General features: G+C 62.3%; 105 protein-coding genes and 1 pseudogene (2 of these 106 cut by a window edge). 55 read left to right on the top strand and 51 right to left on the bottom strand.

Annotated elements, in window-relative coordinates; translation table 11 throughout:
- The 10 genes from VKS22_14720 to VKS22_14675 form a co-directional block, all read right to left on the bottom strand.
- Positions 1 to 347, bottom strand: the start of a protein-coding gene (locus tag VKS22_14720; GenBank protein ID HLW71865.1) for an acyl-CoA dehydrogenase family protein. 808 nt of this gene lie to the left of the window's left edge; the window shows 347 of its 1,155 coding nt (coding positions 1-347); it begins with the start codon at positions 345 to 347; its stop codon lies off the left edge, out of view.
- Positions 348 to 398: 51 nt separating this feature from the next.
- Positions 399 to 803, bottom strand: coding sequence for a cobalamin B12-binding domain-containing protein (locus VKS22_14715; GenBank protein ID HLW71864.1), 405 nt, complete (start codon positions 801 to 803; stop codon positions 399 to 401).
- 40 nt (positions 804 to 843) lie between these two features.
- Positions 844 to 2,490 (bottom strand): methylmalonyl-CoA mutase family protein, encoded by a 1,647-nt coding sequence (locus VKS22_14710; GenBank protein HLW71863.1) that lies wholly within the window; start codon positions 2,488 to 2,490, stop codon positions 844 to 846.
- Between the two features lie 26 nt (positions 2,491 to 2,516).
- Positions 2,517 to 3,662: an acyl-CoA dehydrogenase family protein gene (locus VKS22_14705; GenBank protein HLW71862.1), complete on the bottom strand. Its 1,146-nt coding sequence runs from the start codon at positions 3,660 to 3,662 to the stop codon at positions 2,517 to 2,519.
- A 137-nt stretch (positions 3,663 to 3,799) separates the two neighbouring features.
- Positions 3,800 to 4,573 carry an enoyl-CoA hydratase-related protein gene (locus tag VKS22_14700; GenBank protein HLW71861.1) on the bottom strand — a complete coding sequence of 258 codons (774 nt, stop codon included), beginning with the start codon at positions 4,571 to 4,573 and terminating at the stop codon, positions 3,800 to 3,802.
- An 8-nt stretch (positions 4,574 to 4,581) separates the two neighbouring features.
- A complete protein-coding gene (locus tag VKS22_14695) occupies positions 4,582 to 5,172 on the bottom strand; it encodes a DsbA family protein (protein HLW71860.1) in 591 nt (196 codons plus the stop codon).
- A gap of 10 nt (positions 5,173 to 5,182) precedes the next feature.
- Positions 5,183 to 5,884, bottom strand: a complete 702-nt coding sequence (gene nth, locus VKS22_14690) for an endonuclease III (GenBank protein ID HLW71859.1) — start codon at positions 5,882 to 5,884, stop codon at positions 5,183 to 5,185.
- A gap of 5 nt (positions 5,885 to 5,889) precedes the next feature.
- A complete protein-coding gene (locus VKS22_14685) occupies positions 5,890 to 6,207 on the bottom strand; it encodes a hypothetical protein (GenBank protein ID HLW71858.1) in 318 nt (105 codons plus the stop codon).
- A 12-nt stretch (positions 6,208 to 6,219) separates the two neighbouring features.
- Positions 6,220 to 6,465 (bottom strand): carboxymuconolactone decarboxylase family protein, encoded by a 246-nt coding sequence (locus tag VKS22_14680; protein HLW71857.1) that lies wholly within the window; start codon positions 6,463 to 6,465, stop codon positions 6,220 to 6,222.
- 405 nt (positions 6,466 to 6,870) lie between these two features.
- Complete coding sequence (locus VKS22_14675; protein ID HLW71856.1) at positions 6,871 to 7,173, bottom strand: hypothetical protein; 303 nt, start codon at positions 7,171 to 7,173, stop codon at positions 6,871 to 6,873.
- A 242-nt stretch (positions 7,174 to 7,415) separates the two neighbouring features.
- Between VKS22_14675 and VKS22_14670 the strand changes: the two genes are divergently transcribed.
- Both VKS22_14670 and VKS22_14665 read left to right on the top strand, forming a co-directional pair.
- On the top strand, positions 7,416 to 7,961 hold the full coding sequence (locus VKS22_14670; protein ID HLW71855.1) for a MaoC family dehydratase: 546 nt from the start codon (positions 7,416 to 7,418) through the stop codon (positions 7,959 to 7,961).
- Positions 7,962 to 8,074: 113 nt separating this feature from the next.
- Positions 8,075 to 8,287, top strand: a complete 213-nt coding sequence (locus VKS22_14665; GenBank protein ID HLW71854.1) for a hypothetical protein — start codon at positions 8,075 to 8,077, stop codon at positions 8,285 to 8,287.
- 144 nt (positions 8,288 to 8,431) lie between these two features.
- Here VKS22_14665 and VKS22_14660 read toward each other — a convergent pair whose 3' ends face one another.
- Entirely contained in the window at positions 8,432 to 9,220 is a 789-nt protein-coding gene (locus VKS22_14660) for a hypothetical protein (protein ID HLW71853.1), read from the bottom strand.
- Between the two features lie 199 nt (positions 9,221 to 9,419).
- On the opposite strand from VKS22_14660, the gene VKS22_14655 reads away from it, so the two are divergent.
- Complete coding sequence (locus tag VKS22_14655; GenBank protein HLW71852.1) at positions 9,420 to 9,773, top strand: DUF4870 domain-containing protein; 354 nt, start codon at positions 9,420 to 9,422, stop codon at positions 9,771 to 9,773.
- Positions 9,774 to 9,902: 129 nt separating this feature from the next.
- On the top strand, positions 9,903 to 10,853 hold the full coding sequence (locus tag VKS22_14650) for an IS1595 family transposase (GenBank protein ID HLW71851.1): 951 nt from the start codon (positions 9,903 to 9,905) through the stop codon (positions 10,851 to 10,853).
- A 34-nt stretch (positions 10,854 to 10,887) separates the two neighbouring features.
- Here VKS22_14650 and VKS22_14645 read toward each other — a convergent pair whose 3' ends face one another.
- On the bottom strand, positions 10,888 to 11,040 hold the full coding sequence (locus VKS22_14645; GenBank protein ID HLW71850.1) for a hypothetical protein: 153 nt from the start codon (positions 11,038 to 11,040) through the stop codon (positions 10,888 to 10,890).
- A 204-nt stretch (positions 11,041 to 11,244) separates the two neighbouring features.
- Between VKS22_14645 and VKS22_14640 the strand changes: the two genes are divergently transcribed.
- Positions 11,245 to 11,568, top strand: coding sequence for a hypothetical protein (locus tag VKS22_14640; GenBank protein HLW71849.1), 324 nt, complete (start codon positions 11,245 to 11,247; stop codon positions 11,566 to 11,568).
- Here VKS22_14640 and VKS22_14635 read toward each other — a convergent pair.
- From VKS22_14635 to VKS22_14625, 3 genes are all read right to left on the bottom strand, one after another.
- A complete protein-coding gene (locus tag VKS22_14635; protein ID HLW71848.1) occupies positions 11,555 to 12,409 on the bottom strand; it encodes a hypothetical protein in 855 nt (284 codons plus the stop codon). The genes VKS22_14640 and VKS22_14635 overlap by 14 nt on opposite strands.
- Before the next feature lie 237 nt (positions 12,410 to 12,646).
- Positions 12,647 to 13,096 (bottom strand): hypothetical protein, encoded by a 450-nt coding sequence (locus VKS22_14630; protein HLW71847.1) that lies wholly within the window; start codon positions 13,094 to 13,096, stop codon positions 12,647 to 12,649.
- A 41-nt stretch (positions 13,097 to 13,137) separates the two neighbouring features.
- The gene (locus VKS22_14625) at positions 13,138 to 13,572 is read right to left on the bottom strand and encodes a nucleoside 2-deoxyribosyltransferase (GenBank protein HLW71846.1); all 435 of its coding nucleotides are present in this window, start codon (positions 13,570 to 13,572) and stop codon (positions 13,138 to 13,140) included.
- Between the two features lie 127 nt (positions 13,573 to 13,699).
- On the opposite strand from VKS22_14625, the gene lptB reads away from it, so the two are divergent.
- Positions 13,700 to 14,485 (top strand): LPS export ABC transporter ATP-binding protein, encoded by a 786-nt coding sequence (gene lptB / locus VKS22_14620; protein HLW71845.1) that lies wholly within the window; start codon positions 13,700 to 13,702, stop codon positions 14,483 to 14,485.
- A 48-nt stretch (positions 14,486 to 14,533) separates the two neighbouring features.
- Positions 14,534 to 14,950: a hypothetical protein gene (locus tag VKS22_14615; GenBank protein ID HLW71844.1), complete on the top strand. Its 417-nt coding sequence runs from the start codon at positions 14,534 to 14,536 to the stop codon at positions 14,948 to 14,950.
- Positions 14,951 to 14,967: 17 nt separating this feature from the next.
- On the opposite strand, the gene VKS22_14610 is transcribed toward VKS22_14615, so the two are convergent.
- A complete protein-coding gene (locus tag VKS22_14610; protein HLW71843.1) occupies positions 14,968 to 15,537 on the bottom strand; it encodes a DUF4337 family protein in 570 nt (189 codons plus the stop codon).
- A gap of 181 nt (positions 15,538 to 15,718) precedes the next feature.
- On the opposite strand from VKS22_14610, the gene acnA reads away from it, so the two are divergent.
- Together acnA and VKS22_14600 are read left to right on the top strand one after the other, a co-directional pair.
- A complete protein-coding gene (gene acnA, locus VKS22_14605) occupies positions 15,719 to 18,493 on the top strand; it encodes an aconitate hydratase AcnA (protein ID HLW71842.1) in 2,775 nt (924 codons plus the stop codon).
- A 98-nt stretch (positions 18,494 to 18,591) separates the two neighbouring features.
- Positions 18,592 to 21,852: an AAA family ATPase gene (locus VKS22_14600; GenBank protein HLW71841.1), complete on the top strand. Its 3,261-nt coding sequence runs from the start codon at positions 18,592 to 18,594 to the stop codon at positions 21,850 to 21,852.
- A 42-nt stretch (positions 21,853 to 21,894) separates the two neighbouring features.
- Here VKS22_14600 and VKS22_14595 read toward each other — a convergent pair whose 3' ends face one another.
- The 4 genes from VKS22_14595 to VKS22_14580 form a co-directional block, all read right to left on the bottom strand.
- Positions 21,895 to 22,965: a phosphotransferase gene (locus tag VKS22_14595; GenBank protein HLW71840.1), complete on the bottom strand. Its 1,071-nt coding sequence runs from the start codon at positions 22,963 to 22,965 to the stop codon at positions 21,895 to 21,897.
- A gap of 5 nt (positions 22,966 to 22,970) precedes the next feature.
- On the bottom strand, positions 22,971 to 24,095 hold the full coding sequence (locus VKS22_14590; GenBank protein HLW71839.1) for an HlyD family secretion protein: 1,125 nt from the start codon (positions 24,093 to 24,095) through the stop codon (positions 22,971 to 22,973).
- 179 nt (positions 24,096 to 24,274) lie between these two features.
- Positions 24,275 to 24,994: a hypothetical protein gene (locus VKS22_14585; GenBank protein HLW71838.1), complete on the bottom strand. Its 720-nt coding sequence runs from the start codon at positions 24,992 to 24,994 to the stop codon at positions 24,275 to 24,277.
- 10 nt (positions 24,995 to 25,004) lie between these two features.
- Positions 25,005 to 27,371: a hypothetical protein gene (locus VKS22_14580; protein HLW71837.1), complete on the bottom strand. Its 2,367-nt coding sequence runs from the start codon at positions 27,369 to 27,371 to the stop codon at positions 25,005 to 25,007.
- A 268-nt stretch (positions 27,372 to 27,639) separates the two neighbouring features.
- Between VKS22_14580 and VKS22_14575 the strand changes: the two genes are divergently transcribed.
- Complete coding sequence (locus VKS22_14575) at positions 27,640 to 29,325, top strand: FHA domain-containing protein (protein ID HLW71836.1); 1,686 nt, start codon at positions 27,640 to 27,642, stop codon at positions 29,323 to 29,325.
- A gap of 137 nt (positions 29,326 to 29,462) precedes the next feature.
- Positions 29,463 to 31,166, top strand: coding sequence for a biosynthetic-type acetolactate synthase large subunit (gene ilvB / locus VKS22_14570; GenBank protein HLW71835.1), 1,704 nt, complete (start codon positions 29,463 to 29,465; stop codon positions 31,164 to 31,166).
- A gap of 74 nt (positions 31,167 to 31,240) precedes the next feature.
- Here the strand turns inward: ilvB and VKS22_14565 are convergent, their stop codons facing one another.
- Both VKS22_14565 and VKS22_14560 read right to left on the bottom strand, forming a co-directional pair.
- Entirely contained in the window at positions 31,241 to 31,900 is a 660-nt protein-coding gene (locus VKS22_14565) for a hypothetical protein (GenBank protein HLW71834.1), read from the bottom strand.
- Positions 31,901 to 32,148: 248 nt separating this feature from the next.
- Positions 32,149 to 32,538: a VOC family protein gene (locus VKS22_14560; GenBank protein HLW71833.1), complete on the bottom strand. Its 390-nt coding sequence runs from the start codon at positions 32,536 to 32,538 to the stop codon at positions 32,149 to 32,151.
- A gap of 128 nt (positions 32,539 to 32,666) precedes the next feature.
- On the opposite strand from VKS22_14560, the gene VKS22_14555 reads away from it, so the two are divergent.
- From VKS22_14555 to VKS22_14545, 3 genes are all read left to right on the top strand, one after another.
- Positions 32,667 to 33,326, top strand: a complete 660-nt coding sequence (locus tag VKS22_14555; GenBank protein HLW71832.1) for an ABATE domain-containing protein — start codon at positions 32,667 to 32,669, stop codon at positions 33,324 to 33,326.
- A gap of 53 nt (positions 33,327 to 33,379) precedes the next feature.
- Positions 33,380 to 33,922, top strand: a complete 543-nt coding sequence (locus VKS22_14550; protein ID HLW71831.1) for a carboxymuconolactone decarboxylase family protein — start codon at positions 33,380 to 33,382, stop codon at positions 33,920 to 33,922.
- A 209-nt stretch (positions 33,923 to 34,131) separates the two neighbouring features.
- Positions 34,132 to 35,847: an amidohydrolase family protein gene (locus VKS22_14545; protein HLW71830.1), complete on the top strand. Its 1,716-nt coding sequence runs from the start codon at positions 34,132 to 34,134 to the stop codon at positions 35,845 to 35,847.
- 125 nt (positions 35,848 to 35,972) lie between these two features.
- Here the strand turns inward: VKS22_14545 and VKS22_14540 are convergent, their stop codons facing one another.
- Complete coding sequence (locus VKS22_14540) at positions 35,973 to 36,788, bottom strand: CmcJ/NvfI family oxidoreductase (protein ID HLW71829.1); 816 nt, start codon at positions 36,786 to 36,788, stop codon at positions 35,973 to 35,975.
- Positions 36,789 to 36,986: 198 nt separating this feature from the next.
- Between VKS22_14540 and VKS22_14535 the strand changes: the two genes are divergently transcribed.
- Entirely contained in the window at positions 36,987 to 38,060 is a 1,074-nt protein-coding gene (locus tag VKS22_14535) for a hypothetical protein (protein HLW71828.1), read from the top strand.
- 218 nt (positions 38,061 to 38,278) lie between these two features.
- Here VKS22_14535 and VKS22_14530 read toward each other — a convergent pair whose 3' ends face one another.
- Positions 38,279 to 40,057, bottom strand: a complete 1,779-nt coding sequence (locus tag VKS22_14530) for a long-chain fatty acid--CoA ligase (GenBank protein HLW71827.1) — start codon at positions 40,055 to 40,057, stop codon at positions 38,279 to 38,281.
- 274 nt (positions 40,058 to 40,331) lie between these two features.
- On the opposite strand from VKS22_14530, the gene VKS22_14525 reads away from it, so the two are divergent.
- From VKS22_14525 to VKS22_14505, 5 genes and pseudogenes are all read left to right on the top strand, one after another.
- Positions 40,332 to 41,303, top strand: a complete 972-nt coding sequence (locus tag VKS22_14525) for a COX15/CtaA family protein (protein ID HLW71826.1) — start codon at positions 40,332 to 40,334, stop codon at positions 41,301 to 41,303.
- Positions 41,300 to 42,193 carry a heme o synthase gene (gene cyoE / locus VKS22_14520; protein ID HLW71825.1) on the top strand — a complete coding sequence of 298 codons (894 nt, stop codon included), beginning with the start codon at positions 41,300 to 41,302 and terminating at the stop codon, positions 42,191 to 42,193. Before VKS22_14525 ends, cyoE begins: the two co-directional genes overlap by 4 nt.
- Positions 42,194 to 42,562: 369 nt before the next feature.
- Positions 42,563 to 43,906, top strand: a complete 1,344-nt coding sequence (locus tag VKS22_14515; protein HLW71824.1) for a DUF1329 domain-containing protein — start codon at positions 42,563 to 42,565, stop codon at positions 43,904 to 43,906.
- 71 nt (positions 43,907 to 43,977) lie between these two features.
- The gene (gene tyrS / locus VKS22_14510; protein ID HLW71823.1) at positions 43,978 to 45,180 is read left to right on the top strand and encodes a tyrosine--tRNA ligase; all 1,203 of its coding nucleotides are present in this window, start codon (positions 43,978 to 43,980) and stop codon (positions 45,178 to 45,180) included.
- A 375-nt stretch (positions 45,181 to 45,555) separates the two neighbouring features.
- Positions 45,556 to 47,253: pseudogene (locus tag VKS22_14505) on the top strand (tannase/feruloyl esterase family alpha/beta hydrolase).
- Between the two features lie 38 nt (positions 47,254 to 47,291).
- Here the strand turns inward: VKS22_14505 and VKS22_14500 are convergent.
- The 4 genes from VKS22_14500 to VKS22_14485 all read right to left on the bottom strand — a co-directional run bounded on the left by VKS22_14500 (position 47,292) and on the right by VKS22_14485 (position 50,791).
- On the bottom strand, positions 47,292 to 47,768 hold the full coding sequence (locus tag VKS22_14500) for a GNAT family N-acetyltransferase (GenBank protein HLW71822.1): 477 nt from the start codon (positions 47,766 to 47,768) through the stop codon (positions 47,292 to 47,294).
- Positions 47,769 to 48,164: 396 nt separating this feature from the next.
- Positions 48,165 to 48,506: a DUF190 domain-containing protein gene (locus VKS22_14495; GenBank protein ID HLW71821.1), complete on the bottom strand. Its 342-nt coding sequence runs from the start codon at positions 48,504 to 48,506 to the stop codon at positions 48,165 to 48,167.
- Positions 48,507 to 48,510: 4 nt separating this feature from the next.
- The gene (gene crcB / locus VKS22_14490; protein ID HLW71820.1) at positions 48,511 to 48,903 is read right to left on the bottom strand and encodes a fluoride efflux transporter CrcB; all 393 of its coding nucleotides are present in this window, start codon (positions 48,901 to 48,903) and stop codon (positions 48,511 to 48,513) included.
- Positions 48,904 to 48,922: 19 nt separating this feature from the next.
- Positions 48,923 to 50,791: a TolC family protein gene (locus VKS22_14485; protein HLW71819.1), complete on the bottom strand. Its 1,869-nt coding sequence runs from the start codon at positions 50,789 to 50,791 to the stop codon at positions 48,923 to 48,925.
- A 202-nt stretch (positions 50,792 to 50,993) separates the two neighbouring features.
- On the opposite strand from VKS22_14485, the gene VKS22_14480 reads away from it, so the two are divergent.
- From VKS22_14480 to VKS22_14450, 7 genes are all read left to right on the top strand, one after another.
- Positions 50,994 to 51,527 carry a hypothetical protein gene (locus tag VKS22_14480; protein HLW71818.1) on the top strand — a complete coding sequence of 178 codons (534 nt, stop codon included), beginning with the start codon at positions 50,994 to 50,996 and terminating at the stop codon, positions 51,525 to 51,527.
- Between the two features lie 151 nt (positions 51,528 to 51,678).
- The gene (locus VKS22_14475; GenBank protein ID HLW71817.1) at positions 51,679 to 52,464 is read left to right on the top strand and encodes an alpha/beta hydrolase; all 786 of its coding nucleotides are present in this window, start codon (positions 51,679 to 51,681) and stop codon (positions 52,462 to 52,464) included.
- Between the two features lie 100 nt (positions 52,465 to 52,564).
- Entirely contained in the window at positions 52,565 to 53,866 is a 1,302-nt protein-coding gene (locus VKS22_14470; protein HLW71816.1) for an LLM class flavin-dependent oxidoreductase, read from the top strand.
- A 61-nt stretch (positions 53,867 to 53,927) separates the two neighbouring features.
- Complete coding sequence (locus VKS22_14465) at positions 53,928 to 55,229, top strand: LLM class flavin-dependent oxidoreductase (GenBank protein HLW71815.1); 1,302 nt, start codon at positions 53,928 to 53,930, stop codon at positions 55,227 to 55,229.
- A complete protein-coding gene (locus tag VKS22_14460) occupies positions 55,207 to 58,644 on the top strand; it encodes a carboxyl transferase domain-containing protein (protein ID HLW71814.1) in 3,438 nt (1,145 codons plus the stop codon). The genes VKS22_14465 and VKS22_14460 overlap by 23 nt, the downstream gene beginning before the upstream one ends.
- Before the next feature lie 148 nt (positions 58,645 to 58,792).
- On the top strand, positions 58,793 to 59,059 hold the full coding sequence (locus VKS22_14455; protein HLW71813.1) for an AbrB/MazE/SpoVT family DNA-binding domain-containing protein: 267 nt from the start codon (positions 58,793 to 58,795) through the stop codon (positions 59,057 to 59,059).
- A complete protein-coding gene (locus VKS22_14450) occupies positions 59,040 to 59,429 on the top strand; it encodes a type II toxin-antitoxin system VapC family toxin (GenBank protein ID HLW71812.1) in 390 nt (129 codons plus the stop codon). The genes VKS22_14455 and VKS22_14450 overlap by 20 nt, the downstream gene beginning before the upstream one ends.
- 21 nt (positions 59,430 to 59,450) lie before the next feature.
- Here the strand turns inward: VKS22_14450 and VKS22_14445 are convergent, their stop codons facing one another.
- From VKS22_14445 to VKS22_14425, 5 genes are all read right to left on the bottom strand, one after another.
- Positions 59,451 to 60,632, bottom strand: a complete 1,182-nt coding sequence (locus VKS22_14445) for a CoA transferase (GenBank protein HLW71811.1) — start codon at positions 60,630 to 60,632, stop codon at positions 59,451 to 59,453.
- A 164-nt stretch (positions 60,633 to 60,796) separates the two neighbouring features.
- Entirely contained in the window at positions 60,797 to 61,381 is a 585-nt protein-coding gene (locus VKS22_14440) for a DUF882 domain-containing protein (protein ID HLW71810.1), read from the bottom strand.
- Positions 61,382 to 61,539: 158 nt separating this feature from the next.
- Entirely contained in the window at positions 61,540 to 61,839 is a 300-nt protein-coding gene (locus VKS22_14435) for an Hpt domain-containing protein (GenBank protein ID HLW71809.1), read from the bottom strand.
- 1 nt (position 61,840) lies between these two features.
- Positions 61,841 to 64,180 carry a PAS domain S-box protein gene (locus tag VKS22_14430; GenBank protein ID HLW71808.1) on the bottom strand — a complete coding sequence of 780 codons (2,340 nt, stop codon included), beginning with the start codon at positions 64,178 to 64,180 and terminating at the stop codon, positions 61,841 to 61,843.
- A 137-nt stretch (positions 64,181 to 64,317) separates the two neighbouring features.
- Positions 64,318 to 65,478, bottom strand: coding sequence for an aminotransferase class I/II-fold pyridoxal phosphate-dependent enzyme (locus VKS22_14425; GenBank protein HLW71807.1), 1,161 nt, complete (start codon positions 65,476 to 65,478; stop codon positions 64,318 to 64,320).
- Positions 65,479 to 65,616: 138 nt separating this feature from the next.
- Between VKS22_14425 and queA the strand changes: the two genes are divergently transcribed.
- The 8 genes from queA to VKS22_14385 all read left to right on the top strand — a co-directional run bounded on the left by queA (position 65,617) and on the right by VKS22_14385 (position 72,212).
- Entirely contained in the window at positions 65,617 to 66,636 is a 1,020-nt protein-coding gene (gene queA / locus VKS22_14420; protein HLW71806.1) for a tRNA preQ1(34) S-adenosylmethionine ribosyltransferase-isomerase QueA, read from the top strand.
- Positions 66,636 to 67,793 carry a tRNA guanosine(34) transglycosylase Tgt gene (gene tgt / locus VKS22_14415; GenBank protein ID HLW71805.1) on the top strand — a complete coding sequence of 386 codons (1,158 nt, stop codon included), beginning with the start codon at positions 66,636 to 66,638 and terminating at the stop codon, positions 67,791 to 67,793. The genes queA and tgt overlap by 1 nt, the downstream gene beginning before the upstream one ends.
- A gap of 3 nt (positions 67,794 to 67,796) precedes the next feature.
- Positions 67,797 to 68,162, top strand: a complete 366-nt coding sequence (gene yajC / locus VKS22_14410) for a preprotein translocase subunit YajC (GenBank protein ID HLW71804.1) — start codon at positions 67,797 to 67,799, stop codon at positions 68,160 to 68,162.
- Positions 68,163 to 68,280: 118 nt separating this feature from the next.
- Positions 68,281 to 69,945: a protein translocase subunit SecD gene (gene secD, locus VKS22_14405; protein HLW71803.1), complete on the top strand. Its 1,665-nt coding sequence runs from the start codon at positions 68,281 to 68,283 to the stop codon at positions 69,943 to 69,945.
- Between the two features lie 182 nt (positions 69,946 to 70,127).
- A complete protein-coding gene (locus VKS22_14400) occupies positions 70,128 to 70,364 on the top strand; it encodes a helix-turn-helix domain-containing protein (GenBank protein ID HLW71802.1) in 237 nt (78 codons plus the stop codon).
- Between the two features lie 101 nt (positions 70,365 to 70,465).
- The gene (locus tag VKS22_14395; GenBank protein HLW71801.1) at positions 70,466 to 71,083 is read left to right on the top strand and encodes a methyltransferase domain-containing protein; all 618 of its coding nucleotides are present in this window, start codon (positions 70,466 to 70,468) and stop codon (positions 71,081 to 71,083) included.
- A 17-nt stretch (positions 71,084 to 71,100) separates the two neighbouring features.
- Complete coding sequence (locus tag VKS22_14390; protein HLW71800.1) at positions 71,101 to 71,847, top strand: carboxypeptidase regulatory-like domain-containing protein; 747 nt, start codon at positions 71,101 to 71,103, stop codon at positions 71,845 to 71,847.
- Complete coding sequence (locus tag VKS22_14385; protein HLW71799.1) at positions 71,844 to 72,212, top strand: VOC family protein; 369 nt, start codon at positions 71,844 to 71,846, stop codon at positions 72,210 to 72,212. The genes VKS22_14390 and VKS22_14385 overlap by 4 nt, the downstream gene beginning before the upstream one ends.
- Here VKS22_14385 and VKS22_14380 read toward each other — a convergent pair.
- From VKS22_14380 to VKS22_14370, 3 genes are all read right to left on the bottom strand, one after another.
- Positions 72,209 to 72,964: a glucose 1-dehydrogenase gene (locus tag VKS22_14380; GenBank protein ID HLW71798.1), complete on the bottom strand. Its 756-nt coding sequence runs from the start codon at positions 72,962 to 72,964 to the stop codon at positions 72,209 to 72,211. The two genes, VKS22_14385 and VKS22_14380, sit on opposite strands and share 4 nt — an antisense overlap.
- 266 nt (positions 72,965 to 73,230) lie before the next feature.
- Positions 73,231 to 76,383 carry an efflux RND transporter permease subunit gene (locus VKS22_14375; GenBank protein ID HLW71797.1) on the bottom strand — a complete coding sequence of 1,051 codons (3,153 nt, stop codon included), beginning with the start codon at positions 76,381 to 76,383 and terminating at the stop codon, positions 73,231 to 73,233.
- A 16-nt stretch (positions 76,384 to 76,399) separates the two neighbouring features.
- Positions 76,400 to 77,509: an efflux RND transporter periplasmic adaptor subunit gene (locus tag VKS22_14370; protein ID HLW71796.1), complete on the bottom strand. Its 1,110-nt coding sequence runs from the start codon at positions 77,507 to 77,509 to the stop codon at positions 76,400 to 76,402.
- Between the two features lie 281 nt (positions 77,510 to 77,790).
- Here VKS22_14370 and VKS22_14365 point away from each other — a divergent pair, with 281 nt between their 5' ends.
- The 7 genes from VKS22_14365 to VKS22_14335 all read left to right on the top strand — a co-directional run bounded on the left by VKS22_14365 (position 77,791) and on the right by VKS22_14335 (position 83,730).
- The gene (locus VKS22_14365; protein HLW71795.1) at positions 77,791 to 78,867 is read left to right on the top strand and encodes a sigma 54-interacting transcriptional regulator; all 1,077 of its coding nucleotides are present in this window, start codon (positions 77,791 to 77,793) and stop codon (positions 78,865 to 78,867) included.
- A gap of 33 nt (positions 78,868 to 78,900) precedes the next feature.
- Positions 78,901 to 80,136, top strand: coding sequence for a pilus assembly protein TadG-related protein (locus tag VKS22_14360; GenBank protein HLW71794.1), 1,236 nt, complete (start codon positions 78,901 to 78,903; stop codon positions 80,134 to 80,136).
- Positions 80,120 to 80,575, top strand: a complete 456-nt coding sequence (locus VKS22_14355; protein ID HLW71793.1) for a TadE/TadG family type IV pilus assembly protein — start codon at positions 80,120 to 80,122, stop codon at positions 80,573 to 80,575. Before VKS22_14360 ends, VKS22_14355 begins: the two co-directional genes overlap by 17 nt.
- The gene (locus tag VKS22_14350) at positions 80,572 to 80,997 is read left to right on the top strand and encodes a TadE family protein (protein HLW71792.1); all 426 of its coding nucleotides are present in this window, start codon (positions 80,572 to 80,574) and stop codon (positions 80,995 to 80,997) included. Before VKS22_14355 ends, VKS22_14350 begins: the two co-directional genes overlap by 4 nt.
- Positions 80,998 to 81,297: 300 nt before the next feature.
- Entirely contained in the window at positions 81,298 to 81,849 is a 552-nt protein-coding gene (locus tag VKS22_14345; GenBank protein ID HLW71791.1) for a TadE/TadG family type IV pilus assembly protein, read from the top strand.
- A gap of 20 nt (positions 81,850 to 81,869) precedes the next feature.
- The gene (locus VKS22_14340; GenBank protein HLW71790.1) at positions 81,870 to 82,415 is read left to right on the top strand and encodes a TadE/TadG family type IV pilus assembly protein; all 546 of its coding nucleotides are present in this window, start codon (positions 81,870 to 81,872) and stop codon (positions 82,413 to 82,415) included.
- Positions 82,416 to 82,434: 19 nt separating this feature from the next.
- Positions 82,435 to 83,730, top strand: coding sequence for a TadE/TadG family type IV pilus assembly protein (locus VKS22_14335; GenBank protein ID HLW71789.1), 1,296 nt, complete (start codon positions 82,435 to 82,437; stop codon positions 83,728 to 83,730).
- Positions 83,731 to 83,892: 162 nt separating this feature from the next.
- Here the strand turns inward: VKS22_14335 and VKS22_14330 are convergent, their stop codons facing one another.
- Positions 83,893 to 84,579, bottom strand: a complete 687-nt coding sequence (locus VKS22_14330; GenBank protein ID HLW71788.1) for a hypothetical protein — start codon at positions 84,577 to 84,579, stop codon at positions 83,893 to 83,895.
- Between the two features lie 683 nt (positions 84,580 to 85,262).
- Positions 85,263 to 85,604, bottom strand: a complete 342-nt coding sequence (locus VKS22_14325) for a hypothetical protein (protein HLW71787.1) — start codon at positions 85,602 to 85,604, stop codon at positions 85,263 to 85,265.
- A gap of 9 nt (positions 85,605 to 85,613) precedes the next feature.
- On the opposite strand from VKS22_14325, the gene VKS22_14320 reads away from it, so the two are divergent.
- A complete protein-coding gene (locus VKS22_14320) occupies positions 85,614 to 86,075 on the top strand; it encodes a hypothetical protein (GenBank protein ID HLW71786.1) in 462 nt (153 codons plus the stop codon).
- A 305-nt stretch (positions 86,076 to 86,380) separates the two neighbouring features.
- Here VKS22_14320 and ald read toward each other — a convergent pair whose 3' ends face one another.
- Both ald and VKS22_14310 read right to left on the bottom strand, forming a co-directional pair.
- Complete coding sequence (gene ald, locus VKS22_14315) at positions 86,381 to 87,487, bottom strand: alanine dehydrogenase (GenBank protein HLW71785.1); 1,107 nt, start codon at positions 87,485 to 87,487, stop codon at positions 86,381 to 86,383.
- 140 nt (positions 87,488 to 87,627) lie between these two features.
- The gene (locus VKS22_14310; GenBank protein HLW71784.1) at positions 87,628 to 88,167 is read right to left on the bottom strand and encodes a CreA family protein; all 540 of its coding nucleotides are present in this window, start codon (positions 88,165 to 88,167) and stop codon (positions 87,628 to 87,630) included.
- 554 nt (positions 88,168 to 88,721) lie between these two features.
- On the opposite strand from VKS22_14310, the gene VKS22_14305 reads away from it, so the two are divergent.
- Both VKS22_14305 and VKS22_14300 read left to right on the top strand, forming a co-directional pair.
- Positions 88,722 to 89,330 (top strand): hypothetical protein, encoded by a 609-nt coding sequence (locus VKS22_14305; protein HLW71783.1) that lies wholly within the window; start codon positions 88,722 to 88,724, stop codon positions 89,328 to 89,330.
- A gap of 11 nt (positions 89,331 to 89,341) precedes the next feature.
- A complete protein-coding gene (locus VKS22_14300) occupies positions 89,342 to 90,049 on the top strand; it encodes an MMPL family transporter (protein ID HLW71782.1) in 708 nt (235 codons plus the stop codon).
- Positions 90,050 to 90,099: 50 nt separating this feature from the next.
- Here VKS22_14300 and VKS22_14295 read toward each other — a convergent pair whose 3' ends face one another.
- The gene (locus tag VKS22_14295; protein ID HLW71781.1) at positions 90,100 to 91,689 is read right to left on the bottom strand and encodes a tannase/feruloyl esterase family alpha/beta hydrolase; all 1,590 of its coding nucleotides are present in this window, start codon (positions 91,687 to 91,689) and stop codon (positions 90,100 to 90,102) included.
- Between the two features lie 431 nt (positions 91,690 to 92,120).
- Between VKS22_14295 and VKS22_14290 the strand changes: the two genes are divergently transcribed.
- Entirely contained in the window at positions 92,121 to 93,005 is an 885-nt protein-coding gene (locus VKS22_14290) for a hypothetical protein (GenBank protein HLW71780.1), read from the top strand.
- A 225-nt stretch (positions 93,006 to 93,230) separates the two neighbouring features.
- A complete protein-coding gene (locus VKS22_14285; protein ID HLW71779.1) occupies positions 93,231 to 93,872 on the top strand; it encodes a hypothetical protein in 642 nt (213 codons plus the stop codon).
- Between the two features lie 35 nt (positions 93,873 to 93,907).
- On the opposite strand, the gene VKS22_14280 is transcribed toward VKS22_14285, so the two are convergent.
- Positions 93,908 to 94,126 carry a hypothetical protein gene (locus tag VKS22_14280; GenBank protein ID HLW71778.1) on the bottom strand — a complete coding sequence of 73 codons (219 nt, stop codon included), beginning with the start codon at positions 94,124 to 94,126 and terminating at the stop codon, positions 93,908 to 93,910.
- 84 nt (positions 94,127 to 94,210) lie between these two features.
- On the opposite strand from VKS22_14280, the gene VKS22_14275 reads away from it, so the two are divergent.
- A complete protein-coding gene (locus tag VKS22_14275; protein HLW71777.1) occupies positions 94,211 to 96,199 on the top strand; it encodes a ribonuclease catalytic domain-containing protein in 1,989 nt (662 codons plus the stop codon).
- Positions 96,200 to 96,238: 39 nt separating this feature from the next.
- Here the strand turns inward: VKS22_14275 and VKS22_14270 are convergent, their stop codons facing one another.
- On the bottom strand, positions 96,239 to 96,442 hold the full coding sequence (locus tag VKS22_14270) for a helix-turn-helix domain-containing protein (protein ID HLW71776.1): 204 nt from the start codon (positions 96,440 to 96,442) through the stop codon (positions 96,239 to 96,241).
- Between the two features lie 303 nt (positions 96,443 to 96,745).
- Positions 96,746 to 97,588, bottom strand: coding sequence for an LLM class F420-dependent oxidoreductase (locus tag VKS22_14265; protein HLW71775.1), 843 nt, complete (start codon positions 97,586 to 97,588; stop codon positions 96,746 to 96,748).
- Positions 97,589 to 97,657: 69 nt separating this feature from the next.
- Between VKS22_14265 and VKS22_14260 the strand changes: the two genes are divergently transcribed.
- A complete protein-coding gene (locus VKS22_14260; GenBank protein ID HLW71774.1) occupies positions 97,658 to 98,197 on the top strand; it encodes a PH domain-containing protein in 540 nt (179 codons plus the stop codon).
- Positions 98,198 to 98,222: 25 nt separating this feature from the next.
- Positions 98,223 to 98,849 carry a ribonuclease HII gene (locus VKS22_14255; GenBank protein ID HLW71773.1) on the top strand — a complete coding sequence of 209 codons (627 nt, stop codon included), beginning with the start codon at positions 98,223 to 98,225 and terminating at the stop codon, positions 98,847 to 98,849.
- Between the two features lie 9 nt (positions 98,850 to 98,858).
- Here VKS22_14255 and VKS22_14250 read toward each other — a convergent pair whose 3' ends face one another.
- Complete coding sequence (locus VKS22_14250; protein ID HLW71772.1) at positions 98,859 to 99,890, bottom strand: peptidyl-alpha-hydroxyglycine alpha-amidating lyase family protein; 1,032 nt, start codon at positions 99,888 to 99,890, stop codon at positions 98,859 to 98,861.
- 92 nt (positions 99,891 to 99,982) lie between these two features.
- The gene (locus VKS22_14245) at positions 99,983 to 103,441 is read right to left on the bottom strand and encodes a type ISP restriction/modification enzyme (GenBank protein HLW71771.1); all 3,459 of its coding nucleotides are present in this window, start codon (positions 103,439 to 103,441) and stop codon (positions 99,983 to 99,985) included.
- Between the two features lie 151 nt (positions 103,442 to 103,592).
- On the opposite strand from VKS22_14245, the gene VKS22_14240 reads away from it, so the two are divergent.
- From VKS22_14240 to VKS22_14230, 3 genes are read left to right on the top strand one after another with little or no spacing between them, the layout of a single operon-like run.
- Positions 103,593 to 104,768, top strand: a complete 1,176-nt coding sequence (locus VKS22_14240; protein ID HLW71770.1) for a hypothetical protein — start codon at positions 103,593 to 103,595, stop codon at positions 104,766 to 104,768.
- A 34-nt stretch (positions 104,769 to 104,802) separates the two neighbouring features.
- The gene (locus tag VKS22_14235; protein ID HLW71769.1) at positions 104,803 to 105,222 is read left to right on the top strand and encodes a Zn-ribbon domain-containing OB-fold protein; all 420 of its coding nucleotides are present in this window, start codon (positions 104,803 to 104,805) and stop codon (positions 105,220 to 105,222) included.
- A 21-nt stretch (positions 105,223 to 105,243) separates the two neighbouring features.
- Entirely contained in the window at positions 105,244 to 106,221 is a 978-nt protein-coding gene (locus tag VKS22_14230) for a choice-of-anchor D domain-containing protein (protein HLW71768.1), read from the top strand.
- Between the two features lie 379 nt (positions 106,222 to 106,600).
- On the opposite strand, the gene VKS22_14225 is transcribed toward VKS22_14230, so the two are convergent.
- The 3 genes from VKS22_14225 to VKS22_14215 all read right to left on the bottom strand — a co-directional run bounded on the left by VKS22_14225 (position 106,601) and on the right by VKS22_14215 (position 110,055).
- On the bottom strand, positions 106,601 to 107,080 hold the full coding sequence (locus tag VKS22_14225) for a hypothetical protein (protein HLW71767.1): 480 nt from the start codon (positions 107,078 to 107,080) through the stop codon (positions 106,601 to 106,603).
- 171 nt (positions 107,081 to 107,251) lie between these two features.
- A complete protein-coding gene (locus VKS22_14220) occupies positions 107,252 to 108,406 on the bottom strand; it encodes a hypothetical protein (GenBank protein HLW71766.1) in 1,155 nt (384 codons plus the stop codon).
- Positions 108,407 to 108,450: 44 nt separating this feature from the next.
- Complete coding sequence (locus tag VKS22_14215; protein ID HLW71765.1) at positions 108,451 to 110,055, bottom strand: sigma 54-interacting transcriptional regulator; 1,605 nt, start codon at positions 110,053 to 110,055, stop codon at positions 108,451 to 108,453.
- A 251-nt stretch (positions 110,056 to 110,306) separates the two neighbouring features.
- On the opposite strand from VKS22_14215, the gene VKS22_14210 reads away from it, so the two are divergent.
- Positions 110,307 to 112,085, top strand: coding sequence for a phosphoenolpyruvate carboxykinase (GTP) (locus VKS22_14210; GenBank protein HLW71764.1), 1,779 nt, complete (start codon positions 110,307 to 110,309; stop codon positions 112,083 to 112,085).
- Between the two features lie 40 nt (positions 112,086 to 112,125).
- On the top strand, positions 112,126 to 113,301 hold the full coding sequence (locus VKS22_14205; GenBank protein HLW71763.1) for an MFS transporter: 1,176 nt from the start codon (positions 112,126 to 112,128) through the stop codon (positions 113,299 to 113,301).
- A gap of 20 nt (positions 113,302 to 113,321) precedes the next feature.
- On the opposite strand, the gene ftsZ is transcribed toward VKS22_14205, so the two are convergent.
- On the bottom strand, positions 113,322 to 114,605 hold the full coding sequence (gene ftsZ / locus VKS22_14200) for a cell division protein FtsZ (GenBank protein HLW71762.1): 1,284 nt from the start codon (positions 114,603 to 114,605) through the stop codon (positions 113,322 to 113,324).
- 67 nt (positions 114,606 to 114,672) lie between these two features.
- On the bottom strand, positions 114,673 to 114,857 hold the end of the coding sequence (gene ftsA, locus VKS22_14195) for a cell division protein FtsA (protein HLW71761.1). 1,045 nt of this gene lie beyond the right edge of the window; the window shows 185 of its 1,230 coding nt (coding positions 1,046-1,230); its start codon lies beyond the right edge, outside the window — the gene reads right to left on this strand; its stop codon occupies positions 114,673 to 114,675.

The raw sequence follows: 114,857 nt of genomic DNA, 5'->3' as shown, positions 1-114,857 counted from the left end.
GCAACCAGATCGGGCAAGTAGTGCGCGCGCTGCTCCTCGCTGGCGAACAGCGCGATGTGCCCCGACGACAGCGACATATGCGCGGCGCACGAGAGCGCGAGCCCGGCGTCATAGCGCGCCAAACCCTCGACGACCACGACTTGAGAGAGCGTGTCCGCGCCACCGCCGCCGTACTTTTCCGGAAACGAAACCCCGAGGAAGCCGAGCTCGCCCAGTTGCGCGACGACGTGGCGCGGGAAGCTCGCGTCGTTGTCCCACTGCCTGGCGTGCGGCTTGATCTCGCGCTCGGCGAAGACCGCCAATGTTTCGCGAATTTGTCGCTGCTCAGCGGTCAGCTCGAAGTCCATCAGGAGACCAAACCCCGTCGCCGCACGGGCCTATCCTGATACGGCATGGGCCTAGGCGCGCGGGTGAACGTTTTCATTCACCCATTTGACGATGTCTTCGGTGGACGCGCCGGGCGTGAAGATTTCTTTCACCCCGAGAGTCTTGAGCTTGGCCGAATCTTCGTCGGGGATGATGCCGCCGCCGAAAATCGCGACGTCGTCCACGCCCTTGGCCTTGAGGAGGCGCATGACCTCGGGGAAGAGCGTCATATGCGCGCCGGAGAGGATGCTGAGCCCGATCGCATCAACGTCTTCCTGCACCGCGGCCTCGGCGATCATCTCGGGCGTCTGATGCAGTCCTGTGTAGATCACCTCGAAGCCGCCGTCGCGCAGCGCGCGCGCAATAATCTTGGCTCCGCGATCGTGGCCGTCGAGGCCCGGCTTCGCCACCAGAATTCGTAATCGTTTGTCTGCCACTTTATTAAAATCCAGTCCCGCTCTTAATATCCAGTCCGGTCTAGATCCAGCCCGGGTCTTTGTAGACGCCGAACTCGGCGCGGTAGATGTCGCTGATTTCGCCGACCGTCGCGTCGCGGCGCACCGCCTCGCAAATCGGTTCCATCAGATTTTCACCGGAGCGGCAGGCCTCGGCGACGCGCTTCAAGGCCTCTCTGTGCGCGACGCTGTTGCGCTCGCGCTTCATCTGGCGGGTGCGCTGAATCTGCCGTTCTTCGAGCGCATGATGAATCTTCAGCGTCGCGATCGGGATCTCTTCGGGAATGGTGTACTTGTTGACCCCTACCACCGTCTTGACGCCTTGCTCGAGCTGGCGCTGATAGTTGAAGGCGGCCTCGGCAATTTCGCGTTGCGGATAGCCGCGGTCGATCGCCTTGAGCATCCCGCCCATCTCGTCGATCTTGCGGATGTATTCGAGCGCCTCGGCTTCCATCTTGTCGGTGAGGGTTTCTATCGCGTAGCTGCCGCCGAAGGGGTCGATCGTATTGGTGATACCGGTCTCTTCCGCGATGATCTGCTGGGTGCGCAGCGCGACCATTACCGACTGCTCGGTCGGCAGGGCGAGGGTCTCGTCCATCGAGTTGGTATGCAGCGACTGGACGCCGCCGAGGACGCCGGCCAGCGCCTGAATTGCGACGCGGACGACGTTGTTCATCGGCTGCTGCGCGGTCAGCGAAACGCCGGCGGTCTGCGCGTGCGTCCGCAGCATCATGGATTTGGGATTCTTGGCGCCGAAGCGCGCGCGCATCAGCCGCGCCCACATCCGGCGGCCGGCGCGCAGCTTGGCGATCTCTTCAAGAAAATCATTGTGCAGGTCCCAGAAAAAAGAGAGCCGCGGCGCGAACTCATCGACGTTCATTCCGCGCTCGACCGCGTCCTGCACGTAGCAGAGGCCATCGGCGATCGTGAAGGCGAGCTCCTGCACCGCGGTCGAGCCAGCCTCGCGGATGTGGTAGCCGGAGATCGAGACCGGATGAAAGCGCGGAGCTTTTTTCGCGCAAAACTCGACCATGTCGGTCACGATTCGCAGCGACGGCGCGGGCGGGCAGATCCACTCCTTCTGCGCGATGAATTCCTTGAGCATGTCGTTCTGGATCGTGCCGCTGACCTGCTCCCAGGGCACGCCCTGGCGCTCGGCGACGACGAGGTATGAGGCGAGCAGAACCGACGCCGAGCAGTTGACCGTCATCGAGGTCGAGACCTTGCCGATCGGAATCTGATCGAACAGGCGCGCGGTGTCATGCACCGAGGAAACCGAGACGCCCTCGCGGCCGACCTCGCCCATCGCGCGTTCGTGATCGGGGTCGTAGCCCATCAGCGTCGGCATGTCGAAGGCGGTCGAGAGTCCGTCCTGACCCTGTGCCAGTAAAAATTTGAAGCGCTCGTTCGTCTCCTCGGCGAGGCCAAAGCCCGCGAACTGGCGCATCGTCCAGAGCCGCCCGCGATACATCGACTCGTAGACTCCGCGCGTGTAGGGGAACTGGCCTGGGTAGCCGATCGCATCGTCGTTGCCGTTCGCCTCATGGGAGGCCAAATCCTCGGCGGTGTATAACGGCTCGATCGGCATGTCGGAGAGTGTCGTGAAGCGGACGGGCCGCTCGGCGGTGCGTTGATAAGTCTTTTCGAGCCATTCCTGTTTTGTCGTCACGATCGTCTCCTAAGCGGATGCCGTCTTTATCGGGTCTGGAATACCTGTCCCGCGATGATCATGCGTTGGACTTCCGAGGTGCCCTCGTAAATCTCGGTGATCTTGGCGTCGCGAAAATAGCGCTCGACCTTGAACTCCTTAGTATAGCCATAGCCGCCGTGAATCTGGACCGCTTCGATTGCGGCTTTCATGGCAGCTTCCGAGGCGAACAGTTTCGCCATCGCGGACTCGCGCGTGCAGGATTTGCCGGCGTCCTTGCGCGCGGCGGCCTGCAGCGTGAGGAGGCGGGCGGCGTCGATCTCGACCGCCATGTCGGCGAGTTTCCACTGAATCGCCTGATAGCTGGCGAGCGGGCTGCCGAAGGTCTGGCGCTCGTGCGCATATTTGAGCGAGGCTTCGAGCGACGCCCGCGCGATCCCGATGGCCTGGGCGGCGATCCCGATGCGTCCGCCGTCGAGCGTCTTCATCGCGACCTTGAAGCCCTCGCCCTCGCCGACGAGCAGATTTTCGCGCGGCACGCGCAACTCGGAGAAGCTCAACTGCGCGCTATGCGAGCCGTTGATCCCCATCTTCTCTTCGATGTGCGTGACCTCGAAGCCGGGCGACGCGGTCTCGACCGCAAAGGCGCTAATCCCCTTGACCCCCTTATCGGGCGCGGTGTTGGCGAAGAGGATGCAAACCCCGGCTTCGGGACCATTGGTGATGAAATTTTTGACGCCGTTGATCACATAGCTGTCGCCGTCGAGGACGGCGCGCGTCTTCTGCATCGCGGCGTCGGAGCCGGCTTGCGGCTCAGTCAGGGCGAAGCATCCGAGCCACTCGCCGGCGCACATCTTCGGCAGAAAGTGCGCGCGCTGCCCCTCGTTGCCGGTGCCCAGGATCGGCCACTGCGCGAGCGACGAATGAGCCGAGACAATCACCGCGGTCGAGGCGCATTCGACCGCCAGCTCTTCGATCACCAGCGCGTAGGCGACGTTATCGAGCCCGGCGCCGCCGTATTTTTCAGGAATGAAGACGGCGAGCATGCCGAGCGCGGCGAGTTCAGCGATTGCCGCATGCGGAAAGACATGCGTGCGGTCGATTTCGACGCCGACGCGCTCGAGTTTCTCGCGGGCGAAGCGCCGCGCAAGATCGCGCGCGCCGGATTGAGCTTCACTAAGTTCGAGGTCCATCTTAGAAGTACGCCAGCCCGGGAATCTGCCATATAAGCCGGACTGAATCTGGCGTTACTTCTATCTTAGATATTCTGCCCCGTCGATAGAATCCCGAACCCGATCACTATCGGGACCTTACACGCGTAGAACCAAAGTTATCGATGCGACCACTTGGGGTCGCGTTTTTCGACGAAGGCCTTGGTGCCCTCAGCCTTATCGGCGCTGGAGAAACTCAGACCGAAGGCGGCCTGCTCGTAGAGCAGCCCTTCGCTTTCGCTCATCGTGAACGACGCGCGCAACGCGGCCTTACACTGACGCAGGGTGAAGCCGGACTTGCTCGCGAGCTTCTCGCCGAGTTTGCGGGCTTCGGGCATCAACTGGTCGGGCGCGACGACGCGGTTCGCGAGTCCCCAGTCCAACGCGGTCTTGGCGTCGATCATGTCACCGGTCAGGATCAGCTCGCGGGCGCGCGCCTGGCCGATCCGATGGGGGAGCCGCTGCGTGCCGCCGAAGCCCGGAATCACGCCGAGATTGATCTCGGGCTGGCCGAAACGCGCTTTCTCGCTCGCGACGATCAGGTCGCAGGCGAGCGCGAGTTCGGTGCCGCCGCCGAGCGCAAAGCCGTTGACCGCGGCGATCACCGGGATCGGCAGCTCCTCGAAGGTCGCCATCACGCGATGACCGAGGCGGCAGAATTCCATGCCGTCGGTGGTAGACATGGCGGACATCGCGGCGATATCGGCGCCGGCAACGAAGGCGCGATCGCCGGCGCCGGTGACGATCAGCACGCGAATCGAGGGATCGTGGCGGACGTCGCGCAGCACGCGGGCGAGCTCCTCGACCACGGTGCGGTTGAGCGCGTTGAGGGCCTTGGGCCGGTTGACCGTCACGGTCGCGATCTCGCCCTTGTCAAAAATCAGTTCGTCCATGCCAGTCCTCATTTTTCCGCGAGTTTCTCGCGCACCATCCAGAGGCGATCGCCGCCCCAGAAAACCTCGCCGTCGATGACAAAAGTCGGTACGCCGAAAACCCCGGCGCTCTCGGCTTCATGCGTGATGCGCTCGAGCTCGGCGCGGCCTTCGCCGGCGAGAAAGTCGGGGAACGCTTCCACCGGCGCGCCGCTCTCCTTGAGTATCGCAGTAATCGCGGCGGAATCTTCGATATCGAGCTCGCGTTTCCAGAAGCGCTCGAAGGCCAGGTCGTTATACTTGTCGAAGGTGCCGCGGCGCTGCGCGTAGAGCATCCCGATCGCGACGATCGACGAATCGAAAAGTTTCTGCGGACCTTTGACGATCAGCCCTCGGCGGTTCGCGAGCCGGCGCGCGTCCATGTAGCTGTAGCGCACGCGCCGCCATTGATGCTCATTGCGGCCTTCAACCGTGCCGAGAAAATCCGGGATGTAGAGGACGCAGGGCAGCCAGGTGAACTTGATCGCGAATTCGCGTTCCAGCTCACGGACCGGGTCCACAGCCAAATAGGCGTAGGGGCTTTTGTAATCGAGATAAAAGCGGAGATCGCGAGCGGCCATGCGGCGGAGCTTACGAAGCGCGGCGCGCCTTTGCAATCGACCCGACGCCTATCCGCGGACAGTCGGGGCGCAGCGTGCAGCTCTCGCATCGCGGGGCGCGGGCGTAGCAGACGCGACGGCCGTGCAGAATCAGCCGCATCGAGAAGGGCGTCCAGTCGGAAGGCGGCAGCAGCTTCTGCAAATCCAGCTCGATCTTGTCGGGATCGCTATGGGTGGTCAGGCCGAGCCGCTTCGACAACCGCCGGACGTGGGTATCGACCACCAAGCCCGGTTGGCCGAAGACATGGCCGAGGATCACGTTCGCGGTCTTGCGGCCGACGCCCGGCAGCGTGACAAGTTCCTCCATCCGGCGCGGAATCTCGCCGCCGAAGCGCTCGAGTAGCGCGCGCGCCGCGTTTTGCAGCGAGCGGGTCTTCTGGCGAAAAAAGCCCGTTCTCACGATCAGCTCGCGGAGCTGCTTCTCCGGCGCCGCGGCCATTGCCGCGACGTCCGGAAAGCGCCGAAACAATTCCGGTGTTACCTGATTGACCCGTTCGTCGGTGCATTGGGCCGAGAGAATCGTCGCGGCCAAGCACTGCCACGGGGTCGCAAAGTCGAGGCTGATCCGCGCGTCCGGATAAAGCTCTGCGAGCGTGTTTGCCAGTCGCTCGCAGCGGACGACAGTCTCCTGGTGCGTTATCGCTTCAGAGCCGCTGGGCCTGCCACGCGGCATTTGCCTCAGCGGCCAATCGGGCAGAAGGCGGCGTCGGGAACCGAGGCTTTGGTCGTCTCGTCGAGATCGGTGTTGAAGGTTGCGTGCACGCGATTGACGAGGTTGGAGAGTCCGACCGTGAAGCAGAGCTCGACGATCTCCTCGCGCGAGAAGCGCGCCGCCAAGCGCTCGAACAATTCATTGCTCACGCGATTGGTCTTGGTCAGCACTTCCGAGTATTCGAGCACCAGCCGATCGGTTGCGTCGAAGCGCGGATTCGTCGCCGCGTTCGCCATCGCCGCCATGTCATCGTCGCTCAAACCGACGCTCCGACCGAGCGCCACGTGGGTAGGAATTCAATAATGGCAGGCGTTAGCCTGCGAGGCCCGCAGATAGGCGAGTTCGCGCAGGCGCGGATCGAGCTTGTTGTTGCCCGCATACAGCCCGTGGACAAAATTCAGCAGTCCGCCGAGAAAATGCACGTTGTTGGCGAACATTTTCATCACGTTATAAACCGGCAGACCCGATTTTTCGATCTCTTTGTAGATCGCCCGAATCTCGGGCGATGCATCCTCGGGCTCTACCAGCGGAATACGCGACATCGAAGTCCTCCATGCATCGTTGCTGAATGCTGGCGGGAGTTTAGTATCCGGCCGAATGCGAGACAACCGAGCCGCGGAAGTTAGGCATAGGTCGGCTGATTGATTTTTGAACAGATTTGGGGGATGAAGAATCCGGGATTCTTCGCGCGGCGTTCTCACGTGGCGTGGCTGGCCTGCGCATTTGGCGCTGTTGCGCAGTGCGCGTGCGAGAATGACAGAAGCGGCTTGGTGCTCGTCAAGGCGCGACGCTATCCTGCGGGAGCCAAGGGGCGGAAGATCCGGAATTTTTCGCTGCAGCACCTTCGACAGAATGACGAAAGGGCGTGGTGGTAATTGGGTAAATGATCGGGCGGGCGGCGACCTCGCGCCGCCGCCGGCCCGTTGACGCTTAGATAAAAATGGCTCTTACGGAGCGCCGCCGCCGTAGTTGTTCGGAGAGTTTTTGGTCATCGCCTCGGCGGCATTGAGCTTCTTGATAGCCTTGTCGTAGTTGCCCTTGAAGTAGGCGTCCTCGCCGGCCTTGTAAGCCTGGAGCATCTGCGCGTTGTGTTCCGAGGAGCGCCGCGCATTCCAGACCTCCGGGCCAACCCGCTTCAACGTATCCTGCGCCTGTGCCTGGGTCGCCGCGGGTTGCGCATAGACCGGCGCCAAGACGCCGCTGACGAGGACTGCCGCCAGCAGCCCGACAGATACATTCGCGATTTTCATCTCTCACCTTCCTCCCCGAGTCTTTCCTTCTTTCAGGCTGCCGACGGGCCCTTGTCATCCGAGTCAAATGCCGTCTGAGAAAAAATGAAAGGGTCGGATTCTCCCCTACACCACCGGCGACGCCCTACGTTCATCGCCTTCGTAGCATTCAAGGCGTTCAGAGTAAAGCCTGGCTGGCAAGCGTCGCAGCCTTTGATTATTCTGCCCGGCGCGGACGTCAAATCCACCTGCAAGGTCGCGCAATGAGCAACTATTTTGAAGATTTCACCGTCGGACAGAGCTTCAGGCATTGGCCCGGCCGCACGATCACCGACTTCGACGATACCTGGTTCACGCTGATGACGATGAATACGAATCCGATTCACTTTGACGCGAACTTCGCGGCGCAGAGCCAGCATGGCCAATGCCTGGTCAATGGCCTGCTGGTGATTTCACTGGTGGCCGGAATGACCGTGCGGGACTTGAGCGAGAACGCGATCGCCAACCTCGAGTATGAATCGATCCGCCACACCGCGCCGACTTTTCACGGCGATACGCTTTACGCCGAGAGCGAGATTCTCGAGCTCACGCCGTCATCGAGCAAAGCCGATCGCGGGGTAGTCTACGTCGAGACGCGCGGGGTGAATCAAAAGGGCGAGGTCGTGCTGACCCTGCGCCGGCGGGTTCTGGTGGCGCGGCGTCCGGCAGGCGGAGAGCCGCGCGCCGCCAGTGGTCGAGACCGCGCTCCCGCGCCCGCTCGCCCACAAAAAAAATCAAAAAAAATTCCGCCCGCGCGCAAAAATCATTGATTGCCGGCGAGAAATGATTATGCTGTTTTTTCCAGTCACGCGTAGCGCGCCCGCAATCTCGCGGGCGTCAACACTCAAAGGAACACTTGCATGAGGGAGCGTTAGCGTAAGAAATGGAGAACTCCAACACCGTCCGCACCGTCTATGATTTTCCCGTCGCCGGCCATCTCTGTGACGACGGCAGCGTCCGCTACGTCAAGCTCGGCCGTCGTCCCGGCCAGGCACAGCCGCAGGGTGTCTGCGCGCAGTGCCATACCGAGTTTCAGTACCAGAAGCCGCAGCGCTCGCGCGTCAGGCATGTGAGCGGCGGCGCGAGTCACTTTTAACGCTCGTCGCGCCGCGGGCAACCTGCTCGCAGCTCGCGCAATATCACATAACGTCCGTTTCTGCGCCTCCTCAGTCGGTAAGGAGCGGATAGGTTGCGGTTCAGCGCACGGACTGCGCATGCGAATCAGCTCCGGTCCGCACCGCTATTTTGCGGCCGTCGCCTGATCGCGCGCGATAATTATCTCCGGGCCCTTGTAGTACCGCGAGAATTCTCCCCCGACCAACGGGAAACTCGGGGCGGCGCTGAACCACGCATGCATCTCGGGCAGAAATGGCGCGATGACGTAATTGAGCCAGCCGAAATCGGGCCTGATGTCGGCGCGGACGATGCTGCCCGGGTAGTGCGCCCACGAGGCTTGCGGCTCGGCGAGAGCTTCGATTTTCACCAGCTTGGGACCGGGAACGCAGACGAAATAATGCATGATCGCGGGCGCGCGCTTCCCCGATTGCAGCGACGCCTGCAGGGGCAGCATGATCCCGGCCCCCGCATAAGTGTCTTTGGCAAAGACGAAGGTTTTGCTCGTGACGACCGGCTTGCCGCCGTCGTAACTGGTGCACTCGCCGCGCCCAGTCGAGAAATTAGCCTTGCTTGACATGAAGCGGGTGCCGTCGGCGTGAAAAAACTCGTGCTCATACCCGAGCATGATCGGGATCGCGCTATGCGTGTCGATCTTGTCGCGCTCGACGTCGTGCTGACCGTCGGTGTAGCGCGCCTCGCTGGTAACGATCTGGACGCTGGCGGGAGCGTCGCTAACGGCGTAATGCACCTTGCCGATGGGGGCGGCGGTGGTGGCGCTGAGGATGCGGAAGTCCGCCGTGCGAAAATCGAGCGGCGCGGCCCCGGCCCGCCGCGGCCCGAGAACCATTGCGACCGCGGCCGCCAGCAGCGCCGCCACGCACATCATTGGCGGCGGCGTAAAAATTTTGCTCATTCGCATCATGGTTGCTTCAAGGAGGTCTCGTTGGGGCGTGTGCTCGGCCACGCGGCGGTAACGCTGCACGCTTTATTCTGCAACCGTGCGGCTGCGGGCACAACTCACCACTCACCGATTGCCGCGCGCCGCCGCGTCTGGTTGATTATGATCAGCGGCCCGCGCACTTGCCGCCGCCTGAAGACGGAGAGATTCGATCATGGAGACGATTACCAATCCGCAGAGTCGGCCGATCGCGGCGCTGTGCTACCTGCTGTTCTTTGTGTCGGGACTGATTTTCCTCAACGTTGATCCCTACGACAAGGATGAATTCATCCGCTTCCACGCGCGCCAGTCGATTCTCTTCTCGATCGCGTGGCTCGCGGTTCTGATCATCTTCGGCGTCTTCATGGCGGTGCTGCCCTTTGGTATCGACCGGCTGCTGCACGCCCTTGAAGGGCTGATCAATTTGATTCTGGCAGTCTTCTGGGTCTTCCTGATGTACAAGGCTTACCGCGGCGAGCGCTATCGCATCCCGGAGCTCGCCGACTGGGCCGACGGCATGGGTTTTTAAGTTCGTCCCATTAGGCGGAGCACCGTCCGCGTTGCGCACCCGAGCAGGCGAGTTTGCGAGCTGCGTCAAGAGCCTAAAATCGGCAACGATATACTTGACTCAGTGACCTAGATATGCGACTATCTTATCATGAGCAGCGCACAAATACCCGCTACCCTTCTGGATGCGATCCGTTACTTCTCTGATTTGGATCGTTGTACGGAGATTCTCGCGGCCTCGCGTTGGCCCGATGGCGTGAAGTGCCCGACATGCGGAAGCGACAAAAATCGCTATCTGGCGAAACGTCGTATTTGGGAATGCAAGGCCAAGCATCCCAAGCGCCAATTCAGCGTGAAAGTCGGGACCGTTTTTGAAGACTCGCCTATCGGCCTCGATAAGTGGTTCACAGCCGCATGGTTAGTGGCGAATTGCAAGAATGGCGTGAGTAGCCACGAAATCGCCCGTCATTTAGGTGTGACTCAAAAGACCGCGTGGTTCATGGACCATCGCATCCGGCTAGCGATGCAGACAGGCACGTTTGAGAAAGTGGCTGGCACATTCGAGGCAGATGAGTCTTTAATCGGCGGCCTCGCTCGCTTCATGCACAAGGACAAGCGAGCGGAGAAAATAACGGGCACGGGCGGGGCCGGAAAAGCAATCGTGATGGGTCTGCTGGATCGTGAACGCGGTCAAGTCCGCCTCAAACACGTCGCGGACCGCAAGCGCCATACGCTCCAAAAAGAAATCCGCGATAATGTCCTAGAAGGATCGGAAATCTTCACAGATGCGCTTCTGTCGTATGAAGGTTTAGACCGCGAATTTGTCCACGGCTTCGTTGACCACGCCGAGCGATACGTTAACGGCAAAATCCACACGAATGGCCTTGAGAATTTCTGGAGTCTGCTGAAGCGCGGCCTCAAAGGCACATATATCAGCGTCGAACCCTTTCATCTGTTCCGCTACTTGGACGAGCAGGCTTATCGGTACAACACGCGCAAGGGTACGGACGCTGCGCGATTCGTCGGCATACTGGACGGCGTTACTGGCAAGCGGGTCACGTATCAGAAGCTGATCGGGAAAGAAGAGGCGGAAGTCGCCTGAAAGAAACGGCAGGGACGGGGAAAACGCGGAGCAGTCAGGCTTTCGCGGGTTTCTTCTTCAGCAATCGAGCCGCGCGCCACTTCGCCTCTTCAGCTTCGATTTCTTTTTTCGGTACCGCCGCGAGGCCGCGAATAAGGCGCTGAAATTTATCGAACGGCTTTTCTGACTCTTTCGGCTTGAGGCTCATTTGTCAGCCCTGAGAATCGCCGCAAGATGCTGGCAATCGTCATCGTCCAGCACGAACGACAGTACTACATCGTTTTGCTTTGCCACGATCCGGGTGTATCCGCTACCTTGACGCTCAATTAGAAGCGAGTGGACGTTAACCGGGAATTTCACAACTCCGTTCGCGATGTGCTCAGCTTTGATCGCGTGCGGGTAGGGTTCGACGATGGCTGATCCGATTACCATAAAATCTGCGCAAAGCGCTGGGAAGATTTTAACCCGCTTACGTCAGGCTTGGCAACACATCAAGCGGATCGAGCAATTAATTGCGCACGCGGACAACTTAGAGCAGCGGGTTTCGGAATTGGAAAAACGACTGGAAAGATGCCCTGGAGAAGCCTGTCCGAAATGCAGAGAGCTTACATTTGTCGCAGTCAAATCGGAGTTTGCCGGGATGGGCGAGATGCGACGGACAATGCGCTGCACGGAGTGCGGCTTCACAGAATTATGGTGGGTTGCAAGTGGTAAGGCGGTTGTTAGCAGAAAGTGAGCTCGCTCGGAATCAGGGAATCGGCGAATCGTGTAATCTGCTCTTTCCAATCAGGCGGCGGCACCCGATCCGGCGATGTCGGCTCTGGATCGAACGGCGAACTTATAATTTCTGAGATGGCGTTATCCATGATTTCTTGCAGGTCATCAGGAACAGGCACGGCTTTCATGGGGTCTGACTGCAACATGATAAAGCCATCCCAATTATAGCCGACGCCTCTCATAATTTCTGCTTGAACCTTCGCATCGAACGTTTCCCACAACACTCTGTCCAGTGGATGCTCACAATCGCTTTCGTGCCACATTAAACGACCCGTTGCCGCATCAGCGCCGATCCCTATCGCTGCGTATCCTTGCCGACTTTCGCTGGATGCGTGTCCGGGTTGGAATACCTGAAAGATAGTTGGGTCTCTCTTGGAGTCGAACCCGCATACCAAAAGTTCACAACTCCAACGGAATTGCTTTCGGTCTTCGTCGATCTCGTCGGCTAATTTTTGATGCAATGGATGCAGGGTCGATTCGCGCTCAAAAGCCAACTTCTTCGTCAGGAGCTTTGGTGTTAAGACCGTCGCTTCAAGATGCTCTTGGTAAACCTCAGTATAGACTCGGCTCACAACCTTCATCATCGAGTATTCTTGGTCTGCGTCGCGAGGATTCTTCTCTAGCTCATACGCTACGCGCATTATGATCTCATCGGCGATTGATATAGTCCCTGCGACCATAACTATCCATGATGTATTTGCCAGCCGAGACATCTTACAGATGCTCGTATCGGAAACGATGTCGCCTAGAGTGATCATCTTATCGGCAATTAGAACAATCGCCTGTCTCTCTGCTGCCATAGCTGCAACGCAAACTGTCATTGACCGCGCTTCCCTTCGCTTTCGGGAATGGTCTTTATAGTGACGCTTCTCCCGAAGTGGCCTTAACATACGCCACCTCGCGCCTTCGCGTCACGCGATCCATCCGGCCTGTCACGTCGGACCCAGTGTATCGCTTTTGAGCTACTGAGCCTAGTATATCGTTGCCCTAAAATCGGTCGAGCACCGTCTGCGGTGTGCACCCGAGCGGGCGTGTGCCTAGCCTACCTCGGCGCTCTCGATGCGGACTCCGCTGGGCTCGAAGCGCAGGATCAATTGCATTTCGGCATTCTTGAGCGTGAGTGAGTAAACGCCGGGCGCGCGCGCCACGGCGCTGACGAATTCGAGGGTCTGGCCCTCGAGCCGCTTGAGCGCCGCATTGACGCCGGCAACCGAGGCGAGGATTCCGCGGCCGCGCGGCGTCGCCTGAAACAGCGCCCACAGCGCCAGATTGGCGCCGGGGCCGTGCGTATCGCGCACACGGCCTGAGCTGAGCAGCACCTCCGCGATCGCGCCGAGCCGCTCGCTCAGCGCCTCCGGCACCTCCAACGCGGCGATTGCTGCGCGCAGGGTCGCGTATTGCGCGCGCGCCGCAGCGTCAGGGGCGGCGGCGAGAAACGCGTCGATTTGCGGCAGCAGGATGTCGCGCTGCAGCTCGTCGAGTTTCATTGCGTCCTCCTGCCGGCTGGGTTGAGCCGGCGCACCGCGGCTTAGTTAAAGTGGCGTTCGATATAGGCCAGAGCGTCGTCGAGGTCGGGCAAAATCTTGGTGCAGAAGCGCACCATCCACGGCGAACAATCCGCATAGCTCAACGGGCTGAAGGCGATGACGAACTTGCCGAGGTCGTGGCTGGCGTAAAACACCTCCATCGCGGTGCCGAGCGAGGCCTTGCAATAGTTGACCAGCAACAAATCGGCTTCGCGAACGTCTTGTAGATCGAATTCGACGATTTCGTTGGCTGAGTCGATTTCGCGGTCACGGAAGTTGCGGCGCAGCGGATCAAGCAGGATGAAACGGCCTGCCAGCCGCTCCTTGGCGCGGGTGCGCCAGTCCTTCGCCGCGGCCGTCGCGGCGTCCATGATCGGACCGCAGAGGTAGATTTTCCGCACGCTCGAAACCATCGCCGATGAGCTTAGCACAGCCACGAGCAGCCTCGCTGCAAGCCGCATCCAAAACCCCGCCGCGTGCGTATCAGAGCTCTGACGCGGTAACAGATTCCCCTTAACCGTCCAAGCGGATAAAAGTTTAAGGCAGCATTAATTTTTGGTTGAGATGGCGACGACCCTGCAAACTCCATTTGAGCCGCCCACGCAAATCGGCTCGGCGCCTGCGAAGCCTTCCCTCGAAGGCCGCGCCCTGACGAAACGTTATGGCGGCCGCGCCGTCGTCGACAATGTTGACGTGCGCGTCGGGCCGGGCGAGATCGTCGGGCTGCTCGGGCCTAACGGCGCCGGCAAAACCACGACCTTTTACATGCTGGTCGGGCTACTCAAGCCCGACGACGGGCGTATCACCCTTGGCGGCGACGACATCACCGGCCTCCCGCTCTATCAGCGCGCCCGCCGCGGTATCAGCTACCTGCCGCAAGAGCCGTCGGTCTTCCGCAAGCTGACAGTGGAGCAGAATCTGCTGGCAGTGCTCGAGACCCTGCCGTTGACCGAGGAGGAGCGGCAGGCGCGGCTGCAATCGATGCTCGAGGAGCTCGATATCGCGCGGCTCGCCAAGTCCTCAGCCGGAGTGCTCTCCGGCGGCGAGCGGCGCAAGGTCGAGATTACGCGCGCGCTCGTGCTCGATCCGATGTTCCTCTGCCTCGACGAACCCTTCGCGGGCATCGATCCGATTACGGTGATGGAAATCCAGCGCATCATCACCTATCTGAAGAACCGCGGCATCGGCATCCTGATGTCCGATCACAACGTGCAGGAGACGCTATCGATCATCGACCGCGCCTACGTCATCCACGCGGGCAAGATTCTCGTGCAGGGCGGACCGCGGGAGATTGTCGATAACGACCGGGTGCGCGAAGTCTTCCTTGGCGAACGCTTTCGATTGCGCTAATTTTAGCCTGAGAAGGTGATCTGAATCTACATCAGGTGGAATTCGCCTATGTGGGTTGCCGTGTGGTTGGCTGTCGGTGGAGTGGCGGGGGTTATCTTCGCGCGCGCTGCATATACTTTCAGATGGGGCACTAAGGCTGTCCTCGGCTATGCCCTGATTACTGCTTCTTTGGTCTACCTGCCGTTCGGAATCTATTACGGCCGCCCGCTGCCATGGCTCGCCTGCGAAACGCTCGGCATCGCGGTATATGTAGTGATCGCCTTTCTCGGGATGCGCGGTTCGGGCTGGTGGCTCGTCATTGGCTGGGCTACGCATCCTTTCTGGAACATCACACTCCATCATTTGGGCTTGGGCGCAGGCGTCGGGCCTTATTGGCTGACGGTTTTTTCGTCCGCCTTCGACCTGATGGTCGCGGCCATGATCATCGCGTACGACGGCTTCTCCTTCGCGCCAACCGCGAGTTAGCGCCGGCTCGCGAATCACTAAAAGATAGTCAGAAAGAATAGAGCGGCGCTGCCAAGTCCGACCAGCAGCGAGCAGACCCAGACCAAGCTGATCCGCGTCAAGGCCGCCACTGCGCCGAGCGCGATCGCGACCTGGAACAGCGCGACACTGTCGGCGAAGCGGTGATGTTGATGTAGTAGATGCTCGGCCTGCGCGGATCTGGTGTCGCGCGCCGCCTCTTTCTCATGCGCAAACCGCGCGAGTTCAGCCTGTTCCCGCGCGTAGCGGTCGCGTTCCTCGGCGAGGTCGGGTGGCGGCTGCTTGCCGGCGGCGAGCCACGTTGCCTCGATCGCCGACTGAATCGTGCCCTTGATCCCTTTTGCTTGATAGGCTGCCCACTGGTCGGAGGCCTCGGATTCCAGTTGAGTGGCTTCGGTCTTCAGCACCAGCGCCTCGTTAACGGTCCCGCCCGCATAGAGCGCAGCGACCGCCGCCAGCGCGGCTAGCAACGCCGTGCTGAGCGCGATCGCCCGCAGCAGACTGCGGCCCTCGGCCTCCTCGCGCCGTTCTTCCAGTTCGGCGTTTTCGACTTCCGGTTCCTCTGGCACCGCTATTTCCCCTGCTGATCGATTCTATTCACAGAATCGCCCGATTCGAGTGCGATGGAAAGCGTCTGCGCGCGCGGCTATCGTGAGGGCGGAGAGTCGTCAGCGCGGTTTGCAGTGTCGCAAACGCCAACGGCTCGTCAGGGATCAATCTTCGCAAACGAATGGCGGCGGGATGAACGCAATGAACAACAAAAACAGTTTTGGCGCGCGCACCACCCTGTCGGTTGGCGGCAACGATTACACGGTTTACTCACTTGATGCCCTGACCAAGCGCGGCTTTGATCTCAGCCGTCTGCCGTTTTCGATCAAGGTGATGATCGAAAATGTTCTGCGGCGCGAGGATGGAGCGATCGTGACGGCGGCTCATGTCGAGGCGCTCGCGCGCTGGGCTGAGACTCGCGGCCGCGGCGAGCAGGAGTTCTCCTTCATGCCGGCGCGCGTACTGCTGCAGGATTTCACCGGCGTGCCAGTGGTGGCCGACCTCGCCGTGATGCGCGACGCGATCCGCAAGCTTGGCGGCGACCCGAAGCGCATCAATCCCCTTCAACCCGCCGATCTCGTGATCGATCATTCGGTGCAGGTCGACTCATACGGCGCGGCGTCGTCGTTCGCGACCAATGCCGGGCTCGAATTCGAGCGCAACCAGGAGCGCTATCAGTTTCTGCGCTGGGGCCAGCGCGCTTTCGACAATTTTCGCGTCGTGCCGCCCGACACCGGCATTGTTCATCAGGTGAATCTCGAATATCTCGCACCGGTGGTCTTTACCTCGCAGAGCGGCGAGGTCTACCCCGACACGGTCTTCGGCACGGACTCGCATACCACGATGGTCAACGGGCTCGGCGTCGTGGGATGGGGTGTCGGCGGCATCGAGGCGGAGGCGGCGATGCTCGGGCGCTCGACCCCGATGCTGATTCCTGAGGTCATCGGATTCCGCCTTACCGGCAGTCTGCGGGCGGGCGCGACCGCAACGGATCTGGTCTTGACGGCGACGCAGATGCTGCGCAAGAAGGGCGTCGTCAACAAGTTCGTCGAGTATTTTGGCCCTGGGATCGCGAGTCTCAGCGTGGCCGATCGCGCCACGCTGGCCAACATGTCGCCGGAGTACGGCGCGACGATCGGTTTTTTTCCGGTGGACGATCAGACGTTGGCTTATCTGCGAACCTCGGGCCGCGAGGAAGATCACGTTAAGCTGATCGAGGCCTACTGCAAGCATCAGGGACTCTTCCGCACCGCGGCGTCGCCCGAGCCGGTCTTCACCGATACGCTCGAACTCGATCTCGGCGCGGTCGAGCCCAGCCTCGCCGGACCGCGCCGCCCGCAGGATCGCGTGCCGGTCAGCGCGGCCAGGAGCGGCTTTCGGCAGGAACTGGTGAAGGAGCTCGGCGATCACGGCAGTGGTCTCGACCCGAAAGTCGTTGAGCGCTGGCTGAACGAGGGCGGCAGTCCCACGATGGCGCCGCACGAGCGGGATGCGCTGGCGGAGCTGGGCGCGCTCGGCCATCGCGTGACGGTTGAGATGGGTGCGGAAAAATTTCCGCTGGGTCACGGTGCGCTGGTGATTGCAGCGATAACCAGTTGCACCAACACCTCGAATCCGTCGGTGATGATCGCGGCGGGTCTGCTGGCGAAAAAGGCCGTCGCGCGCGGCCTGACCGTCAAGCCGTGGGTCAAGACCAGCCTCGCGCCCGGCTCGAAAGTCGTCACGGCTTACTTGCGCCGCGCCGGATTATTGAGCTATCTCGAACAACTCCATTTCAATGTTGTCGGTTATGGCTGCACGACCTGCATCGGCAACAGTGGGCCGGTCGCGGAGCCGATCGTCGCCGCGGTCAAGCAGGGTAATCTGGTGGCGGCGGCAATTCTGAGCGGTAATCGCAACTTCGAGGGACGGATCAATCCGGTCGTGCGCTTCAACTACCTCGCGTCGCCGCCACTGGTCGTCGCCTATGCGATCGCCGGCACGATCGACTTCGATCCGAATATCGAGCCGCTGGGGCGCGACGGCAGCGGCGCGCCGGTCTACCTGCGGGAGATTTGGCCGACGGCGGCGGAGGTTGACGCCGCCGCCGCGAGCGCGATTGATCCCGCCATGTTCCGCGAAGAATATGGCCGGGTTTTCGATGGCGACAGCCATTGGCAGAGTCTGAAGATTCCCGAGGGCGAGCTCTTTCGCTGGGACGATAAATCAACTTACGTGAAAGCGCCGCCGTTCTTCGACGGGATGGCGCTGACGCCGCCGCCGTTCGGCGATATCACGGGCGCGCGCGTGCTCGCGATGCTCGGCGACAGCGTCACGACCGATCACATTTCACCGGCCGGATCGATCGCGGCCGACGGCCCGGCGGGCAAGTATCTGATCGGGCTTGGGGTTGCGCCGAAGGACTTCAATTCCTACGGCGCGCGGCGCGGCAATCACGAAGTGATGGTGCGCGGGACCTTCGCCAATATCCGGCTCAAGAACCTGCTGGTGCCGGGCGTCGAAGGCGGCGTCACGGTTTCGCTGCCCGACGGCGCGCGCACGACGATCTTCGAAGCCTCCGAGCGTTATCAACGCGAGCGGGTGCCGCTGCTGGTGATTGCGGGCAAGGAGTACGGTTCCGGCTCCTCGCGCGACTGGGCGGCCAAAGGTACGCAGTTGCTCGGGGTCCGCGCGGTGATCGCGGAGAGCTTCGAGCGCATCCATCGCAGCAACCTGGTCGGGATGGGGGTGCTCGCGCTGCAGTTCAAGGAGGGGGAGAGCCGTGCGAGCTTGGGGCTCACGGGGCGCGAAGTTTATTCGATCAGCGGGATGGCGGCCGGGCTCAAGCCGCGCCAGATGCTCAAGGTGCACGCCGAGGAGAATGGCGCGGTCAAGGAGTTCGAGGTGCTGGCGCGGATCGACACCCCCGAGGATGTCGAGTATCTCAGGCACGGCGGCGTGCTGCCCTACGTGTTGCGCGAAATGCTGCGCGCTTAAAGCCGTTGCATTATATCTCCTATTGCTTGTCGGGGGTTGCTGATATTTGCACGATGTGGACCTCCAAATGATGTGACATCAAAGGGAGCAGACTCCCGATGCACTGCTCAAAGTGCGGCTCGGAGAATCCGGTCGAAAACAATTTCTGCGTCCGCTGCGGAAATTCCTTGATTCGTCGCTGTTCGAAATGCGGCACCGAGAACTCGCCGACCTCGAACTTCTGCGGCAAATGCGGCGCGGCGCTGAGTGAGGTAGCGGGCCCTGCCGTCGCCGCGATCCCGCCTGTTCAGACGCCCGAGATCGGCGGGGAGAGGCGGCATCTGACGATTCTGTTCTGCGATCTGGTGGGCTCGGTCACGCTGACGGCGCAGCTCGATCCCGAGGAGTGGCGCGCGACGGTGGCGGGCTATCAGCGCGCGGCGGCCGAGGCGATTACGCGCTTCGGCGGTGAGGTCGTCCGTTACGTCGGCGACGGCATCATGGCCTTCTTCGGCTACCCGGTGGCGCACGACAATGACGCCGAGCGGGCGGCGCGCGCCGGGCTCGCAATCCTCGAGGCGATCGCGCAACTCAACGAGCAGCCCGCTCACGTCAAGTTGGCGGTCAGGATCGGGATCGATTCGGGCCGCGTGGTGGTCGGCGCGGGCACGGGCAATGCGGTGGATGCGTTCGGCGATACCGCCAATATCGCGGCGCGCGTGCAGGCCGCAGCCGAACCGGACACCGTAGTGGTTACCGGCGAAACTCATCGCCTGATCTCGGGGCTGTTCGTCGTCGAGGACCGCGGCGCGCAGACGCTCAAGGGCATCGAGCGGCCGGTCCAGCTCTATCGCGTCGTGCGGCCGAGCGGGATGCAGGGGCGCTTCAAAGCCGCGGCTGCGGCCGGCGGTCTGACCCCGTTTGTTGGGCGCGACGATGAGCTGCGCACGCTGCTGAGCCGCTGGGCGCGCGCGGCCGAGGGCGAGGGGCAGGTCGTCACGATTATCGGCGAGCCGGGCATCGGCAAGTCGCGGCTGGTGCAGGAATTTCGCGAGCGGATCGCCGCCGACCGCCATACCTGGCTCGAAGGTTCGACCGCGGCCTTCTTTCAGAATACGCCCTTCTATGCGACGGCCGAGATGCTGCGGGATAGCTTCCATTGGCGCAGCAACCAGAACAATGAGCGGCGGCTGGCGGCACTCGAGGCTTCGCTCAAAGCCACCGGCGTCGAGATCGAGGGCGCCGTACCGTTGATTGCGTCGCTGCTGGAGCTGCCGTTCGGCGACAAGTACCCGCCGTTGAGCATGCCGCCCGATCAACAGCGCAAGCGGCTCTTGGCGACGCTGGTCGCCTGGACGATGGGCGCGGCGAAGGCGCAGCCGCTGGTGATCGCGACTGAGGACCTGCACTGGGCGGATCCCTCGACGCTGGAAGTGACGCAGTTGCTGGTCGAGCAGGGAGCGACCGCGCCACTGATGCTGATCTACACGGCGCGGCCGGAGTTTCGCGCGCCGTGGTCGATGCGCGCGCATCATACGCAGCTCACGCTCAACCGGCTCGGCGCACGCGACATCCGCACGATCGTCGCGCAGGTGGCGGCGAGCAAGGCGCTCTCGGCTGAGACCGTCGCGGCGGTGGTCGAGCGCACCGGCGGCGTGCCGCTGTTCGTCGAGGAACTGACGCGGGCGCTGCTCGAAAGTGGCGGCGGCGATGCGATCCGCCAGATACCCGCAACGCTGCATGACTCGCTGATGGCTCGGCTCGATCGCTTAGGTCCGGCCAAGGAAGTCGCGCAGGTCGGCGCGGTGCTCGGCCGCGAGTTTTCCTACGAGCTGCTCCACGCGGTCCATCGAGTGCCCGAGCCGGAGCTGCAAGCAGCGCTGGGCGAGTTGGCCGAGGCCGAATTGCTCTATGTCCAAGGCCTCGCGCCCAACGCGAATTACCGGTTCAAACATGCGCTGATCCGCGACGCCGCTTACGAAGCTTTACTCAAGAGCCGCCGCAAAGAGCTGCATCTCAGCGTCGCCCGCACCATCGATGAGCAGTTCCCCGTCATCAAGGAGTCGCATCCTGAAGTCCTCGCGCGCCATTGGACCGAGGCGGGCGAAACCGACCCGGCAATCGCCGCCTGGAAAAAAGCGGGTGAGCGCGCCGTTGAGCGCCGCGCTTACCGTGAGGCCGAGCAGCATTACCGCGAGGCGCTAGCGCTTCTCAATACGTTGCCGGAATCCGGCGAGCGCGACAGCCGCGAACTGACTCTGCAGTTGGCTTTGGGCAACGTGATGGTAGGGACGCGCGGATGGACGGCGGCTGATACGGGCGAGGCCTATGCAAGAGCCCGGATCTTGGCCGAGCGGAGCGATGGCACAGAATCGCTCCAAGTATTCACTGGCCTTTGGAGCTCGGCGAATCTACGGGGCGAGCTACGATCGGCGCTTGCCTTGGCCGACCAGATGTTCGCGATCGCGCGCAACATCGAGAACCCAGCGGCGCTGGCGGCGGCGCGTAGCGCCCAAGGCTACAGCCACTATCTGCTCGGCGATCTTGTTGGCGCTCGCCAATACCTTTTCGAAGCGATCGAGTATCGCCGAAGCGGCTCTCAAAGCGGCACTAATAGCCCCCGCCCCGGGGGCGACCCGCTTCTTTTCGCAGGACAGAATGAATGGCAGCTCGGCTACGCAGATCACGCTCTGGGGCACATGGAACGCGCCCTTTTGCAGACGCGCACTGCCAACAATCCCTTCGCGCTGGGTTTCACGCTTTGGTTTGTGGCTAGTCTCCACAGTCTCCGCGGCGAGTTTAAGCGCGCGCGGGAGGCTAATGACGAATCGTTAAGGTTCGGCGCCGCCTCTGGATTCCCCCTGTTGAAGACGCTCGGGAAAGTTCTCGACGCCTGGGTACGAGCCCAAATGGGAGAAACTAGCGGTACTGTCGATCAGATTCGCGAAGGGCTTGCGGAGCTCGACGCGATGAAGTTCTATGCCACTCGTGCCAAGTACCTGGGATACCTCTGCGAAGCCCAAGCCCTTGCAGGGGTTATTGATGATGCTCTTCTCACTGCGGAACAAGCACTGCAGGTTAATCCCGATGAGTTGATCTACCGTTCTGAAACCCTCCGTCTGCGCGGCGAGCTGCGGCTCAGGCGGGGAGACGCAGAAAAGGCCGTGAGTGATTTCCGCGCAGCGATCGCGCAAGCGCAAACGACGAGTGCTAAGGCCTGGGAGCTGCGCGCGACGATGAGTCTCGGGCGGCTGCTCAAATCGCAAGGCCGTCGCAGCGAGGCGCGCGCGATGCTCGCGGAGATTTACAACTGGTTCACCGAGGGCTTCGACACGCTCGATCTCAAAGAAGCGAAGGCCCTGCTCGATACGCTTCAGTGAGGCCACCGCGCGGGTAATCCTTGGAGGGCTATCGCCAAGGCGTCAGCTTGCGGCCGGGATGGCTACCGGTGTGCCGGCTTTGCGGCCGGTGTAACGCGAGAGCAGGCGCACAACCCCGGGGGTGACGTTGGCGATCGCCTCGGGCCGGTAGCCGGCCGCCGCCGGACCGCGCGCCCGCATGATCCCGAAGGTCGAGAGCCGCAACAGCGCAGCAACAGCCTGGCAGTAGCGGAAGCGCTCCCACTCCATCGGGGCGAGCGCCTGGTAGAGCGGGAGATAGAGCGCGGTGAAGAGCGCGCGCAGCGCGTTGCCGGCGGCATTATCGCGCATCCAGCGCGGATGGTCCATCGCGCTCGAAGCCAAAATCACGGAGGTGGTGGCGGCGCACAGATGACGATCGCCGTGATCGGCGCTGACCCAATCGATGACGCCGGTTACGCGCAAACCCTGCACGACGACGTTCTGCGGATGATAGTCCATGTGGACGATCGCATCCGGCGCCGTGCGAAAGCGCCCGGCCTGCTCCCGCAGGAGGATGAGCGCGTCGCGCAGACCCGGGAGCGGTCCGCATTCGATGCGCTGCGCGACGACTTCGAGCAGCCGATCGAGCAGCGCACCACCGTGTGCGCAATGGTCGGCGAGGTAGGCCGGTGCGATGTTTCGCGGATCGAAGCCGTTGCGCGCCAACCGATGGAGTTGCGCTTGCGCCCGCACAAAGCCGACGAAGCCCATCGAGAAGGTTTTGAAGGCCTGCGGGAAGTTGCCCGACGCGAACAACGGCCCACCGCGGGCGCGCTCCATGATCAGAAAGGGCGCGCCCAGAGGAGCGCGTTCGGGCTCGAATAACAGAGGCTTCGGCACTGGATAGTCTGCCGTCGCGAGGGCCGCCATAGTGCGGGCCTCGCGAATCCCCTTGGCGTCTGCGTCGGGACCGTCGTAGGAGCGCAAGACCAGCGGTTGGCCGACTTCGGCGCCTGGCAGCCGCGATGAGCGGCCGGCAAGGACGAACTCAAAGACCGTGGTTTCCCATCCGCTGGCGAGGACGGCCAAGCGGGCCACCGGGGCGTCGAGACAGACGCCGAGACGGCGGCTGACGGCGGCGGCGTCGGGCACGCGTTCTACTGTTGGGTCACAGGTTGGCCGGAATCGCCGGGCAGCGATGCGCCGGTCGGATCGGAGCGCGTCTGCAGGCGCTCCGGCGCCATCCCGGGGGTCGCTGAGTGCTCGTCGTAGGCATTCTGCAAGGTTGACGAGAGCAGCGGCCCGCTGGTGTTGGTGACGTCGATTGCGACATCCACCGAAAGGCCCACGCGCAGCGGCTTGTCGGCGGGCGCGGGCTGATTGAGGACGATTTTGACCGGGACGCGCTGCACCACCTTGACCCAGTTACCGGTCGCGTTCTCCGGCGGCAGCAGGGCGAAGGCCGCGCCGGTACCGACACTGATCGAATCGACGTGGCCCTGGTAAACATAGCCCGGGTAGATGTCGGCCTCGATGCGGACGGGCTGGCCGACGCGGACGTCGGTGAGCTGGGTCTCCTTGTAGTTGGCGGTGACATACAGGCGATCGACCGGGACGATCGCGAGCAGCGGCTCGCCCGGCTGGATGCGGTTGCCGACATGCACGCTCTTGCGGGTGATGATGCCGCCGAGCGGCGCGCGAATTTCAGTGTAGCCGAGGTCGAGCCGGGCCATGTTGAGCGCGGCGCGGGCCTGCAGGACGATCGGACGCTCGTAGCGCGCAGAATCCTCGGCGTTGCCGCCGAGCGCGGCGCGGGCCTGCTCGACCTGATGCTCGGCGAGGGCGCGATCGGCGACGGCGACGCGCATCGCGGTCTCTGCCTGATCGTAATATTCGCGCGAAACCACACCTTCCGCGCTGAGTTTGCGCGCGCGGTCGTAATCGATCTGCGCCTGATGCAACTGCGAGCCGGCCAGATTGAGGCCCGCCTGCGCCGCGTCAAGCTGGGCAAACAACTGATCGACCGACTGTTGCGCACGCTCGAGCTGGGCCTGGGCCTCGGCGACGCGCATCTGGTAGTCCTCGGGATCGAGCGTCAGCAGCAACTGCCCGCCGTTGACCTTCCAGTTGTCCTCAACAAAGAGCCGCGTGACGGTGCCCGAAATTCGCGAGGAGAGCAGCGCCACCGTTCCGTCGACGTAGGCGTCGTCGGTGGAAACGTGGCTTGCCAGATACTTGTAATAGCGCCAGCCCGGTACGATGGCGGCGATCAGAACGATCACCAGAACAATAAGCAAAACTCTACGCAATGCAGGCTTCTTCCACTTTCCGCCGCGGACCGCGCGACGATGCTTGCCGCGGCCTCTGGTCGGGTTACGGAACCGTGTTGCCGCTAGTTATGACGATCGCGATGCACCCTGTCAAACTATCGCGAGGATGCGCTCAGCGGCGAACAGACGGCTCAGTTGACTTTGACAATTTGCGAGCCGCCGCCGGCGGCGTGCGAGACCAGCTTGCCGTTGAAGAAGAGATCGATGTCGAGCGGCCCGATGTCCTGGACCAGGTTGAAAATGCCGTCAACGTGGCCGCTCTGGGAGCCGCCATTAGGCGAATCCTGCAGAATCACCGTGGTCACGCGCGATTGCAGGGCGAAGGCGGTGGTCGAATCTTCAATGACCGCGTTGAAAACCGCGGTAGCCGGTCCCTTGACGTAATAGCGGACGTCGGGACTGGCCTTGGGCGCCAAGGCGGGCAGTTTCTGGTTGATCCCGCCTACAACCGTGCCGTAGTTAGCAAAGGTTGAGGCGACGTCCGCGACGCCGAAGCCGGAGAGTATCTCGACGCTCAGCAGCCGCGAGTCGTTGGTCGTTTTGGTGGCGACGATACGCGAAGCACCGGGGGCGCCGGCGCCGGGACTCGGAATATTGACGATGATGATATTGAGCGGGACAACGCCGTTCAGGGTCCACGAAGAGCGCGTATCGGAGATGGTCGCGACGAAGGGCGTGCCGATGCTGCCGACGAGGCGATAAACGGTCTGCGCGGAGACCGGCGGCGTGTTGCCCGGCAAGGTCGCGTCGACGGTGCCGAAGCCGTTGCAGCCGGGCGCCGCCAGGCCGATAAGGGCCAGAAGCGCGAGCGCGCCGGCGCGCCTGAAGGTCAAGTAAGTTCGGTTGCGCATCGCGATGGCTTTATAAAGGCGGCAACGACCCGGTGCCCTGACAAAGCAGGCAGACCTTGCCGTTGCTGCTGCCGGAGAAATCGCTGCAGATGCCCTGACACGGGGGCGGCGTCGGGGTGGTCATCGGCGTCGCGATGGTGGTCGGACCGACGAGCGTGACGCTGGTCGAGGCTTCAGCAATCGGCGTTCCGGTCGGCTGGGACTCGACATGAGTTACCGTATAGGAATCCGCTGGGGCGCAGATCGCGAAGCCGCCGCCGCCCTGCTGGCCGTTGGGGACGACCGTGGTGGTCATCAGATCGACGTTGTTGCCGTTGCCAGCCGCTTTCGAGACGAGGATCTGCGTGTTCTGGTCGGGGTCGACGACGCTGCCGGCGACGCTGCCATGGCCGACGCAGGTGACGGCCGGCAGCAGCGCGGCCGGCGCCGGCGGCGCGCTCGTCGCGCTCTGACAGTAGGCCGGAGGCGCGATGTTGCTCAGCACGGCAATGCTATGGCCGGTGTTACTTTGCGGCACCGCCCCGAACAGGTCCTGCACCGACGCGAAGACGTCATAGCCGGTCGGCGCGCCGATGAAGACCGGAGTGGGTGAGGCTGTCGGCGTCGCAGCCGCCCTGGCGTCCGCGTCGGCGACGGCGTTGGCATCGGCGACCGGGCTGACGTCGGGACTGACAACCACCCCGGAGGGGAACGGCGGGGCGGCCGGGACAAAGATCGGCATCGGGTTACTGTTGCTGGTCGAGCCCACCGGGATCGTCACCAGGCCGGCGCCTACACCGTTGAAGGTGCCGGTATCCTCGATCGTGACGAGCAGGTTATAGGGCGAGGTCGCGGCGGCGACGGTCGAGTTCGCAGTCACATCGATCTCGCCGTGCGGCAGACTGAAATTGCAATCCGTCTGGTTTTTCTTGAAGCCGGAACCGGGACAACCCAAGGTGCCGCCCTTGGCGGTTACGACCCCTAGAATTTCCGTGTTGTAACCGGAGGCGCTGGCTTTGAGGGCGTATTGCCCTTTCGGGAATTGCGGGATGCTCTTGAACGGCGAAGCCTGCGCGCCATTGCCGGGCAAGGGGAAGGCGCCGGTATCGTCGGTCGAGGCGGTGGCGATCACCACGCAAGTAGACGGAATCGCCGGCGGATTGCCGACGAGGCTGCAATCGATCCTGGTGCCATCGAGGCCCGTGTTGCCGTACAGTTCGAGGGTTGCGCCGCCGATGGTCGCGCCGGTGCAGGCGTCGAAAACCGTTCCGGTCAGCCCCTGATGGGGCTGGTTGACGAGGGTGAAGTTGATCGGCAGATTCGGGCTGTTTGAGGTGCCGCCGCTAAATGGGGTGCCGCCATTGCATACGGAAACGCCCTGATCGACGTCGAGCGATTTACCGGAGGTCGAGACGTAGAAATCGTAGGTGCCGAAGAAGGTCCCGGTTCCCGAAGGGCATTTGGGGGCGACCGCGTCGGCGTTGGAATTCGGTACCGGCAGGATCATCGACCAGTCGCCGTTCTTATCGACGCCGACGCTCGAAATGATCGTGCCGGTGTTGGGCAACTCCGCGATGACCATCGTTTTGCTGGTGGAGCCGATCACTTTGCCGCCGATGAAGCCGGCGAAACTGCCCAAAGTCGTGTTGAACAACGGCGGCGGGCAGGTCCCCGCAGGGCCACTGTTGGGCACCACGCAGATGGAAGGGGTGACCTGCACTTGCTGAGTGGACAAGCTCGGCCCAGGTCCCAGCTGCGCGCTGATGTTGATGACGAGCTGCTGCGTGGTCTTGCGGGTCACCGTAAGGCTGGGGACTGGGGTGCGGATCGTGGAAACGGTTGGGGCCAATACCAGTGGATACGAAATACAACCCTCGCCGGTCTGGGAGCCGACGTTGCAGGGCGGCGTAACAAAACCGGGGGTAGCCGGGTCGAGCACCAACTCAACCTGGCCGTAAGATTCGCCGCGGATTTTGCCGGTGTTGAAGATCGTCAGGCTGTTGAGCAGGCCCATGTTGATCTGAATCTCGCTGCGGCCCTGGCCTACGTTGACCGCGGTGCCATTGGGGCCGAAGCTGCCGCCGAAACTGAGGGAAGGATTGCTGCTGCCGACGGTGCCGCCTGCCGGCACCGCAATCGTTTGCCAGCTCGGATCGCCGTCGCTGATGCCGAGATTGTTGCTCGGATTGAGCCGCACAGAGACGACGTTGAGCTGGACCGTGGGATTGGAGAAGAAGCCGCTGGTCGTCGAGACCGCGCCGGTGAAAAGAATCTGCAGGAAGCCCTTGCCGTTCGAACCGGCCTCGGGCGCGCCGATCCCGATAAGCAGGATCGCCACGATTATCAGAGTCGGGACCAACAGCACCGCCGCCGCCCATCGCGAGCTTAGTTGCTTCACGCTTTAACCACGCCGGACTAATTTGAGGTCAGCCGTTTGGGATAACCTAACCAGCCGGCCAAGGCAAGACACCAGCCACGAGCGGAGCCGGGGGCGGCGGAGTCCGCGACGCGCGGCCGGATAAAGTTGCCGCGGAGCGAGCAGGCGAGTTCTCGACCAACGCCGCGCGCGCGGACCCGCCCGCCCCTGTGTTAGCTACGCGCGGCCGCCACGCGTAGCTAGTGGGCACTTGACTAGGCCGCCTCGGGCTTCGGACAATCGAAGGAGGATGACGACTGCAATTCGCCGTGGATGGAGAGCGCTCGCGATCGCCGCGGGCATCGTGCTGTGGTTGAGTGGTGCGGCGTCGAACGGCGCCGCGGGTGACCTTCAGGTGACGGTGGGAAATCCGGGCCTCGCGCATTTTGATTCGGACGGCGGCGTCGAGCTGGATTTTGGCCTGACCGATCAATCCGGGCAGCCGGTCGGCAACCTGACCAAGGACAACGTGCAGGTGCTTGAGGACGGAGTGCCGGGCAAAATTCTCTACTTTCACGGTGTCGGCCAAGGCCGCCCGGTGGACATCGTTTTCGTGCTCGACGTGACCGAGTCGATGCAGCCCTACATCGACGCGGTCAAGCAGAACATCACGAATTTCGCCGAGGAGCTGAAGAACAACAATCGCGACTTCCGGCTGGGTCTCGTGACCTTCGAGGACTACGTCATCTCGCAGTATCCTGATTGCAACTGCGAATATCGCAGCGCGCTGACCACCGACGTGCAGAAATTCATCGGCTGGGTCGGCGCGCTGCACGCGGGCGGTGGCGGCGACATTCCCGAGGATCAACTCGACGGCCTTGCCTATGCGGCGACGCTGCCCTTCCGTCCGGAGGCGCAGGCGATCGTGATCCTGATCACCGACGCGCCGCCGCACGTCGCCGGCGACGGCCCCGATCGCGAGGGCGACACGGCCTATCAGCAGCATCATCCGGATGTGAACGCGGACGTGACGGAACAGACCGGGGCGAAGGTCGCGGCGCTCTATGAGAAAGACGGCCTGACCCTGTATGCGGTCGCGCCGCCGCCCTTCATCGCGCCGGAGTACGCCAACGTCGTGCAGGCGACGCACGGGCGGCTGTACAATATCGTAACCGAGCAGAGCCGCTTTCCGGAGCTGGTCAACGAGATCGGACACTCGATCGCGACCGAATACTCGCTTACCTACCTGACGCCGCGGCCAATCGAAGACGGCACCACCCGCGCCGTGCAACTACGGATTAACTACAACGGCGAGAGCGGCGCCGCCGACACTTCTTACCAGGTGAAGGGAATCGGCGGGGCGGCGATCAATGAGCCGGTGGCGGGGAACGGCGCATCGGGCGAGAGCGCGCCGCGGTTCGCGCAGGTTGCCTTTTCATGGTGGAACGGCGTCATCCCGCTGATCGCACTGCTGGGGCTCGTGACGCTCTCGCGGATGCGCTTCGGGGTCTCGGCGGAGGAGTTGAAGGCGATCGTCGAAGCGCAGAGCAAGGCCCCCGCGCCGAACCTCGCAGCGGCGGCCCGTCAGGTAGCGGAGCGGGCGCGCGCGGTGGCGACGCCGTCGGCGCCCGCGGCCAGGCCCTCCGCTCCTCCGGCCCCGCGCGTGATGACGCCGGTGACGATCAGCGGGGCGGGGGCGCCGCACGAAGCCCGTCTCACCACCGTCGATCGGCTCGACTCGATTCCCGCCGAATACGCGCTGCTCAAGCCCGAGGTCGCGGTCGGCCGCGGCGAGGACAATGACATCGTGATCCCGCACGCCAGCGTCTCGCGCAATCACGCGCGGCTGGTGCGCCGCGACGGCGCCTTCGAGTTGATCGACCTGAACTCGACCAATGGCAGCTACGTCAACGGCCAGACGGTGCAGGGTTCGGCGCGCATCGCGAGCGGCAGCGAGGTGCGCTTCGGCGACATCCGGTTCAACCTGCGCTTCTGAGATCGGCCGCGCGGCTGCGCGGATTTAATCGGAATTTCAGAAAGAGCTGCGTTGTCACAGCGCGCCGGCGTAGTGTATCCTCTTAGGCTCTTCAAAAAGCGGAAAGTGCGCGAAGCAACGTCGCCAATGGAACTTCGATGAAAAAACTGACCGGCGCCCAGATCATAATCGAAAGCCTCATCGCTGAGGGCGCCGACGTTATTTTCGGCTATCCGGGCGGCGCGATTCTACCGACCTACGACGCGCTGCTCGACTCGAAGCTGCGTCATGTCCTCGTACGTCACGAGCAGGGCGCGACGCACATGGCCGAAGGCTATGCGCGCGTCAGCGGACGGCCGGGTGTGGTGATCGTAACGTCGGGTCCGGGGGCGACCAATGCCGTCACCGGGATCGCCGACGCCTACATGGATTCGACCCCGCTGGTGGTGATCTCCGGTCAGGTCGGTACGGCGCTGATCGGCAACGACGCTTTTCAGGAGGTGGACTTCGTCGGTATCACGCGTCCCTGCACCAAGCACAACTACCTCGTAAAGGACGTTAAGGATCTCGGGCGCGCGGTCAAAGAGGCTTTCTATATCGCGGGCAGCGGTCGTCCCGGCCCGGTGGTAGTCGATGTACCGAAGGATGTCCAGCAGGCGCTGTGTGAGTTCGAGCCTACTGAACCGGTCGAGCGGCGCGGTTACAAGCCGACCATGAAGGGTAATCCGCGCCAGATCGAGCGCGCGATCGAGGCGATCGAGCAGAGCGAAAAACCGCTCTTCTACGTAGGCGGCGGCGTGCAGTGGTCAGGCGCGGCGCCGGAGCTCGCCCAGTTGGTGCGCGGCCTCGGCATCCCGACCACGGAAACCCTGATGGGCCTCGGCTCCTTTCCGGCGTCCGACCCGCTCTGCCTCGGGATGCTCGGGATGCACGGCTCCTACGGCACCAACAACGCCGTCTGCAACACCGATTGCCTGATCGCGGTGGGCGCGCGTTTCGACGATCGCGTCACCGGGCGCATCGCCGACTTCGCGCCCAAGGCCAAGACCATCATCCACATGGATATCGATCCGTCGTCGATCTCGAAGAACGTCCGCGTCGATATTCCTATCGTCGGGGATATCAAAACGGTGCTCATCGACATGCTCGAGGTGGTGCGCGCGCGCGAGAGTATCGGTCGGCGCAAGGCCGCCTGGTCGGCGTGGCATCAGCAGATTCTCGAATGGAAACGCGCGAAGCCGCTCTATGAAAACGGCCACGACCGTGCGCGCGAGGCGGTCTCACCGATGCACGTGATCGAGGAGCTGCACACCCTGACCAAGGGCGATTGCATCATCGCGACCGACGTTGGGCAGCATCAGATGTGGATCGCGCAGCTCTTCCCGTTCGAGCGGCCGCGCTCGCTGCTGACCTCGGGCGGCCTCGGCACGATGGGCTACGGGCTGCCGGCCGGGATCGGCGCGAAGTTCGCCGCCCCCGACCGTAACGTCGTGGTGGTCTCGGGTGACGGTTCGATCCAGATGAATATCCAGGAGCTCGGCACCGCGGTGCAGTACAACGTCGATATCAAGGTCATCATCCTGAACAACTACTACCTCGGGATGGTGCGGCAGTGGCAGGAGCGGTTTTACGCCGAGCGCTATTCGTATTCGGCGATGTCGGTGCCAAACTTCGTCAAGCTCGCCGACGCTTACGGGGCTAAGGGCTTCCGCATCGAGAAGTCCAAGGACCTCGCGGCGACGATGAAAGAGGCGTTCGCGACGCCGGGCCCGGTGCTGATCGATATTGTGATCCCAAAAGAAGAGCTCGTGATGCCGATGATGCCGCCAGGCGGCGCCATGTCCGAGATGCTCTTCGCGTAGATTCGCGAAATTAAAGGAACCGGCCCGCGCAGACCGGTCCCTTTTTTCTTGCGCTGCGCGAATTCGCCGAGGGCTTATTTCGCGGAGAAGCCGGTCGCCGTCATTGTGACGAAGCCCGCGCTATTAACGCTATCCGACAGTGAAAAGCTGCCGCCGCCGTTGAGCCCGAGAGTTTTGCCGTCGCTCAATACCGGGTCGATTTGAAAGGCTTGACCATACTGCAAAACGAAGGTCACGGAGGCGTTGCCGAGAAAATTTTGACAAGCAGGCCCGGAGATCTCCGCGCGGATATCGCCCTTGGCACTGGTGATCGTCAATTCGCCTTCAGACGGGAAACAACGGCCGCCGTTACCGGTGTTGGTCGTATCGTCGTCGTTTTCCGTGAAATCGACCGTCCAGGTTGACCGCCCCAGGATGGGTGCCGTGGTCGTTCCGCTAAATTGCTCGCAGAAACAATCGCCCGCCGAGGCATTGCAGGTTTCCCCGAAGCAGGTCCCGAGAAACCCGGCGCCGGCAGTGCCAGTGCCCAGAACGCTGAACTTGCTGATCTTGAGCGTCGACGACGAACTCGTAAGATGTGTTGATGCAGCGGGCGCTCCCGCTGCATAAGTCCCGGGTTGTGCGGCGAAGGCCGAGCCGACCATGGCGCCGGCGATGAGGAGGACGAGCTCACTCACCATCGCTCTTTTTACACCTGAACTGGTTGCGAACAGTTTCCGAATTTTACTTGCCATTGCGTTTCCTCCAGAGATTTTCCAGCGGAGGCTGGATGCTGAAGGTCTGAGCAACGGGCGTGCCGTAGCGAAAGGCCGAAGATAAAAGAAAAATTCGCCGGGCGAGTGCTAAGCGCTCAGGGCGTCACCGTACATTCGGATTAGCGGTGTGCCAACTCCCGGTAGCAGGGGCGGCGACGCGTCGTGCAGAGACTCTGTTGCGGGACCGGCCGTGAGGGCCGGTCCCGCTGAGAGTTAAGCAGGCGGACTCAGGCCTTGCCGCAGTAAGCCTCGAGCCGGTAGCCGTCGGGATCGATCGCGAAGGCGGCATAGTAGTTGTCACCGTAGTCCTTGCGCAGGCCCGGCTGGCCGTTGTCGCGACCGCCGTTGGCGACGGCCGCCGCGTGGAAGGCGTCGACTGCGGCGCGGTTGGGCGCGGCCAGACAGAGGTGCAGGCCGGATTTCTCGTCGGCCGCGACCGGGTGCTCGACCGCCATCAGCCAGAGGCCCGCCCCGCCGGCATCGGCGCCCGCCGGACCATAGCCGGCGGCGCCGGGAAACTCGGCGACGCAGCCGTAGCCGAGCGCCTTGAACGCGGCGTCGTAAAAGCGCCGGGCCCGCGCCAGATCCTTCACTCCAAACGAAAGGTGCTCGATCATTGTCGTCTCCTCGCTCTGCCCGGGCGCGGTGGCCCGGGGTTTGTCGCAACCGGAATTGATTGCGATTAACTACCTAACCGGTTAGATAGTTGAAGTGACAGAGCTTGTCAACCACACTCATGGTTAGTATGAAAGATGTCGTGGCGGAGGGGATGAACGGTGGGCGCGGCGGGGGCAACGGCGCGCGCGGCGAGGTGATCGCCGGACCCACCCCGCAGCTCTGCATGGACTTCGCCAACACGCTGGCTTGGCGCGGCAGCGCGACGGCCGAATCGCTGCACAACATCAAAGAGTTGATCGATTGGGCGGCCAGCACAGGATGCCTCACGACGCGGCAGGCGGCCGCGGCGCTGGCGTGGGCGCGCAAGTCGCCCGCGCCGGCGGGCCTGATGCTGGCGCAGGCGCTCGGGCTCCGTGAAGCGCTTTACGCGACGTTCGCGCGGCTGGCCAGAGGGGGCGAGCCCAGCCGCGACGCGATCGCGCAGCTCAACCGCGCCCTCGACGAGGCGCCGGCGCGCCGGGTGCTCGCAGCCGAACGTTCCCGCATCGGCTGGCGGATCGAACGCGATTTGACGAGCGTCGCCGAATTGCTTGCACCGGTGCTATGGTCGGCGGCGGACGTGCTGGCCGGACGCCAGACCGCTCGCCTCCGCCTCTGCGCCAACCCGAAGTGTCTCTGGCTGTTTGTCGACGACAGCAAGAGCGGGACGCGGCGCTGGTGCTCGATGCAGGCCTGCGGGAATCGCGCGAAGGCCCACAGCCACTATCTGCGCAAGAAGTCCGAGTAACGAGAGGTCCGAGTAACGATCATCAACGAACCGATTTTGTCGGGAGAATCATCATGGGACGATTGCCTTACGTGACGCGCAACGAATTGGCCGAAGCTGACCGCGGCGTCTGGGACGACTTTGTCAAAAGCCGCGGGAGCGAGCCGATGCATATCCATCGCACGGTCGCCAACGCGCCGAAGCTGTTGCGGCGCTTCGTCGCGCTCGCCGATGAGTGTCGCAACGGCACCGCGCTCGATCCGAAGCTGCGGGAGCTGGCGTTGATGACGGTCGGGCGGCTGACTGGGGCGGAATACGAGTTCGTGCATCACTGGAATATTTCGTTGCGGGCGGGAGTGCGGCGCGAGCAGCTCGAACAGCTCGCGGATTACGCGGCCTCGCCCGTGTTCGACGCCAACGAGCGCGCCGTGATGCGCTATGCCGAGGAGGCGACGCGCAACGTCCGCGTGAGCGAGCTGACCTTTGATGCGCTGCGCGATTTTCTCGACAACCGGCGCATCATGGAGCTGGTGATGAACGTCGCGCTCTACAATGCGGTGGCGCGGGTGATCGTGCCATGCGCCATCGAGCTCGAGGCTGGCGCGAAAAAGGACTGAACCGCCGAAAAGGATTGGATCGTGACTGCGAATCAAGGCCGCAGCGCGGTCGACGCCCGCCGAATCCGGTTGCCAAGTTTTCGCGGATCGATTAGGCTCGGGCATATAAGTGGCGTTCAGAAATAGTGACCGAAGGAAACCCTTGACTTCCTGGTCTCGCCTGGGGAGCAGACAGCAGAGGAAGTCCAACCAAACGCGGAGATCTGCATATGCCAGAATTCGACTTAGTGGTGAAGAACGGGATGATCGTGGACGGAACGCGGGCGCCGCGCTTCCGCGATGACATCGCGATCAAAGACGGCAAGGTCGCGAAGATCGGCCGAACTCAGGCGCACGAAGCAAAGCAGGTGATCGAGGCCGACGGGCTGATCGTGGCGCCGGGCTTTATCGACTTGCACACGCATTACGATGCGCAGATTTTCTGGGATCCCTACCTGACGCTCTCGGGCTGGCATGGCATCACTTCGGTGGTGATCGGAAATTGTGGTTTCGGCTTTGCGCCGGTGCACAAGGCGGATGTCGAGCGGGCGATGCTGACGATGGTCCGCACCGAGGCGATCCCATTTGCCTCGATGAAGGCGGCGATGGCGCCGCAGTGGGACTGGGAAACCTATCCGCAGTTCATGGACAAGCTGGATCAGCTGCCGAAGGGGGTCAACCTGCTGCCGTCGGTGCCGATGAATCCGGTGTTGGGCTACGTGATGGGCATCGAGGAGTCGAAGACCGGACGGCTGCCGACTGAGCAGGAGCACGCAGAGATGCGGCGTATCCTGAATGAGGCGATGGACGCCGGGGCCTGCGGCTGGTCTGCGCAGCGGCTCAAGCCGGATGGGCCGTCGTCGGTGCAGCGCGATTACGATGGCTCGCCGATGAACACCGACATCATGCACGACGCGACCTGCATCGAGATGGCGAAGGTGCTCGGGGCGCGTGGCCAAGGTCATCAAGAGCTCACGCTGGTGAGCTGGGATCCGAAGGAAGACGCGAAGCATTTCGAGCTGTTGGCAGAGATCAGCCGGCGGCCGATTATGTACCAGGCGGTGGCGACGCAGGATCGTTTTCCGCATCGTCATCGGAACACGCTGAAGTGGCTCGAGCGCTGCCGGCAGAAGGGGCTGCGGGTTTACGGGCAGGGCATCACGACTGACGCCGGGTTGAGCTTCACATTTGAGGACTGGAACCTGTTTGACGATTCAGACGCGTGGCGCGAAGCGACCACCGGCACGGTGGCGGAGCGCAAGGAGAAGTTGGGCGATCCGCGGCGTCGCGAGGGGCTGAAGGCGCAGATGCCGCGCGAGAGTCTGATCACGAGTTACTTTGATCAGATCATCATCACGGATTGCACCAAGCCCGAGAATAAGAGCCTCGAGGGTCTGACGCTGCGCAAGGCCGCGGCGCAAACCGGCAAGCATCCGGTGGATGTGATGCTGGACATCGCGGCGTCGGAAGACCTCAAGACCGAGTTCTTCGCGCCCGCGGTGAATCAGGACATGACGCTGATGAAAGACCTGATCGACAACCCGGCGATTCCGTTTGGGGTGAGCGACGGTGGTGCGCATACGAAGTTCCTGACCGCGGGGCGCTTCCCGACGGAAGGCATCGTGAAGTACTGCCGCGAAAAGGAGTGGCTGTCACTCGAGGACATTCACTGGCGGTTGAGCGCACTGCCGGCCTTTATCGCGGGCTTCAAGGATCGCGGTTTTCTGCGCGAGGGCGCGCCGGCCGACATGGTTGTTTATGATTTCGACAAGCTCGCGGTGAAGCCGATCGAGATCGTGCATGACCTGCCGGGCAACGAGTGGCGGCGGGTGCAGAAAGCGGAAGGCTATCGCTGGATCATTGTCAATGGCGAGAGCACCTTCAAGGACGGTGAGTGCACGGGCGCGACTTCCGGCAAGCTGCTGCGTCACGGGGTCGGGGTTTAAGTCCGGCGATCTGAGAGAAAGACTGCAAAAGACGGCCGGTGGGCATCGCCCACCGGCCGTCTTTGTTATTGGAGAAATTTTATTCGCGAAGAGATTTCGCTTGCCGCGACCAACCCCGCCGACGATTACTCCGCGAAGAACAGCAGCATCCGCGCTTCGATACTCTCGCGCGGTGCGGCATCGGGCGGACTGGTCGGATCATCGAAGCCGGTATGGGCGGTGAAGCGCGCGCGCCCATCCTCCGCCGAGTCATAGCATTTGAGCAGCAGCGCCTCGTCACGCTTCATCTGCGGAAAGTAGTACCAGCGATGGGTCGGGTTGTAGGCGACCGAATAGACCTCGCCCGTGCGATCGCGATATTTTAGATCGGTCGCGACAAAGTCCTTGAGCGTCATGCTCTGGGCGTCGCAAACGGCGAGGGGGGTCTCCTCGACGGGACCGCGAATCGGCCGCCAGACGTTGATCTCGGCGAACCGATGTTTGAGTAGCTCTTCGGCCTCCTCACCCATCAGGTCGCGCACGCGCTGCGGCCCGGATTTGAGCGTGTAGTCGTTGTGCGCGAATTTGACTGGCTCGCGCGCGCCGTTGATCCCCTCTTTGGCCATCGGACGGCAGCGCACGTTATGATCGAAGACCTGTACGCGCACGGCACCGGTTACGTCCTTAACCAGCTGCGCGACTTCAGGATAGTAGACCCGCTCGACTTCAGCCGGATCATAGAAGTTCACGACCTTGCTGACATGATGCACGAAGGCGAAACCCTGGCCGTCGAGCGTCAGGCGATCGGCGACCTGCCGCCCGTCATAGACCTTCATCGTATGTTTGATATTGCCGCGCGAACGCATCGGTACGCCTGAAGGCGGCTCGTAGAGATAAACGAACGGGCGCTCGCCATTGTTGTCGAGGTAACTCAACAGTCCCTCGATATGCCCGGTTTCCATCGCGTTATGCTCCATGTGAATGGCCCTCGTAACGGCAAGGTAGAATGAATGCGCGCGCTTGTACAGTCTTACGGCAACCGCACTGAGCTGGGCGCGATTGGAATCTAATGGCACGTCGAACGAATCCGGCTTGTGAAGCACCGACTTGGCAATCTATGTTGAGCCGGTCGTGTCTTTCGATTCTCAGAGGAGGAGATTATGGGCTTCATTAACAAGGGTTTGGCTATTGCCTGCGTGTTATCTGTGGCGACGGCGGCATTAGCGGGGGAGGAGAACAACGCCCCGTTTTTGCCGACACCGCCGCTGACGGTCTCGACCGTTCCGGCTAATGGTGACGTGAATCCGTACGGGGTCGCGTTTGTGCCGATCGGGTTTCCGACCGGCTCGGTTAACCCCGGCGATGTGCTGGTTTCAAATTTCAATAACTCGCAAAACTTGCAAGGCACCGGCACGACGATCGTGCGAATTCCGCCGACCGGACCGAAAACCCAATTCTTTGGCGGCACGCCGCCGCTCGGGCTGAGCACGGCGCTGGTCGTGCTTAAGGCCGGGCTGGTGCTGGTCGGGAATGTGCCGACCGCGGACGGCACCTGTGCAACGGTGATGCCCGGATCGATCCTGGTGCTCGACGCCAATGGCAATCTGCTCCAGACCTTGACCGATCCGACTTTGATCGACGGTCCGTGGGACGCCACGGTTGAAGATCTCGGAAACACGGCGCGGCTCTTCGTCTCCAACGTGCTCAGCGGCACCGTCGCGCGCTTCGATCTGAGCGTCGCGAGCACGGGCGTTACGATTACCTCCAAGGTGCAGATTGGTTCGGGATACTCTCATCGATGCGATCCGGCGGCGCTGGTGGTCGGGCCGACCGGGCTGGTTTATGACGCGGTCCACAATAACCTCGCGGTCGCCTCGACGGAGGACAATGAGGTCTTTTTGCTAGGCTCCGCCGCCAACACGATGACCGACGAGGGCACCGGCAGCGTGGCTTACAGCGACGCCGTGCATCTGCATGGTCCACTCGCGATGGCGGCGGCACCCAACGGCGATTTGCTGGTCAGCAACTCCGACGTGATCAACGCGGATCCGACTCAGCCGAGTGAGATCGTCGAGTTCACCAAGGGCGGAAAATTCGTCAGGCAATTGTCCGTGGATCCTATCGAGGGTGGCGCGTTCGGCATGGCAACGAATCTGGTGAGCAATATCGCCAGTTTTGCGGCGGTGGACGACAACGCTGCTAACCTCACGATTTATACGATCCCGCAATACTGACTAGCGGAGCCAGGGGACGGCGGAGCCTGCGACGCGTGGCCAACATCAGGTTGCCGCACACCGGTAGAGCGGAGCGGAACGAGCGGACGAGTCCGCGAGGTGCATTGTGATGGTGTCCGGGCAGGCGAGTCTTGATCGAGGCCGCGGCTCGTGGACTCGCCCGCCCTACGGCAGGATTCCAAGTCAGCGGCGCGGCTCGCATGAACGAGGCTGCGCCGCTAAGCGCCGTAGAGCGCTTCGATTAGTGATCGATAGTGTTCCTGGACGACGCGGCGGCGCAGCTTGAGGGTGGGTGTCAGCTCGCCATTTTCCTGCGAGAAGGGCGCGGCGATCAGCGCGAAATCGACGATCGCCTCGACGTCGGAATGCGGCCGGTTGAACTCGCGCAGGCGCTCCTGGAAGAACCGGCGGAGCTTCGGGCTGCCCGCGAGTTCGGCGGCGGACAGTCCCTCGAGTTGAAGCGTTTTGAGCTGCTGCGCGCCGAGGTTGTCGAAATCGGGGACGAGGAGCGCGGCGAGATGCTTGCGCCGATCGCCGATAACGCAGGCCTGCGCGATATAGGGATCCGCGGCGAGCTTGGTCTCGAGGTTGGCCGGCGAGACATTCTTGCCGCCGGAGAGGACGATAATCTCCTTCTTACGATCGGTAATCTTGATGTAGCCGGCGTTATCGATCTGCGCGATGTCGCCAGTGTGCAGCCAGCCCTCGGCGTCGAGCGCGTCGCGGGTGTCGCCGTCGCGGCCGTAGTATCCGCGCATCACGTTGGCGCCGCGCACCAGCAATTCGCCATCGGCGGCCGTGCGCACTTCGACATTTTTGAGCGCGCGGCCCACCGTCCCCATGCGCGTGCGGCCGCGAAGATTGCAGGAGACTACCGGCGCGGCTTCGGTCAGGCCGTAGCCCTCGACGATCGGGACGCCGGCGGCGGCGAAGAATCGATTGATCTCGAGCGGCAGCGGCGCGCCGCCGGAGACCAGATAACGCAGTCGGCTGCCGAAGAGCGCGGTAATCCTGCTGAAGACCAGGCGGTGGAACAGCGCCATCGCGAGGGACGTCCACGGCGGCGTCGCGCGGCCTTGCTGACGCCGCTCGGCGGCGCGGATCCCGACGGCGACGGCCGTCTGAAAGATCTTCTGACGCAGGGGAGGCGCACTCTCGAGCGTCCGCATCACGCGGCTGTAAACGACCTCGAGCAGGCGCGGCACGGTCAGAACCACGGTCGGCTCGATCTCGAGGAGGTTTTGGGCGATCTGGCCGAGTCCTTCAGCGTAGGCGATCGTGCCGCCGGCGGCGACGACGGTGTAATAGCCTGCGGTGCGCTCGAACGAATGGGCGACCGGCAGAAACGAAAGGACGGTGTCGGTGGCGTTGAGCCCGAGCGCGTCGAGGTTCGAGTCGCAGTTGGCGAGGAGGTTGCCGTGGGAGAGCATCACGCCCTTCGAGGCGCCGGTGGTGCCCGAGGTGTAGATGAACGTCGCAAGATCGTCGCGGCGCCCCTCGAGCGCCGGCTGCGGCGGGAAGTCGCTCAGTTGCGTCAGCGTGAGCAGGGGAAGGCGGCCGCCGTCGCGCGTCACGGCTGACGGGTGCATTGCGACCAGGGCTTCGACGGCCGGCGGGACGCCCACGTCGCGCAGCTTTTCAATCAGATGGTCGCCGTTCACTGCGACGAGCCGCGCACCAGAATCGGTAATCACATGGCGGGTCTCCTCTGCGCCACTGGTGGTGTAGAGCGGGACCACGACAGCGCCGAGGCCGAGCAGGGCCTGATCGACAATCACCCATTCAGGCGAGTTTTCCGACAGGATGGCGACCCGATCGCCGGGCTTGAGGCCGAGCCGCGCGAGTCCCGCCCGCAAGCGCATCGCGCGGTCGGTAACGTCGTTCCACGAGTGGTCGCGCCATTGGCCCTGAACTTTGTGCTTAAGCAGAGTCCGCTCGCCGTGGGTCTGCGCCTGAAGCTCGAACGCCTGAGCCAGTGTCGCGGCTGCGATCGCCATCCTGATGTAGTCCTCCGCCGTGTACGGCGTTTCGAGTTGTAGTCAAAATCGCGCGTGCGGCCAAACGGCGGAAGCTGACGCGCAACGCGCTATGCAGGTGTTCGATTTCATCTGCCGCTCGACTATGATGAGCGCGCCGGGACTCCACGGTGAGTTCTGCACAGCTGTGGATAACACACCGAAGAATCTGTGTATAAGTGCTACGCAAATTGATTGTCAGCAGGGCCCGGAGGCTCCAAACGGCCATCCAACCGGGCTCGCAGATGTTGATATGATGCCCGAGCGGCAGCCTCCTGCAACGCTGCATCGCTATGCGATAGCGTGCGTAATCGCGACTTGGTGTCTCATTTTTGTCGGCGGCCTGGTGACTTCGACCGGTTCCGCGCTGGCAGTGCCGGATTGGCCGTTGGCTTTCGGCCACCTGATTCCGCAACTCGTGGGCGGCGTCCGTTTCGAGTACGGCCATCGCGTGGCCGCGGCGACCGTATCACTGCTGACCCTGATCCTGGCGGTGTGGAGCTGGCGCGTCGAGCCGCGGCGCTGGGTGCGGATGCTCGCGCTCGCGGCCTTTGCCCTGATCATCGTGCAGGCAGTATTGGGCGGCATCACGGTGCTGCTGGAATTGCCGCTGGCGATCGCGGTGGCGCACGCGGCGACGGCGCAGGCCTTTTTCTGCGTGATGGTTACCCTCGCCGCGATGACGAATGCGCGCTGGAGGGCGATGCCGGCGCGGGCCGCGCCGTCGTCGCTGCGACGGCTGGCGGCCGCAACGACAGTTGTGATCTATCTCCAGATTCTCGTCGGCGCCGTGATGCGCCATCTGGGCGCGGGGCTGGCGATTCCGGACTTCCCGCTGTCTTATGGCCGACTCGTGCCGCCACTCGATTCCGGTTTCGTGATAATCAACTTCGCCCATCGCTGCGGCGCCGTCGTGGTGACGGTGATCGTGCTGTGGACGGTGGTTAGCGTGAGGCGATTCTACCGCGACGACGCGTGGCGGCGACGTCCGGCGCTCGCACTGCTGATGTTGCTCGTCGCGCAGATCATGTTGGGTGCGCTGACCGTCTGGAGCGGGCGCGCGGTGCTGCCGACGACGGTGCACGTTGCTGTCGGCGCCGCGGTGTTGGCGACGAGTCTGCTGCTCACTTTGCGAGTTTGCGGCGGGGGCGCTTCCGTCACGGGCCGCGCGCGCGCTAGAGTGCGCGAGTTCCGCGATGACCCAATCCAACGTCAGGCGCAGGCATGACCTCAAATACTCTGGCAGTTGAAAATCGCCTGACCTTCGCGCGCGGGCGGATCGTGGCCTACTATGAATTGGCCAAGCCGCGCGTGCTCGCGATGGTGCTGATCGCGGCGCTCGCGGGCTTCTACATGGCGAGCGGGGCCGGCTTCGATTCACTCGTCGCGCTCAAAATGCTCGCGGGCGTGACGCTGGCGGCGGGCGGCACGCTCGCGCTGAATCAGTACGTCGAGCGCGATACCGACGCGATCATGCGCCGCACGCGCGAGCGTCCGGTGCCGTCGGGACGAATCACTCCGGTCGAAGCGTTGCTGTTCGGCGCAATTACTACGGCCATCGGAATTGCTTATCTGTGGGGCGCGGTGAATCCGCTCGCGGCGAGCGTCACCAGCGCGGTCACGGTCCTGTATCTTGCTGCGTACACGCCGATGAAACGCTATTCATGGCTGTGTCATGCGATCGGAGCAGTACCGGGCGCGCTTCCTCCTGTTATCGGATGGGCCGCGGCGCGCGGCTCGCTCGCGCCGGAGCCCTTCGTGCTGTTCGGAATCATGGTGCTGTGGCAGCTACCCCATTCGCTCTCGATCGCGCGGCTTTATCAAGAGGATTATGCGCGCGCAGGCCTCTCTCTGCTGCCGCGCGACCGAACCTGGGGAAATCCCGCCAGCCTTCTGATGCTGGTGGCGGCGGCGACGCTGATGCTCTTCGGGATGCTGCCGACCTGGATGGATTTTGCGGGACGTATCTATTTGTTCATCGCGCTACCGTTAGGCGGTGTCCTGTTCGCGTACACGATCGCTCTGGTGTTAGCGAAAACCACGGCGCGGCGGGTGATGTTCGCCACGCTGATTTACCTTCCTGTGGTTCTGCTTGTAATGGTTTTAGACAAGCTATAGCCGACACCTCAGTCGCGGTCGCACAAGTACCGGACTTTCCATCGCAACGGCGGTGGGAAGTTTTTTTTGGCGTCCGCCGAGAGGCTGCGGCTGCCGGCACTCGTCGGCACGCGGTGTCTCAGTCTGTTGCCTGAGGTTGTATCGGTTCGAGCGCTCCTTGCGGGGTTTTAGTTGGTTATTTTTGCACGTGACGCTGTTTTTCGTGTAGCCAGCGACATTCGAGGTCGTCTAGTATCCGAGAGTGTTGCGGAAATCCTCGGGGACCTGAAAAGGGAGCATGTCGATATGGCGGTTGGGGTATTCACATCAGCGCCGCGCCGCCGCGCGAGGTGCGCGCGCGGTTCTGCAGTCTGCGTCCGGAATGGGGTTATGATCTTTTGTCTGCTGGCGGCGATGGGCAGCGCACCAGCTTTGGCGCAAACAACCGCCGGTGGATCAGCGGAGGCGCCGGCGGCGCAAGTGACGCCAGCGAAAATTACGGAATTTGAAAACGGCATCCCGATTGGCACGAAAATCACGATGGCCAATTGGACGCAGTACAAGGACTTCATGACCGATGGGCTGGTGGCGCTGTTCGAGGGCAAGAATTACTGGAAGATCCCGCCCGACGTCGAAATGAATATCGGGCCGACGCGCATCTTCCCGTTGCCCGCCGGGTATCCAGAAGCGACGGAAAAATATGGCGGGCAGACCCAGATGATCAAGTTGCCCGACGGCCATTACGACTTGAAAAATTATATCGCGGGGGCACCCTTTCCGGTCCCCGCGGCGAGTGATCCGGATCGCGGATGGAAGATTCTGGCGGATTCGTGGTACGGGCCGGTTCCGCGGATCGCTGCCGGCACGCCCGAGACCGGACTCGCGAGCCTGTGTGCGCTCGATCGCTACGGCAGTGCGAACTGCCTGAAGACCGCATACGTTTACCGGATGCTGTCGCATATCTATTCGCCGGGCTATCCGCTGACCGAGCCCAACGCCGGCGGCGCCTGGTACAGCGAATGGGCGATGCTCGAGGCGCCGGAGCAGTCGAAATATCTGGCCAACTTGACGATTTTCTGGGAAGACAACCAGAAACAGGAAGACGACTTCGCTTTCGTGCCGGCGTTGCGGCGAACGCTGCGGTTATCAGCGAGCGCTCGCTGTGCGCCGATTTTCGGTACGGATTACACCCGCGACGACGCTCGCGGCGGCTTCAACGGCGGCATCGCGCAGTTTCAGGCGACCTGGCTCCGCGATCAGAAAATCCTGGCGCTGAGCCATATAACGACGGCGGTCGGCACCTTTCCCGACCAATACGACATGCCGCTCGGCTTCGCCAAGCCGTCATGGGGGCCGTGGGAAGTTCGCGATACGTACGTCCTCGACATCCGGCGGATTCCTTCGGAGGCGCGCGGCTATTGCTACGGCAAGCGCATCAATTACGTCGACAAGGTCTTCATGCACGAGGACTGGAGCGAGCTCTACGACGCCAACATGAAGCTCTGGAAGGTGTTGCAGTTGGGGGCGGCGCCCAAAGTTGTCAACGGGGTGGAGACCAGCGTGATCGGTTCGTTCTGGGCGGGGATGTGGGACTTCCAGACCACGCACGCGACGCTGGCGTTTACGGCCGACGGCCCGGGCCGCGATATCGTGATCGACGATGCGGTGCCGAAGGAGTTCGAGGACATCCAGCGTTACTGTACGCCCGCCGGCATGATGATGATTTTGCGATAGAGTTAGCGCCGTCTTTGGTCGGGTTGGGGCTTTCCGATACTGTACTTGCTGATTTGACGAGGGAGTGGCGCTTGGCACTGGACGACAACGAACGCAATCCGGTGGTGAAACAGGCAGCGGCGGAGCTTGGCCGCAACACGGCCGAGGTGATTTCAGTCGGCGAACTGAGCGCCAAGCTGGCCGAGGGGCGTCCCCTGCGGATCAAGTTGGGGATGGATCCGACCGCCCCGGACCTTCATCTCGGGCATTCGATCACGCTCAAGAAGCTGCGGGAGTTTCAGCGCCGCGGTCACACCGTGATTTTTCTGGTCGGTGATTTCACCGCTATGATCGGCGATCCCACCGGGCGCTCGGAGACGCGCAAGCCGCTCACACCCGAACAAATCAAAAGCAATGCGGCTACGTATCAAAGCCAGGTGGCCAAGGTGCTTGATCCGGCGAAAACCGAAGTGCGCTTCAACAGCGAGTGGATGAGCCAGGTCGACACGCGCAAGCTAATCGAAATCGCCGCCAAGCTGAGTGTCGCGCGGATGCTCGAGCGCGACGACTTCGAGAAGCGGCTCGAAAACCAGGAGCCGCTCTTTCTCCACGAGATTCTCTACCCGCTGATTCAGGGCTACGACTCGGTGGCGCTGCAAGCCGACGTCGAGATGGGCGGCACCGATCAGAAATTCAACATGCTGGTCGGGCGCGAGCTGCAGCGCGCCTATGGTCAGCCGCCGCAGGTGGTGATGACGATGCCGCTGCTCGAAGGGCTCGACGGCGTGCGAAAGATGTCGAAATCCTACGGCAACTATGTCGGGTTGACCGAGGCCGCCGAGGAGATGTTCGGCAAGCTGATGTCGGTCTCCGACCGGCTGATGATCCGCTATTACGAGCTGCTGACGGAGGTCGATGGCGCGACGCTGGCGGGGGTCAAGTCGGGCGGGATTCATCCGATGGAGGCGAAGAAACGGCTCGCGGCGACGATCGTGGCGGAGTATCACGGCGCCGACGCGGCCGCCCGCGCGCGGGCGCATTTCGAGGGCAAGTTTCAGCGTCATGAAGTGCCGGCCGACGCGCCGGTCTTCAAGCTCGCGCAGGAATTGTGGGTCTGCGAGCTGATGAAACAATTGCGCTTCGCGGCTTCGACCAGCGAGGCGCGTCGGCTGCTGAGCCAGGGGGCGGTGCGGGTGGACGGCGCGACCGTCACCGACGCGAATTTCCGTTTCGTCCCGGGCGAGCACAAGGTGCTCGAAGTGGGTAAGCGCCGCGTCGCCCGCATCCAGGCCTAGCAGCGCCGGCGACGCAGTTCGCAAAGCGGCGGAATCAAGCGCGAGGCGAGACAGCAAAGCGCTCAGAGGCCCAACGGCTGCAGCATCGGCACCCGCCGACAATAGACGTTGTGGGCGTCCAGTCCCAATTCCTGACGGAGCCAGCGTTGCGAGGGTGGGCCATTTCATGTGATGCTCATTCGCCCGGAGGGAGCTTGGCTTGGCTCGCTGCATGACTATGCAAGCATCCCGGTGCAGGAGCGCGCATGATGCTCGCAGGCAAGCGGCGCGCTGTCGCGCCCCTCCGCTTTAGTCAGCTCATTCTTCTGATCACTTCATCTACTCGAGACTCGAACCGGCGTTTTTCGCGCTGGTCTTCATCTGGAGGACAAGCAAGTGCACTCAGTTGGAAGATTCGGAAGAACACTCATCACGTCAATATCAATCGCGGCAGCGGCCTTCGCTTATCAGCTCGCGGCGAGTGCAGCGACCTGCCCAGGGCAAACGCTCTCAGCTCCTGCCAATACGACGATCAGCAGTGAGACTCTGGTCGCAGCTAACGGCGCGCTCCCCGAGTATTGCGATGTCAAAGGTTTTGTCACTACCAACTCGGCCAACGGCAACCAGGATCAGTTCGAGTTGGCGCTCCCCGACCCGGCCAGCGGCGCCACCGGATGGAACGGTCGGTTTCTCTTTCTCGGCAACGGCGGCTTTGCCGGCAGTATCCAAGGCGTCGTCACCAGCGGACTGGCTACCCTGACCGGCGAATATGCGACCGCGGCCACCGATGCCGGCCATGAAAGCCCGCTAAATTCGCTCGGCCTCGGCGTTCTCGACGGCAGTTTCGGCCTTAATAACCTGCAAGCTCAGCAAGACTTCTTCTACAACGGGGTCCACGTAACGGCGCAGGCCACGCAGTCGCTTGCGCGCCAGTACTATGCGAGCCCGCCGAAGCATCGATACTTCGACGGTTGTTCCGACGGCGGGCACGAGGCCGCGGTCGAATCACAGCTTTACCCGCGCGACTTCGACGGCATCATCGAAGGCGATCCGGCGATCGCGCTTGGTAACATTCTGCTCGGGTTTAACTGGAACGAAGCCCATGTGATTGCCACCGCCGATTCGTATATTTCTCCGAGCAAAATCAGCGGTCTGCTCGATCCCGCGATCACCGCGGAGTGCGACGCTCTCGATGGGGTCAAAGATGGTCTGATTCAGGATCCGCGTCTGTGCAGCTTCAACCCGGCGACTCTGCAATGCCCGGCCAGCGAATCGGAATCGGCGGCCGACGCCGATCCAACTTGTCTCAGCGCCGGTCAAGTTGCGACGCTCGATGCGATCTATTCCGGCGCGGCGACCTCCGGCGGCACTCAGCTCTACCCCGGCTATACTGTCAGCAATCCTGCCGACGGCTCGCCTGCGACCGGGCTTTCGCTATGGATCGTCGGAGAAACCGCCCCGGCGCTCGGCGTCTCTGAGCCATGGGGCCCGGTTCCGACGCCGCCGTCGTTCACAAGTCCTGTCACCGGCCTTGAGCTTGCCCCTGCACAATGGACGTTCATGGACCAGTCGTTGAAATATCTGGACTTCGGCAATCCCAGCTATGACTCGACTACTTTCAACCTCAATGACGCCACCGATGTCCAGTCAGTATTGAATGTGGCTGATATGCAGGGCAGCAATGGACTTGACGCCAACTTGGACCCGTTTCGGATAAATGGCGGCAAGCTGCTGATGTATCATGGCTGAAGCGACTCGGCGGTCACGCCGATAGAGTCAATCCAGTATTACAATCAGGTGGTGGCGCATGAGCACGGCAGTCTGACGCAAACTCGCCAGTTTGCCCGGCTCTTCCTCGTTCCGGGGATGCATCATTGCGGCGACGGTCCCGGTCCCAACGTTTTCGACACACTGACGGCGCTCGACAATTGGGTTTCGGCCGGCGTCGCGCCCGATGCGATCATCGCAACCCACTATACCAACAACGATCCGACTGAGCCGGTCGATCGCACGATGCCGCTGTGCGCCTATCCAGAAGTCGCAACTTTTACGGGCGGTAATGTCGATCAGGCCGATAATTGGCGCTGCAAGTAATCGCTCCGGAGGACCATAAGCGGCGGCAACGCCGCCAGCTACGTGGAGTCAGACGCCTTGGTGCATAGGGCGAGGCGCCAGAGCGTCCACTGCTCCTGGGGCAGCGCGCCGTGATCGCGATAGAAGCTTTGGGCTGGGGTGTTCCAGTCGAGCACTGCCCACTCCATCCGCGCCCATCCGCGTTCTGCGACGATCGCAAACAGCCGGCGCATCAGCGCGCCGCCGACGCCGCGGCCGCGATACTGATCGAAAACGAAGAGGTCTTCCAGATAGAGGCCCGGGCGACCGCTCCAGGTCGAGTAGTTGCGGAAGAAAAGGGCGAAGCCGGCGGGATCGGCGTCGAACTCGGCAAGGAGACACTCGAAGGGCGGGTCAGCGGTCGCCATCTGTGCGCGCAGATCGTCGGCAGTAACCTTGACGGCGGCGAGGTCGCGTTCATATTCGGCGAGGCCGCGGATGCATCGCAGAATGATTGCAGCGTCGTCGGGAGTGGCGAAGCGGATTGCGAGAGCCATCGGCACAAACCTCCAGAGCGCAGGTTAGAGGATTGGGCGGAGGCAATAAACGGCGGCTTGATGCGTCACAGACGTGGCGCTCGAATTTGGTAGCGTGTCACATTTTTTTGTCGGTCTGACGGTTAGTTTTGCGCGCGAATCCCAGGAAGACGGCGCGTCTGTTGAGGGGTTTAAGCGACTCGGCCGCCGGCATAGCTCCTGCTCTATGAAGGAGAGAAGACGGTGGGGGCGCAAAGATTGAGGATGTTGAAGGGGGGAGGCTAGCGGGCCGGGGGAGAGGGAGGGTGCATCGGCACTCTCCCTTTTTTGTTGAGCGCGCGGCCAGGGCGGCGCTTACCGGGCCGCACGTCGCAGACTCCCTTCGACAAGTTCAGACAGGCTGTTTGCTCGTTCCGCTTATGCTTCGCTGGTGCGCCCGTATTGCAGAACTTGGACTTTTTCGAGGGTAACCAGGCCCGAGCGCACCATGCCGTTAGCCGCGGCGAGAAACTCATCGATCTTGGGTTGCTGGTCAATGATCTCAACCACGATCGGGAGGTCTTCCGAGAGCCGCAGGATTTTTGTTGAATGCAGACGGCTGGACTTGCCAAAACCCATCGGGCCGCGCAAGACGGTCGCGCCCGCCAGATGCAGTTCACGCGCCTTCAGCACCAAGGCTTCGTAGAGCGGCCGGCCCTGATGATGGTCGCTCTCGCCGATAAAAATCCGCAGCAACATCGCATCCCGGGGGATTTGCATCGCGCTAAGCTCCACCGCGATTGAGCGTGAGCCCGGCGGCGTAGCCGAGCCCGACCGCGATCAAACATAGCACGACGGAGAGCCCGACATTGGCGCCGGCCTGGAGCCATTCGCGATCGCGCATCAGGTTGAAGGTTTCGAGGCTGAAGGTTGAGAAGGTGGTATAGCCGCCGCAGATGCCGGTCATCGTAAAGAGGCGGGCGGAGGGCGGGAGCAGCGTGCGGCCTTCGGGGATACTCAGGGCGGCCAGAAAACCGATCAGGAGAGCGCCGCTGACGTTGACGACCATCGTGCCGAACGGGAAGGCGCCGGCGGCCAGCCGCGCCACCGCGCCGCTGCAGGCGTAGCGGGCGACGCTGCCGAGCGCGCCGCCGATCGCGACCCACAGATAAGGCATCAGGCCGGCAATCCCGGGATCAGAAAGTCGCGTACCATGGCGACTCGCGCGGATCCTGGAGCTGGAACTCGATATTGAAGGCGCCCAGCAGCGTACCTTCGGCGTGCCACAGCGCGAGGCGGGCGTTCTCGAGGTCAACGTCAGCCTGCACCTGATTGCCCTGCGCGGTCACGAGTTCGCTCTGGAACTGGAGCAGGTCGTGGGTGGTCGCGAGGCCTACGCGGAAGCGGACATTTTCGTCGTGAAGCGATTTGGCCGCATAGCCGGCGGCGTCCTCTGTGGCCTTCACGCGCTTGATGTCGGCGTGCAGGTTGGCCAACGCGCTTTCGATTTGCGCGACCGATTGTGAAAGTGCGGAACGATACTGCAGGCGCGCCTGCTCGTAGCTGACGCGCGCCTGGGCCAGGGCGGCCTTCGCGGAGGCGTTGTCCAGCGGCATCTCGATACTGAGAACGCCGGCGTAGTTGTAGAAGCGCGCGTCGAGCATACGGTTGAGCGCGTCGCCATAGATGCCGCCGAAGGGCAGCCGATTACCTGAAAAGCCAAAGGCGGGCGGGGGGGTGGTGTTCGCTACCCGATCGCAGTTGCCGCCGGGCGTGATCGCGCTGCTGAAACCGACGCAGGGGGTGGTGCCGGCGACTGCGGTGACGCCGAACTGCGCGCCGATACTGAGCTGCGGAAGAGTTTGATTTTGGGCAAACTTGACTTGCAGCAAGGAGGTCCGGATGGCTTCGCGCAGGCCGCCGAGGGCCGGGCTGTACTCGACCATATTCTCGAGCGCGGCCTCTTCGGTGTCGCGGATCTCAAGATGGGGATTGGGCGTGTCGGCAGGCTCGACATCCTGCGGGATGAAGGTGCCGTTCGGATTCAGCATCACGTCCTCGCGGAGCTGGGCGCGGGCGGTCTGCAGCGCGGCCTGGGCGGCATAGACGTTGGCCTCGGCGGTCGAGGCCGCGGACTGCGCCTCTTGGAGATCGATCGGGGCGAGCGTGCCGACCTTGAGGCTGATCGCGTTGACGCGGACAAGATCGCCGTTGAACTTGAGCGCGGAGTCGGCGACGGCGAGGTTCTCGACCGCGCCGACGACGCCCCAGTAATCGCCGCCAATACGCTGCACGAAATCATTGAGGGCTGAACCGTAGGTCCATTGGGCGGAGCGTTGCGCGGATTCCGCCAGATGGACATTGATTCGGGCGAAATCCCAGCCGAAATTACGCAGCAGCGGCTGGACCAGCGAGAGCTCGGCCGCCGGCGTGTAAGACGGGTTGACCGAGGCGAAGGTCGAGTTGGAATACGTGCGATTGTTATCGAAGGTCAGGCCGAGAATGCCGTTGGTCGAGGCGAGAACTTTGTTGATGCCGAAATTCCAGTCGTAAAATTTCTGGGTGAAAGCGTCACTGCCGCGCACCTGAAAGGCCGAGGAGACCGGGGCCACGCTTTTCGAGATGTCGAGTTGCGAGGTCAGGTCGGGATCGAAGGCGCCGTTGGCCTGGCGGATGGCTTCGGTCCCCCCGATCGGCCCGAGTTGGGTTGCGGCGAGCGCCGGATTGTTGCGGATCGCGATATAGATCGCTTCTTTGAGCGAGAGCTTGCGCGCGTGATTGTCCGCGGTGCGGAGGTATTCCTGGCTAATCAGCCCTTCGGGCGGAACGGTCGTGCCGGGAGTGTTCTGATCAACAAAAACTCCGGGCAGTGAAAGGATCGGATTGCGCTCGAACTGATCGGCGGCCGAAGCGGGAACGTTGACCCGCGGCGGCGCGATGCGCGACGCCAGGGCGGGCGCCTGCGCGGATGTAGTCGTTGGCGGCAGCGATTGAGCGGCGGCAGTGATTGCGATCGCGAGCGGCAGGAGTAAAAGCGCCGGCGGAATTTTTTTGATCGATAGCATCTGACACAGCCTCCTAACGGTCTCCCTCGGAAAAAACAAGGGAGCTTTACCCTCGCCCCATCGATGTGTGCGAAAGCCGGACGGAAAAAATGTCGGCGCGCCGATTTTTGGACGACGGCTTGCAACACGCCAGTCGCGCGATTATAGCCAAAGGTTCCGGCGGCCTTCTACTGCGTCCACCGGATTAGGCGAAATTTCTGAGATGTCATTATTGAAGCTGCTGGCGAAGGCGATTTTGATGATCGGCCTGATAATCGAAATGACCAGCTACCTGGTGCTGGCGCAATTACCGCCGCCGAATCCGTCGGTTGCGCCGCTGCCCCCGCCGGTCGGTCCGGCGCAACTGCCTGCGCCCGGACAGGCGCTGGCGGCGCCCTCATTGATCGCCTTGCCGACGCCGACCGCGGCGGTCCCGACTCCGGGTCCGCAGGTCTTCAACTGCAGTTGCTCGGGTGCTGCCGTGCAGACGAGCTGGATGGGGCAGGTCAGTGCTTCGGGCTTCTTCGCCGCCCGTCAGGCGGCAACGGGCGCCTGTCTCGCCTACAACGAGCGGCGTCCGCATCCGCCGCCGCTGCTGGCAACTCATCAGGCCTCAGCCTTTGGCTCGGTGGCCACGCTGCCGCAGGGCTTCGAGAATCCGAGTGCCGCTACTGCGGCAGGCACGACTCTGCCCGGCACTTTAACCACGTCGTCTGTGGGGCAGCTCGCGGCCTGTTCGAACTGCGCCTGCAATTAAGCACTAGTGGGCGCGTTTCGCTAGTGTTTTCGCTTTCCGCGGGATATATTTTCCGCCTGTTCAGAAGAGACCGTGCGGCGCACTGTCGTAACAGGAGCGCGGCGGGGGCGAAGGATCGCCAAAATTCGGGCGCAAACGGAGCTTACCTACAATGGCAGACCAAGGTTGGAAAGAGGTTAAGTACAAGGTCGGGGACAACGAGCTGCATGTGATTACCGGCGGTTCCGGGAAGCCCTTGTTGGTGCTGCACGGCGAGCTGGGCTTTCCGGGCTGGCTCAAGTGGAATGCGGCGCTGGCGGCGAAGCGGACGCTGTGCATCCCGCTGCATCCGGGGTTCGGCAAATCGCCGCTGGCCGACTGGATCACGGACGCGCGCGACCTCGCAAACTTCTACAGCCGCTTCATCCGGGAGCAGAAGCTCGCGCCGATGGAGGTCATCGGCTTCTCGCTCGGCGGCTACATCGCGGCCGAGATGGCCGTCGCCAATTCAGGGCAGTTCACCAAGATGGTGCTGGTCGGCGCGACCGGACTGCGCCCGCCGTCGGGCGAAATCATGGATATGTTCACCGTCACCGCGCGCGCCTATTTGAACAAGAACGTGATCGACCCGCAGGGCGAAGAGTTCCGCAAGCTCTTCGGCGGCGAACAGACGCCCGAGCAGTACGAGGCCTGGGAAGAAGCGCGAGCGGAGAGCGCGCGCATCATCTGGCGGCCCTATATGTTCACGCAGAGCATGGAGCATCTGCTGGGCAACGTCGCCGGCCTCCCGACGCTGGTGCTATGGGGCAAGCGCGATCCGGTGACGCCGCTGTCGATGGGCGAGCTCTACAGCAAGCGGATCGCCGGGGCCAAACTGGTCACGATCGATTGCGGGCATATGCCCGAGGTCGAGAAGCCCGACGACTTCATCCGCGAAGTCACAGGATTTTTGGGCTAAGCCCGGCGAGGGCACAGGCGGCCGACGGTTGAATGCAGTCGTCGCTGCGGCGCCCATCTGATAGGAATAGGTTAACGAGATTCGGCGGGAGATTTCTGAGATGCACATAATGTTTTTCACCGAGCGCGCCTACCATGCGGTGCCGGAGGACGAAGTCCTCAAGCGCCGGAGTTTCTTCGGCGTGCCGAATACCTTTCTCGATCGCGACAAGGGCGCGCAGTTCCTCAACGAATATCTCGACGAGAAGATTTACTGCGACGAGTTGGGCTTTGACGGTGTGATGCTCAACGAACATCACGGTACCCCGTTCTGCATGGGCGCGGTGATGAACGTCGAAGCGGCGGTGCTGGCGAAGACGACCAAGCGCGTGCGCATCGTGCTGCTCGGGAATCCGACGCCGATCGTCGGCAATCCGCTGCGGCTGGCGGAAGAGCTGGCGATGATCGACATGATCTCGGGCGGGCGGCTCGTGCCGGGCTTTATCCGCGGCGCGGGCTGCGAACAGCTCTTCATGAATGCGAACCCGGCGCAGAATCGCGAGCTGTTTGACGAAGCTCACGATTTCATTATTCAGGCCTGGACCAAGCCCGGGCCGTTCCGCTTCGAGGGCAAGCATTTCCATTATCGCTTCGTCAACCCGTGGGTGCTGCCGGTGCAGAAACCCCATCCGCCGATCTGGATTCCCGGCTTGGTCAGTCCCGAGACCGTGCAATGGACGGCGAATCACAAGTATCCGTACGTTGCGCTCGCGACGTCGCTGAAACCGACCCTCGAGCTGTGGAATATGTACGGCAAGATCGCCAGTGATCAGGGCTATCAGGCGGGACCTGAGAATTTCGGCTACCTGCAGCCGGTCTTCTGCGCCGATACTGACGAGAAGGCGGAGGAGCTCGGCAAGGGCTTTCTCTTCGGCGGCAGCTTTGCGCATTTCGCGAAGCCTGAATGGATGTTCCCGCCGGGCTACAACTCGAAGGAGGCGACGAAGCGGCTGGCGAGTCAGGCGGCCAACCCTAACCTGCCCGGCGGGCATGGCGGAGCCGATCACGACCCCGAGAACGACGCCGAAATTCAGGCCCTCAAGAAGTCGATCTACGACGGCTACCCGACCTGGCAGAAGGAGCGGCAAATCATCACCGGCTCGCCGAAGACGCTGGTCAAGAAGCTGCGTTACATCCTCGAAGTGCTGCGCCCGGGGATCTTTTCGTTCTGGCTCGACGGACCTTATGCGCCCGCCGATCGCCATCGCTGTGTCGAGCTGCTGGGCAAGGAGGTATTGCCGGCGCTGCACGAGATCGGAGTGGAGCTCAAGCTGACGGATCCCTTCCAGATGAAGCCGGGGACGCGGAAACTGTCGGGCAGCGGTTACGAAGCGGTCGGTAACGCCTCAATGCTGGAGGCTTGAGCTTGACGCATCAGATTGGCAGTCGATTGTCCTGAGGCGCGGGCCTGCGAAGGGTATCGCTATGCACATAATGTATTTCACCGAGCGGCCGTACATCTACGCGCCCGAAGACGAGGTCCTGAAGCTGCAAAGCTTCTTCGGCGTGCCGAACAAATATCTTGACGCCAACAAGGGCGCGGCGCTGCTCAATGAGTATCTCGACGACAAGGTGCTCGCCGAGGAGCTGGGCTTTGACGGCGTGATGCTGAACGAGCATCATGGGACGCCGTTCTGCATGGGCGCGGTGATGGACATGGAAGCCGCAGTCTTAGCCAAGATCACCAAGAAGGTGCGGATCGTGCTGCTCGGAAATCCGCTACCGGTGGTGACGAATCCGCTGCGGTTGGCTGAAGAGCTGGCGATGATCGACATGATCTCGAACGGCCGCCTGGTGACCGGATGGGTGCGCGGCGCGGGCAGCGAGCAGTTCGCCAACAACGCCAATCCCGCTTACAACCGCGAGTACTTTAACGAAGCGCACGATCTGATCATGGCGGCGTGGACACGTCCGGGCCCGTTCCGCTGGGAAGGCAAGCACTTCCATTACCGCTTCATCAATCCGTGGGTTCTGCCGGTGCAGAAGCCGCGTCCGCCGATCTGGATTCCGGGGCTGGTGAGTCCGGAGACGCTGATCTGGTGCGCACGCCATCGCTATCCCTACCTGGCGCTTTCGACCTTTCTCGAACCGACGGTCGAGTGCTGGAACATCTACACGAAGATCGCGGCCGAGGAGGGCTATCAGGCCAGGCCGGAGAATTTCGGTTATCTGCAGAAAGTCTTCGTCGCCGAGACCGAAGAGAAGGCGCAGGAGCTGGGGCGCGCAGATCTATGGGGCGGCGGCCTGACCCATTTCGCGCGGCCGGAGTGGATGTTTCCGTCGGGCTACAACACCAAGGAAGCGACCCGCCGGATGGCGCGCCAGTTCGTCGATCCGAAGACGGGAGCGTTTGTCTTTGCGGCCGAGGCGCAGGAAAACGTCGACACGAAGGCGCTGAAGCAGTCGTTCCTCGACGCCTACCAGGGCGCGCAGGACAATCTGCAATTCATCGTTGGCACGCCCAAGACGGTGATTCCAAAGATCAAGAAAATTCTCGAAGTTTTGCGGCCGGGAATCTTTTCTTTCTGGCAGAACGACGGGCCGATTTCGACCGAAGCGCGCCGCACCAGCATGCGGCTAATCGCGCAGGAAGTGGTTCCCGAGGTGCGCGAGTACAGCAAGAAGCTCGGACTCACCGATCCCTTCCAGGTCGAACCCGGGTCGCGCAAACTCGCAGCCGGCGTTAAGCCCGAGCCGGTCGCGCATGCCGAGGCGCTCGGCGCTTGAAGCCACGGCGAGCTTGACTCTGCGGGCGCTGCTGATCGCGAATCGCGGCGAGATTGCGATTCGCGTCAGCCGCGCGGCAGTGGAGCGGGGTCTCCGCAGCGTCGCGGTCTATTCCGAAGACGACGCAAACTCGCTGCATACGCGGCGTGCCGATGAAGCCCGCGCACTGAAGGGCGTTGGCGTCGCGCCCTATCTCGACATCGATCAGATCCTCGCCGCAGCGAAGGATGCCGGCTGCGACGCGATCCATCCAGGCTATGGCTTTCTGAGCGAGAACGCCGAGTTCGCGCGACGCTGCGCCGGAGCCGGCGTCACTTTCATCGGCCCGCGAACGGAGATTCTCGAACTGCTCGGCGACAAGGTGAAGGCGCGCGCCTTCGCCCAGCGCTGCGGGATTCCGATCATTGCGGGCACCGCGAGTGCGGCCGACGTGGCCGCGATCAAGAAATTCTTTGCGTCGCTCGGCGACGACGCCGCAATCATGATCAAAGCGGTGGGTGGCGGTGGCGGACGCGGCATGCGAATCGTCCGCCGTCTCGACGAAATCGATGAAGCATATGTGCGGTGCGAGTCGGAGGCGCGTGCGGCCTTCGGTAATGGCGCGCTTTACGCCGAGCGGCTGATGCCGCGTGCGCGCCATATCGAAGTGCAGATCGTGGGCGACGGCATGGGCGCGGTCAGCCATCTGTACGAGCGCGAGTGCTCGCTTCAGCGGCGCAATCAGAAGCTGATCGAGATCGCGCCCAGTCCGAGCCTCGATGCGGGATTGCGCGAGCGCCTGCTCGCGGCAGCGATCCGGATGGCGCGCGAGCTGCGTTACAACAGCCTCGGGACGTTCGAGTTTCTCGTCGATGCGGGCGCCGGAGACGCGGGTGAATTCGCCTTTATCGAGGCGAACCCGCGGCTTCAGGTTGAGCATACGGTGACCGAGGCGGTGACGGGAATCGATCTGGTCAAGCTGCAACTGGGCATTGCGCAGGGCGCCGGGCTGGCCGATCTGGGCGCGACACAGGACGAGATTTCAGCGCCGCGCGGCTTTGCGATTCAGGCGCGAATCAATCTCGAGACGATTGGCGCGGACGGGACCGCCAAACCGGCGGGCGGCACGATTACGGTGTTCGAGCCGCCGTCGGGCCCCGGGATTCGCGTCGACAGCTTTGGTTATTCCGGCTACACGACCAGCCCGCGCTTCGATTCGCTGCTGGCCAAGCTGGTCGTGCATTCGACGTCGTCCGAGTATCGCGACGTGGTGCGCAAAACCTCGCGCGCGTTGGGCGAGTTCAGGATCGAGGGCGTCGCGAGCAATCTCGGCTTTTTGCAAAACCTCATCGGGCATCCAGACTTCGCCGCAAATCGAGTCTATACACGCTTCATCGAGGAACATCTGGAGCAACTCACCGAAGCGCGCGATCATGAGCGCCGCTATTTCGACAATCGCCCGCCGCCACGGATCGCCGGCGTCAAACTCAATTCCGCCGATCCGCTGGCGGTGCTCGCCTATGGCAAAGGCGAGGATGGCGTATCGACTGCCGCTTCTTCTGCGCCGCCCTTGACGATCAACTCTGGGGCTTCCTTAAGCGGTCCGGAAAACACGATCGCGATAAGCGCGCCGATTCACGGCACGATCGCGACGATCGCAATTGCCGAAGGCGACGAGGTGCATCAGGGGCAACAACTTCTGATCATGGAAGCGATGAAGATGGAGCACGAAATCCGCGCGAGCGTTAGCGGAATCGTGCGGCGGATCGCGGCTGCGGCGGGCGACGCGATCCGCGAAGGCCAGCCGCTGGTCTTTATCGAGGAGGCCGAAGTCGCGCGCGCGGCGAGCGCTGACGCGGCGGCCGTCGACCTCGAGCGGATTCGGCCCGACCTCGCCGAGGTGAATGCGCGGCATGCGATAGGACTCGATGAGGCGCGGCCCGACGCGGTCGAGCGCCGGCGCAAGACCGGGCAGCGCACGGCGCGCGAGAATATCGCCGAGCTCTGCGATCCGGGCAGCTTCGTCGAGTACGGCGCACTCGCGGTCGCCGCCCAGCGCCGCCGGCGCTCGCTCGACGACTTGATCAAGCGCACTCCCGCCGACGGCATGATCGCCGGGCTAGGGCGCGTCAACGGCGATCAGTTCGATGACGCGCATTCACGCTGCATCGCAATTTCCTACGACTACACCGTGCTGGCCGGCACGCAGGGCCAGCAGAATCATCGCAAGAAAGATCGCATGTTCGAGCTCGCCGAGCGGCTGCGCCTGCCGGTGGTGTTTTTCACCGAGGGCGGCGGCGGCCGGCCCGGCGACACCGACGGCATTGCGGCGACCGGACTCGAATGCCTGGCCTTCCACTACTGGGGCGGGCTCAGCGGACTCGTGCCGCTGATCGGGATCAACTCAGGCCGCTGCTTCGCCGGCAACGCCGCGATTCTCGGCTGCTGCGACGTGGTGATCGCCACGCGCAACTCGAACATCGGCATGGGCGGACCGGCGATGATCGAGGGCGGCGGGCTGGGAGTCTATCGGCCCGAGGAAGTCGGCCCGATGGAAGTTCAGGTGCCCAACGGCGTCGTCGATCTGGCGGTCGCGGACGAAGGCGAGGCGGTGCGCGTTGCGCGCCAGTATCTATCCTACTTCCAGGGCGCGACGCAGGATTGGAAGACCGCCGATCAGCGCCTGCTGCGAAGCGCGATCCCGGAAAACCGTCTGCGGATTTACGACATCCGCGCGCTGATCGAAACGCTCGCGGATAGCGGGTCGGTGCTCGAAATCCGCCGTCACTTCGGTCTCGGGATGGTCACGGCGCTGATCCGAATCGAGGGGCGGCCGTTGGGTCTGATCGCCAACAACCCGGCCCATCTAGCGGGCGCGATCGATAGCGACGCCGCGGACAAGGCGGCGCGCTTCATGCAACTGTGCGACGCCTTCGATCTCCCGCTCCTCTTTCTGTGCGATACGCCCGGCATCATGGTCGGGCCCGAGGTGGAGAAAACCGCGCTGGTGCGGCACGCGTCGCGGATGTTCGTGACCGGCGCGAGCATCACGGTGCCCTTCTTCACGATCATCCTGCGCAAGGGTTACGGGCTCGGCGCGCAGGCGATGGCGGGGGCGAGCTTCAAATCGCCGCTGTTCACGGTCGCATGGCCGACGGGAGAGTTCGGCGGGATGGGACTCGAAGGTGCGGTCAAGCTCGCCTATCGCAATGACCTCGCAGCCGTCGAAGAGCCGGAGAAGCGCAAGGTGCTCTACGAACAGATGGTCCAGCGCATGTATGACCACGGGAAGGCGGTCAGCGTGGCGTCGACCTTCGAGCTCGACGACGTGATCGATCCGGCGGACTCGCGGCGCTGGATCATGGCCGGCCTTCGCTCATCTCCGCCGCCGCCTCCGCGCACCGGCAAGAAGCGCCCGTGTATCGATACGTGGTGAGTGGCGATTAGCCGGACGGCCGCATCATGCGTTTCGCGCACGATTGCCGCGCTGCCTCAGGCGCCGACGTGATCGTGGCCGAGCTTGCTCTGTCACGTGGTGGAGCGTAAGCTAAGTCTTACCGAATCTTACCGCTTGAAGGTCAGCTATGGAAACCACGCGGCTTTCCTCGAAAGGGCAGGTGATTCTGCCGAAGTCCGTGCGCGACGCCCGTCGGTGGCGGCCGGGTACGGAGTTTATCGTCGAGCAGACCGCGGACGGAGTTTTGCTGCGGACGGCCAAGCCGTTCCCGCCGTCGCGGCTCGACGAGGTCGCCGGCTGCCTCCGCTACACCGGCAAGCCGAAGAGCCTCGGCCAGATGAAAGCGGCGATCGAGGCAGAGTTGAAGGCGCGGCGTGGTCGCGGTCGATACTAACGTCCTGGTGCGGCTCCTGACGGGCGACGAACCGGGGCAGAGCGCACGCGCCCGCGCCCTTTTCGAGCGTGAAGCGGTGCTGCTGGCGAAGACTGTCATCCTCGAATCCGAGTGGGTGCTGCGCCGGCTATATCGGTTCGGCTCGGAGCGCATCGCGGATGCGTTTGTCGCCTTGGTCGCGCTGCCCGATCTCGTGTGCGAAGACGCGGGCGCGGTAGCCGACGCGATTCAATGGCTGCGTGGCGGGATGGACTTCGCGGATGCGCTGCATCTGGCGTCAGCGCGGTCCGCCGGGCGCTTTGCAACCTTTGACGACAAGCTTGCGAAACGCGCGGCCAAGATCGCAGATATCGAGTTGATCCGTCCGTGACCCTCGGTGCTCGCGCTCGCGCTAGGCGACGATGTTTGCGGAGCGTAGTTTCGCGATCTCGTCTGCGGGTAATTTCATCTCGCGCAGTAGTTCGTCGGTGTGCTGGCCCAGGGTTGGGGCGAACGCGCGCAACTCCGACGGCGTCGCGCTGAAGCGCGCGGCCGGACGCGGTTGGCGCATCGCGCCGGCCACGGGGTGTGTACTGTCGACGATCAGATGATTCGCCGCAATTTGCGGATCGCTGAAGAGCTCGTCGCGTGAGAGCACTGGGGCGCAGGGAACCTGCTCGGCGTCGAGACGCGCGAGCCAGTCGGCAGATGATCGATTGATGAGCACCTCCGCCATCAGCTCGAGCCGCGCGTCCGCATACCTGACCCGTCCGGCGGGAGTCCTGAAACGTTCGTCGGCGAGCCACGCGGGGCGCTCGAGCGCGCGGCACAGTCCCTCCCATTCCGAATCCGAGATTGCGCCGCAGGTGATATAGCCGTCGGCGGTCGCGAAGATCAGATCGCGGGTGTTCGGCGGGCGGGTCACGTTATGCGCGGGATCGGCGAAGGTATAGGCAGCCATCGATTCGGCCCAGTGGAACGCGATGACTGCGTCGAGCATCGCGAGTCGCACATGCTGGCCCTGACCGGTGCGTTCGCGCGCCAGCAGCGCCGCGGTAATCGCCTGCGCGGCGGTGAGGGCGGTCACCTTGTCGGGCACAATCACGCGCATCATGCGCGGCCGTCCATCCGGATCGGCCTGAATCGAGGCGAGCCCGGACAGCGCCTGGATCACCGGATCGTAGGTGCGCTTATGGACGTACGGCCCGGCCTCGCCGAAGCCGCTGATAGAAACGTAAACGAGGTTGGGTTTGAGTTCGCGCAGGGCCGGCTCGCCGAGGCCCATCCGTTCAGCCGCGCCCGGACGAAAGTTCTGCACGAAGACGTCGGCGGTGCGCACGAGTTGCTTGAACAGATCGAGTCCGCGCGAAGTCTTGAGATCGATTACGACCGAGCGCTTGTTGCGATTGACGACCGCGAAAACCGGCGACATGCCGCGATGGCGGCCGGCGAGCGCGCGCGTCAGATCACCCTGCCCCGGCGGCTCGATCTTGATTACATCGGCGCCTTGATCGGCGAGCATCATGGTCGCCATCGGACCCGAGACCATCTGCGTAAGGTCGATTATGCGAAAGCCGTCGAGCGCTCCGGGCATAGGGTGCGCCTCCGTAACACTAGGCGGAGCTTAGCGGAGCCGAGCAGGCGAGTCTCCCTCGACCACGCCTCGCGGACTCGTCTGCTCGCTCTACTTCGTTCCGCTAGTCCGCCCTTGGAGCTGGTCAAGATTCTTGATCAGTGGCGGGTAAAGAAGGGATGACGCTACCAGCGGCGAACGCGGCCGGTATCGACGTGGACGAAGCCCGAGCGGGGGTAGTAGCCGACCCCACCTTCACCGATGTCGAGCGCGGCCATCTGCAGCGATTTGAGTTCGACGCCCGGCAAGTGGATGTCGGCGGCCTTGGCCTCGACGTGCATGCTGTGGCGCGCGACGCCTTCGGACTGCGCTGCGAGCCAAGCGTTCGTCGCGGCGGAGCGATAGCCCGAGATGAGATCGAAGGGCTGCGTCGCCGCGAGCTTCGCGTGCAGCTCGGTCAGCAGATCGAGCAGGCGCGGGTCAATCGGTTTGACCTCGTTGGCGCGGAAGTCGCGGAAGAAATAGTTGATCTCGTGCAGCGCCTGCGGAAGGTAGGCGCCGCGTTCCCAATAGGTCGTGCGGATGCTCTCGCCAGTGTGAACGTTGTGGAAGGCCAAGGTGCGTGGCGTCTCTATAGCAGGACCGCGCCTGCGCCGCCGACGGAGCAAGACCGGCCAAACTTGCATCCAGTCACCGGCCGCAACTGCGCCAGGAAACGCCAGCAACGCAGTACTTGCGATGGCGCTCTTGATGAAAGCTCGACGTGCCATCTCGCGCGCGGGCGCCTTCTGCGTTGCGACGGTTATTGAATCGGGAGATGGGATTAGTATCCGGGGTTGCATCATCCCGCAACTCTCGAGGCGTCGTTGCGATCGCCTTCGCTGCGCTATATGTCAGTCAAGCATAAAAGCTGATCGGGTGAAACGGCCTACTCGAAAACGATCTCGACCGCTTCGAGATACGCGGCGAGATTTTCTCCGCAGCGCCGGATCTCCGCGAGATCCTGATCGATAGCCGCCTGTTCGACCTCTGCGCCAATCTCGCTGATCCGATCGAAGCCGAAGCTGCCGCCTTCGCCCTTGATCTTGTGACCGATGCCGCGCAGCGCGGCGTAGTCGGCGGCAGCCGCGGCGGCCAGGATCTTGTCGGCGTCGGCGCGCTTGTTGGCGAGAAAACCGGGCATAAGATCGCTCAAGTCCGGGTCCACTTGAACCAGTAGTTTCGGCATTTCATCCCCCCGGCGGCGAGTCGGCTGCGACGGCCGCGGCAGTAGGCCGCGCCGCCGCGCCTGGCGCCGCGACGAATTTACGAATCGCTTCATGCAACGCGGTCTTCTTAATCGGCTTGGTCAAATGGGCGTCGCAGCCGGCGGCCAGGCTGCGATGCTCGGCATCACCCAACGCCGAGGCCGTCAACGCCAGGATGCGTCCGGCTGGCAGACCCCTTTCGCGCTCCCATTGACGGATCGCGCGCACGGCCGTGTAGCCGTCGACCACCGGCATCTGCACATCCATCAGGACCAGATCGTAGGGTGCAGCCTTGACCAGGTCGATCGCAATCTGACCGTTCTCGGCGAAGTCCAGCCGGCAAGGGATGTTTTTGAGATAGGCCTGGATCAACATGCGATTATCGGGCGAGTCGTCTGCGACCAGAATTCGCGTTGTCGCGGCCAAACCCAGTGTTACGGCTTCGGCACGAGGCGCGGAGACTTTATTGCCTGCCGAATCGCCGCCATCGGCCGAAATCGAGGCCACGCCGTTAAGCGACGGGCGTCGATGCTTCGCTTTGGCCCGGCCGCTCGGCACACCGAAATCGAGCGCGGCGCTGAAGGCGCTGCCCTGGCCGACTTCGCTCTCGACGCTGACCGCGCCGTGCATCAGTTCAACCAGCCGTTTCACTATCGCCAGGCCCAAGCCACTGCCGCCGTATTTGCGCGCGGTCGAAGAATCCGCCTGCATGAAAGGCGAAAAGAGTTCGCTGAGCTTGGCCGGCGCGATGCCGATACCGGTGTCAGTGACCGTGAACGTTAGCGCGGCTCGCGGGATGGCCGGCGCTGTTCCAGCCCACTCAGGAGCGTCAGCCCGGTTGCCGCTCGCGGCGTCGGCTACTTCGACCGTCAGCACGACGGCGCCGCGTTCGGTGAATTTGATTGCGTTGCCCAGCAAATTGATCAGGATTTGCCGCAGCCGCAACTGATCGCCCAGCAGCCGGTTGGGGGCGTCCGCAGCGATCCGCGCGCTCAGCTCGAGCGCTTTTTCGCGCGCCCGCAATTGCAAGGTCTCAATCACGCCCTCGACTAACTCACGCAGATCAAATTCCGTCGTCTCGAGATGCAACCGGCCGCTCTCGACCTTGGCGAGATCCAGGATGCCGTTGATCAGCTCGAGCAACAGATGGCCGTTGCGGCGCATGGTCTCGATATAGCGCCGCTGCTCCTCATCGAGCGGCATCTCGGCGAGCACCTCCGCCATGCCGAGGATGGCATTCATCGGCGTGCGGATTTCGTGCGACATGCTCGAAAGGAATTCGGATTTCGCCTGTGAAGCAGCGAGCGCAGCTTCACGCGCGGCCACCAGCTCGAGCTCGGCTTTGCGCCGTTCGGTGATGTCGTGGGCAAAAGTGGCGATACAAAGTTCGCCGCGCAGTTCGATGGTTACGGCGGAGAGGACGACCGGGACCAGGCGGCCGTCTTTGGCGCGCAATTCAGCCTCGAGATTTCGCACGCGGCCCGAGGATTCGAGCTCGCGCGTGAAGCGCTTTACCTGATCCGCCGATTGCCACAGCCCGATCTCCAACGGGCTTTTGCCGATGATCTCCTCGCGTGAATAACCAAAGCGGCGCGTGAATTCCTGATTGACTTCGAACGTGAGGCCGTCGGCGAGGCGATTGATCGCGATCGTTTCGAGGGCTGAGTTATAGACGGCGAGGGCGACGCGCTGGCTCTCTTCGAGCCGCTTCTGCACAGTTTCGCGCTCGACAATCTCCGCTCGCAGGCGCAACTGACTTTCCTGCAGCGCTGCAACTTGAGCTGAAAGCTGTTCGCGCGCCGCCTCGAGCTCACGCTGGGTCTGCTTGAGTTCGGTAATCTCGCGCGGGAAGGTGACGACGTATTGCTTGCCGTTGAGCTCCGCCAGACTGCCGGACATCAGCGTCGGCGTGATCACGCCAGCCTTGTTGCGCAGGGTGACTTCCATATTGTGGACGACGCCGTCGGCTTTGAGCCGGCGCACGTACTCGGCGCGCTCCGCGGGATCGACCCAGAGGCCAAGCGCGAGCGCGCTGCTTGACACAACTTCGTCGCGGCTGTAGCCCATTACCGAGGGACTGCCCATCTCGACGAAAGTGCCGTCCACTGTAGTGATGCCGATCGCCTCGGGTAACGCGTCGAAGATCATGCGGAACAGGCTAAGCTGTTCGCGGGTCTGCTCATCGATCGATTCGGGTTCGCGAGCCGCCATCTCCGCCGCAGCACGCTTGCGCTGCAGATCTTCAGCGGCGGGCGCGGAAAGGGGTTCTCGGCTAACCGGCGAGTCCAAATCAGATTCGTCGAGATTCCGCCGCGTTTCCATTGTCGTCTATGTGTGACTCTCGAACAGACCTATAGCCGGAGGTCCCACCAGGGAAATCGAGCAACAATTATACCGATCTTGACTCAGGGCCGTCGCTTGCCACATCATTTCGCACATCATTAGCACGCAGATAATCGTCAGCATACCGCCAGAGCACGGTCTAAATCCTCTATAAGGTCGTCAACGCCCTCCAGGCCGACAGATAGGCGAATCAGACCTTCGCGAATTCCTGCGGACTCGCGTGCTGCCGCCGACATCCCGGAATGAGAGGTCGTCGCCGGGCGTGTGATCAATGACTCGACGCCGCCCAGACTGGGCGCCGAGATCGGTAATTTCACCTCGCCGATAAACCTCTCAGCCGCTTTTACGCCGCCTTTTAACTCAAAACTCAGGGTTCCGCCGAAACCGTCGAAAAGTTGCCGCGCGCGCGCATGATCCGGATGGCCCTCGAGCCCGGGATAGTTCACTGCCGAAACCTTGCCGTGCCGGCTCAGAAACAGCGCGATCTTCGCCGCGCTTTCGTTTTGATAGCGCACTCGAACCGCGAGCGTCTTCATCCCTCGATGGAGCAAAAAGCACGAATGCGGGTCGAGCGATCCGCCCAGATGTCCCAAAGTGCGATTGACGCGGTCAATCAGGGCGGCGCGTCCGATGACCGCTCCAGCGACAATATCGGAGTGGCCATTCAGGTATTTGGTACAACTATGAATCACCAGATCAAATCCGAACGGAATCGGCCGAAAATTGATTGGGCTGGCAAAGGTGTTATCGATGATCGAGACGAGCCCGTTTGCGCGGGCAAAGGTGATCGCGGCTTTCAGGTCGGCCACCCGCACCAGCGGATTTGAGATTGATTCGACATAGATGGCCTTGGTTGTCGGGCGGATTGCGGCGGCCCACGACTCGGGCGAATCGCCGTCGACGAAGGTATGCGTGATTCCGAGACGCGGAAATTCTGTCGTCAACAGGTCATGGGTGCCGCCGTAGAGACAATCCTGCGCGATCATGTGATCGCCGGCGGCGAGCAGCGTCAGCAGCGTGGTCGAGACCGCGGCCATGCCGCTGGCCGTTACCAGCGCCGACTCCGCATTCTCGATCGCGGCGAGTTTCGTATGCAGCGCGACGTGATTTGGCGTATTGCTGAGCCGAATATAGCGCAGGGCGTGATAGTCCGTCTCGCCGCGGTATGCGTAGGTCGAAGACTGGAATATCGGCATACTGACGGCGCCCTCGATCAACGGGGAAGGCTCGCCGGCGTGGATCAGTTGGGTCTCGATTTGCGAACGCGTTTTTTCCAATGAAGTCCCTCCTGCCGGTTTAGGCTTCAACTTAACATGGTCGCGCAAGAGACATATCGCGGAGCCTCGGCGGCGATGATACTTTTGTCGCCAGCGCCGAGGCGGTTCCAGGCGCGGCAGTGAAATCGCCCTGAAGCGATGCGTCTTAGCCAACTTGATTACGACCTGCCCGAGGTCTTGATCGCGCACGAGCCGCTCGCCGATCGCGATCAGGCGCGGATGCTCGTGCTGGACCGGCGCACCGGTCAGCTCGAACACTCGCGCTTCTACAAGCTCACCCGTCATTTGCGCGAAGGCGATCTGCTGCTGCTCAACGATACTCGCGTCCTGCCCGCACGCCTGATCGTGCGCAAGGAGACCGGCGGCGAAGTCGAGTTGCTGATGGTGCGGCCGGCGGCCTCGCCGCGCGGCGCGTGGATCGCGCTGGCGCGAACCCATCGGCCGCTGCGGGAGGACGTCCGCTTGCTGCTGCCGGATGGCCGCGCGCTGACGGTCGCCGGTTACGAGCGGCCCGGCCGTCCGCTGATCGCGAGCGCTGACGGGACGGCGATGACGGACATCCTGCGTGAGGCCGGGGCGCTGGCGCTGCCGCACTACATCGGCCGGCCGGCAATCGACGCCGATTCGACCGACTACCAGACTATCTTTGCCCGGACTTCGGGTGCGATCGCGGCGCCGACCGCAGGCCGGCACTTCACCGAGGAGCTATTGCGGGAATTGACCGGCACCGGTGTCCGCACCGCCTTCCTGACCCTGCATATCGGACCCGGCACCTTCATCCCCGTACGCGCCGCCGAAGTCGAAGGCCACTCGATGGAGCCGGAGTGGTTTACGCTTCCACCTGCCGCGCAGAGTGCCATCGAGCTGACGCGGCGCGTCGGCGGACGGCTCATCGCCGTCGGGACGAGCACCACGCGCGCGCTCGAGTCGTGGGCGATTACTGGCGACGCCGAAGGCTTCACCGGCCTGTTTATCTATCCGGGCTTTCGTTTCAAGCTGGTGGACGCGATGATCACCAACTTCCATATGCCGCGCAGCACGGTGCTCGCCCTCGTGATGGCGTTGGCGGGGCGCGAGACTATCCTGAAGGCCTACGGCGAAGCGATTCGTCATCGCTACCGCTTTCTCAGTTACGGCGACGCGATGTTGATCCTGTAATGTCCGCCGCCAGCCCGATCAGTTTCGAGGTGCGCGCACTCGATGACGGCGCCCGACTCGGCCGCCTCGTCACGCCGCACGGCGAGATTACGACGCCGGCGTTTATGCCGGTCGGCACGCGCGCCGCGGTCAAGGCGATGGCGCCTGACGAATTGTCCTCGATGGGCTATAGGCTGATCCTCGCCAACGCCTACCATCTGGCCGTGCGGCCCGGCGCGGAACTCGTGCAGGAGCTCGGCGGCGTCGCGCGCTTCATGGGTTTCAAAGGCGCGGTGCTGACCGACTCGGGCGGCTTCCAGGCCATGAGCCTCGCGAAAATCAACTCGATTAGCGAGGAGGGCGTGCGCTTTCGCTCTCATCTTGACGGCGCGCCGTTGATGCTGACGCCTGAGAGCGCGATCGAGATTCAGCAAAAGCTCGGCGCCGACGTGATGATGGCGCTCGACGAATGCACGCCCTTTCCGGCCGATCATCGGCGCGCCCGCGCCTCGCTGGAACTCACCGCGCGCTGGGCGGAGCGCTGCGTGCGGGCGCGCACGAACAACACGCAGGCGCTGTTTGGCATCGTTCAGGGCGGGATCTATCCGGATTTGCGGCGGCTCAGCGCCGGTCAGATCTCCGCGCTCGACTGCGACGGCTTTGCCACCGGCGGACTGTCCGTCGGCGAGCCGCGCGAAGCGATGCGCGAAATGGCCGCGCTGACGGCCTCGCTCCTGCCGGCGGGGAAGGTTCGCTACCTAATGGGGGTCGGCACGCCCGAAGATCTACTCGCGGCCATCCCGATGGGCTATGACCTGTTCGATTGCGTGCTGCCGACCCGCAACGCCCGCAACGGCGGCGCGTTTACCAGCGAAGGCAGGCTGTCGATCAAGCGCGCCACCTACGCGCGCGATGAACGGCCCCTCGATCCGCGATGCGACTGCCGTCCCTGCACGACTTTTTCGCGCGCCTATTTGCGTCACCTGCATATCTCGGGTGAAATATTGGCGGCGCGGGCCTTGAGCGAGCACAATTTGTATTTCTATAGCCACTTGATGCGCGAGGCGCAGGCTGCTATCGCATCACGCACTTACCGCGCGTTCGCCGCGCATACGTTGAACCTGCTCGGACGCGGCGCCGAAGGAAGTGGTCCCGGAGCCGGTGGCGCTGGAGATTAATCGATGTGGTTTGAAGGAATCGCGTGGGCGCAGGCCGCCGCGGCGAGCGGCGCGCCGCAGGACTTATTCGGTCAGATCATCACCAACCCGGTGGTCCCGATCGCCTTCATCTTTATCATCATGTATTTTTTGCTCTTGCGGCCCCAGACCAAAAAAGCCAGCGATCTGCGCAAGATGCTCGACTCGCTCAAGCGCAACGACGAGGTCGTGACGACCGGCGGCCTGATCGGCAAAGTGGCCGAACTGGATGACCGGCTGGTCACGCTCGAAATTGCGCCTAATGTCCGCGTGCGGGTCGAGCGCACACAAATAGCCTCAATGTCGAGCTATGCCAGAAGCTCGAAACGCGAAAAGAGCGACAAAAACTGAGCCGTCGCGCAACGACGCCACCGAATGTAACCCGCGCAAAGTTAAAGCCAGCAGTGTCATTCTGAGCGCAGCGAAGAATCCCCACGGATTCAGACAAACCGATTAAGAGACCTAACCTATGGACGCCGGCAGCCAGAATCCCATTACCATTGTCGTTCTTCTCGTCATCGCGATCGCCTTCCTGTGGCTGCACTTCACCAATGGCAGCGGCAGTATCCGGATGGTTTTGGCGGCCGTGCTGGTGGCCGCGAGCCTTATCCTCCTGATTCCGAGTTCCGGCGTCGTGCTCCCGGACCCGTTGAAGGCGCTCGACGCCCTGCCCAAAATTCAGCTCGGTCTGGATTTGCAGGGCGGCACGCATCTGCTGCTCGAAGTCGAGATCGATGACGCCGTCAAGAGCGCGTTGCGCCGGCGTGGCGAGGATCTCAAGCGCGAAATCAAAGACAACAAACTCTCGGTCCCGACCGTTACGCAGAATAGCGACGGCGCACTGCTGATCCAGCTCACCAACCCCGACGAGCGTTCGGCCTTCCTCGATACGGTCGCGAAGGTCGCGCCCGACCTGACGCTTTCGACGGCGTCCAGCGCGGCCGGCGGTGTCGCCTATACCGCAGTCTTCAAGGACCGCGACCTCATCGCTACCCGCAGCAACGCGATGGAGCAGGCGCTCGAAACGATTCGCAACCGGATCGATCAGTTGGGCGTGCGCGAAACCACCGTCGCGCGCGAAGGGGACAACGACATTTTGGTGCAGTTGCCGGGCATTCAGGACCCGGAGCGGGCCAAAGAGCTGATCGGTAAAACCGCGGTCCTTGAATTCAAGCTGCTCGATAACAAACACAATCTCGCTGACGCTTTGAACAGCGGCGCGCCGCCCGGCGATGAGATCCTCTATGGCCAGCCGCGCCCCGGCGGCGCGGAACCCTATCTGGTCGAGTCGCAGGTTCTGATGACGGGCGAGACCGTCACCGACGCGCGTGTGCGTCCCGGCGGCCATCTCGAAGGGCCTTACGTGTCGGTCGAGCTCGACGCCCAGGGGGCTCAGGTCTTCGCCAATCTGACCACCGACAATGTCGGCCGCAATCTCGCGATCGTCCTCGACAATACCGTCTATTCCGCCCCGGTTATCAAGGAACCGATTCCCGGCGGCCACGTGCAAATTACCGGCAATTTCAGCTTCGACGAAGCCCACTCCCTCGCGATTGTGCTGCGCTCCGGTGCGCTGCCCGCGCCAGTCAAGATTATTGAGGAACGCACCGTAGGACCCTCTTTGGGCCGCGATTCGATCCGCCAGGGCGAGCTGTCGTTCGTCGTCGGCGCCGTTGCCGTGCTCGCCTTCATGGCCCTCTATTACAGTGGCGCCGGACTACTCGCCGATTTCGGCCTCACGCTCAACATTCTCATGCTGATGTGCGTGATGGCGGCGATGCAGGCGACTTTGACGCTGCCCGGGATTGCGGGAATCGTGCTCACACTCGGCATGTCGGTGGACGCTAACGTGCTGGTCAACGAGCGGATGCGCGAGGAGTTGCGCATGGGCAAATCGGCGCGCGAAGCAGTCAAAGCGGGGTACGAGCGCGCCTGGTCGGCGATTCGTGATTCGAATATCTCGACCTTTGTCGCGGGCTTGATTCTGTTTCAGTTCGGCACGGGACCGGTCAAGGGTTTCGCCGTGACATTGTGCGTCGGGGTCCTGACCGGCGTCTTTTCCTGCTTCGTCGTTACGCGGGCCTGGTACGACTGGAAGATCGGAATGAGAAGATTAAACACCCTTAGTGTTTAATCAACCTTATATAGACTATATAAACATTATACGCAATAATCCCCTGTCAGTGTTTTTTGACGCTGCGGAAGGGTTTCGTGCCGCTCGCGATGGCGGTTGGTCACAAGATTTGCCAGAATGCCCGAGCGTCATAGATAAAATCGACGTTAATTGCCGAAGATAATTACGAAGATAATTGAACCATGAAAATTGCGCTTGATTCGAGGCGCCGGGCCGAGACCACCATGGCCGATAAAGATGACATCCTGTTGAACTCGCGCGAGGTCGCTTTTCTGCTCGACGTCAGCCCGGACACGGTCAACGAATTCGCTCGCCGCAATATCCTGCCCGCGTTCAAGAAGGGCCGCCAGTGGCGTTTTCGGCGGCGCGACATTATCTCTTTCAAACGCCAGATGCGCGGGATTAACGTCGCCGCCTGAGTCGCGCATCGTCGCGGTGGTGGTGCGGAGGCCAAGGGTAAAATTTTAACATCAGAGGCTGGCGGGAGTGTCATCCCGCCTATCCGTTAAAGGCTTGAACGATGCCTGAACCGCATGAGAGCCGCGTCTACTCGAACCTTGCTCATTTGTACGACGCGGTGTTCGGGCGGGCGTTTGTCGATCACGAACATCAGGTGATCGAATCCCTATCGTTTCGTCCCGGCCAGCGTGTGCTTGAGGTCGGCGTCGGCACCGGCATCTCGCTCGACGCCTATCCGCCTTACGTGCATATCGTGGGTATCGACCCGTCGTCGGACATGCTGGCTCACGCTATCGCCAAAGTCCGCGAAAACGATTGGGGCCACGTCGAAGTCCGGCCCGGCAATGCGCAACAGCTCGATTTTCCCGACAACAGTTTTGACTGGGTCACGACCTTCCATGTCATGACGGTGGTGCCGGAGCCGCGCCGCATGATGGACGAGATGATTCGGGTCTGTAAACCTGGCGGCCGAATCGTCGTGATCAGTCATTTCGCCAGTCCCCGGCGCGGACTCTATTTTCTCGGCACGCTCGTCAATCCGCTGACGAAATTGCTCGGCTGGACTTGTCGTTTGCGCGCTCGCGACGTGCTGGAAGGTCAAGAGATCGTGGTCGAGCGCTATGAACGCTTCTCACGCCTCTCCGTGCATTTCGCCATGATTGCACGCAAGGCGGGTTGAAGCCGCATCGCAGTAAATTGCTGTGGGCACGCGGGTGCGGATTACTGTCCGGCCTGATCGGGTTGTGCGTGCTCGCCGGCGCAAACGCCCTGGGCTATCAGAGCGAGGCGGTGCTCGACGGCGGCGCGATCAGCGGCACAGTCAGCTATGCAGGCGCGCCGCCAACCCCGACCGCCCTGGAAATCAGCAAGGACCGCGACGTCTGCGGAACCCGTCCGGCGTATGATCAATCGCTTTTAGTCGGACCGGATCGCGGTATCGCTAACGTCGTCGTCACGCTCCCGTCGATCGCGAAGGGCCGCGCGGTCCAACTCGCAACTGTCGAATTCGATCAGAAGGGCTGCGAGTACGTGCCGCATGTGGCCGTATTTCCAGCCGGCAGTGTGGTCGAGGTCCGTAACTCTGACGGGATTCTGCATAATATCCACACCGAATCGAGCGTCAATCCGGTGATCGATATGGCCCAGCCCGGCTTCAAGAAGACGATTCGGGTCACCGTCGCAAAGCCTGAAGCGATCAAGGTCACCTGCGATGCGCACAATTGGATGGAAGGATGGTGGTACGCGACCGCGAATCCCTACTATGCGGTGACCGATGCGCACGGGCATTACGTGATGGGCGGTATCCCGGCGGGAACCTATACGATCCAGGTATGGCAAGAGAAGCTCGGCGTGCAATCGCGTTCGCTGACGGTCGCCGCCCGTGCGACGACTATCGCGAATTTCACTTTGGGGCCGGATTCACGTAAGGATTTGAAGCCATGATCAAACGCTTCGACCGCCTCGACGTGGCGACGAGCGACCTTGCCGCCGCGAGCCTCGCCTACGAACAGAATTTCGGCTTTAGCGTGCTAGCCGGTGACGGTGGGGAGAGCGCGACGATCGCGATCGGCGACGCCCAGATTCGTCTGCAGACCGGCGCGTCTGTCGCCGAACTGCTCGCCTCGTCGGGTGAGGGCTTGGCCGCGATTTGGCTCGAAGCCGACGACGTTGCGATAGTGGCTGACGCCTTGCGGCGGGCCGCCGTTGAGTTCGCACCCATCCGCCAGGAGGGTGACCGCCGGGTCCTCGCGATCAATCCCGCCGCGGCGAATATGGTCCCGCTCTTTATCTTCGACCGCAAAAGCTAGGCGGCCGAGTAGCCGCCGTCTACCGCCAACTCGGCTCCGGTGACATACGACGCGTCGTCGCTGGCGAGGAACAGCACCGCCGCCGCGACCTCTTCCGGTTGTGCGCCGCGCTTCATCGGCGTCAAATCGAGTAGTGGCTGCAGGTCGGCCCGGTTGGGCAAGGCCTCCTCGACCATCGGCGTGTGAATCAATCCTGGATGGATCGAATTGACGCGGATTTTCTCCGGTCCGTATTGCACCGCCGCCGCCTTGGTCAAGAGCCGCACCGCGCCCTTGGTGCCGTGATAAGCCGTCGATCCCGCGGAGCCAATCAAGCCGAAGATCGATGAAATATTAATGATCGAGCCGCCGCCCCGCTTGCGCATCGCGGGAATCGCCGCCTTCATGCCGAGCCAGACGCCTTTCTGGTTGACGTTGACCACGGCGTCCCATTCTTCCTCCGAGGTCTGCTCGAGGCCCTTCATATTGGCGATGCCGGCATTGTTGACCAGGATGTCGAGCCCGCCGAATTCGCGCTCGCAGACTTCGACCGCGGCGCGCCAGTCGGCGGCGCGGGTAACGTCGAGATGAACCGCACGGACGGCGTTCGCCTGCTTCGTATTGATGGCGTCGGCGGTCTGTTTGGTCAAGTCGTCGCGGACGTCGCCGATCACGACCTTCGCTCCTTCAGCGGCGAAACGCCGCGCCTCGGCCGCGCCCTGGCCGCGCGCCCCGCCCGAAATCAGCGCCACTTTACCTTTGAGTCTGTCCATCGCCGAAGATCCTCCTTCAACCGCCGGTTAGTTCCTCGACCAATACTCCGACAGTAGGGGAGCCCTGTGCAACTTGAGATAGTTGATTTTGAACGGAGTCTGCTGAGTGAATCCGGGGTCCTTCGACTCCGGCGGCAGCCGCCTTCGCTCAGGATGACATTAGAGGGCGCGGTGTTAAACAAGGCAGAACGTCAGTTCTGGGCGAGTCCATAGTCGAGGAGGCAAGAATCTGCATATTCAACTGAGACCCACTTGCGCAGAGTTCCCTAACGGGAAGATGCGGCGCGACGGCGGGGCGGCTCGGCGGGCGCCGTCGTGGGCGGCGGTTCAACGACCCGCGCCGGCGTGCGCGGGCTGGCGCGCAGCCAATTCTGCAGGCGATCCATATAGGTATAGACGACCGGCGTAATGTAGAGCGTAAGCAGTTGCGAGAAGACCAGGCCGCCGACCACGGCGATGCCGAGAGCGCGGCGCTCATCGGCCCCGGCACCGACTCCGATCGCGATCGGCAGGGTGCCCATGAAGGCGGCCATCGTGGTCATCATGATGGGACGAAAGCGCACCATGCAGCCCTCGAAAATCGCATCCGCGGCGCTGATGCCCTCGGTCCGCTCCGCATCCAGCGCGAAATCGATCATCATAATCGCATTCTTCTTAACCAGCCCGACCAGCATGATGATGCCGACAAAGGCGAGCAGATCGAGTTCGAGGCCGAAGAGCATCAGGCTGAGCAGCGCGCCGAAGCCGGCCGCCGGCAATCCCGAAAGAATCGTCAGCGGATGGATGAAGCTTTCATAGAGCACGCCGAGCACCAGATAGATCACCAGGATCGCCATGATCAGCAGTGCCCCGAGATTTCCGAGCGAGTTTTGAAACGCCTGCGCGGTGCCGGAAAAATCGTACGTGATCGTCGCCGGTAGCAGGTTGCCGGCCGCCACGCGGACCTCGCCCAAGGCCTTGCCGAGTGAAACGCCCGGCGCGATATCGAACGAGATCGTGACTGACGGCAACTGGCCGGAATGATTGACCGAGAGCGGACCGAGCGTGCGCGTAATTTTCGCGACCGTATTGAGCGGCACGAGCTGGTTGGTCGACGAGCGCACGTAGAGCAGGTTCAAGGCCGACGGATCGGCCTGATATTGCGGTTCGAGCTCCGCTATCACCCAGTATTCGTCACTCGGCGTGTAGATCGTCGAGATCTGTGACGAGCCATAGGCCAGCGACAGCGCCTGCTCGATCGCCTGCGCCGAGAGTCCCAGCGAGGCGGCCTTGTCGCGATCAATATCGACATAAGCCTGCGGGCTCTTGATTTCCAGATCGCTGGTGACGCCGCGCAGATCCGCCAACCCGCGCAAGCGGTTCAGGAGCAGGTCGGCGTACTTGTAAAGCTCCTGAGTATTGGTGCCGCCGAGGGTCAACTGATACTGGTTTTCGGTGAAGCGGCCGCCAATCTGAATCGGCGGCGGATTCTGTGCGAACACCATCAGGCCGGGAATCGAATTGAACTTGCCCATCCATTCGCCGACGATCTGATCGGCGGTCAGTTTACGCTGCGACGGCGGCACCAGATGGGCGAAGATGATGCCGGAATTGAGCGTGCCGCTAGGCCCCGAGGAGCCGACGTTCGAGAAAAATGTCAGGACATTGGGGTCGCGCGCGACCATCGCATTGAGCACCTCCTGATGCGTGACCATGGCGTCGTAGGAGATGCCTTCAGTGGCGCGCGTGAACATCAGAATCTGGCTTGAATCCTCCGACGGCAGGAAACCCTTGGGAATCACATAGAAGCCCCAAACGGTGCCGGCAACCGTGAGCAACAGCACGAGCATCGTGAAGCGCCGATGCCGCATCACCCAGCCGAGGCTGCCGCGATAACCCTGCAGCAGCCGGTCGAAGCCGCGCTCGGTGAGGTTGTAGAGGTAGCCATGTCCTTCGCGTGACGGCAGGCGCAGAAAGCGGCTGCAGAGCATCGGCGTCAAGGTCAGCGAGACGAAACCGGAGACCAGGATGGCCGCCGCGATCGTCACGGCGAATTCGTGCAGCAGACGGCCGATGATGCCGCCGAGAAAGAGTACCGGTATAAATACCGCGGCGAGCGACAACGTCATCGAGAGGATGGTGAAGGCAATCTCGCCCGAGCCGTCGAGCGCCGCCTCGATCACGCCCTTGCCCATCTCCATATGGCGCACGATATTCTCGAGCATCACGATCGCGTCATCGACGACGAAGCCGACCGACAGTGTGATAGCCAGCAACGAGAGATTGTCGAGGCTGTAGTCGAGCGCCCACATCACGGCGAAGGTGCCGATGATCGCCATCGGCAGGGCCAGGCTGGGGATGATCGTGGCGGAGAGGTTGCGCAGGAAGATGAAGATGACCATCACGACCAGGAAGACAGTCAGCAGCAGTGTGAACTCGACGTCATCAACCGAGGCGCGGATCGATTGCGAGCGATCATAGAGGATGGTCATCGTGATCGCGGCCGGAATCTCGGCGCGGATGACCGGCAGCAGCCGCTTGATGTTATCGACCACCTCGACGGTGTTGGTGCCGGGCTGGCGCTGGACCGCGAGCACGATCGCGCGCTGACCCTTGACCCAGCCGGCGACCTTGTCGACCTGCACGCTGTCGAGGGCGCGACCGACCTGGTCAAGTCGCACCGGCATCCCGTTGCGATAGGCGACGATCAGCGGGTTATAGGCGGCGGCGTCGGTGAGCTGGCCGTTGGCCTGGACGGTGAACGCTTCATTGCTGCCGTAGAGCGTACCGACCGGCAGCTCGACATTGGCGCTTTGAATCGCGCTGACGACGTCGTTGATGCCGACCCCGCGCGACGCCATCGCGAGCGGATTGAGCTGTACGCGGACAGCGTATTTCTGCGAACCATAGACTTGGACCTGCGCGACCCCGCTGATCATCGAGATACGCTCGCCGAGCGTGGTTTCGGCGTATTCGTCCACGCTCGACAGCGGCAGGGTGGGGGAGCTCAAGCCGATATACAGGATCGCCTTGTCGGCCGGATTGACCTTCTGATAGGAGGGCGGGCTCGGCATCCCTGGCGGTAACAGCGCCTGCGCCGCGGTAATCTTTGACTGCACGTCCTGCGCGGCGGCGTCGAGGTCGCGGGTAAGATCGAATTGCAGCGTGATATTGGTTCCGCCCATCGTGCTCGACGAACTCATCTGCGCGAGTCCGGCGATGGTCGAGAACTGACGTTCCAGCGGAGTCGCGATCGAAGAAGCCATCGTCTCCGGACTGGCGCCGGGCAGGCTCACGCTGACCAGAATGGTGGGGAAATCGACGTTGGGAAGATCGCTGACCGGCAGGAAGCGGTAGGCGGCGATTCCAAAGATGATAATCGCCAGCGAGACCAAGGTGGTCATCACTGGCCGTCGGATAAAGATTCCCGCGAGATTCATCGGATGGCCGGAGCCCTCACAGCGCCTGCTTGAGCGTTACCGCGGCGCCAGGGACGAGGCTCAACTGCCCGTCAGTAACCACGGTCTCTCCGGCCTCGAGGCCGCGTTGGATTACGGTGTCGTCGTCGATTTTAGCGCCCGTCACCACCGGTCGCATCTGCACCTTCATATCTTTGCCGACAACAAAAACAAAGGTGCCCTGTTGACTGGTCTGGAGCGCCGTGGAGGGAATTACGATCGCATCGGGAATCTGGTTAAGCGTGAGGCTGACGTTGACGAAAGTCCCTGGCCACAGTCGCCGGTTTTCATTCTGGAACAGCCCCTTGAGCAGGATTGTGCCAGTCGTTGTATCAACCGTGTTGTTGACGAAACTCAGGACGCCATGTTCCGTCGCCTGTGCCGAGTTGGGAAGCGCCGCATCGACTTCGAGCTGACGCGCGGCCATCGCGACCCGCACCGCGGGCAGCTCATGCTCGGCGATCGAAAAATCGACGTAAATCGGCTGAACCTTTGTGATGGTAACCAAGGGATTATCGGTGTCAGGCTTGATCAAGTCGCCGATATGAGACTGGAGATTGCCGGTATAGCCGTCGATCGGCGAGCGAATCTCAGCATATCGCAGATTGAGCTGCGCGGTTTCGATGGCCGCGCGATCGGCCGCGATGCTGGCGTTCATCTCACCGGCGGTGGCGTGCGCCTGATCGTATTGCTCAACTGAGCCGACGCCCTCCTTCAGCAGGTAGGCATAGCGCTGCTCGTCAGTGACCGCCAGTCGCGCTTGCGCCTCATCCTTAGCCAGATTAGCCGCGGCCTGGTCCAATGCGGCGCGCCCCGGCCGCGGGTCGAGGCTGAACAGTAGCTGACCCGGCGCGACGAGGTCACCTTCCTTAAAGTGGATCGCGACCAGATTGCCCTCAACGCGTGATTTGACGCCGATCATGGCGAAGGCTTCGACCCGGCCGATTTCGTCCAGTTGATTGGGCACGGTTCGGCGCGTGGCCTTGGCGGCGAGGACCGCGACCGCGGGCATCCGCGCCATGCGGGCGTCATCGCGCTTAGCGCATCCGGTCGGGATCAGAGCGGCGGCCAAGGCAAATACGCAGAGCGTTCCGAGGCGAGATTGCACAACGACCGGCCTTCTTACGAGTCACACGAGCAGTACGACAGAGCGCGGCGCACGCACGCCGTTTCATCGATCGAGTCTATCAGGCTTGCGCATAAGAAAAATCCCCGCACCCGAACGGCCGCGACGGCGTGACTTGCATCTGGGACGGGCATTGTTCCGTTAGCGTTGTCGTGGACCGGCCTGCGATGTCCCATTTTCGCTAATATCACCGTTCAACCCCTGCAACTCAGGTTGGTCCCCGGCTTGCACTTACTCCCGATGAGAACGGAGATTGCAGGCCCTTGATTAATTCCAAATCGACGCCGTTCGCCCGTGTCGCGTTGCGCGGCGAAGTGCCGCGCGAACTGGTCTGGTTCCTGCCGATGGTCAACCTCAATCCGTTTGGCGCGGGCGGTCTCGACGCGGATTTCGTCGCGGCGTTTGCCCGCCGCGCGCGCGGCGGATGGTCGCTGAGCCTGCGCACCGGCGCCGCCGCGACGACCACCGACCATGGCTTCGTCTGCGATAATGCATACGTCGCCTCGGCTTTTTTGCTCTCCCGCGCCCTGAATCTGCACGAACCTTTTCTGACCGCCAGCGAGGAAAGCTTTGCGACGATTCGCAAGGCGGTCGCGCTCGCGCCCAGCACGGTCAACGTCCTGATCGAGGGGGAGACCGGGGCCGGCAAACGCTCGCTGGCGGAATTGCTCCATCGCGCGTGTCACGGATGCGGCGAGCTCGCACGCGTCGACTGTGCCGTGCCCTCGGAGGTCGCGCGCGAGCTCGCGACGCTTGCTCATCAGCGCAGCGCGGGAGGCGAAGCCGCGGAGCGCGTGGTGCTGCTCGATCGCCTCGATGAACTACGCCTGGCGGATCAACTAGCGCTGGCGGGCGCGATCGGCGGACGGCGGCGGGCGGTGCGTTACTTCGCGACCTCGAAGATCGCAATCGCGCAGGCCGTCGAGCGCGGCGTCTTCTCGTCCGAACTTGCCGGCCGTTTTGGGGCGACGCTGAAACTGCCGCCGATCCATCGTCGGCGCGCGGACCTCACGACGCTCGCGCGCCACTTTTTGCGCAATGCCAATCCCTTGCTCGAATTCGATGATGGCGCGCTCGCCGCCCTGCGCGCCCATCGCTTTGGCGGCAATGTTCGCGAGCTGGAGAACCTGACGACGCGGCTGGAGATTTATGAGTCCGGGGATGGCGCGCGGATCATCAGCGCCGCGCGAGTCTCGAGCCTGCTTGCTGGTGCGGTTTCCGTACTTGCCGCCGCCGCCAAGGCGCCGCCTACTCGAATATCAGCGCGGGATAAGCCGCGCGCCCGTCTGCGGTTGGTGGCGTCCGACGGCCGCTCGATGGGGCGCGCAACGGGAGTTTGAGTATTTATGCCTTGCACCAAAGGAACAATTTTGTTGCACCGAGCCGCACTGCTGCGGCGCGGTCAGGTCGCCGTGCTCGCAGCGATCGCGATGGTCGCGCTGATGGGACTGGCGGCGCTGACTACCGACGTCGGGATGCTGTGGACGACGCGCCGGCAAGCCCAGACCGCCGCCGACGGCGCGGCGGTCGCAGCCTCACGGGCGTTGGCCGAAGGGGCGAGCGTCACGACGGCGGCCGCGGCGGTCGCCACGCTCGACGGCTTCACCAACGGCGCCAAAGGGGTCACGGTTACGGTGAACAATCCGCCGCTGAGCGGCGCGTACGCGGGCAATTCAGGTTATGTCGAGACCATCGTGCAACAGGCAGCGCCGACTTATTTTATGAAGGTGCTTGGCTACAATACGGTTAACGTGAGCGCGCGGGCGGTCGGCGGCGCGATTAATAGTCCTGCTTGTGTTTACGCCCTCGATCCTTCGGGTTCGGGCGCGTTCGCCGTGACCGGCGCTCCCCTGGTGACCAGTAGCTGCGGGATCCTGGTCGATTCGAGCAGTTCTTCAGCCCTGACGCTGATCGGCAGTGGCGCCATCAGGGCGGGGAGCGTAGGCGTCGCCGGCAACTATACCCTGACCGGATCGGGCCAAATTACGCCGACGCCGGTTACCGGGGTCGCGCCGGCGCCCGATCCGCTTGCTGGTCTGTCACCGCCTGCGGTCGGCGGTTGTACGCAGACCAATTATAGAGTTAGCGGAAGCACAAGCCCCCCACCGCTCTCGCCGGGCGTCTACTGCAACGGCATCTCGATCAGAGGCGGCCCAACCGTGACTTTCAACAGCGGGACCTACGTCCTGCTGGGCGGCGGCCTTAGCGTCACCGGTTCGAGTACGCTCTCTGGCACAGGGGTAACTTTTTATCTGACCGGGAACTCGACCTATCCGTACAATGGGATCAGTCTATCGGGCAACGCGACGTCGAATTTCAGCGCCCCGACCTCGGGTCCTCTGGCGGGCATCCTCTTCTATCAGGACCGCACGGTGCCCGTTGGCTCGAGCGCGAGCACGATCACCGGCAACAGCTCTTCGTCCTTTGACGGCACCCTTTATTTTCCGACCACCGCGGTCACCTACAGCGGCAACAGCAGCGCCTCAGGCTACACGATTCTCGCGGCCTACGACGTCGCTATCAGCGGCAGCACCAGTACCACGCTTGGAACCAACTACAGTTCATTGGCGGGTGGCTCGCCGATTAAATCGAATGCTCTCTTCGAATAAGCTGTGCCGACGGCCGCGTCGCGGTCAGAGCACGGTCGAACTCGCGCTGGCCGCGCCGGTGCTGATTCTGCTGCTGGTTGTGGGCGGTGACTTCTCACGGCTGTTCTTCACGAACATCGATCTCAATCAGGCGGCGCGGGCGGGTGCGCAGTACGGCTCGCAGACCGTAATTACCGCGGCCGATAGCACCGGGATCAAGAACGCGGTGACGACGGCCGGCTCGTCGATCAGCGGTCTTGCCGTCACTACGAGCCAATGCACCTGCGCGGCATCGTCGACGGTTGCCGCCTGCGGCAGCGGCTACAACTGCGCCAATGATACCTCGGCGACCTACGTCACGGTAAAGGCCTCGGCTACCTACACAACCATCACCCAATATCCGGGGATGCCGGCGTCGGTCCCGCTGAGCGCAACGGCGATCATGGCGGTGCAGCAATGAGATCGCGTGGCGCGCGCCGCCGTCGGCGAATTTCGGCAGGCCAGTCGATGACCGAGTTCGCGATGCTGGCGACGAGTTTTCTGCTTCTGATGTTCGCCGTCATGCAATATGCCCTCGCGACCTTCGCCTACAACTCCGTGGCCGAGGCCGCCAGCGAGGGCGTCCGCTATGCTGCGGTCCACAGTCCAACCAGTCCTAATCCGGCGACGACCGCGCAGATTCAGGCGGTGGCGGCTGCGGCGGCGCCGAGCCTTACCCCAGCCAGCGTTACGGTCACGGCGAGCTATGTCGCCGATCCCACCGAGTCCACCCACAACGACGCCAAAGTGGTGGTCTCCTATCCCTACACGCTAGCGATTCCCTTCATCTCATCGATTAGCCTGACTTTCACGAGCACCGCGCAGATGATTGTCTCGCAGTAGCTGAGCCCCTTTACGGGCAAGTGCCCGCGTTTGCCCGTAACGGGGTGAAAGCGCTATATGAGGGCATCGATTTCGTGATCGCCGGATTGGCACGAACGGCTAAGCCGAAATCGCTATGGCGCGCGGGTCATCAGCGCCGCGCGAGTCTCGAGCCTGCTGGCTGGTGCGGTTCCCGTACTTTCCGCTGCCGCCAAGGCGCCGCCTACTCGAATATCAGCGCGGGATAAGCCGCGCGCCCATCTGCGCCTGGTCGCGGCCGCCGGACGCTCCGCGAGTCGCGTCACACTGGGGTAGTCACTCATGCCCCGGTCGATGAAAGATCCCTGCTCAAAACTACGACGCTGCCGAAATGGTGCGGGCTTAATTCATCTCGCGCCTCGCGCGCAGGCCGCCGCCGGCCAAAGTTCGGTCGAGTTCATCGGGGCCGCATTCGTCCTGTTCTTCCTAATTTGTCTCGCAATGGATTTCGGCCGCATGTTTTTCGTTCAGGCGAATGTGCAGCAAGCCGTTCAGGAAGGCGCCCGCTACGCCTCTATCGGCACGCACGAGTCCGGCACCGATCCAAATACGGGACAACCCTATTCGCGAATTCAATCGATCAATAACACGATTCAGCAGGACGCGGTCGGCGCCGAGGCGATGGGCGTCGTTATCCCTCCCGCCCAGATCTCAAGTGCGCTCGGTGGAACCGGCAGCGCCGGCGGTCCGCAAGATATCGAGACTGTCGCCGTGACCGTGAGTTTGGCGTTGTGGACGCCCGTCGTCGCTCAATTGTTTAGCGGCGGCAACTACACTTTCACAGCCAGCGCCACGATCAAGAATGAACCCTTTCCTCCGGGTCAAACCAAGTGATCCCCGGAAAAATCCGACAAATGCTGACAAGACCCTATATCCATAATCTCCCGAGAAAAAATCCCTCGACAGCGAGACCCGGCCAGGCTGCAGTGGAAATGGCAATTGTCGCGCCGATTTTACTACTTTTAGTGCTGGCTACTGTGGACTTCGCTCGCGCGCTCAACGACCTGCAGGTTATGGCTGATCTAACGCGCCAAGGGTCGAGTATGGCGTCGCGCGGAACCACACTGTCCACTGCAACCAATGCGCTGGTTCAGGGCTCTGCCCCTTTGAATCTCGCGTCCTCCGGCGAAATCATCATCACGGCGATCTCTCGCGTCAACAACACTGACCAGATTACCGGCCAGGTCAGTCAGGGCGTCCTCACGAAGGCGAGTAAAATCGGCATCGGGGTCGGCAGCATCGCCACGGTGCCTTCCGCGATCGACGATATTTTTAAGAACAACTCCAACGAAACAGTATATGCGACCGAAGTTTATTACTCGTTCGCGCCAATCACGCCGTTGGCCTCGTTGTGGAATATAGTCATTCCCAACAACTTCTATCAAATAGCGTATTTTTAAACCCCACCTCGGAAACGAAATGAAGCCTTCCGATATGCTTAAAGCCAATGATCTCAGGGTCGGTCAGGTAGTCGCGATCGTAGCCATCGTGATGCCCGCCCTCATCATGCTCTCGGGAATGGCTATTGACTATGGGGTAGCGTATGTCGAGCGTACGGCGCTGTCAAAAGCGGTGGATTCGGCGGCACTCGAAAGCATGCGAAACTTAGGTGAGGGAAACACGGTCGCACAACAGGTTGCGACGGACGCTTTCAATGCCAATGTCCAGGTGCTTGGCACTTACAGCACAGCGCCGACTTTCAGCTTCAGCACAAACGTAGATGCCGCCGGGAACACCACCGCCACGATCACCGGCACCGTCTATTTCAAGCCCTTGTTTTTGCGGATTATTCCAGGGTTCCCAGCGAGTGTACCTATCGTGGTGACCGGCTCGGCGACCCGTCAGCCGCTTTATATGGCGGTGGTTCTGGACCAATCCACTTCGATGAATTACAACGGTGGCGCTGCCGCCCTTCCTTCGGCTGTGACCAACTTCGTTAATCAGTTCGACGATAGTCAAGACCACGTCTCTGTGGTCAGCTTTTCGACCGTGAACACGGTCGGCGTTCAGATGAGCAATTCTCCGCCTTTTAAGAGCAAGATTCGGAGTTACGTCAACAGCATGCCTTTCAACGGTTACACTTTTTCCCAGACTGGACTCGATAACGGCCTGAGTCAAATCAATAGCGTGTCGCTGCCTGCTAACGCGGCCAAGGTTATGGTGTTTTTCACCGACGGCTGGCCCAACATGATCCAGGACGGCCTTAACTGTCAGCAGGGTTCAAACGTTCGAACCACTGTCAATTTTTCCGAATGTGACGCTGGGGATGATGCGCTCGGGATATGCCGTAACCCATACCCACTCACCATCTTTAGCACCACCGGAGGATCGAATGTCAGCCCGTGTTCAAGTTCGTACAATCCTGCAAAGAGTTGGATGTCGTTTTATTCGCATCAATCGAATAGTTACGTCACGATAGGAGCTACCAACCAGTCGCAGTCGCTGATTTCGAACGAGTCCTTCTATCGAGCGGAGGCGTCGGCGACGACGGCTTTGAATCAGAGCGTGCAAATTTATTCTATCGGGATGGGTTCCGCGATCACTACTCAGCCGCAGGCCCAGCAGTTCCTTCAGGAAGTTGCGAATGACCCCAGCAGCCCCACGTTTAATGCGAGCTTACCGCAGGGTGAGGCGCTGTTCGCTCCGACCGCCGCGCAACTTAACGGCGTCTTTCAGCAGATCGCGTCGAAGGTGCTGTTGCGGCTCTCGCAATAGTCTGGAGGGCGATTGGCCTGTATGAGCAGGCCAAGGGAATGTCCATCATCATCGTACGTTCGGCCTTCATCATATCGTGCTGACGGCGCCAGTCAGCAGTTCAATACCCTCATTGCGCGCGCCGATGGGTGCTGTCTGAATTAAGTCATTCATCACCCGAAATTAAGACACCTTGTCACCACGAATCACGCGTGGGCGGAACGCTATGTAACCGGGCCGGAGCGTAGTCGGCTGAACCGGACGCGGCAACGGCGGTACGTCTAACGGCTCAAGCGCGGCCTGTATAAGCTCCCCAACCGTCCAGATATGGTCGGTCACGCCAAGCGCCATTGCTGGCGTGTAGCGCAGCGTTTCGTGCACGCGGCAGAGGTTGTAGAAGCTCACCCAAAGCGCCACGGCTGCCCGATGGCTTTCGAGCTTCTTGCTGAATCCGCTTGTGAGCCGCGTAAGCCGACGCATCTGCATCCGCGACGAAAGGTTGAACCGCTCCACGTAAGATGTGCTGATATTCGCGTCCTTCGGGTTGCCTCTTATCACGGTCCGATCCACGCCCGAGACGTGGCCCGGCGAATAGCGGTGCGCCGCATCTGGCAGGCTCGAATCGCTGACGTATTTTTTCGTGATTTGCGCATAATCCACGGCGCGACCAAACGCGGCCTCAACAGCGCCGATGTACGGCGCATAGCCGTCCGAAGTGATTTGCGGGCGGTTCACGATGCGGGTGCGCAAGTCCATCGCCAGCGCTTCCGTCACGATCGAGTACGACGTTAACAAGGCGACCGATTTGATCGAGGCGTATGGTGCGCGCCGGGTACGGGAAGCGCGGCGACCGCGACAGGCGAAGGTCATTCCTTTGTGGATGGTGGGTCGATAGACCAGTGTTCGACAGGGGACGGATTCCGCTGAACGCGCGAGGGTGTCCCATGCCCGCCCTGGTCAGGCGCTGAGCGAGAGGTCGGTTTCCAGTTACCCCGAGCTCAGACGCGGTCCGAGAAATAATGCGGGCGCCCTGCGGCGCTGAAAGGACGTGCGGGTTGGCGGGCATGTGCCCGCCCATCAAGTGTCTGAGGTGAGGATGGTTCCATCCTTGGGCGCCGGGGCGGGAGCATAGTGTCCCGCAGGTTCCCGGCTCAAGAGATCGGGAGGAAGGGGTGGTGCGGGCGGAGGGAGTCGAACCCTCACGAGCCGTCAAGCTCAACGGATTTTCATGCCGTCTACGGCTTTCGCCGCCCGGACGCGGCGTTTTGGAGAGCGCGCATCAGGTTTGCGGTCTGGACTATCCCTTCACCGTCCCTCGGAGGACCGAGGCTTAGGTGCTGCCCGTCTAGTCTCTACACCTTCCCGGCTGGAGGCTCCCTCCGGGCTTGGCTCGGGATTGCCATTTCAGGTTTCCCCGAATTTGGGCAGTTCTGCTTCGCCGGTTTCCCGGACGAGCACTCAAGTTTCCTTAAGTCCGTAGCGTCTGCCATTTCGCCACGCCCGCGTGGCCAACTATGTATAGCTGTCTAGCATAGGGCAGCGGAAGGTACACGTCAGTTTTCTTCTAAGTTTTCGGCTGGTCTTTTCTTCTTTTTTGTCTTTGGCCTCATGATGTTGATGGCGGTGGCATCGAGCTGGGTTTTGACGTGTGCTGCATAGTACTTTTTGATCATCTCGACGCTGGTGCGGCAGTTTTTGGCGATCTGGTAGATGTCGGCGCCTTCCATCAGGCGCAGACAGATATATGTGTGTCGGAGGCTATAGGCCGTTCGAGGGCGGCCTTCGCGATCGAATCTGAGGTTTTCCTCGTCGAGGATAGTCTTGAATAGCTCGCGCTGCCATTGAGGAAGATGAGGTCTGTCGGCCCCGGAAACCGTATTCTTCGGAACCGGCATGCGCGGACCATGCAGCCAAGGACGACAAAGAAGCAGGTGCCGGGCCTTCAATCTCTCGAACGGGCGCACGGCGCCACTCATGCTCTTACAGTAGCCGACTCCGCGCTTGCCGCGCACCTCGATCTCAAGGATGGTTTGGCCGCTCGGGTCGTCTTCGACGATTGTGACGTCCCGGAATTGAAGGCGCCACGCTTCATCGGGTCGAAGGCCGGTGTTGGCGGCGAAAAGAACATCGTCGTGAAGTTGTTCCGATTCCCATTTGTAGCGCGTCGCCCTCGGCTCTTGCGCACGCTTGCGGGTGGCTTCGTAAGTTTTTTGTATTCCTCAGGAGAGAACCAGGCGCGGTGCGAGATTTTTGGAGATGACCTGTACGGCTCGGAAAGGTCCGGCATACGGTCGAGCCATCCATTGCGGATGGCGGCTTTCAATGTCTGCCGGCCCTCTGAACCCCTCAAAAATAGCCAACTGTGAAAGGACTGCGCAGTTGGTCTGAAAGCAATCGTCGACGAACAAACCTTTTATTTCAAAGCCTTATTTAGAGACTTGCTATATTGTTTTGGGATTTTAAGTCCTATGCGTCTGCCATTTTGCCACCCCGGCGATCCTCCCAAATCATTAATAGATAAAGGTTTTCTCAAGCGGTTATCTCGATTTGGCGAGCATTTCCCCGGCGTCCCACTCCCGCTTACTCAGCATTGCGGAATAGAGAGTTTTCGGGGACCGCGCCAACCTTCGCCAAAAACGAAAGTGTAGTTTTGCCGCGCGCAACCGAGCGGTCAGCTCCAGGGCGACGACGGCTTGAGTCGCAGGGCGGTTGCGACCGCGGGATGAACGACCACGCCGTTATATGTGTTGAGGCCTAGTTGTATCGCCCGGTTGCGCGCGCCCGCCTCCAGTACGCCGTGGTCCGCGATTTCGAGCGCGTATGGTATCGTGGCGTTAGTCAGCGCATAGGTCGAGGTATGTGGGACAATGCCGGGAATATTGGTGACACAATAGTGAACTACGCCCTCGCGGACGAAGATTGGGCGCGCATGGGTAGTCGGATGCGAGAGTTCGGAAATGCCGCCCTGATCGATCGAGAGGTCGACCAACGCCGCTCCGCGCTTCATCCGCGACACCGCACGCGTCGTTATCAGGCGCGGAGCGCGGGCGCCGGGAATCAACACGGTACCAACGACCAGATCCGCCTGGAACAGTTCCTCCTCCAGTGTGGCGCGGTTTGACATCACAGTGATCGCCTGGCTGCCGAGCAGATCGTTGAGATAACGCAGCCTGACCGGATTAACGTCAAGTATCGTGACACGGGCGCCGACACCGATGGCGACTCGACAGGCGTTGAGCCCGGCGATGCCGCCGCCAATGATGAGCACGCGCCCCGGCCGCACCCCCGGCGCACCACTCAGCAGGACGCCGCGCCCGCCGTTTTGCGCCTCCAGACACCAGCCGCCGACCTGAATTGCGAGACGGCCCGCGACTTCGCTCATCGGCGCAAGCAGTGGCAGACTTGAATCGTCGAGCTGAACAGTCTCATAAGCCAATGCGATGACACGCCGCGCCAGAAGTTCGCGCGCGAGCCGCTGGTCAGCGGCCAGATGGAGATACGTGAAAAGGATTAGTCCTGGCCGCAAATAACTATATTCCGACGGCTGCGGCTCCTTAACCTTGAGGACCATCGAAGCGCGGCGCCAGACAGTGACCGCCGAGCCCGCGATCCGCGCACCTGCGGCACGATAGTCGCCATCGCCAAATCCACTGCCGGCTCCCGCGCCGCGCTGAATGATGACGCTGTGGCCATGATGCTTCAGCGCGACGACGCCCGCCGGCGTGAGCGCGACGCGGCGCTCGTCCTGCTTTATTTCGGTGGGAACGCCGACAATCATGTGCCATTACCTCGGCGGCTCGATCGCGTCGCCGGATCCGCGCCAATCAACCTTGCGAACTTTCCGAGGATCGGGCTAAACGCCGTGGCCGATCGCGCTGTCGCGGCGACTTCGATCGCGTATCTGTGCGCATCCAGGAATTATGGTGCGGCTGCAGATTCGATTAGCGACAGATCAGGCGCCTGCGTTCCCCACGGCTGCGCCACCACCGCCGAGATCGAATTATGCGGCGAGCCGTTGACCAGTCGATCGGTCCACACCAGGTACACAAAACTTTTATGCGCCGCGTCCCAAAACCGGCTGACGTGCAGGCGCTTGAATAGCACGGAGCGCTTTTCAGTGAAGGCGTCCTCGCCATTCTCGAACGTCTCTTTGACCCTGATTGGCCCGGTCTGGCGCACCGCTACGGAGGCGTCGGAGGTATCCTCGGCCAAGCCGATCGCGCCTTTGATTCCGCCCGTCTGCGACTTACTAATGAACACGGTGATGCCTTCGATTTTCGGATCATCATAGGATTCTATAATGATCTTATGATCCGGCCCGATCAGCTTGAACGCCGTATTGACGGATCCGACCGTATGGTGCGTCTCACTCCCACTTCGGCAGCTCAGCAGCAGCCCGGCGGCCCCGAGCGACGCCACGATCGCCATAGCCCGTTTCGCTTTCCGCTTCTCCCTCATTCTCGTCCTCGCCATGAACCCTGTGCGACCATACCCGAACAAACCAAGAAGATAAAAGCCAGTCGAGGCGGGCAACGCCTCCCCGTCGCTTCACGCTTGGCAGCATTTCCATTCAGGGCTCCTGTGCAGACTGACCCGATTTGCAATCGCGCAGAGTCCGCGCACTATCGCCCTCGCCGGCAATGCGTCCGCAGAAGCCCGGACTTTCATCTGTCTCAAGTTACCGGTAGTTAGTTTCCGCGAGATTCACGCGATGGCCGAACGCCTGGTTCATTTCATCGTCCCCTTGACGTGAGGTATCGCTGGGCGTCGCTTGCCGTGCTCGCGTTGCTGACGCTCGTTTTCGGCCGTTACGCGCTCAGAGTGCGCATGTACAGTGAATTTCGCGACCTGCTGCCTCAGGCTCATCCGTACGTCCTCAACTATAATCATTTCCGGCAGATCTTCGGCACCGCGAACGTGATGACGCTTCGATCTCGAAGTCAAGCGCAGGCGACATCTTCAATGCAGCCACGCTTAACAAGATTCGCTACCTCCATCGGCAACTCGATCTGATGGACGGCGTCGATCACGACCTGATCGATTCGATAACTGGCACTAACGCGCGCAAATTGATCGCGACCAGCGGTGGCTTAATCATCTCTCGCCCGTTGCTGCCGGACGTTATACCCACCTCGGCAGCGGACCTCGCGCGTCTTAAAGACGAAGTCCTGCACAGTCAAGCCTACGGCGTACTGGTCGCGCAAAACGGCAAGAGCGCGCTGGTCACCGCCGGCTTCAACGAGGACCGAGTTGACTATGGCGACATCCACCGCCGGCTCGAACGGATGCGGCGCGCCGTGGAGGACGACAATACGGTCCTGTATGCAACCGGCGAGCCCGTACTCAAGGCGTGGTGCTGGTTCTACGAAGGCGACCTGGCGCGCATCTTCGCGGTTACCGGCCTGTTCATAATCGGCACCCTCGTTCTCTACTTCAGGCGGCTCTACGGCGTGCTCTTGCCGATGATCGGCGCGGCGGCACAGGCGGTCTGGGGTCTCGGCTTCGTCGGGTTCCTCGGCTACAACTTCGACGTGCTTGTGCTGGTGATCCCGCTGCTGGTGACGGCGCGCGCCGCGAGCCACGGCGTGCGTATCAGTCGTCGGCGCCGTCGCCGCTGGTGATTCTTCAGTACATGGACTATAACGCGCGCAACGGGCAATTTGTCGTTTACTACAAGAATGTCGAAGGCGCGACGTTGCTCGAGGCGATCGCGCGAGCCCAACTATTCATCGCGACTCACCCTTCGCCACACGTTAAGTTTGTGCTAGCAGGCGGCAGCGTTGGTCTGACCGCGGCGCTCAATGACGAAATTATCTACTCCGATCGCACCAGTACAATCCTCATCATGGGCGTGGTTTTCGGCCTGGTCGCACTGAGTTACGCTTCGTTCACGGCGGGTGGGATGGTTCTGCTGACTCTGATCGCCGCCGGTGTAGTGAGTTTTCTTTACATCGGGCTCAAAGGCTCAGGGATCAACATCAATACATTGCCGGTAACCGCCGTCGGCATGGGAATCGGTGTCGACTACATTCTCTATGTTGTCGATCGAATCCGGCGTGAGTATCGACGTATCGGCGACTACGACCAGGCAATCCGGCGGGCCATCAGCACTTCCGGCATGGCGGTTACCTTCACCGCGACGACTCTGGTGGGCGGCGTCATCCCTTGGTACTGGATGTCCGAACTCCGCTTCTCGGCCGAAATGGCCCTGCTGCTAGGCCTGCTTATGCTTACGCACTGGCTCGCGGCGATTACGTTGGTCCCAGCGATCTTCTCGATCGTGCGACCGCAATTCGTCGCCCGCAAGTCCGGGCGGGCCGCATTGAGAAACGCTACTTAAAACTCTTTCAACGGTTCCATGCGCGAGGGCTAATATCGGCCGCCGGCTCGCTAGCGATTGGTCGCCGAGCAGGACCATGAGGAGGCGTCGTTGACGGGCCCGACGTCATCGTAGATGGCTAGTTCCGGATAGGCGCAAAGCGGCATGGTGCGATCAATCGGCGCGGTCGGATTGTCATTGATATGATGGCTGGCGACGATGCCCTCCGGAACAACGCCCTGCTCAACCCAACTAACCAAGGCCGAGACCGCGTCAAAAGAATTCGGCCCAGGACCAAAGCCCTGACAATGATGCATCCCAGGCGCCATGAACAGCCGGATGCTGTCGGCGGTATTACTACCGAGCGTCGCCTGCACATTGTTGTAATAGTTTACGCTGACATAGGGTGAAAACACCGGATCACTCCAGCCGTGATACATGAGCAATTTATGTCCTGAGGTGACGAAAGGCGTCAGGTCCGCGTTCATGCCTTCACCGCCAAGACTCGCCGTGCGGCTGGTGATCGCACTGAGCTGGACTTGGTTCGAGAAGCTTATCGTTTTTGTATCCAGATTAGGGTTGTTGGAAATAAAGTATTTGTAGAAACCATCTTGCGCGGCCCATTGAGTCGGTGTCAGCGGAAAGCCTGCCCATGGCTCGGCCCCCGTAAAGCTCGGCAGCTTGCAGGAACTTTGTGGGCAACCCGTGATCATTTGCGGCCAGCCTGCATCCGCCGGCGCGCTTTGCGCCGGGTCGCTAATACTAAGACCCGGATAGAGCGTGGCGCCGGCGGTATCGACCGGTCCCTGATAGATCTTGTTGACAGCGGCGATCTGCCCGGCGGTCAGACAGCCGGTGGTTTGACCCGGACTGCACAGCAGGGCAGCCGGATTGAAGGCGCAAGCAGCAGGATTTTGGATGAGGCCGTCCACCACTCCGTCAAGACCATCACACTGAGTTAGTACGGCCTGATTGAGCAGCGTTATCGCGGCGCTGTCGAGATAGCTGTTCGGAGAAAGAATAGCCTGCGCGTTCGCGTTGAAGGCCAGATAGTTTTGGCCGATCGCCGGGTCTCCTGCCGCGATACCGTCGAAGTCGGTGGGATAATTCTCGGCTTCAACCAGGCCCTGCCGTCCGCCGGTAGAACAGCCGGCAAAGTACGAATGGTAGGCCGGATTACCATAATAGCCACTCAAGATCTGCTCCGCGGCCACTGCCGATTCGTGCACCGCGCGGTACTCAAAATCGAGCACCGCCGGCGTATTATTCAGCGCCCAGCTCGCATCGCGGTTGGCGCCGGTGTGGCCAGTGTCAGTCGCCGCAACGGCGTAACTACCCTGCAGGCTGCTCAAGTCGAAGGGGATCGACCCGGCCAAACCGGCATTACCAGCAAAGAGGAAACGCGAATTCCAATAGCTCGAATCCGGCAGCCCGACTTCGTAGTGGATGACGTCTCCTAAGGTTGCATCGGTGGTGATCGAAGCGTTGATTTGGCAGTAGGGGATAGCGCCACTGGTGGTTTCAACCGCTGAGGTAATCTTTGAGTTGCTGGGCGCAATCGACTGAATTGATGCAACGTCGCAACTGACCGCCAAAGCACGGGTCGCGCATATGAAAAGATCCGCAGCCAAAAACAGGCCGATGAAGAAACGAGGTCGCATTCCGATGATCCCCCGACGGTTCAACAGATATGGTCGTCCCGTCTATCGCGTCATGTGCGAATCGTCCGGGCGACCGTCGGGTCTGACTTAGTGCAGGAGGTGTGCCTGCTGCCTGGTGGCCAAGCGATCGACCGACAACCGCCTCAATTGCTTCGGTTTGCCGGCACGATTGACAAAATAAGGAGAGGCTGGATGGTGACTCAAACCCGAAAATCAGGACGATTAGTGTTCCTCGTCGGCGCGAGTGGGACAGCCAGGAGTGATTAGGAAACCCAGGGCTCTGGACTTGTCTCGGGCCAAAGGCGGCCGAGATCGCAGTTTTGGACAAACTCGTCATTTCGGACAGAGTGCTCGGCTAATTCACCGGAAATAGAAGCGGGCCGGCGGTAATGATCTTGGCTGGTCCGCGGAAATATGGTGAAATTCGGGCGATGGAAAAGCACATAAGCAAGCATCCGGAAACGCAGCACTTGCCCGGCGATGTTGTTCACTATCGCGAATATAAAATACTGCTCGAGCCTGACAGGTTCACGAGTAAAAATGGCTTTCTCGAATTTTGGGAAACGGCCTCCAGGACTCTCAAGAAGCTTCACCTCAAAGTCGACGTCGACGATAATGCATTTGATAGTCAGGTACGCGAGGTGCTCTTCTACGACACGCCGGAGTTCGACCTCTTCAACCACCATTTCATCCTCCGCAAGCGAACTTTCTACGACCAGGGATGGCCACGGCCCGATCACGAGCTGACTTTCAAATATCGCGCCCCTGACCTCAAAGACGCTGCCGCAATTGACGTCCGCCCGCACCTGGGAGGGCACGAAGAAATAAAATTTAAAGAGGAGCTGCTGCTAGAGCGCGATCGTCTGGGCGGGATGCGCAGTGTGTATTCTCACGGCTGCGTGCTCATTTCGCCAAAAATTGAGCTCGATCGCGGCATCGAAGACATCGCCCGCGCCTTTCCGACTTTGAAGCAGATAGACATACGCCCCAGGACCAAAATGGCGCTGGTCAATAATATGGCGGTCGAGGAAGTACAAAACACACTGGGCATGATCCACTTCGGCCATCACTTCAAAGGCAAAACCACAATCGCAATATGGCGAAGCCGGGCACTGGAAAAATCGCTGTCGGGAGAATTCGCCTTTCAGTGCAAGTTCGACCATTTGGAAGAGGTCAACAAGGAAGCCCTCGAGCTCTCGGAGGAGTTCTATAAAACGGTCCAGCTGGATTGCGCCGATTGGATCAAACTCGGCAGCACCAAGACCGCGATGGTCTATGGGCTTGGCGCGAGCGGGCATCTGAATAACCATGAGTAAGGACGCCGGCTCGGGCTGAATTCGCGGTTCCTTGAATGAATTGGCCAGGTGAAACGTCGTCTTACATTCGGCGTATTAGGATTAACCACGCAACGCTTGCTGAATCCGGCGTTGTGTGAAGATTATAGAAGCCAAATGCGTACCTTTAAGATCAATCTGTTTGACTTGCGCGCGCCGAGGCTTTGTCGTTGGACCCTCCACCCCCGTGAATTGGCGCAGCGCGTCATGCTTGCTGCGCTCGCACTCACGCTGGGCGGCTGCGCCGTTGCCGACGCGCCGATCAAGGATATGCCCAAGGTTGTTGCGGCCCCGCAGGCCGGGCAGCTCGCCGTCACCTCGCAGCCGGGCGCGACGATCGGCGCGGTGCAACCGGTCTATGTCTCGATAGCGAACGGCTCTGACGCGCCGTTGTCCGTCGTGCCCAGCCAGATTTTTGCCCTCGATGAGGGCGGCAATCGGATTGCGCCGTTGCCTGCCGCCGAGGCCGCCCGGCAGGCGGGCGGCGCCGGCGACCTTAAGGCCGCGCTCACGAGCGCGGCGACCAGCGGCCTAATCCTGGGTGCGGTCGGCACCGGAGTAGGCGCTGTCGCGGGATCGCTGCTCGGCAGCGGCGCAGTCGGCGCCGGGGTCGGCGGTGCGATCGGGGCCGCTGAGGGCGGCCTGGAGGGTGCTGCCGCCGGACCGCAGAAAGCCGAACAGCAAGCTAATACGCAGCTCAACGCGCTCGCGCTGCAGCCGAGCTCTGTCGCTCATGATTTTACCGTGAGCGGCTATGTCTTTTTCCCCAAGGGCAACTATCGGCAGCTTCAGATGGTGCTGGTTGACGGCGAGAGCGGGGACACGCAGATCATCAACCGTCCGTGGTAATGAGCGCGTGCTGCGCGCTCAACGAGAACGAAAACCTACTTCTTGCCCTCGAGGAGCGCGTCCAGCGCCTCATTGACGAAATACCTCTGCGCCGGGTCGCGACTGTCGAGTTCAGCCGTGCGCCATCCTATCCATTGAGCCAAACCGGCCGTCGCGACGCCGGCGAGGTTGTCGTCGCCGACCGCCTCGGCGATCCGCTGAAGCTCCCGATAGAGCTCCTCCGTGATCGTCAGCTCAAGCTTTCTTTCTTCCATCGCGCTCGACCCATATAGTCACGTCCGCGTAGTCGGATCAAAGGCCTGCGAGCGGGATCGTTAACCGCGCAGCCCGCGGCCGCAATGAGCATCGGCGAAGCGCAGGCGAAATTGGCTGCTACCGGAAAATATTCAGGAATTATCGTCGAGTACCTCGACGACGGCCGCCTGCGCGCGGCGGTGGCGCTGCGCGAGTACGCCGATCAGGTCGTTGTCGCCGAGGGCTCCGGCGCGGAGCGCAAAATTCCGCGCGATTTGGTGCTGGTCCGCCATCCGGATCGTCCGGCCACGCACGAAAACGCGCGCGAGCTGCTCGCCGCATTGAAGCTCGAGCACGAGCGGCTTGCGGGCGAACTCGATCTGAATCTGCTTTGGGAGATTGTCCAGGAAGACCAGCGCGGCCGCAGCGCGACGGCTCTCGCCGAAATCTTTTTTGGGCACGCCGCGCCGGTCGAGATTGCCGTGATGCTCGAGGCGCTGCTCAATGACCGGCTCTATTTTGTGCGCCGCCACATGGAATTCGTCCCGCGCAGCGCGGAACAGGTCGAGCGGCTCCGCACACAGCATCAGCGCACCCGCCTGCGCAGCGAGGGCGGCCGCCAAAAGCGCCGGCTGCTCGCTAGCTTGCTTGAAGATGGTCCGCAGTCGCCGATAGCCGAGGCTGCGCCGTTGATCGAGGAGCTGACCCGCTACCTCGAAAATCCATTTACGCGCAACCGCGAGACCGCAACGATGCTCGAGGCGGTTGCCGGCGAGCTGACGCCGGCCGAGGCCGCCTACGAAATTCTCGAGCGCCTGGGCGCGCGGCCGGACGGACCGCGTTACGCCCTGATCGGTGGCCTGCGCACCAACTTCAGCGCGGCCGCGACGCAGGAGGCTCTCAACGGCGCGACGCCGCGACGCGCGGCCGGCGCCGCGCATCGGACGGTCACGATCGATGACGCCGAAACCGTCGAGATTGACGACGCGCTCGCCTGCGAAACGCTGCCCGGCGGCGGCTTTCGCGTCCGCGTCCATATCGCATTGGTCGCCGACTTCGTCGCCAAGGGCGGTCCGATGGACGTCGAAGCCGCCGCGCGCGGAACGACGGTCTATCTGCCGGAGACCACGGTGAGGATGCTGCCTGACGCGGTCTCAACCGATCGCGCCAGTCTGCGCGCCGCCGCCGAACGTCACGTGCTGACTACCGACGTAAGCTTGTCAGCTACCGGCGAAGTGACCAGCTATGAACTCTACCCGGAGCTGATATGCGTGGATGCGCGTCTGACCTACGATCAGGCGGACGCCATAATTGCGGACGCCGCGATCGAAACAGAGAATGCCGCTCTGCTCGCGCGATTGCGCGAGGCGACCGTGATACTGCGGGAACGCCGTCGCGCTGCTGGCGCGCGGTTGATTCAGCGGCGCGAACCCAAAGTCACCGTAGTCGGCGATCAGATCGACATCCGGATTATCGATCCGGCCTCGCCCAGCCGCGAGCTGGTCGCCGAGCTGATGGTGTTGAGCAACTATATCGCGGCGCGCCTTGGCGCCGACCGTGGCGCGCCGATGATCTATCGAGTCCAGCCGAATCCGATGGACAACACACTCGCGCAGCGCGCGCGGCTCTCGCTCTATCCTGAGTTCCACGCCGGGGTCGGACTCGAATGCTATGTGCAGGCGAGTTCACCCATCCGGCGCTACCTGGATTTGGTTCTGCAAAGGCAGTTAATCGCGATAACGGGCGAGGCTCCCGCGCCGGCTTATACGCGGGAGGAATTGATGGCGGTGTTGGCCGCGGCCGAAGCGGGCGAGGATGAAGGACGCCAGCTTGAACGCCGGGCTAAACGCTACTGGACTTTGATCTATCTCAAGCGGCACGCGCTCGAGCGACCGCTTGAGGCCACGGTGGGCCGCGACGGCGCCAGCGCAGAATTGGACGCATACGCCGTGCGCGGCAGTTTGCGCGGCGCGCCGAATCTCTCGGCCAACGCTCGCGTGATGGTGATGGTTGGGCGGATCGATCCTGTTCGGGGCGGGCTGACGCTTAATTACCTGGAGACCATAATGGCGGCGGCGGAAGGCGCTGTTTGAAGCGCCTTCCGCCCCCCTCTTGCCCCGCCGCCTTGATCCTCAGTCCAGTTCGCGATCGCCCTTGAGGCTATCCTGCTCCAGCCGCCACCGGTCGATCGATTCGATATTGAAGCGCCAGTCACTGCCCATCTTAAAGGCCGGCAGGCTCCCGCGTTTCAATTGGCGATAGACCGTCGAAGGATGAACCTTGAGATAATCTGAAAGCTCCTTGACCGTCATTACGTGACTGCTCTCCGTCTGCATCGCGTCCCCCCTTAGGCTAGTATAAAGTTCCTTTTGGAACAACCTACGAGAAGTGCAAGCGATGTGCCATCAGTCAAAACGACTAAAAGCATTGTAACGAAAGGAAAAAGAAGTCTATGACTGCTGGATAGCGTCAAGATTTTGGCGCTATTGTCACTAAAAGAGCCGTGCTGGCTCGATGTGGCGGAACAGGAATCAGCTCAGCTCCATTCAGTTGTCGAAGACGACGACCAAAAAATCTCGCCACGTCGACTCCCGTGCTCATCGGGCTTTGGAGGGTGCGAATCGACTCAGGTTTTGTGATCAAACGTGGCCGATCAATTCACGCTGGGTGTCAGCGACAGCCTTGAGGATGCCCGCTTCGTCGCGTGCACCATGCAGCAGAATCAGGCGCTGGACACCGGCGTCGGCGAAGCGTTTGGCGGCGTCGCGATCGACTCGTCCGCGCGGACAGACGCTGATTTCAAGATCCTCGAACTTTCGCCCGGCCGCGGCGCAGGCGGATTTCAACCCGTCGATACAGGCGACGGTTGCCCCAACGTCGAGGGCAAAGCCGAACCATCCTTTGGCCAGCCGTGCGCTGCGTGAATAGGCTTCTTTCGTATGGCCGCCGAAAACTATCTCGGGATGGGGCTTTTGCACCGGACGCGGCATCGCATTGATCCCGCCGAAGTTGACGAAACGGCCGTGATACTCGGGCTGCTCCATGCTCCAGAGCGCGATCATCGCGGCGAGAAATTCCTCGCTGCGCGCGCCTTTATGATCGAACGGCGCGCCGATCGCATCGAACTCGGGCTTGAGGTAGCCCACTCCGATGCCGAAGATGAGGCGGCCGTTCGACAGCACATCCACCGACGCCAATTCCTTGGCGAGTACAACCGGATTGCGCTGTGGCAATATGACGATGCCGGTGCCAAGCTTCACGCGTTTGGTATGCGCGGCGATAAACGCCAGGGAGACCGCACAATCGATGAAGGGAGTATTGGCCGGAACGGGCGAAGGCGGCGCTTGCGGCTCGGGCAGCACGATATGCTCTCCCGTCCAGAGGCTCTCGAAGCCGGCCTCCTCTGCGGCGCGCGCGACGGTTGCAGCAATCGACGGATTAGCGCAAGGACCGAAATTGATGCCGAATAATCCGAATTTCATACGCCGAGAAGTAACATATTCCGCCTTTAAAGTGTCAACCCGGCAGCGCCGAAACCCAAGGTAAGCACGATGCGATGCGCACAATGCGGGACTGAAGCCGTCACCGGTGCGGCCTTTTGTTCGCGCTGCGGGACGCGGCTCCAGGCGCCGCGTCCCGACGCCGTGCGCGAGTATGCACTCAGCCGGATTTTGCCGTCGTGGTGGCATTTCGCGCGCGAGATTGTAATCGCGCTCGCGATACTCGGTAGCGGCGTTTATCTGCTCGTAGCGCGTGCGGGCAGCCCGCGCGGCGGCCTCGTGCTGATCGCGCTCGCGGTCGTGGTCTTCGCGATGATTGCGCTGGCGCGGCGGCAAATCAGTTGGAGCCTGACCTCCGATCGCCTGATCGAGCGGCGCGGGTTGTTGGCGAGCCGGCGCCGCGAGATGGAGCTCGCCGACGTGCGCTCGATCGAAGTCGATCGCTCGGTGATACAACGACTCCTCGGGCTCGGTAACATAATGATAGCGTCGGCCGCGAGCGCGGAGTTTCTCATCCGCCTGACCGACATCCCCGACCCTGAGCAGGTCGCGGAGATCCTCCGCCGCGCGCGCTTGAAGCGCCTCGCCTGAGCGTGGGGCGAAGGAAGTTTGTGAGATGAGCGGGCATCCGACACTGCGTTACGAACGCAAGCTCTGGCGTGAGGGCGTGCGCGTCGTTGCCGGAGTGGACGAAGCCGGCGTCGGTCCGATGGCCGGACCGGTGGTGGCCGCGGCGGTGATCTTCGAGCAGGAAATTTTCATTCGCGGCGTGAACGACTCGAAGCAGTTACCGCCCGAGCGGCGCGAGGCGCTCTTTCCGCGTATCAAGGAAAAAGCGCTCGCGGTCGGCGTAGGAATCGCCACGCCGGGCGAGATCGATCAGCTCAACATCTTCTGGGCGACGATGGCGGCGAGCGCGCGCGCCTTGCAGGCTCTGACGCTGTCGCCCGATCACGTGCTGGTCGATGGCCGCCGTATCCCCGAACTCAAGCTGCCACAGACCCGAATCGTCGGCGGCGACCGCAAGAGCTTCTGTATCGCCGCGGCCTCGATTATCGCCAAGGTCACGCGCGACCGCATGATGCTCGAGTACGACGCGCTGTATCCTGAGTACGGCTTCGCGCGGCATAAGGGCTACTGCACCGCGGAGCATTTCGCAGCGCTCGACCGGGTTGGCCCAAGTGCGATCCATCGGCGTTCCTTCGCGCCGGTCTGGACGGCCGCGCAGCGCAAATTGTTCTAGCCGCGATTTTCACGCTTGGTGGTGCCCGCGATTCGTGCGCCGCAGCCGTTTGAGCTTGACCGCGTTTCTGATCGGACGGTCGGACGCCTGGCCCTGATTGAACATTTTCGCGATCGACCACGAGACTTCAGCGACGTAGATATTGCCCTCGCGATCGACGCAGATGCCGTGCGGCGCGGTGAGCTGATCGGGCTCTTCCCCCTGCCCGTTGTCGCAGAGCTTGGCGAGCAGGCGGCCGTCGAGGCTCCAGATGCTGACCCGCGGCCCCATCGTGCGCGCGCCGTTCCAGATCGGCCAGAAGCCGGCCGGACCGATCCCGCCCCACCACGCTGAACTCAGCTCGCCGATGTAGCACAACTGTTCCGGGCTCGCGGTGTCGATACACATGCCGCACGGCAACGCCATCCCGGTCCAGATCGCCTCGAGCTTGCCGTGCGGCGTAAAGACCTGAACGCGATGGTTGTGCCGATCGGCGACGTACACGTAGCCGTCGCGGTCGGTACAGATATTGTGCGGCAGACTGAATTGACCGGGCTCGTTGCCGGGCTCGCCCCACGAATAGATCAAGCGGCCGTCGGGAGTGTATTTGTGCACTTTGGCGTTGCCGTAGCCGTCGGAGATGAAGAGTTCGCCGGTATTCGGATGAATCGCGACGTGAGTGCATTGATAGAAGGGCAGCCCGCTCATCGCAGGCGCGGGCTTGCCGGGCGTGCCGATCGTCATCAGGATTTCGCCCTCGAGCGTACACTTGCGCACCGTGTGATCGAAGGTGTCGGTCAGCCAGATGGTGTCGTCAAGACCCATCGTGACGGCGTGAGCGTTGGGAAAGGTTTTCTTGTCGCCCCAGCTATGGAGAAATTTGCCGTCGCGATCGACGATGATGATTGGCGTATCGCCGCGATTGAAAAGATAGACCCGCTCCTTGCGGTCGATGCCGACGCCGGCGATGTCGTAGTTCCAGCCGTTGGGGCCGGCGGGCATCCGCGCCCAATTCTCGACGATTTCGTAATGGTAATCGCCCACGCCGGTCTGTAGCGCCATAGCGGAGTCCTCCACCGCCTTCGTTAGCAGATACCTTGGCCGGTGACCAATCGTCGATTTGGCAATACTACCGTTGGCGATATGCGCGCATCTTATGACGGCAAACTTTTTATCTCTGGCGTCGGAGCCGAAGCTTCGGCTTTCCTTGCGGGAGCCGGCCAAGGGTACAGGTCTTTTTTCACGAGGTCGTAATTCGCGTCCAGTTCGGGTTCCATCAGCAAAAGGGCGGCGACGCGACGCGCGATATCCGTGACCGCGCGTGCTTCATCCATCTTGAGCGCGCGGCCGAGAATCTGGCGCTCGCGATAGCTGAGCCACTTTTTGATCACTTGGTAGCCGCCGATCGTGTACTCCCAAACGCGGATCGGGATATTTCGCCAGAAGGCGAAAGTGTTCAGGTACACATCCATTGTGTGATCGCCGAGCAATTCGATGATCTGTTCGTTGGAAAGGCCGAGTGCGGAGGCGCCGGCGGCGAGTGCTTCGCGTTCCTTCGTCGTGTAGTCACGCTCGATGAACTTTCCCTTGCCGGGCATCACGGCGCCGCCCTTGCCCCGATGGCCCCAGCCGGCAGTCACGTCGAGATCGCCGACATCTGGATTCAGCGACCCGCCGCCTTCGCGGGAGATCGCGGCAACTATTCCGAGTTCGGGTCGGAGTTTTCCGACGGTGACGCCCTCGACGGAGTTTTCGGGATCAAGCAAGCCTGCGAGCGCGCGCCCAAGGATGGCCGATCTAGCGAGCGCATCCTTCGACGCTGGCAGGGGAATCCGCGGCCAATTGCTGCGCAGGCTAGCCAGATTGTCCCGACGATAGAACGATGAAGCCAAAACACTCGCGCAATGGTAGAAGAGTGTCGTCTCGTTCGCGTTGGCTGATGCCAGACATTGCATAGCCGACTCACTGAGGTTCGGCTTCGGAGCGTCTGCGGATAGCAGAGATCGATCGCTCTCTTTCAAATATAGAGCGAAACCTCTGGCGCCGCTGTCCATACAATTCAGATCGTTAAGAGTCCGTAGGGATAAACCCGGCTCCGCCAAGTCCTTGCGGGTGCGTCCGGTAGTGAAGAGGAAGATGTTACCGTCGAAAATGTTGGGAAAATATTCGGAGCGCTTCTCATCGAGAAGCTTCGTCTCAGGCTCCCAATAGAGCCATCGATAATCGAATGGCCGGTAACAAAACCGAACAATCTTTTCCGGCATGAAGCCGCGTTGAGTAAGATATCGGCGTGTCTTCTTCGCGTCGAATCGCGCCGTACTCGTCATCGCGGTCGGCATGATCGCTCGGATATCCGCATCGTCAAGTTTGGGATCGAAATATTGCATCATCCGCTCGATGAGCCGCTCCTTATCGATGTCCACGACGACGTCATCGCGGCTCGTCTTCACGCCGGGAAAAGACACCGGAAACAGTTCCGGCAAGAGCGGCCACGCAAGGTAATTGGTTTCGATAGCGCCGGGCTGAAACGATAATCCCAGTCCCAACGCGGGATGCAACCCTTCGTAGTTTGCCGTGAGATTGTTGTCCGCCTCGTCAAGAAGTTGCGCCCGTTTTTCCTTGCCCCACAGATTGCGAAAACTCACACTCTGAGCGCCATGCGACTTCTCGCGACGAGTGAGCAATGCGATCGCAGTGCCGACCTGAATCCCCTCGCGGTTGAACTCGGTCGAGAAGATGCTCGGGTCGGATTCACCCTCGGGCGTCAGCTTTCCAGTCTTGTATTTGTCGCCGTTGAGGCAGTCGATCGAGATCTGATCGAAGCGCTCCAGATAGCGTTCGCGCATGCCGGTGAACGAAAGCCCGTCGAGCCACGAATAGTTCGAGATGAAGCAGACGATTCCCTTGCCGGTCTTCTCGACGATTTTCCGCTCGGCCATGCGATAGAAGCGAACATACAGATCGTTCAAACCCTGTCCCTGCGGCTGCGGCGCGCGCTTGGCAGTTCGATAGGCCTGCGACAAATCGCGTTCTTCATCGACCGCGAGTCCGGCAAATCCGTTGTACGGCGGATTTCCCAATATCACGAGGATCGGCTTGGCCTGCTTGACCCGTTCGGCGGCGTCGCGCTCCTGCAGTAGCTCGGGGAACGCCAGCAGCATCTGCGGCTTGGAGCCGTCGGGCGGCTCCCATCCGGTCAACGCGTTGGTCAGGTAAACGCCGGCCCGCTCCTTCGCCGCGAAAGGCGCGTCGAGGGCCTGGAGCATCAGCCCAATTTGTAAATGCGTAACGACAAACGGCGCAGGTAAGATCTCGAAGCCGAACACGCGCTCCATCGCGGCGCGCTTGACCTCCTGCGCCGTGAGCGCATCACCGCCCTTCTCGCGAAGAGTGTCCGCTATCCAACCGAGGACCTCGATTAGGTAGGAGCCGGTGCCGCAACACGGATCGAGGACAAAGACATTCGGGGCGGCGAGACCGTCGGTAAGACCTAGCTCCTCGCGCAGCACCTGATCGACGCGCGCGACCATGTAGCGCACGACTTCGCGCGGCGTGTACCAGACGCCAAGCTGCTTGCGGAGTTCCGGGTCGTAAGCTTCGAGAAACGGCTCGTAAAAGTATTGTACGGCGTGATGCTCCTCGAAGGCGGTAAAAAATACGGCGCGATCAATTCGGTTGAGAACAGTTCCCGTCCAGTCGAGCACCTCGGGCAATTCGAGCCCGGCCAGCGACGCCGGATTGCTCGCCTGATGAAACAATTCCGCCAGCACGGGAACGCGCAGATAGTAGCCCGCGGTGCGCCAGTCAAAGCGCGCTTTACGATCCGCCGGCGGATGCTCGCGCGTCCAGAGCACCCATGCGGAAAAGACGCCGTAGAAGAGCGTCTGCACCAGCGTCGAGCGAAAAAAATGCTCGCCCTTTTTGCCTTCGAATTCGATCCCGAGCGCCTCTTCCAGCGCGCTGCGGATGGCTGACAGCGCCGGCGCCTCACGCTTCTTCTCGACGCGTCTCAGCGCCTCGCGGGCATAGGAGGCCATGAACCAGGCCGCATCCTTGGGCGCCGCCAAAGCCGCGGCGTGAAGCATCACCCGCTTGAGGAAATCGACGAAAGCATCGCCGTGCTCCGCCGCGAGCGCGCGCGGGTGGCTCGCCGCCGTCCAAAAGGCCGCCTCGCTCGGGGCGAGGCGATAGTGTTCGAGCTTGACGGGCTGCCCGTCGGCGTCGGCGCCGACGAGCAGGAAGTCATGGTAATTCGTGACGAGAACCTGGCGGTACGCCTTCCAGTATTTCGATACTTGCGCGCCGTCTGCCGTGAGCAAGACGTCGCCGCCCGCCGGCTTCGCCTCGACCACGCCACGCGCCGGCTTCGTCCCCGGTAAAGGTTCGTCCGCCGAGGCCTTCTGGAATTGATCGGGTGTAAAAAGACCGATATCGGGAATGCCGGCGCCATGGCTCGGGTGAACGATACATCGCACCTTGGGTTTTAGAGTTGCCCCGACGGCGTCCAATAGCGCGGCGAGCGCCGGATAATAGGAAGTCTCGGGAACAGCAGACCCGGACCGGCGGAGGTCGCGAAGTTCGCGAAGGTAGTTTTCCAGGGGGTCGTGCGCCATCTTGAATTGGCTGGCACTGTAGCATCCCCGCTTCGGGATTGGCGACGGAATCGCTCTTCAGAAGCGGCCCGCTTTTGTGACACCAATCGCCGAATGTGAATGCAACCGTTGGCGATTTGCAGCGCATTTTTATAGGCTCGCCATAACCTCTATGGCGAATTTCGACCTCAAGGACCGCGCGGCGATCGTCGGCGTCGGCCAATCGCAATACGGCCGTCGCCTGATGCGCAGCCCAATCGACCTCGCCGCCGATGCGATCGCCGCCGCACTCGACGACGCCGGCCTGGCACGCCATGAACTCGACGGCATGATCGTCAGCTTCGGCACGCCGATCGGCGCCGACGGCGACTCCATCGCGCAGGTCCTCGGCCTCAAGTTGCGCGCGGCCAATCAGACCTGGGCGCACGGCCGCTTCACCGCAAGCTGCATCCAATGGGCCGCGATGATCGTCAATGCCGGGATGGCAGACGCGGTCGCCTGTCTCGCCTCCGTGAGTTTCTCGGGCATGCGGAGGCCCATGATGGGTGGCGCCAGCGACAGCGAGGGTGCGCGCGAGGCCGGCGGCGGCCACGGCGAAGACCCGGTCTATGGGATGACTTCGCCCGGAGCGGGCGCGGCGCTGGTCGCGCGCCGCTACTTCGAGCGCTACGGCGCCGATAGCCGGTCGCTCGCCGCAGTGCCGGTCGCCTTCCGCAAACACGCGGCGATGAACCCGGCGGCGATCATGCGCGAGCCCTTCAGCGTTGACGATCATCAGGCCTCGCGCTACGTCTGCGAGCCGCTTCACCTGCTCGATTACTGCCTGATCAACGACGGCGCCGCGTGCGTGATCGTTACCACCGCGGAGCGGGCGCGTGATTGCAAGAAGCCGCCGGTCTATATCGGCGGGATGCAACCGCTGCCGGGCGGGCACGAGGAGTTTATCTGGGCCTACCCCGGACTCGGCGTGGTCCAGCAGCCAGTCTTCGACTATGACGCCGGTCTGCAGCCGGTCTATCGGATGGCCGGGGTGGGGCCCGCCGATATCGACGCGCTCTTCACCTACGACGCCTTCTCGATCCTCGCCTGGATGGCGCTCGAGCGCTTCGGCTTCTGCAAACCCGGCGAGGCCGCCGGCTTCACGCAAAACGGCCGCATCGAGCTGGGCGGCGCGCTGCCGATCAACACCAACGGCGGCCTGCTCTCCGAGGCGCATATCATGGGCTGGAACCATCAGGTCGAGATCGTGCGGCAACTGCGCGACGAGTGCGGCCCGCGCCAGGTCGAGGATGCCGAGGTTATCCAGTGGGCAAACGCCTACGGCGACTCACTGATTTATCATCGTTAACCCGCGCGCCCGACTGAGAACGAGGCAAGAAAACTTGGCTGACGTCCCGTATCAAAAACCGCTGCCCGCGATCACGTCGCTTAACCGGCCTTACTGGGAGGGCCTCAAGCGGCGTGAGCTGCGGATGCAACGCTGCGACGGTTGCGGACGGGTCTGGTTCCCGCCTGCGCCGCTCTGTCCGCGATGCTGGTCGCGGCAATTTACCTGGGCCCAACTCTCGGGACGCGGCCGCGTCAATTCATGGGTGGTCTTCCATCAAGCTTACTTCAAGTCCTACGAGCACGACTTGCCCTACAACGTCGCGGAGGTTGAGCTCGAAGAAGGCCCGCGCCTCCTCACCAACCTGGTCGGCGTCGCCAATGACGACATTCGCGCCGGCATGGCGGTCGAGATCGTCTTCGACGACGTTACCGACGATATCGCGCTGGCGAAGTTCAAGCCGCGCCCAATCTAGGCTTGCCCTGGTAGCACCGGATTGAACAGCATCGCGGTCGACGCCGGCGACACCGTCTTCACCGGCGGAGGCGGCGCAAGAATCACCGATGACATGCTCGCGGTGCTAACCTCCTCGGGGGCCATCGCCCCGTATGGGACCTATTATGTGTTTGGCGTAACGCCGATTGCTCTATCTGAGCCGCGGCCATCTGCCATCAATCTGACGCCGGCCAGCTTGATTTTCTCTCAGAACGTCGGAACCCAAAGCGCCGCTCAGACCGTCACGATCTCTAACTTCGGCGGCAGCCAATTGAATCTGTCCAACATTGCGGCGCCAGGCCCATTCGCTGAAACCAATAATTGCCCGAGCCAATTGATTGCAGGAGCAAACTGCACGGTTTCGGTGACCTTCACGCCGACTGTGACGGGTCCTGCGAATGAATCGCTGACCGTCTACGACGACTCCGGCAATGCCGGCATCGTGCAAACTGCGACTCTCACGGGAACCGGGACAGCTCCCGCCGCTTCGCTTTCACCCACCTCCTTGTCTTTCTCCGGCCAAGTCGTGGGCACGACGAGCGGGGCCAAGAGCGTCACGTTGAAAAACACTGGCACAGGCCCGTCGCAGGTCACGAGTCTGAGCGCGAGCGCACCCTTTAGTGCAGCGAATAACTGCAGCGGAAGCCTCGCACCCGCTTCGTCCTGCACCATTCAGGTCTCGTTCACACCCGGCATCGTGGGCTCGGCGTCCGGCAAGCTCACGATTACCGATAATGGGGGCACACAAACCGTGTCGCTGACGGGCAACGGTATCGCGCCGGTCACGCTCTCAAGCACTACGTTGAATTTCGGGCGAGTGAAGGTTGGCACGACCAGTTCAGCCAAGGCGGTCGCCCTGACGAATAACCGAAGTGCGGCGCTGGCCTTTTCCGGCATCGTGGTCAGCACCCGCTTCGCGATCGCAAGAACACTTGTGGCACGAACATCGCCGCCAAGGCGAGATGCACAGTCGGGGTGACCTTCTCGCCCGCCGCGAGCGGCGCCGGCGCGGGTACTCTGACTTTCACCGATAACGCGGCTAACAGCCCGCAGGTTATAAGTCTCAAGGGGACCGGTTACTAAAGCCTATGTCTATTCCAGATCGGAAAGAAAAGCCTACATGTTATGGCTGGACGCCGACATTGAGGTGGATAGCACCGCAGACTCTTCAGGCACACTAGAGAAGTAGTAATCGGCCGAGCTGGCGCCCTGTCGGCGCTAGCGCCCGAGCGGACATAGGCGCATTCGCCCCGTCAAGCTCCGCCGAGGTCTCGAAGTCGAGGCTAGCAGGCAGAGATCCGGCCGCTCGGGTTGTCGGCCGGATCCAGTGGAAGCCTGTATACCTTCGTTTGCCGGCGTTATTCCCTTTCAGGAAGGCAGATCTGGCCGACAATCTTGTCGGTGAAGTTAACGCCGTCGGTACTCGAGCCGGAGATGAACAGCGTGCCGGTCGCTCCCGTGAGGCTGCCGGTCCCGTTGCTGACTGGAGAGATTGTGCTGAAAACGCCGAGGGCTAGGTTGTAAATCGTAACATCACTGTCGGTCAGCGTGCCACCCCGGTTAGATGTAATCGTCAGCGTATCGGTGAACGAGAATGTGTTGGGGTCGGGGGTCGCCGTGAGTGAAGAGGTGAACAGATCGGCGGTCGTGCCATTCAGGATTCCGCCATGCGTGATGGTCCCGGTGGTGGTCGTCGCGCTGGTGACAGTCGCGCTCTGATCGGCGCTCACATCTTTGCATTCACTGCCCCCGGCCAGCGCCCGATGAGCCGGTATGATGAGAGCTAGAGCCGCGACGGCCCCCATCGTCAGTGATCGTTTAACTATCACGTGGTTCATTTTCCTCCTCCTTGCTGGAGTACCCAGCACGATCTGGCGAATCGCCAAATTTTTGGTAACACCATGCGCCACTCATTCAGCAAGGCGTAACAAACGATCGAACAATTTGTTCGGTCGAAATGAACGATTTGAATGAAGTAATGTTTGGCAGCGCTGACGGCGGCGCGGCGCTTAACGCGCGAGCAGGCCCAGGCGCATCCGGCCGTAAAGCTCGGCCGAGGTCTCGAAGTCGAGACTCGCGTGCTGCGCTCCCACATTGACGTTGCGGAAAGCGAGCTGGAGCGGACTCGAGTTGTAAACGGCGTGAGCACCCGAGCCGGCGAAGAGCCGCGACACCGCTCGCCGGCACAACTCGATTGCGTAGGCCGCGTGCCATTTGACCTGCGCGCGATAGCCAATGTCGGTCGCGCCCTCGCCCGCCTCGGCGACCCGTCCCAGGAGGTCAAGGGATTCGTGAATCAGGAGATCGGCGCAGCGGATTTCGGCCGCAGCCTCGGCCAGCCGGAGCTGCGTCGGAACGTACTCGGCTTTGCGCGCGCCGGTCACGATGACGCGGCGCTCCTTGGTGCGCTCGATAAATTTCTCCTGCGCAAATTTCGCCGAACCGAGCGTGGCCGTCGCGACCGAGAGCGAGAGCATCGAATCGGCGGAAACCCGATAGAGGTTGGTGGCGTGGTTGAGCGTGTGCGGCGAATCACCTTTCAGCATCGCGCGTGAATCGACTGCATGGCCCTCCGGCACAAAAAGATCGGTAGCGACGACGTCCTTGCTGCCCGTCCCTTCGAGTCCGAGAACATACCAGGTGTCGTCGATCGCGATCTCGCCGGTGGGAACGACCACGTGCACCAGTGGACCGCCCTTCTCCGCGTCGGCGCATCCGAGCATCACCCAGTTCGAGTTATCGACGCCGCTGCAGAATTGCCAACGACCATTGACGCGATAACCACCCGCCACCTTGGCCGCCGTGCCCTGCCATGAGAGCGTGCCGGCCACCAGGCTGTCGCGGCCGCCGCCGAAAACATCATCCTGCGCGCGCTCGGGAAACGTGCCGAGACAAAAATGATGCGCCGCCATCACCATCAGAACCCAGCCGCTCGCGGGACAGGCTTCGGAGACGGCAGTCACCGCGTCACCCAGGATGCGCAAAGGCAATTCGTAACCGCCGACACGCGCAGGTTGCGGGATGCGGAAGAGTCCCGCACCAACCATCGCGTCGCGACTGGCCGGCACGACCCGCCGCGCCTCAATGCAGGCCTGCACGTTCGCGGCGAGGATCGGCGCAATGCCGGCGACGCGACTCTGGATCTCTTCGGCGGTGACTGTCATATGAGCATCGCTTTTGCGGCTGCCTCTTGGTTCCGAGTGCACACCTAATTTCCGCGCAGCGAGTATTCCTTCATCTTCTTTTGCAAGGTGACGCGCGAGACGCCGAGCGCGATCGCGGCGTGAGAAACGTTCCCTCGATGCCGCGCCAGGACCCCGGCGATAAAGCGTGTTTCAAACTCGGCGCGGGCTTTAGCCAGCGAACCTTCCACGCCCAGCTCCTCGGATTGCGCCGCGGTGGAATCGGAAATGCCGGTATCCGCCGAGCTTTCAGGAAAGCCGTTGCGCGCCGGAGCGGCCGCGCCCAACCTCCGCGAAAAACGCTGTGGACCGATCAATTCACCTTCGGCGGCGAGCGCGACCGCTTGATCGATTTCATTCTGCAGTTGCCGGACGTTGCCGGGCCAATCTGCACTCTCGAGCAAGGCTTGCGCTTGCGGGCTGAATCCTGCCACGCGCTTGCCCAGCCCGCGACACGCCATGTCGAGGAAGCGCGCCGCCATCAGCGGGATGTCCTCGCGACGGTCGCGCAGTGGCGGCAGGCGGATCGTGAAGGTGTTGAGCCGGTAAAACAGATCCTCACGAAACGCCCGCGCCGCGAGTCCGGCTTCGAGGTCGCGATTGGTCGCCGAGATCACCCGCACATCGACCTTGTAGGAGCGCGCGTCGCCCACCGGCTTGATCTCGCCCTCCTGCAGCACGCGCAGCAATTTCGCCTGCATCTGTATCGGCATCTCGCCGATCTCGTCGAGAAAGAGCGTCCCACCCGAAGCCGCCCGGAACAGCCCCACCTGATCGCTCAACGCCCCGCTGAAGGCGCCGCGCCGATGGCCGAAGAGTTCGCTCTCGAGTAGCCCCTCCGGCACCGCGGCGCAGTTGATCGAGACAAAGGGCTGCTCGGCGCGCGCTCCGATCCGATGGATCGCGCGCGCGACCAGCTCCTTGCCGGTGCCGGTTTCGCCCAGGATAAGCACGCTTTTGATCGAGGCTGCAGCGGCTTCCGTCAGCCGGAATACTTCGCTCATCGCGGGGCTCACCGCGATGATCTCGGCAAAGCGATCGTTGCGCGCCAACTCCTGCCGCAGTGCGCCGTTTTGCGCGCGCAGGAGCGCCGCCACTTGTTTGATTTCGGCGAAGCGTCCGGCGTTCTCCAGCGCCACCGCGATACTGCCGGCCAGCAACTCGAGTTGGGTCTTCTCGGCCTCACTGAATGGCTGAGCACCGGCCCGTCGAACCGCCTCGATCACGCCGAGCGGCGCCGATTCGCTGAGCAGCGGCGCCGCCAGTAATGATCCGGTGGCCGTGCCGGTCCGGTCGTCGGCGGTTGAGGAGAAGCGCGGGTCGCGACGCACGTCGGTGATCAGCTCGGAGCGGCCACTTTGCAAGACCGCACCCGCGATGCCGCGGTCGGCCGGCAGGCGCACCTCTGCGAGCCGTCGCCCGGCTTCGGCGTCGCCCTCGGCGACATAGGGAAAATAGAGTTCCCGCTTTTCGCGGTCGAGCAGCAGAATCGAGACGCCGTCCGCGCCCAAAATCTCGCGGCTGCGCTCTAACGCGAACGGAATCAGTTCGTCCGCATCGAGGCGTCGCGCAAATGCCGTCGCCAGATCATGAATCTGCGAAGTTCGATTGCTCACCTGCGATTCACTCATCGAGCTGCCCGGAGCACAAAATAGCACGGCGCGCTAAGGACGGTAATGCGAGGGGATCAGCCTGGTGTTCGCTTCCGGGTGGAAAAATCGGGCCCAATCAGCGCGTCGGGCTCAAGGGATTATCCATTGCTTCCAATAGGGGTTTCCTAATACTTTACGTAAACCGGAAAATCCGCGATTTCGCCACTGGCTGACTACGGCAAAGCTGGAATGTCGCGAAGAGGCCCGGGCGATCAAACACGGAGCACAAGGTGAGCTTAGGCCCCTCCGACTCGCAACTAACCGCCAACGCCACGCTCAACGCCTGGATCAGTGAAGCTGCGCGGCTGACCCGGCCCGATCGGATCGTCTGCTGCGACGGCTCCGACGACGAGCGCGAGCGCCTGACGCAGGCCGCAGTCGCCGCCGGGGTGTTGCTCCCGTTGAACCAGTCGCAGCGCCCGGGCTGTTACCTCCATCGTTCCAATCCGAATGACGTTGCGCGCACCGAGGATGTTACCTTCGTCTGCTCACCGACGCGCGAGGACGCCGGCGCCACGAACAATTGGATGGCCCCGGCCGACGCCTATCGCAAGCTCGGCGCGCTGCTGAAGGACTCGATGCGCGGGCGCACGATGTACGTCATCCCCTACGTCATGGGTCCGCTCGGTTCGCCCTTCGCCAAGGTCGGCGTCGAAATCACCGATAGCATCTATGTCGCCCTGAGCATGCGCATCATGACCCGCATGGGCCGCGCGGCGCTGACGATGCTCGGCGATTCCGCGGACTTCAACCGCGGCCTGCACTGCACCCTCGATCTCGATCCGGCGAAGCGCTTCATTTGCCATTTTCCGCAGGACAACACCATCTGGTCGGTCGGCAGCGGCTATGGCGGCAACGCGCTGCTCAGCAAAAAATGCTTCGCCTTGCGAATCGCGAGTTGTCTCGGCCGCCGCGAAGGCTGGATGGCCGAGCATATGTTAATCGTCGGCCTGCGCAGTCCGGCCGGTGTAACCCGCTATATCGCCGCCGCCTTTCCCAGCGCCTGCGGCAAGACCAACCTCGCGATGCTCCTGCCGCCCGCCGCTCTTGGCGACTGGAAAGTCTTCACGGTCGGCGACGACATCGCCTGGCTGCGCGTCGGCGCGGACGGCGGACTATGGGCAATCAATCCCGAGAACGGCTACTTCGGCGTTGCGCCCGGCACCAGCGCAAAGTCCAATCCCAACGCGCTCGCCACGTTGCATCGCGATTCGCTCTTCACCAACGTCGCGATGACGCCCGATGGCGACGTCTGGTGGGAAGGCATGGACGTCGCCGCGCCCGATCATCTGATCGACTGGCGCGGCCGCGCGTGGCGCAAGGATTCCGGCGAACGGGCCGCCCATCCCAATAGCCGCTTTACCGCCCCGATGACCAACAATCCCGTGCTCTCGCCGCACGCTGAAGATCCTCAGGGCGTACCGATTTCCGCGATCATCTTCGGCGGTCGGCGCGCCACCACGATGCCGCTCGTCCTCGAAGCGACAGACTGGACGCATGGCGTTTTCATGGGCGCGATTATGGGTTCCGAAACCACCGCGGCCGCCGCCGGCCAGGTCGGCGTCGTGCGGCGCGATCCGATGGCGATGCTGCCCTTCTGCGGTTACAACATCGGCGATTATCTCGGCCACTGGCTGGCGATGCGCGATAAGATCACGCAGCCGCCGCGTCTCTTCATGGTCAACTGGTTCCGCAAGGACGGCAGCGGTCATTTCCTCTGGCCCGGCTATGGCGAGAATCTGCGCGTGCTCAAGTGGATGCTCGATCGGATAGACGGGTGCGCCGAGGGTCGTCGCACGCCGGTCGGAATCGTGCCGGCGCGCGCTGATCTCGATCTGACCGGCCTCGAGATCAACCCCCGCCAATTGGAACAGGCTCTGACGGTCGATGCCGAAGAATGGCGCCGCGAAATGGAATCGGCCGGCCGCTTCCTGAACGAAATCGGCCCGACCTTGCCGGCGACTCTGCTCGACCAGCATCGCGAGATCACGGCCCGCCTCCGCGACTGACAGCACCGAACCGCCACAGACAAATCGCGCAAAAATTGCGGTGGGTAGCGTCTCGCACGATTCACTGCGCGGCTGGCGGATTGTCGCGAGCAGCTTCCTCGCGACGTTCACGGTCTTCGGCATCGTTTATAGCTTCGGCGCTTTCTTTCGGCCGATGGCCACTGAATTCGGCGCCAGCCGCGAAACCACCTCCGCGATATTTGCGATAACCGCCTTCATCTACTTCATGCTGGGGCCGCTTACGGGCCATCTCTCTGATCGCCTCGGCCCGCGGCCGATTGTCGCTTTCGGTGCGCTCGCGATGGCTGCGGGACTGATCGCCACCACCTTCATCGCGCGTCTACAAATGGCCTATCTTACCTATGGTCTGGGCGTAGGCGCCGGCGTGGCCTGCTGCTACGTGCCGCTGGTCTCTGGGGTCAGCGGATGGTTCACGCGGCGGCGCAACACTGCTCTGGGGATTGCGGTCTCGGGCATCGGCGCGGGTACGTTGGCGATTCCGCCCTTGAGCGCGGAATTGATCGGACGTTGGGGCTGGCGCGACGCCGACCTCGGACTCGGAGTGGCTGCGGCGGTGCTGCTGATGATCTGCGCCGCGCTCGCCGAGCGCCCGCCGCATCAGCCCGCAATCGCATCGTTCCACATCGGCCCGCAATTGCGCACGCCGAATTTCGTGATGCTCTATCTGGCCGGGATGCTCTGGACGATCGCCACCGCCGTGCCCTTTGTTTTTCTGACGCCGTATGCCGAGGGCCATGGCATCGGCAGGGTCAGCGCCGCCGCGTTAGTCAGCTTGATCGGTCTCGCGAGCACGGTCGGACGTCTGGGCCTCGGCACGCTCGGCGACCGCATCGGCCTCATCCACCTTTACCGGCTCTGTATCCTGTCCCTGGGCTTGAGCTTCTCGATCTGGTTCGTCGCCGATTCATATCTGATGCTCGCAATCTTTGCCCTGGTGATGGGCGCGAGCTATGGCGGCGCAGTCACGCTGACCCCGGCCGTGATGGCCGAGCTGTTCGGCACGCGCGGCCTTGGTGTGATGCTCGGCACGCTCTATACCAGCAGCGCGATCGGCACGCTGCTGGGTCCGCCGCTCTGCGGGGCGATCGTTGATCGCACCGGCAGCTACTCGACGGCCATCGCGCTCACCGGCGGGGTCACTATCGTTGGCTGCCTGTTACTCACGCGGCTGCGTCCGGCTTCTTCCTACGCCTGATCGTCGGCGCGGCCCGTGACTCAGGCGCCGGGCTTGCGCAGAAAGGCCGGGATGTCCAGCTTGTCGTCGCTCTCCAGCAGCTCGGTCTGACCGACCTTCGTCGGCCCGCCGCGATTCTCGTCCGCGCGCCGCTTGAAGGTCGGGATATCGAGCACGCTGTCGTCCACGAGCAATCCCAACTTGCGCACCGGCTTGCCGTTGAATGGCTGATTCTGCGCCGGCGGCGGTGGCGGCATCAACGGCGGCTGCGGCTGCACCGGATCGATCGGCCGCGTCGGCGCGGCCATTATCGGCGTCGTTACCGCCGTGCCCGAAGACGAGTAACGCGCGGCGTGACGTTCGAGTTGGCGCTCGCCGAAGCCGGTCGCGATCACCGTGACATGCAGCTCGTTCGAGAGCTTCTCATCGATCACCGCGCCGAAGATGATATTGGCGTCCTCATGCGCTTCTTCTTGGATCAGGCTGGCCGCCTCATTGACCTCGTAGAGCGACATGTCGGAACCGCCCGTGACGTTGATCAGCAGGCCGCGCGCCCCTTTGATCGAAACATCTTCGAGCAGCGGACTCGAAATCGCGCGCTGCGCCGCCTCGACCGCGCGGTTCTCGCCCGAGGCCCGCGCCGCGCCCATCATCGCCATGCCCATCTCGGCCATGATCGAGCGGACGTCGGCGAAATCGAGATTGATTAGCCCGTGGACCGTCACCAGTTCCGAGATCCCGCGCACGGCCTGCAGCAGCACGTCGTCGGCCTTCTCGAAGGCTTCCTTCAGCGAGGTGGTGCGGCTCGCGATCGAGAGCAGCCGCTGATTCGGAATCGTGATCAGCGTATCCACGGCATTCTTGAGCTCGCGCAGACCGTCGTCGGCCTGCCCCATCCGCTTGCGCCCCTCGAACTGGAAGGGCTTGGTCACCACGCCGACCGTCAACGCGCCGCTTTCGCGCGCCAGCCGCGCAATTACCGGCGCCGAGCCCGTGCCGGTGCCGCCACCCATCCCGGCGGTCACGAAGACCATCTCCGCGTCGCCCAGCACCGCGCGCAGGTTGTCCTCGTCCTCGAGCGCAGCCTTGCGCCCGATTTCGGGATTGCCGCCGGTCCCGCGCCCCTTCGTCAGGAGCTGGCCGATCTGCATCCGCAGCGGCGCGGTATTGACGGCCAGCGCCTGCGAATCCGTATTCACTGAGACAAAATCCACGTTGCGCAGACCTGCGGCGATCATGTGATTCACCGCGTTGCCGCCGCATCCGCCCGCACCGATAACTTTGATCCGCGCACCGACGTCGGCGCTTTCAACTAACTCGATCATCACTGCCTCTCCTCCGCCCCCTCCTCCGAATTGGTTCTGCCCGGCCGGCGATCTTGCGATAGCGCGGCTAAAAAAAATCCCTCATCCAATCGCCCATGCGGCTGCGGATACGCCCCCAGCGTCCGTGCCGCATGGCGCCATTGCCATTGACGCGGCCATTCGCGCGCCCGTTCGCCGCCTGCATCAGCAGTCCCGCCGCCGTCGTGTACATCGGCTTCATCAACTGCTCCGGGATGCCCTTCAAATTGATCG

Source organism: Candidatus Binataceae bacterium (genome assembly GCA_035308025.1).
Lineage (GTDB): Bacteria > Desulfobacterota > Binatia > Binatales > Binataceae > JAJPHI01.
Note: the sequence above shows the minus strand (reverse complement) of the source record. Positions and strands in the feature narration are given on the sequence as shown.

Bases quoted from the DNA above. Each gene is read 5' to 3' on its own strand.
- VKS22_14640 (HLW71849.1), top strand. From the start codon at position 11,245: ATGGCTGATCCGATTACCATAAAATCTGCGCAAAGCGCTGGGAAGATT.
- VKS22_14515 (HLW71824.1), top strand. From the start codon at position 42,563: ATGATCTTTTGTCTGCTGGCGGCGATGGGCAGCGCACCAGCTTTGGCG.
- VKS22_14345 (HLW71791.1), top strand. From the start codon at position 81,298: ATGCCCCGGTCGATGAAAGATCCCTGCTCAAAACTACGACGCTGCCGA.
- acnA (HLW71842.1), top strand. From the start codon at position 15,719: ATGAACAACAAAAACAGTTTTGGCGCGCGCACCACCCTGTCGGTTGGC.
- VKS22_14705 (HLW71862.1), bottom strand. From the start codon at position 3,662: ATGGACCTCGAACTTAGTGAAGCTCAATCCGGCGCGCGCGATCTTGCG.
- VKS22_14665 (HLW71854.1), top strand. From the start codon at position 8,075: ATGGAGAACTCCAACACCGTCCGCACCGTCTATGATTTTCCCGTCGCC.
- yajC (HLW71804.1), top strand. From the start codon at position 67,797: ATGTGGTTTGAAGGAATCGCGTGGGCGCAGGCCGCCGCGGCGAGCGGC.
- VKS22_14660 (HLW71853.1), bottom strand. From the start codon at position 9,220: ATGAGCAAAATTTTTACGCCGCCGCCAATGATGTGCGTGGCGGCGCTG.
- VKS22_14650 (HLW71851.1), top strand. From the start codon at position 9,903: ATGAGCAGCGCACAAATACCCGCTACCCTTCTGGATGCGATCCGTTAC.
- VKS22_14250 (HLW71772.1), bottom strand. From the start codon at position 99,890: ATGGCGCTACAGACCGGCGTGGGCGATTACCATTACGAAATCGTCGAG.
- VKS22_14400 (HLW71802.1), top strand. From the start codon at position 70,128: ATGAAAATTGCGCTTGATTCGAGGCGCCGGGCCGAGACCACCATGGCC.
- VKS22_14295 (HLW71781.1), bottom strand. From the start codon at position 91,689: ATGCGACCTCGTTTCTTCATCGGCCTGTTTTTGGCTGCGGATCTTTTC.
- VKS22_14255 (HLW71773.1), top strand. From the start codon at position 98,223: ATGAGCGGGCATCCGACACTGCGTTACGAACGCAAGCTCTGGCGTGAG.
- VKS22_14680 (HLW71857.1), bottom strand. From the start codon at position 6,465: ATGTCGCGTATTCCGCTGGTAGAGCCCGAGGATGCATCGCCCGAGATT.
- VKS22_14480 (HLW71818.1), top strand. From the start codon at position 50,994: ATGTCATTATTGAAGCTGCTGGCGAAGGCGATTTTGATGATCGGCCTG.
- VKS22_14380 (HLW71798.1), bottom strand. From the start codon at position 72,964: ATGGACAGACTCAAAGGTAAAGTGGCGCTGATTTCGGGCGGGGCGCGC.
- ald (HLW71785.1), bottom strand. From the start codon at position 87,487: ATGATTGTCGGCGTTCCCACCGAAATAAAGCAGGACGAGCGCCGCGTC.
- VKS22_14305 (HLW71783.1), top strand. From the start codon at position 88,722: ATGGACGGCGTCGATCACGACCTGATCGATTCGATAACTGGCACTAAC.
- VKS22_14670 (HLW71855.1), top strand. From the start codon at position 7,416: ATGAGCAACTATTTTGAAGATTTCACCGTCGGACAGAGCTTCAGGCAT.
- VKS22_14500 (HLW71822.1), bottom strand. From the start codon at position 47,768: ATGGCTCTCGCAATCCGCTTCGCCACTCCCGACGACGCTGCAATCATT.
- VKS22_14260 (HLW71774.1), top strand. From the start codon at position 97,658: ATGCGATGCGCACAATGCGGGACTGAAGCCGTCACCGGTGCGGCCTTT.
- secD (HLW71803.1), top strand. From the start codon at position 68,281: ATGGACGCCGGCAGCCAGAATCCCATTACCATTGTCGTTCTTCTCGTC.
- VKS22_14555 (HLW71832.1), top strand. From the start codon at position 32,667: ATGAAAGATGTCGTGGCGGAGGGGATGAACGGTGGGCGCGGCGGGGGC.
- VKS22_14530 (HLW71827.1), bottom strand. From the start codon at position 40,057: ATGGCGATCGCAGCCGCGACACTGGCTCAGGCGTTCGAGCTTCAGGCG.
- VKS22_14615 (HLW71844.1), top strand. From the start codon at position 14,534: ATGTGGGTTGCCGTGTGGTTGGCTGTCGGTGGAGTGGCGGGGGTTATC.
- VKS22_14265 (HLW71775.1), bottom strand. From the start codon at position 97,588: ATGAAATTCGGATTATTCGGCATCAATTTCGGTCCTTGCGCTAATCCG.
- queA (HLW71806.1), top strand. From the start codon at position 65,617: ATGCGTCTTAGCCAACTTGATTACGACCTGCCCGAGGTCTTGATCGCG.
- VKS22_14535 (HLW71828.1), top strand. From the start codon at position 36,987: ATGGGCTTCATTAACAAGGGTTTGGCTATTGCCTGCGTGTTATCTGTG.
- VKS22_14635 (HLW71848.1), bottom strand. From the start codon at position 12,409: ATGGCAGCAGAGAGACAGGCGATTGTTCTAATTGCCGATAAGATGATC.
- VKS22_14675 (HLW71856.1), bottom strand. From the start codon at position 7,173: ATGAAAATCGCGAATGTATCTGTCGGGCTGCTGGCGGCAGTCCTCGTC.
- tgt (HLW71805.1), top strand. From the start codon at position 66,636: ATGTCCGCCGCCAGCCCGATCAGTTTCGAGGTGCGCGCACTCGATGAC.
- VKS22_14330 (HLW71788.1), bottom strand. From the start codon at position 84,579: ATGACCTTCGCCTGTCGCGGTCGCCGCGCTTCCCGTACCCGGCGCGCA.
- VKS22_14375 (HLW71797.1), bottom strand. From the start codon at position 76,383: ATGAATCTCGCGGGAATCTTTATCCGACGGCCAGTGATGACCACCTTG.
- VKS22_14385 (HLW71799.1), top strand. From the start codon at position 71,844: ATGATCAAACGCTTCGACCGCCTCGACGTGGCGACGAGCGACCTTGCC.
- VKS22_14430 (HLW71808.1), bottom strand. From the start codon at position 64,180: ATGGAAACGCGGCGGAATCTCGACGAATCTGATTTGGACTCGCCGGTT.
- VKS22_14285 (HLW71779.1), top strand. From the start codon at position 93,231: ATGCTTGCTGCGCTCGCACTCACGCTGGGCGGCTGCGCCGTTGCCGAC.
- VKS22_14225 (HLW71767.1), bottom strand. From the start codon at position 107,080: ATGAACCACGTGATAGTTAAACGATCACTGACGATGGGGGCCGTCGCG.
- VKS22_14240 (HLW71770.1), top strand. From the start codon at position 103,593: ATGGCGAATTTCGACCTCAAGGACCGCGCGGCGATCGTCGGCGTCGGC.
- VKS22_14290 (HLW71780.1), top strand. From the start codon at position 92,121: ATGGAAAAGCACATAAGCAAGCATCCGGAAACGCAGCACTTGCCCGGC.
- VKS22_14395 (HLW71801.1), top strand. From the start codon at position 70,466: ATGCCTGAACCGCATGAGAGCCGCGTCTACTCGAACCTTGCTCATTTG.
- VKS22_14645 (HLW71850.1), bottom strand. From the start codon at position 11,040: ATGAGCCTCAAGCCGAAAGAGTCAGAAAAGCCGTTCGATAAATTTCAG.
- VKS22_14550 (HLW71831.1), top strand. From the start codon at position 33,380: ATGGGACGATTGCCTTACGTGACGCGCAACGAATTGGCCGAAGCTGAC.
- VKS22_14310 (HLW71784.1), bottom strand. From the start codon at position 88,167: ATGAGGGAGAAGCGGAAAGCGAAACGGGCTATGGCGATCGTGGCGTCG.
- VKS22_14435 (HLW71809.1), bottom strand. From the start codon at position 61,839: ATGCCGAAACTACTGGTTCAAGTGGACCCGGACTTGAGCGATCTTATG.
- VKS22_14335 (HLW71789.1), top strand. From the start codon at position 82,435: ATGAAGCCTTCCGATATGCTTAAAGCCAATGATCTCAGGGTCGGTCAG.
- VKS22_14320 (HLW71786.1), top strand. From the start codon at position 85,614: ATGCAGCCAAGGACGACAAAGAAGCAGGTGCCGGGCCTTCAATCTCTC.
- VKS22_14350 (HLW71792.1), top strand. From the start codon at position 80,572: ATGAGATCGCGTGGCGCGCGCCGCCGTCGGCGAATTTCGGCAGGCCAG.
- VKS22_14300 (HLW71782.1), top strand. From the start codon at position 89,342: ATGGACTATAACGCGCGCAACGGGCAATTTGTCGTTTACTACAAGAAT.
- VKS22_14340 (HLW71790.1), top strand. From the start codon at position 81,870: ATGCTGACAAGACCCTATATCCATAATCTCCCGAGAAAAAATCCCTCG.
- VKS22_14700 (HLW71861.1), bottom strand. From the start codon at position 4,573: ATGGACGAACTGATTTTTGACAAGGGCGAGATCGCGACCGTGACGGTC.
- VKS22_14600 (HLW71841.1), top strand. From the start codon at position 18,592: ATGCACTGCTCAAAGTGCGGCTCGGAGAATCCGGTCGAAAACAATTTC.
- VKS22_14215 (HLW71765.1), bottom strand. From the start codon at position 110,055: ATGAGTGAATCGCAGGTGAGCAATCGAACTTCGCAGATTCATGATCTG.
- VKS22_14455 (HLW71813.1), top strand. From the start codon at position 58,793: ATGGAAACCACGCGGCTTTCCTCGAAAGGGCAGGTGATTCTGCCGAAG.
- VKS22_14270 (HLW71776.1), bottom strand. From the start codon at position 96,442: ATGCAGACGGAGAGCAGTCACGTAATGACGGTCAAGGAGCTTTCAGAT.
- VKS22_14575 (HLW71836.1), top strand. From the start codon at position 27,640: ATGACGACTGCAATTCGCCGTGGATGGAGAGCGCTCGCGATCGCCGCG.
- ftsZ (HLW71762.1), bottom strand. From the start codon at position 114,605: ATGATCGAGTTAGTTGAAAGCGCCGACGTCGGTGCGCGGATCAAAGTT.
- VKS22_14280 (HLW71778.1), bottom strand. From the start codon at position 94,126: ATGGAAGAAAGAAAGCTTGAGCTGACGATCACGGAGGAGCTCTATCGG.
- VKS22_14565 (HLW71834.1), bottom strand. From the start codon at position 31,900: ATGGCAAGTAAAATTCGGAAACTGTTCGCAACCAGTTCAGGTGTAAAA.
- nth (HLW71859.1), bottom strand. From the start codon at position 5,884: ATGCCGCGTGGCAGGCCCAGCGGCTCTGAAGCGATAACGCACCAGGAG.
- VKS22_14245 (HLW71771.1), bottom strand. From the start codon at position 103,441: ATGGCGCACGACCCCCTGGAAAACTACCTTCGCGAACTTCGCGACCTC.
- ilvB (HLW71835.1), top strand. From the start codon at position 29,463: ATGAAAAAACTGACCGGCGCCCAGATCATAATCGAAAGCCTCATCGCT.
- VKS22_14275 (HLW71777.1), top strand. From the start codon at position 94,211: ATGAGCATCGGCGAAGCGCAGGCGAAATTGGCTGCTACCGGAAAATAT.
- VKS22_14445 (HLW71811.1), bottom strand. From the start codon at position 60,632: ATGCCCGGAGCGCTCGACGGCTTTCGCATAATCGACCTTACGCAGATG.
- VKS22_14560 (HLW71833.1), bottom strand. From the start codon at position 32,538: ATGATCGAGCACCTTTCGTTTGGAGTGAAGGATCTGGCGCGGGCCCGG.
- lptB (HLW71845.1), top strand. From the start codon at position 13,700: ATGGCGACGACCCTGCAAACTCCATTTGAGCCGCCCACGCAAATCGGC.
- VKS22_14695 (HLW71860.1), bottom strand. From the start codon at position 5,172: ATGGCCGCTCGCGATCTCCGCTTTTATCTCGATTACAAAAGCCCCTAC.
- VKS22_14440 (HLW71810.1), bottom strand. From the start codon at position 61,381: ATGGCACGTCGAGCTTTCATCAAGAGCGCCATCGCAAGTACTGCGTTG.
- VKS22_14630 (HLW71847.1), bottom strand. From the start codon at position 13,096: ATGAAACTCGACGAGCTGCAGCGCGACATCCTGCTGCCGCAAATCGAC.
- VKS22_14355 (HLW71793.1), top strand. From the start codon at position 80,120: ATGCTCTCTTCGAATAAGCTGTGCCGACGGCCGCGTCGCGGTCAGAGC.
- VKS22_14495 (HLW71821.1), bottom strand. From the start codon at position 48,506: ATGCAAATCCCCCGGGATGCGATGTTGCTGCGGATTTTTATCGGCGAG.
- VKS22_14470 (HLW71816.1), top strand. From the start codon at position 52,565: ATGCACATAATGTTTTTCACCGAGCGCGCCTACCATGCGGTGCCGGAG.
- VKS22_14585 (HLW71838.1), bottom strand. From the start codon at position 24,994: ATGCGCAACCGAACTTACTTGACCTTCAGGCGCGCCGGCGCGCTCGCG.
- VKS22_14545 (HLW71830.1), top strand. From the start codon at position 34,132: ATGCCAGAATTCGACTTAGTGGTGAAGAACGGGATGATCGTGGACGGA.
- cyoE (HLW71825.1), top strand. From the start codon at position 41,300: ATGACCTCAAATACTCTGGCAGTTGAAAATCGCCTGACCTTCGCGCGC.
- VKS22_14485 (HLW71819.1), bottom strand. From the start codon at position 50,791: ATGCTATCGATCAAAAAAATTCCGCCGGCGCTTTTACTCCTGCCGCTC.
- VKS22_14460 (HLW71814.1), top strand. From the start codon at position 55,207: ATGCCGAGGCGCTCGGCGCTTGAAGCCACGGCGAGCTTGACTCTGCGG.
- VKS22_14325 (HLW71787.1), bottom strand. From the start codon at position 85,604: ATGCCGGTTCCGAAGAATACGGTTTCCGGGGCCGACAGACCTCATCTT.
- VKS22_14465 (HLW71815.1), top strand. From the start codon at position 53,928: ATGCACATAATGTATTTCACCGAGCGGCCGTACATCTACGCGCCCGAA.
- VKS22_14540 (HLW71829.1), bottom strand. From the start codon at position 36,788: ATGGAAACCGGGCATATCGAGGGACTGTTGAGTTACCTCGACAACAAT.
- VKS22_14525 (HLW71826.1), top strand. From the start codon at position 40,332: ATGCCCGAGCGGCAGCCTCCTGCAACGCTGCATCGCTATGCGATAGCG.
- VKS22_14220 (HLW71766.1), bottom strand. From the start codon at position 108,406: ATGACAGTCACCGCCGAAGAGATCCAGAGTCGCGTCGCCGGCATTGCG.
- VKS22_14655 (HLW71852.1), top strand. From the start codon at position 9,420: ATGGAGACGATTACCAATCCGCAGAGTCGGCCGATCGCGGCGCTGTGC.
- crcB (HLW71820.1), bottom strand. From the start codon at position 48,903: ATGCCTTATCTGTGGGTCGCGATCGGCGGCGCGCTCGGCAGCGTCGCC.
- VKS22_14475 (HLW71817.1), top strand. From the start codon at position 51,679: ATGGCAGACCAAGGTTGGAAAGAGGTTAAGTACAAGGTCGGGGACAAC.